The 114,650-nt window shown below is 71.1% G+C and carries 94 protein-coding genes and 4 pseudogenes (2 of these 98 running past the window's edge); 38 read left to right on the forward strand and 60 right to left on the reverse strand.

Annotation, left to right across the window (positions count from 1 at the left end; all coding sequences use genetic code 11):
• Positions 1-399: the 5' portion of a hypothetical protein gene (locus GTY58_RS30920; protein ID WP_037645622.1), read on the reverse strand. 204 nt of this gene lie to the left of the window's left edge; 399 of the gene's 603 nt are visible here — the first part of the coding sequence; its start codon is at positions 397-399; the stop codon falls past the left edge of the window.
• Positions 400-511: 112 nt separating this feature from the next.
• Here GTY58_RS30920 and GTY58_RS30925 point away from each other — a divergent pair, with 112 nt between their 5' ends.
• The 3 genes from GTY58_RS30925 (at position 512) to GTY58_RS30935 (ending at position 2,573) form a co-directional block, all read left to right on the forward strand.
• A complete protein-coding gene (locus GTY58_RS30925; RefSeq protein ID WP_010987336.1) occupies positions 512-1,585 on the forward strand; it encodes a sialidase family protein in 1,074 nt (357 codons plus the stop codon).
• Positions 1,586-1,623: 38 nt separating this feature from the next.
• Positions 1,624-2,328, forward strand: a complete 705-nt coding sequence (gene npdG, locus GTY58_RS30930; protein ID WP_010987337.1) for an NADPH-dependent F420 reductase — start codon at positions 1,624-1,626, stop codon at positions 2,326-2,328.
• 62 nt (positions 2,329-2,390) lie between these two features.
• On the forward strand, positions 2,391-2,573 hold the full coding sequence (locus tag GTY58_RS30935) for a hypothetical protein (protein ID WP_010987338.1): 183 nt from the start codon (positions 2,391-2,393) through the stop codon (positions 2,571-2,573).
• On the opposite strand, the gene GTY58_RS30940 is transcribed toward GTY58_RS30935, so the two are convergent.
• The gene (locus tag GTY58_RS30940; RefSeq protein ID WP_010987339.1) at positions 2,563-3,363 is read right to left on the reverse strand and encodes a site-2 protease family protein; all 801 of its coding nucleotides are present in this window, start codon (positions 3,361-3,363) and stop codon (positions 2,563-2,565) included. The genes GTY58_RS30935 and GTY58_RS30940 overlap by 11 nt on opposite strands.
• A 104-nt stretch (positions 3,364-3,467) precedes the next feature.
• Between GTY58_RS30940 and GTY58_RS30945 the strand changes: the two genes are divergently transcribed.
• Together GTY58_RS30945 and GTY58_RS30950 are read left to right on the forward strand one after the other, a co-directional pair.
• Positions 3,468-4,022, forward strand: coding sequence for a DUF6578 domain-containing protein (locus GTY58_RS30945; protein WP_010987340.1), 555 nt, complete (start codon positions 3,468-3,470; stop codon positions 4,020-4,022).
• 14 nt (positions 4,023-4,036) lie between these two features.
• Positions 4,037-7,549 (forward strand): BTAD domain-containing putative transcriptional regulator, encoded by a 3,513-nt coding sequence (locus tag GTY58_RS30950; protein WP_042493764.1) that lies wholly within the window; start codon positions 4,037-4,039, stop codon positions 7,547-7,549.
• 21 nt (positions 7,550-7,570) lie between these two features.
• On the opposite strand, the gene GTY58_RS30955 is transcribed toward GTY58_RS30950, so the two are convergent.
• Together GTY58_RS30955 and GTY58_RS30960 are read right to left on the reverse strand one after the other, a co-directional pair.
• Positions 7,571-8,389, reverse strand: a complete 819-nt coding sequence (locus tag GTY58_RS30955) for an ABC transporter permease (protein ID WP_010987342.1) — start codon at positions 8,387-8,389, stop codon at positions 7,571-7,573.
• Positions 8,386-9,426 (reverse strand): ATP-binding cassette domain-containing protein, encoded by a 1,041-nt coding sequence (locus GTY58_RS30960; protein ID WP_010987343.1) that lies wholly within the window; start codon positions 9,424-9,426, stop codon positions 8,386-8,388. The genes GTY58_RS30955 and GTY58_RS30960 overlap by 4 nt, the downstream gene beginning before the upstream one ends.
• Before the next feature lie 288 nt (positions 9,427-9,714).
• Between GTY58_RS30960 and GTY58_RS30965 the strand changes: the two genes are divergently transcribed.
• On the forward strand, positions 9,715-10,110 hold the full coding sequence (locus GTY58_RS30965; protein WP_010987344.1) for a hypothetical protein: 396 nt from the start codon (positions 9,715-9,717) through the stop codon (positions 10,108-10,110).
• A gap of 24 nt (positions 10,111-10,134) precedes the next feature.
• On the opposite strand, the gene panB is transcribed toward GTY58_RS30965, so the two are convergent.
• Positions 10,135-10,998 (reverse strand): 3-methyl-2-oxobutanoate hydroxymethyltransferase, encoded by an 864-nt coding sequence (panB, locus tag GTY58_RS30970; RefSeq protein WP_010987345.1) that lies wholly within the window; start codon positions 10,996-10,998, stop codon positions 10,135-10,137.
• A gap of 202 nt (positions 10,999-11,200) precedes the next feature.
• Here panB and GTY58_RS30975 point away from each other — a divergent pair, with 202 nt between their 5' ends.
• The 4 genes from GTY58_RS30975 to GTY58_RS30990 all read left to right on the forward strand — a co-directional run bounded on the left by GTY58_RS30975 (position 11,201) and on the right by GTY58_RS30990 (position 16,200).
• The gene (locus GTY58_RS30975; protein WP_010987346.1) at positions 11,201-12,793 is read left to right on the forward strand and encodes an MFS transporter; all 1,593 of its coding nucleotides are present in this window, start codon (positions 11,201-11,203) and stop codon (positions 12,791-12,793) included.
• Between the two features lie 100 nt (positions 12,794-12,893).
• A complete protein-coding gene (locus tag GTY58_RS30980) occupies positions 12,894-13,514 on the forward strand; it encodes a TetR/AcrR family transcriptional regulator (protein ID WP_010987347.1) in 621 nt (206 codons plus the stop codon).
• A 276-nt stretch (positions 13,515-13,790) separates the two neighbouring features.
• A complete protein-coding gene (locus GTY58_RS30985) occupies positions 13,791-14,828 on the forward strand; it encodes an endonuclease/exonuclease/phosphatase family protein (protein ID WP_010987348.1) in 1,038 nt (345 codons plus the stop codon).
• Positions 14,829-14,973: 145 nt separating this feature from the next.
• A complete protein-coding gene (locus GTY58_RS30990) occupies positions 14,974-16,200 on the forward strand; it encodes an MFS transporter (protein WP_010987349.1) in 1,227 nt (408 codons plus the stop codon).
• 93 nt (positions 16,201-16,293) lie between these two features.
• Here GTY58_RS30990 and GTY58_RS30995 read toward each other — a convergent pair whose 3' ends face one another.
• The 4 genes from GTY58_RS30995 to GTY58_RS31010 form a co-directional block, all read right to left on the reverse strand.
• Positions 16,294-18,048 carry an NAD+ synthase gene (locus tag GTY58_RS30995; RefSeq protein WP_010987350.1) on the reverse strand — a complete coding sequence of 585 codons (1,755 nt, stop codon included), beginning with the start codon at positions 18,046-18,048 and terminating at the stop codon, positions 16,294-16,296.
• A gap of 383 nt (positions 18,049-18,431) precedes the next feature.
• Positions 18,432-20,372 (reverse strand): S53 family peptidase, encoded by a 1,941-nt coding sequence (locus tag GTY58_RS31000; RefSeq protein WP_078234548.1) that lies wholly within the window; start codon positions 20,370-20,372, stop codon positions 18,432-18,434.
• A 278-nt stretch (positions 20,373-20,650) separates the two neighbouring features.
• A complete protein-coding gene (locus GTY58_RS31005; RefSeq protein ID WP_010987352.1) occupies positions 20,651-21,277 on the reverse strand; it encodes a DUF305 domain-containing protein in 627 nt (208 codons plus the stop codon).
• A complete protein-coding gene (locus GTY58_RS31010) occupies positions 21,274-21,942 on the reverse strand; it encodes a DUF3105 domain-containing protein (RefSeq protein WP_010987353.1) in 669 nt (222 codons plus the stop codon). The genes GTY58_RS31005 and GTY58_RS31010 overlap by 4 nt, the downstream gene beginning before the upstream one ends.
• 159 nt (positions 21,943-22,101) lie before the next feature.
• On the opposite strand from GTY58_RS31010, the gene GTY58_RS31015 reads away from it, so the two are divergent.
• The gene (locus tag GTY58_RS31015) at positions 22,102-22,578 is read left to right on the forward strand and encodes an Rrf2 family transcriptional regulator (protein ID WP_037645636.1); all 477 of its coding nucleotides are present in this window, start codon (positions 22,102-22,104) and stop codon (positions 22,576-22,578) included.
• Here GTY58_RS31015 and GTY58_RS31020 read toward each other — a convergent pair.
• Positions 22,533-23,735, reverse strand: coding sequence for a globin domain-containing protein (locus GTY58_RS31020; RefSeq protein WP_010987355.1), 1,203 nt, complete (start codon positions 23,733-23,735; stop codon positions 22,533-22,535). The two genes, GTY58_RS31015 and GTY58_RS31020, sit on opposite strands and share 46 nt — an antisense overlap.
• Positions 23,736-24,063: 328 nt before the next feature.
• Here GTY58_RS31020 and GTY58_RS31025 point away from each other — a divergent pair, with 328 nt between their 5' ends.
• Positions 24,064-25,425 carry a glutamine synthetase family protein gene (locus GTY58_RS31025; protein WP_010987356.1) on the forward strand — a complete coding sequence of 454 codons (1,362 nt, stop codon included), beginning with the start codon at positions 24,064-24,066 and terminating at the stop codon, positions 25,423-25,425.
• Between the two features lie 77 nt (positions 25,426-25,502).
• Here the strand turns inward: GTY58_RS31025 and GTY58_RS31030 are convergent, their stop codons facing one another.
• Positions 25,503-25,724: a tyrosine-type recombinase/integrase gene (locus GTY58_RS31030; protein ID WP_237528922.1), complete on the reverse strand. Its 222-nt coding sequence runs from the start codon at positions 25,722-25,724 to the stop codon at positions 25,503-25,505.
• 396 nt (positions 25,725-26,120) lie between these two features.
• Here GTY58_RS31030 and GTY58_RS31035 point away from each other — a divergent pair, with 396 nt between their 5' ends.
• The 4 genes and pseudogenes from GTY58_RS31035 to GTY58_RS31050 all read left to right on the forward strand — a co-directional run bounded on the left by GTY58_RS31035 (position 26,121) and on the right by GTY58_RS31050 (position 32,214).
• A complete protein-coding gene (locus GTY58_RS31035; RefSeq protein WP_010987358.1) occupies positions 26,121-26,360 on the forward strand; it encodes a hypothetical protein in 240 nt (79 codons plus the stop codon).
• The gene (locus GTY58_RS31040; RefSeq protein WP_010987359.1) at positions 26,360-27,019 is read left to right on the forward strand and encodes a hypothetical protein; all 660 of its coding nucleotides are present in this window, start codon (positions 26,360-26,362) and stop codon (positions 27,017-27,019) included. The genes GTY58_RS31035 and GTY58_RS31040 overlap by 1 nt, the downstream gene beginning before the upstream one ends.
• A 377-nt stretch (positions 27,020-27,396) precedes the next feature.
• A pseudogene (locus tag GTY58_RS31045) lies at positions 27,397-29,028 on the forward strand (IS200/IS605 family accessory protein TnpB-related protein).
• Positions 29,029-29,076: 48 nt separating this feature from the next.
• The gene (locus GTY58_RS31050) at positions 29,077-32,214 is read left to right on the forward strand and encodes a BTAD domain-containing putative transcriptional regulator (RefSeq protein WP_010987361.1); all 3,138 of its coding nucleotides are present in this window, start codon (positions 29,077-29,079) and stop codon (positions 32,212-32,214) included.
• Here the strand turns inward: GTY58_RS31050 and GTY58_RS31055 are convergent.
• The 9 genes and pseudogenes from GTY58_RS31055 to GTY58_RS31095 form a co-directional block, all read right to left on the reverse strand.
• Positions 32,192-32,986 carry an ABC transporter permease gene (locus GTY58_RS31055; protein WP_010987362.1) on the reverse strand — a complete coding sequence of 265 codons (795 nt, stop codon included), beginning with the start codon at positions 32,984-32,986 and terminating at the stop codon, positions 32,192-32,194. The genes GTY58_RS31050 and GTY58_RS31055 overlap by 23 nt on opposite strands.
• Positions 32,983-33,981, reverse strand: a complete 999-nt coding sequence (locus tag GTY58_RS31060) for a daunorubicin resistance protein DrrA family ABC transporter ATP-binding protein (RefSeq protein ID WP_010987363.1) — start codon at positions 33,979-33,981, stop codon at positions 32,983-32,985. Before GTY58_RS31060 ends, GTY58_RS31055 begins: the two co-directional genes overlap by 4 nt.
• A 266-nt stretch (positions 33,982-34,247) precedes the next feature.
• A complete protein-coding gene (locus GTY58_RS31065; RefSeq protein WP_010987364.1) occupies positions 34,248-35,189 on the reverse strand; it encodes an SgcJ/EcaC family oxidoreductase in 942 nt (313 codons plus the stop codon).
• A 5-nt stretch (positions 35,190-35,194) separates the two neighbouring features.
• Positions 35,195-35,851 (reverse strand): hypothetical protein, encoded by a 657-nt coding sequence (locus GTY58_RS31070; protein ID WP_010987365.1) that lies wholly within the window; start codon positions 35,849-35,851, stop codon positions 35,195-35,197.
• A 289-nt stretch (positions 35,852-36,140) separates the two neighbouring features.
• Positions 36,141-36,677, reverse strand: coding sequence for a hypothetical protein (locus tag GTY58_RS31075; RefSeq protein WP_010987366.1), 537 nt, complete (start codon positions 36,675-36,677; stop codon positions 36,141-36,143).
• A 448-nt stretch (positions 36,678-37,125) separates the two neighbouring features.
• Entirely contained in the window at positions 37,126-37,455 is a 330-nt protein-coding gene (locus GTY58_RS31080) for a hypothetical protein (RefSeq protein WP_078234550.1), read from the reverse strand.
• Between the two features lie 416 nt (positions 37,456-37,871).
• Positions 37,872-38,606, reverse strand: a complete 735-nt coding sequence (locus GTY58_RS31085) for a dienelactone hydrolase family protein (RefSeq protein ID WP_010987367.1) — start codon at positions 38,604-38,606, stop codon at positions 37,872-37,874.
• A 282-nt stretch (positions 38,607-38,888) separates the two neighbouring features.
• Positions 38,889-39,098 carry a DUF397 domain-containing protein gene (locus GTY58_RS31090; RefSeq protein ID WP_010987368.1) on the reverse strand — a complete coding sequence of 70 codons (210 nt, stop codon included), beginning with the start codon at positions 39,096-39,098 and terminating at the stop codon, positions 38,889-38,891.
• Positions 39,095-39,412 (reverse strand): annotated as a pseudogene (locus GTY58_RS31095) (Scr1 family TA system antitoxin-like transcriptional regulator); the annotation flags it as partial. The gene GTY58_RS31090 and the pseudogene GTY58_RS31095, both read right to left, overlap by 4 nt.
• Here GTY58_RS31095 and GTY58_RS41025 point away from each other — a divergent pair.
• Positions 39,386-39,511 (forward strand): annotated as a pseudogene (locus GTY58_RS41025) (ATP-binding protein); the annotation flags it as partial. The pseudogenes GTY58_RS31095 and GTY58_RS41025 overlap by 27 nt on opposite strands.
• 49 nt (positions 39,512-39,560) lie before the next feature.
• Here GTY58_RS41025 and GTY58_RS31100 read toward each other — a convergent pair.
• From GTY58_RS31100 to GTY58_RS31110, 3 genes are read right to left on the reverse strand one after another with little or no spacing between them, the layout of a single operon-like run.
• Positions 39,561-40,583: a hypothetical protein gene (locus GTY58_RS31100; protein ID WP_010987371.1), complete on the reverse strand. Its 1,023-nt coding sequence runs from the start codon at positions 40,581-40,583 to the stop codon at positions 39,561-39,563.
• A complete protein-coding gene (locus GTY58_RS31105; RefSeq protein ID WP_010987372.1) occupies positions 40,580-41,899 on the reverse strand; it encodes an MFS transporter in 1,320 nt (439 codons plus the stop codon). The genes GTY58_RS31100 and GTY58_RS31105 overlap by 4 nt, the downstream gene beginning before the upstream one ends.
• Before the next feature lies 1 nt (position 41,900).
• The gene (locus tag GTY58_RS31110; protein WP_010987373.1) at positions 41,901-42,794 is read right to left on the reverse strand and encodes an alkaline phosphatase family protein; all 894 of its coding nucleotides are present in this window, start codon (positions 42,792-42,794) and stop codon (positions 41,901-41,903) included.
• 431 nt (positions 42,795-43,225) lie between these two features.
• On the opposite strand from GTY58_RS31110, the gene GTY58_RS31115 reads away from it, so the two are divergent.
• Entirely contained in the window at positions 43,226-46,228 is a 3,003-nt protein-coding gene (locus GTY58_RS31115) for a bifunctional [glutamine synthetase] adenylyltransferase/[glutamine synthetase]-adenylyl-L-tyrosine phosphorylase (RefSeq protein ID WP_010987374.1), read from the forward strand.
• Here the strand turns inward: GTY58_RS31115 and GTY58_RS31120 are convergent.
• Positions 46,216-47,205, reverse strand: coding sequence for a DMT family transporter (locus GTY58_RS31120; protein WP_010987375.1), 990 nt, complete (start codon positions 47,203-47,205; stop codon positions 46,216-46,218). The two genes, GTY58_RS31115 and GTY58_RS31120, sit on opposite strands and share 13 nt — an antisense overlap.
• A gap of 71 nt (positions 47,206-47,276) precedes the next feature.
• Here GTY58_RS31120 and GTY58_RS31125 point away from each other — a divergent pair, with 71 nt between their 5' ends.
• Entirely contained in the window at positions 47,277-48,170 is an 894-nt protein-coding gene (locus tag GTY58_RS31125; protein WP_010987376.1) for a LysR family transcriptional regulator, read from the forward strand.
• Between the two features lie 431 nt (positions 48,171-48,601).
• On the opposite strand, the gene GTY58_RS31130 is transcribed toward GTY58_RS31125, so the two are convergent.
• Complete coding sequence (locus GTY58_RS31130) at positions 48,602-49,471, reverse strand: phosphatase PAP2 family protein (RefSeq protein WP_037645648.1); 870 nt, start codon at positions 49,469-49,471, stop codon at positions 48,602-48,604.
• 109 nt (positions 49,472-49,580) lie between these two features.
• Positions 49,581-50,615 (reverse strand): LacI family DNA-binding transcriptional regulator, encoded by a 1,035-nt coding sequence (locus tag GTY58_RS31135; protein ID WP_010987378.1) that lies wholly within the window; start codon positions 50,613-50,615, stop codon positions 49,581-49,583.
• Between the two features lie 455 nt (positions 50,616-51,070).
• On the opposite strand from GTY58_RS31135, the gene GTY58_RS31140 reads away from it, so the two are divergent.
• The 8 genes from GTY58_RS31140 to GTY58_RS31175 all read left to right on the forward strand — a co-directional run bounded on the left by GTY58_RS31140 (position 51,071) and on the right by GTY58_RS31175 (position 65,526).
• A complete protein-coding gene (locus GTY58_RS31140; RefSeq protein ID WP_010987379.1) occupies positions 51,071-52,342 on the forward strand; it encodes an extracellular solute-binding protein in 1,272 nt (423 codons plus the stop codon).
• A gap of 121 nt (positions 52,343-52,463) precedes the next feature.
• Positions 52,464-53,468, forward strand: coding sequence for a sugar ABC transporter permease (locus tag GTY58_RS31145; protein WP_010987380.1), 1,005 nt, complete (start codon positions 52,464-52,466; stop codon positions 53,466-53,468).
• A 19-nt stretch (positions 53,469-53,487) separates the two neighbouring features.
• On the forward strand, positions 53,488-54,396 hold the full coding sequence (locus GTY58_RS31150) for an ABC transporter permease subunit (RefSeq protein ID WP_010987381.1): 909 nt from the start codon (positions 53,488-53,490) through the stop codon (positions 54,394-54,396).
• A gap of 217 nt (positions 54,397-54,613) precedes the next feature.
• Positions 54,614-56,293 carry a glycoside hydrolase family 13 protein gene (locus GTY58_RS31155; RefSeq protein ID WP_037645654.1) on the forward strand — a complete coding sequence of 560 codons (1,680 nt, stop codon included), beginning with the start codon at positions 54,614-54,616 and terminating at the stop codon, positions 56,291-56,293.
• Positions 56,294-56,521: 228 nt separating this feature from the next.
• The gene (locus GTY58_RS31160) at positions 56,522-57,904 is read left to right on the forward strand and encodes an alpha-amylase family protein (protein WP_010987383.1); all 1,383 of its coding nucleotides are present in this window, start codon (positions 56,522-56,524) and stop codon (positions 57,902-57,904) included.
• A 144-nt stretch (positions 57,905-58,048) separates the two neighbouring features.
• Positions 58,049-63,463, forward strand: coding sequence for a pullulanase-type alpha-1,6-glucosidase (pulA, locus tag GTY58_RS31165; protein WP_037645826.1), 5,415 nt, complete (start codon positions 58,049-58,051; stop codon positions 63,461-63,463).
• Positions 63,464-63,533: 70 nt separating this feature from the next.
• Positions 63,534-65,138 carry a fused response regulator/phosphatase gene (locus GTY58_RS31170; RefSeq protein WP_010987385.1) on the forward strand — a complete coding sequence of 535 codons (1,605 nt, stop codon included), beginning with the start codon at positions 63,534-63,536 and terminating at the stop codon, positions 65,136-65,138.
• A gap of 31 nt (positions 65,139-65,169) precedes the next feature.
• Positions 65,170-65,526 (forward strand): 5-carboxymethyl-2-hydroxymuconate Delta-isomerase, encoded by a 357-nt coding sequence (locus GTY58_RS31175; protein ID WP_010987386.1) that lies wholly within the window; start codon positions 65,170-65,172, stop codon positions 65,524-65,526.
• 3 nt (positions 65,527-65,529) lie between these two features.
• Here the strand turns inward: GTY58_RS31175 and GTY58_RS31180 are convergent, their stop codons facing one another.
• From GTY58_RS31180 to GTY58_RS31195, 4 genes are all read right to left on the reverse strand, one after another.
• Positions 65,530-66,231, reverse strand: coding sequence for a TetR/AcrR family transcriptional regulator (locus GTY58_RS31180; RefSeq protein ID WP_010987387.1), 702 nt, complete (start codon positions 66,229-66,231; stop codon positions 65,530-65,532).
• A 78-nt stretch (positions 66,232-66,309) separates the two neighbouring features.
• A complete protein-coding gene (locus tag GTY58_RS31185) occupies positions 66,310-68,226 on the reverse strand; it encodes a hypothetical protein (RefSeq protein ID WP_010987388.1) in 1,917 nt (638 codons plus the stop codon).
• 157 nt (positions 68,227-68,383) lie between these two features.
• The gene (locus GTY58_RS31190) at positions 68,384-68,887 is read right to left on the reverse strand and encodes a tetratricopeptide repeat protein (RefSeq protein ID WP_242432302.1); all 504 of its coding nucleotides are present in this window, start codon (positions 68,885-68,887) and stop codon (positions 68,384-68,386) included.
• A 65-nt stretch (positions 68,888-68,952) separates the two neighbouring features.
• Positions 68,953-72,069 (reverse strand): alpha-N-acetylglucosaminidase, encoded by a 3,117-nt coding sequence (locus tag GTY58_RS31195; protein ID WP_010987390.1) that lies wholly within the window; start codon positions 72,067-72,069, stop codon positions 68,953-68,955.
• Positions 72,070-72,181: 112 nt separating this feature from the next.
• Between GTY58_RS31195 and GTY58_RS31200 the strand changes: the two genes are divergently transcribed.
• Positions 72,182-72,649, forward strand: coding sequence for a hypothetical protein (locus tag GTY58_RS31200; protein ID WP_010987391.1), 468 nt, complete (start codon positions 72,182-72,184; stop codon positions 72,647-72,649).
• A gap of 89 nt (positions 72,650-72,738) precedes the next feature.
• On the opposite strand, the gene GTY58_RS31205 is transcribed toward GTY58_RS31200, so the two are convergent.
• The 9 genes from GTY58_RS31205 to GTY58_RS31245 form a co-directional block, all read right to left on the reverse strand.
• Positions 72,739-74,283: a DUF1996 domain-containing protein gene (locus GTY58_RS31205; RefSeq protein ID WP_010987392.1), complete on the reverse strand. Its 1,545-nt coding sequence runs from the start codon at positions 74,281-74,283 to the stop codon at positions 72,739-72,741.
• Between the two features lie 251 nt (positions 74,284-74,534).
• Positions 74,535-75,188, reverse strand: coding sequence for a response regulator transcription factor (locus GTY58_RS31210; RefSeq protein ID WP_010987393.1), 654 nt, complete (start codon positions 75,186-75,188; stop codon positions 74,535-74,537).
• Positions 75,173-76,426 carry a sensor histidine kinase gene (locus GTY58_RS31215; RefSeq protein WP_237529627.1) on the reverse strand — a complete coding sequence of 418 codons (1,254 nt, stop codon included), beginning with the start codon at positions 76,424-76,426 and terminating at the stop codon, positions 75,173-75,175. Before GTY58_RS31215 ends, GTY58_RS31210 begins: the two co-directional genes overlap by 16 nt.
• Before the next feature lie 126 nt (positions 76,427-76,552).
• On the reverse strand, positions 76,553-77,563 hold the full coding sequence (locus GTY58_RS31220; protein WP_174514633.1) for an NAD-dependent epimerase/dehydratase family protein: 1,011 nt from the start codon (positions 77,561-77,563) through the stop codon (positions 76,553-76,555).
• Between the two features lie 81 nt (positions 77,564-77,644).
• On the reverse strand, positions 77,645-78,229 hold the full coding sequence (locus GTY58_RS31225; RefSeq protein WP_010987396.1) for a winged helix-turn-helix domain-containing protein: 585 nt from the start codon (positions 78,227-78,229) through the stop codon (positions 77,645-77,647).
• A gap of 330 nt (positions 78,230-78,559) precedes the next feature.
• Positions 78,560-79,480, reverse strand: coding sequence for a hypothetical protein (locus GTY58_RS31230; RefSeq protein ID WP_010987398.1), 921 nt, complete (start codon positions 79,478-79,480; stop codon positions 78,560-78,562).
• Positions 79,481-79,565: 85 nt separating this feature from the next.
• Positions 79,566-80,594, reverse strand: a complete 1,029-nt coding sequence (gene glnII / locus GTY58_RS31235; protein WP_010987399.1) for a glutamine synthetase — start codon at positions 80,592-80,594, stop codon at positions 79,566-79,568.
• A gap of 595 nt (positions 80,595-81,189) precedes the next feature.
• The gene (locus GTY58_RS31240) at positions 81,190-81,885 is read right to left on the reverse strand and encodes a hypothetical protein (RefSeq protein ID WP_010987400.1); all 696 of its coding nucleotides are present in this window, start codon (positions 81,883-81,885) and stop codon (positions 81,190-81,192) included.
• 125 nt (positions 81,886-82,010) lie between these two features.
• Positions 82,011-82,370, reverse strand: a complete 360-nt coding sequence (locus GTY58_RS31245; RefSeq protein WP_010987401.1) for an arsenate reductase family protein — start codon at positions 82,368-82,370, stop codon at positions 82,011-82,013.
• A 164-nt stretch (positions 82,371-82,534) separates the two neighbouring features.
• Here GTY58_RS31245 and GTY58_RS31250 point away from each other — a divergent pair, with 164 nt between their 5' ends.
• Entirely contained in the window at positions 82,535-82,843 is a 309-nt protein-coding gene (locus GTY58_RS31250; RefSeq protein ID WP_010987402.1) for a hypothetical protein, read from the forward strand.
• Between the two features lie 255 nt (positions 82,844-83,098).
• On the opposite strand, the gene GTY58_RS31255 is transcribed toward GTY58_RS31250, so the two are convergent.
• Positions 83,099-84,763 carry an alpha/beta fold hydrolase gene (locus GTY58_RS31255; RefSeq protein WP_037645661.1) on the reverse strand — a complete coding sequence of 555 codons (1,665 nt, stop codon included), beginning with the start codon at positions 84,761-84,763 and terminating at the stop codon, positions 83,099-83,101.
• A gap of 256 nt (positions 84,764-85,019) precedes the next feature.
• Between GTY58_RS31255 and GTY58_RS31260 the strand changes: the two genes are divergently transcribed.
• Positions 85,020-85,307: a hypothetical protein gene (locus GTY58_RS31260; RefSeq protein ID WP_037645662.1), complete on the forward strand. Its 288-nt coding sequence runs from the start codon at positions 85,020-85,022 to the stop codon at positions 85,305-85,307.
• 11 nt (positions 85,308-85,318) lie between these two features.
• Here the strand turns inward: GTY58_RS31260 and GTY58_RS31265 are convergent, their stop codons facing one another.
• Together GTY58_RS31265 and htpX are read right to left on the reverse strand one after the other, a co-directional pair.
• Positions 85,319-85,960: a hypothetical protein gene (locus tag GTY58_RS31265; protein WP_010987404.1), complete on the reverse strand. Its 642-nt coding sequence runs from the start codon at positions 85,958-85,960 to the stop codon at positions 85,319-85,321.
• Positions 85,961-85,966: 6 nt separating this feature from the next.
• Complete coding sequence (htpX, locus tag GTY58_RS31270) at positions 85,967-86,890, reverse strand: zinc metalloprotease HtpX (RefSeq protein ID WP_037645829.1); 924 nt, start codon at positions 86,888-86,890, stop codon at positions 85,967-85,969.
• A 427-nt stretch (positions 86,891-87,317) separates the two neighbouring features.
• On the opposite strand from htpX, the gene GTY58_RS31275 reads away from it, so the two are divergent.
• Positions 87,318-87,596, forward strand: coding sequence for a hypothetical protein (locus GTY58_RS31275; protein WP_037645665.1), 279 nt, complete (start codon positions 87,318-87,320; stop codon positions 87,594-87,596).
• 111 nt (positions 87,597-87,707) lie between these two features.
• Here GTY58_RS31275 and glnA read toward each other — a convergent pair whose 3' ends face one another.
• Positions 87,708-89,117, reverse strand: a complete 1,410-nt coding sequence (glnA, locus tag GTY58_RS31280; RefSeq protein ID WP_010987407.1) for a type I glutamate--ammonia ligase — start codon at positions 89,115-89,117, stop codon at positions 87,708-87,710.
• Between the two features lie 211 nt (positions 89,118-89,328).
• On the opposite strand from glnA, the gene GTY58_RS31285 reads away from it, so the two are divergent.
• A complete protein-coding gene (locus GTY58_RS31285; RefSeq protein WP_037645667.1) occupies positions 89,329-89,796 on the forward strand; it encodes an RDD family protein in 468 nt (155 codons plus the stop codon).
• A gap of 197 nt (positions 89,797-89,993) precedes the next feature.
• Here the strand turns inward: GTY58_RS31285 and GTY58_RS31290 are convergent, their stop codons facing one another.
• From GTY58_RS31290 to lipB, 4 genes are all read right to left on the reverse strand, one after another.
• Entirely contained in the window at positions 89,994-90,695 is a 702-nt protein-coding gene (locus tag GTY58_RS31290; RefSeq protein WP_010987409.1) for a DUF4191 domain-containing protein, read from the reverse strand.
• A gap of 59 nt (positions 90,696-90,754) precedes the next feature.
• A complete protein-coding gene (locus tag GTY58_RS31295) occupies positions 90,755-90,952 on the reverse strand; it encodes a hypothetical protein (RefSeq protein ID WP_010987410.1) in 198 nt (65 codons plus the stop codon).
• Positions 90,953-91,228: 276 nt separating this feature from the next.
• Positions 91,229-92,215: a lipoyl synthase gene (lipA, locus tag GTY58_RS31300; protein ID WP_010987411.1), complete on the reverse strand. Its 987-nt coding sequence runs from the start codon at positions 92,213-92,215 to the stop codon at positions 91,229-91,231.
• Positions 92,216-92,323: 108 nt separating this feature from the next.
• Positions 92,324-93,304, reverse strand: a complete 981-nt coding sequence (lipB, locus tag GTY58_RS31305; RefSeq protein WP_255222034.1) for a lipoyl(octanoyl) transferase LipB — start codon at positions 93,302-93,304, stop codon at positions 92,324-92,326.
• 75 nt (positions 93,305-93,379) lie between these two features.
• Between lipB and GTY58_RS31310 the strand changes: the two genes are divergently transcribed.
• Positions 93,380-94,819, forward strand: a complete 1,440-nt coding sequence (locus tag GTY58_RS31310; protein WP_010987413.1) for a hypothetical protein — start codon at positions 93,380-93,382, stop codon at positions 94,817-94,819.
• Positions 94,820-94,956: 137 nt separating this feature from the next.
• Here GTY58_RS31310 and GTY58_RS31315 read toward each other — a convergent pair whose 3' ends face one another.
• Entirely contained in the window at positions 94,957-96,354 is a 1,398-nt protein-coding gene (locus tag GTY58_RS31315) for an NAD(P)/FAD-dependent oxidoreductase (protein WP_010987414.1), read from the reverse strand.
• A 163-nt stretch (positions 96,355-96,517) separates the two neighbouring features.
• Between GTY58_RS31315 and GTY58_RS41030 the strand changes: the two are divergent.
• Positions 96,518-96,607, forward strand: a pseudogene (locus GTY58_RS41030) (formylglycine-generating enzyme family protein); the annotation flags it as partial.
• 128 nt (positions 96,608-96,735) lie between these two features.
• Here the strand turns inward: GTY58_RS41030 and GTY58_RS31320 are convergent.
• Complete coding sequence (locus tag GTY58_RS31320) at positions 96,736-97,656, reverse strand: TIGR01777 family oxidoreductase (RefSeq protein ID WP_010987415.1); 921 nt, start codon at positions 97,654-97,656, stop codon at positions 96,736-96,738.
• Between the two features lie 71 nt (positions 97,657-97,727).
• Between GTY58_RS31320 and GTY58_RS31325 the strand changes: the two genes are divergently transcribed.
• On the forward strand, positions 97,728-98,237 hold the full coding sequence (locus GTY58_RS31325; protein WP_037645832.1) for a GNAT family N-acetyltransferase: 510 nt from the start codon (positions 97,728-97,730) through the stop codon (positions 98,235-98,237).
• Here the strand turns inward: GTY58_RS31325 and GTY58_RS31330 are convergent.
• Positions 98,232-99,416, reverse strand: a complete 1,185-nt coding sequence (locus tag GTY58_RS31330; RefSeq protein WP_010987417.1) for a MarP family serine protease — start codon at positions 99,414-99,416, stop codon at positions 98,232-98,234. The two genes, GTY58_RS31325 and GTY58_RS31330, sit on opposite strands and share 6 nt — an antisense overlap.
• 255 nt (positions 99,417-99,671) lie before the next feature.
• Between GTY58_RS31330 and GTY58_RS31335 the strand changes: the two genes are divergently transcribed.
• Both GTY58_RS31335 and GTY58_RS31340 read left to right on the forward strand, forming a co-directional pair.
• Positions 99,672-100,460: a peptidoglycan recognition protein gene (locus tag GTY58_RS31335; protein WP_242432301.1), complete on the forward strand. Its 789-nt coding sequence runs from the start codon at positions 99,672-99,674 to the stop codon at positions 100,458-100,460.
• 86 nt (positions 100,461-100,546) lie between these two features.
• Positions 100,547-100,774, forward strand: a complete 228-nt coding sequence (locus tag GTY58_RS31340) for a hypothetical protein (RefSeq protein ID WP_010987419.1) — start codon at positions 100,547-100,549, stop codon at positions 100,772-100,774.
• A gap of 34 nt (positions 100,775-100,808) precedes the next feature.
• Here the strand turns inward: GTY58_RS31340 and GTY58_RS31345 are convergent, their stop codons facing one another.
• The 8 genes from GTY58_RS31345 to GTY58_RS31380 form a co-directional block, all read right to left on the reverse strand.
• The gene (locus tag GTY58_RS31345; protein ID WP_037645670.1) at positions 100,809-101,327 is read right to left on the reverse strand and encodes a DUF4240 domain-containing protein; all 519 of its coding nucleotides are present in this window, start codon (positions 101,325-101,327) and stop codon (positions 100,809-100,811) included.
• Between the two features lie 107 nt (positions 101,328-101,434).
• Entirely contained in the window at positions 101,435-102,406 is a 972-nt protein-coding gene (locus tag GTY58_RS31350; RefSeq protein WP_010987421.1) for a WYL domain-containing protein, read from the reverse strand.
• Positions 102,407-102,494: 88 nt separating this feature from the next.
• Positions 102,495-105,197, reverse strand: a complete 2,703-nt coding sequence (gene aceE / locus GTY58_RS31355) for a pyruvate dehydrogenase (acetyl-transferring), homodimeric type (protein WP_010987422.1) — start codon at positions 105,195-105,197, stop codon at positions 102,495-102,497.
• Positions 105,198-105,547: 350 nt separating this feature from the next.
• On the reverse strand, positions 105,548-106,171 hold the full coding sequence (locus GTY58_RS31360; RefSeq protein ID WP_010987423.1) for a GntR family transcriptional regulator: 624 nt from the start codon (positions 106,169-106,171) through the stop codon (positions 105,548-105,550).
• Between the two features lie 233 nt (positions 106,172-106,404).
• Positions 106,405-108,228 carry a 2-oxoglutarate dehydrogenase, E2 component, dihydrolipoamide succinyltransferase gene (sucB, locus tag GTY58_RS31365; protein WP_010987424.1) on the reverse strand — a complete coding sequence of 608 codons (1,824 nt, stop codon included), beginning with the start codon at positions 108,226-108,228 and terminating at the stop codon, positions 106,405-106,407.
• 109 nt (positions 108,229-108,337) lie between these two features.
• Positions 108,338-109,726, reverse strand: coding sequence for a dihydrolipoyl dehydrogenase (lpdA, locus tag GTY58_RS31370; RefSeq protein ID WP_010987425.1), 1,389 nt, complete (start codon positions 109,724-109,726; stop codon positions 108,338-108,340).
• Positions 109,727-110,024: 298 nt separating this feature from the next.
• Positions 110,025-111,566: a leucyl aminopeptidase gene (locus GTY58_RS31375; protein WP_010987426.1), complete on the reverse strand. Its 1,542-nt coding sequence runs from the start codon at positions 111,564-111,566 to the stop codon at positions 110,025-110,027.
• 401 nt (positions 111,567-111,967) lie between these two features.
• On the reverse strand, positions 111,968-112,750 hold the full coding sequence (locus GTY58_RS31380) for an adenosylcobinamide-GDP ribazoletransferase (RefSeq protein ID WP_010987427.1): 783 nt from the start codon (positions 112,748-112,750) through the stop codon (positions 111,968-111,970).
• A 73-nt stretch (positions 112,751-112,823) separates the two neighbouring features.
• Between GTY58_RS31380 and GTY58_RS31385 the strand changes: the two genes are divergently transcribed.
• Positions 112,824-113,588, forward strand: coding sequence for a hypothetical protein (locus GTY58_RS31385; RefSeq protein ID WP_010987428.1), 765 nt, complete (start codon positions 112,824-112,826; stop codon positions 113,586-113,588).
• Here the strand turns inward: GTY58_RS31385 and GTY58_RS31390 are convergent.
• A complete protein-coding gene (locus GTY58_RS31390) occupies positions 113,569-114,240 on the reverse strand; it encodes a hypothetical protein (protein WP_010987429.1) in 672 nt (223 codons plus the stop codon). The genes GTY58_RS31385 and GTY58_RS31390 overlap by 20 nt on opposite strands.
• Positions 114,241-114,296: 56 nt before the next feature.
• Positions 114,297-114,650, reverse strand: the end of a protein-coding gene (locus GTY58_RS31395) for a phosphatidylglycerol lysyltransferase domain-containing protein (RefSeq protein WP_037646710.1). It continues 1,443 nt past the right edge of the window; only the last 354 of its 1,797 coding nucleotides appear in the window; its start codon lies beyond the right edge, outside the window; it ends in the stop codon at positions 114,297-114,299.

Below are 114,650 nucleotides of genomic sequence, written 5' to 3' on the forward strand. Positions count from 1 at the left end.
GGAGTCGAGGGCGAGGACCGTCGCCCCCGCCCGCCGGGCGTCGTGGATGCGCTCCAGGAGCGGCGCCTGGGGCGCGGACGGAGACACCACGAGCAGGGTCTCGCCGCGCCGCGCCGCCTCGATCCGGCCCAGGCCCACCGCGAGGTGCGCCGGATCCGAGGCCCGCGCCCCGTGCCGCACCAGCGTCGGCGACAGCTCCGGCGTCCCCGACCAGGCGGCCTCGTCCACCAGATGCGCCGCCAGATGCCACGGCTCGTAGTCCGCCGTGCCCACGAGCAGCAGGCCGCCCCCGTGCGACACCACGGAACCCCGCAGGGTCCCCGCGAAGCGCCGGGTGGCGCCCAACCACTCGGTCCCGGCAAGTACTTCGCGCAGCAACGCGACCCGTACGGCATCCATACGCACGCATCCTGCCGCAACCGGCCACTCGTGACGCGGAGTTCACCACGAATTCGCCCAAGTTGGGCAGTCGCCGGTCACCAAAAGTCCACGGTGCCCTCGAGGAGCCCCGATGACAGAAGCCAGTACACCGTTCCGCGGCGGCCGCGAAGGCTATGCCAGTTACCGGATCCCGGCAGTCGTCGCGACCGGCGTGGGAACCCTGCTCGCCTTCTGCGAGGGCCGGGTCGACTCCGCGCACGACCACGGCAACATCGACATCGTGCTGAAGCGGTCGGGCGACGGCGGCCGCACCTGGGGCCCGCTCCAGGCCGTCGCGAAGAACGGCGACAACCTCGCGGGCAACCCGGCCCCCGTCGTCCTCGACACCGGCCGGGTCCTCCTCGTCCATGTCCGCAGCGCGGCCGGCGCGAGCGAGGACGCCATCCTGCGCGGCAAGGTGAAGGCCGCCGACGGGCGGCGCGTATGGGTCCAGCACAGCGACGACGACGGACTGACCTGGTCGGGCCCGCGTGAGATCACCGGACAGGTGCGCAAGGCGAACTGGCGTTGGTACGCCACCACACCCGGGCACGCCCTCCAGCTCACCACCGGCCGCGTCGTCGTACCCGGCAACCACACCGTCCCGCCCACCGGCACGGACAACGGCACGGAGGCCAAGTACAACAGCGGGCACTGCCTGCTCAGCGACGACCGCGGCGCGAGCTGGTACCTCGGCTACCTCGACGAGAACACCAACGGCTACATCAACGTGAACGAGACGACGGCCACCGAACTCCCCGACGGGCGGGTCTACTTCAACACCCGCAACGACTCCCCGTCCCCCGGCAACCGTGCCGACGCGTACTCGAAGGACGGCGGGAAGACCCTGGTCAAGCCGTTCCGCCCGCAGGCCGGGCTCACCACCCCCGTCGTCCAGGGCAGCGTCCTCCAGCTCCGCGACCCCGATCTGCTCCTGTACTCCGGGCCCGCCGACCCCGCCTTCCGCGCCCTGATGACCGTCCGCGCCAGTGCGGACGGCGGCACCACCTGGCGCACCGCCCACCCGCTCGACGGCCTGCCCGCCGCGTACTCCGATCTCGTACGCGTCGACCAGGACACCGTCGGCCTGCTCTACGAGACGGGTGACTTCGGCGCCTACGAGACGATCACCTTCCGTCGCATCCCGGTGACGGCCCTCACGTGAACCTGAACCGCCCGGGGGTACGCACGTAAAGTCACCCCATGACCTCTACTGACAGTGCACAGAAGGCTCCCGCCAAGGACCCCTGGGACCTTCCCGACGTCTCGGGGCTCGTCGTCGGCGTGCTCGGCGGCACCGGCCCCCAGGGCAAGGGCCTCGCCTACCGCCTCGCCAGGGCCGGCCAGAAGGTGATCATCGGCTCGCGCGCCACGGACCGCGCCCAGGCCGCCGCGGACGAGCTCGGCCACGGTGTCGAGGGTGCCGACAACGCCGAGACCGCGCGCCGCAGCGACATCGTGATCGTCGCCGTGCCCTGGGACGGCCACGGCAAGACCCTCGAGTCCCTGCGCGGGGAACTGGCGGGCAAGCTCGTCGTCGACTGCGTCAATCCGCTCGGCTTCGACAAGCAGGGCGCGTACGCGCTGAAGCCGGAGGAGGGCAGCGCCGCCGAGCAGGCCGCCGCCCTGCTGCCGGACTCACGGGTCACCGCCGCCTTCCACCACCTGTCCGCGGTACTGCTCCAGGACCCGGAGATCGCCGAGATCGACACCGACGTCATGGTCCTCGGCGAGGAGCGCGCCGACGTCGAGATCGTCCAGGCGCTGGCCGGCCGCATCCCCGGCATGCGCGGCATCTTCGCCGGGCGGCTGCGCAACGCCCACCAGGTCGAGTCCCTGGTCGCCAACCTGATCTCCGTCAACCGCCGCTACAAGGCGCACGCCGGTCTGCGCGTCACCGACGTATAGGCCGCGCGAGGGCATGGGGGACACTGAGGGAAAGCAGTGTCCCCCCGACAGGAGCCCGCCCCATGCCCCGCCTCGCCCTCTACGCCCTCGTCGTCTGCGTCCTGTCGGTCGCCGCGGCCGTCGTCTCCTTCGTCCAGGGCAGCTGGCTGGGGATCGTGTGGGTGCTGATGGCGGGACTGTCGTCGAACATGACCTGGTACTACGCGCGGCGGGGCCGCGGCGGGCGCGGGTCCGTCACAAGCTGACCGAGCAGAACTCGTTGTCGCCCTGCCAGAAGCGGTACAGCTCCTGGCCGCAGTAGCGGTGGATGTCGTCGATCCCGAGACCGTTCAGGATCGCGTCGATCGCGTCGAAGAACACCCCGTTCACCGACGGGATCCACAGGATCGCGAACACGGCGAGCAGTCCGAAGGGCGCGAACGGCTCCACCTGGCGGCGGATGTCGTACGACAGCCAGGGCTCGATCACCCCGTAGCCGTCCAGGCCCGGCACCGGCAGGAAGTTCAGGATCGCCGCCGTGACCTGGAGCAGCGCGAGGAACGCCAGCGCGTACTGGAAGTCCCTCGGCACCCCGTCGAGGGCGTGCAGCCAGAACGGCGCGGTGCACACGGCGGCGAACAGCACGTTCGTGAGCGGGCCCGCCGCCGAGATCAGGCTGTGCTTCCAGCGGCCCTGGATGCGCTGCCGCTCGATGAACACCGCGCCGCCGGGCAGACCGATCCCGCCCATGATCACGAAGATCACCGGCAGGACGATGCTCAGCAGGGCGTGCGTGTACTTCAGCGGGTTGAGCGTCAGATAGCCCTTCGCGCCGATCGAGATGTCACCGCTGTGCAGGGCGGTGCGCGCGTGCGCGTACTCGTGCAGACAGAGCGAGACGATCCACGCCGCCGTCACGAACAGGAAGACGGCGATCCCCGGCTGCGCGGCGAACCCGGTCCACGCGGCCCAGCCGGTGACCGCCGTGACGGCCACGATCCCGATGAAGACGGGGCTGATCCTCCGGTCACTGCGCCGGGAGGCGGCGGTGGTCATGGGGCTCCCTGGGCTGGTACGTATGGGCTGGGACTGCCCGACCGTACCGGGCGCACTGCGAAAACGTCTCGCGGTGGGTCGGGAGTTCCGGGGAAGGTGGGGGCATGGGGCGTTGGTACGTGTACTACGAGGACTGGCAGATGGAGTGCTGCGGTACGCCGTTCTCGGTGGGGGACGAGGTGAGCTGGCCGCTGCTGCTCATGGACGCGGACGACGTGCTCGCGGGCGACTGGGAGCGCGAGCTGAGCAGGCTCGTGGGGTCCGTCGAGGCGGTACGGGACGAGTACGGCGGCGTGCTCAGGACGCTGCGGACGGGTCCGCCCGCAGGTCCCGGGCTCACGGCCGCGCTGAACGCCGACGCGGTGGACGAGTCAGGCGCGGAACCCGCGGAGCCGATCCGCAGGGTCGGCCTGCTGACGGTCGAGCGGCACGGCGGCGAGTGGCCCGAGACCACCGGGCGGGTCCGCGCGATCCACCTGGTGCACCAGGAGTACGCGGTCCTCGCCCCCGGCTCCCTGACCCGCGAACCGGTGCCGGGGACGCGCTCGCTGGAGGCCGTGACGAGCTGCCCGAAGTGGTTCGGCGAGGGCCGGTCCGGCGTTCTCGTCGAACTCGACGTCCCCGGCGCCGCACCGCCCGAACCCCGTGACCGGTCGTGACGGCACCGGAGACAATGGACCCCGTGCGCTATCGCGTTCTCGGCACCACCCAGGCACTGCGCCCCGACGGCACGCCCGTCCCGGTCGGCGGGGCGCGGCTGCGTGCCCTGCTGACCGTGCTCGCCCTGCGGCCCGCACGGACCCTGCCCGCCGCCGTCCTCGTCGGCGAGGTGTGGCACGGCGACCCGCCCGCCGACGCGACCGGCGCCCTTCAGGCACTGGTCGGGCGGCTGCGCAGGGCGCTCGGCGCGGACGCGGTGGAGTCCGTGCACGGCGGCTACCGTCTCGCGGCGGTCGCCGACGACGTCGACGCGCACCGTTTCGAGCGGCTCGCCGGGGAGGGCCTGCGGGCCCTGGCCGACGGCGACCCGGCGAAGGCGGCCGTCGTCCTCGACGACGCGCTCGCCCTGTGGCACGGGCCGGCCCTCGCGGACCTGCCGGACCGCACCGCGGAGGCGGCCCGCTGGGAGACCCGCCGCCTCGACGTGCGCCGCGCCCGCCTCACCGCGGCGCTGTCCCTCGGCCAGGCGGACCAGTGCCTGCCCGAGCTGACCGCCCTGTGCGACGTGCACCCCCTGGACGAGCCCCTCCAGGCACTGCGGCTGCGCGCCCTGCGCGACACCGGCCGCCCGGCACAGGCCCTGGCCGCGTACGAGGACGTACGACAGCTGCTGGCGGACCGGCTGGGCTCCGACCCGGGCCCCGAACTGCGCGCCCTGCACGGCGAGTTGCTGAGCCCGGCCGGTGAACCCACGCCGGGCTGGGGCGGGGGACCCGGAACGCGCGGTACGGGCGGCACGGGTGCCGTCCCGGCCGGAGAGCGGCACGGCGGCACGGGTGCCGTCCCGGCGTACGGCGGTGGCAGGGCCGAGGGCGCGGGTCCGGTGGCGTACGGCGGTGGCAGGGCCGAGGGTGCGGGTCCGCGGCCGGACGGCCTTCGCGGCGGTGTGACGGCGGGCGGCGCGGGCGGGGCGGCCGGCTCCGTCAGGACCTCCCGTGCCCCCGCCGCCCCCGTGCCCCCGGGCAACCTCCGCGCCCGCCTCACCTCCTTCGTCGGCCGCGACGCCGACATCGGCACCATCCGCGGCGATCTCGCGTCCGCGCGGCTCGTGACGCTGCTCGGGCCCGGCGGGGCCGGCAAGACGCGGCTGTCGCAGGAGGCCGGTGAGGCCGTGGCCGGGGGCATGCCCGACGGGGTGTGGCTGGCCGAGCTGGCGCCGGTGGACGATCCGGAGGTCGTGCCCGAGGTCGTGCTCACCGCGCTCGGGGCCCGGGAGACCGTGCTGCACGGGGCCGGCGCCGAGGAGATGCGGGCCGTCGCGGAACGCCGGGACGATCCCCTCGTCCGGCTGGCCGAGCACTGCGCGCGGCGCCGCATGCTGCTCATCCTCGACAACTGCGAACACGTCGTGGACGCGGCGGCGCACCTCGTGGCGGAGCTGCTGGCGCGCTGCCCGGGGCTGACGGTGCTGGCCACCAGCCGCGAACCCCTCGGCGTACCGGGAGAGTTGCTGCGGCCGGTGGAGCCGCTGCCGGAGCCGTACGCGCTGCGGCTGCTCGCCGACCGGGGCGCGGCGGCCCGGCCCGGCTTCCGGGTCCAGGACGACCCGGAGGCCGCCGCCGAGATCTGCCGCCGCCTCGACGGCATGCCGCTGGCGATCGAGCTGGCGGCCGCCCGCCTCCGCATGTTGACGCCCCGTCAGATAGCCGACCGGCTCGACGACCGCTTCCGGCTGCTCACCTCAGGCAGCCGTACCGTGCTGCCCCGGCAGCAGACCCTGCGGGCCGTCGTCGACTGGTCCTGGGAGCTGCTCGACGCCGACGAACGCGGTGTGCTGCGACGGCTGTCCGTCTTCGCGGGCGGCTGCGACCTGGCCGCCGCGGAGGCGGTGTGCGGCCCGGCCGCCCTGGAGGCGCTGGGCTCACTCGTCGACAAGTCCCTCGTCGTCGCGTCCCTCGCGGACGGCGGCGGCAACGACGGGATGCGCTACCGGCTCCTGGAGACCGTCGCCGAGTACGCGGGCGAACGGCTCGACGAGTCCGGCGAGCGCACCGCCGCCGAACGGGACCATCTCACGTACTACCGCGAACTCGCCCGCACCACCGACCCGTTGCTGCGCGGCGCCGGCCAGCGCGCCGCGATCGAACGGTTCCAGCTGGAGTACGAGAACCTGCGTACCGCCCTGCGCCACGCCGTCGCCGCGCGGGACGAGCAGGAGGCGCTCTGCCTGGTCCTGTCGCTGTGCTGGTACTGGCAGATGCGCGACCAGCGCATCGAGGCCCGCACCTGGGCCACCGCGGTCATGGCCCTCGGCCCCGACCCCTTCGCCGCGCCCGCACGGCCGGCCCCCGTGCTCCGCGAGAGCTGCACGGACAGCCCGCCGCCGATGCGCCCCGAGATCCTCGACGAGGCCCGGCGCGGAGTGCACCTCGTCCATCTCGCCTGCATGGACATGGACCTGGAGATGTGGGACACCCCGCGGGCCAGAGAGAAGCTGCGGGTCATCAGCGAGACCTACCGCCCGGGCCAGCCGCAGATCTGCCGCAGCCCCGGCTTCCTGTGGTTCTTCGCCGTCATGCTCACCGGCGACCTCGACAGCACCCGCGCCGTCGTCGACGCGTCCGTGCGCACCTGCCGCGAACTCGGCTACTCCTGGGAGCTGGCCCAGGCCCTCCAGATGCGGGCCAACGTCCTCGCCAACCGCAGCTTCTGGGCGGCCGACGCGACCCGTGACGCGGACGAGGCGCTGGAGATCTTCATCCGCATCGGCGATGTCTGGGGCGCGGCCGAGGCGCTCTCCGCGCGCGGCGAGGCCCGCGAGCGCAGCGGTGACTACCCGCGCGCCGCCGCCGACTACGAGGCGGCGATCACGTACGCCGAACGGCTGGGCGCCCATGCCCAGGCGGCCGTGCTGGGCGCCCGCCTGGGCAGCGTCCTCATCGACGCGGGCCAGGGGGAGCGGGGCGAGCAGCTTCTGCGGGAGGTACTGGACGAGGGCCAGGGCATGGTGAGCGAGGCCATGCCCGCCGCGCGGCTCTTCCTCGCGATCCGGCTCGGCCGCACCGGCCGTCTCGCCGAGGCCCGCGAGCAGCTGGGCATGCTGCGCACGGACTTCGGAGACGTCCGCTTCGTGGTCTTCGACGGCTTCGTGGTCGGTGTGGAGGCGTGGCTGGACGCCACCGAGGGGCGGTACGCGGAGGCGGTGGAGAAGGTGCGCCGGGCGCTGGCCCGGGCCGCGGACCAGGTGACCCGGGTGATCGCGCCGCACATGTTCTCGGTGCATCTGACCACCGCGGCCATCGCGCTCACCGGCCTGGACGGCGGGCTGCGCGCCCCGGACGCGGCCCGTTGCCTGGCCGTCTGCGACCAGCTGCTGCCACCGGGACACCTTCCGTCCGTGATGGAGCGCGAGGTGCGTGCGGAGGCCGAGGCGGGGGTGCGTGCCGTGCTGGGCGACGCGGCGTACGAGGCCGCGTACGCGGAGGGCGGCGGGCTCTCCCTGGAGGAGGCCGCCGCCCTCGTCTGACGCGGACCGGGGGGCTGAAGCTCAGCTCTTGGTGCGGAACTTGTGGATGGCGATCGGTGCCATGACGGCCGTGAGGACGACCGACCAGACCAGTGTCACCAGCACGTCGTGGCCGACCGGCTGGCCGCCGTTCATCAGGCCGCGGGCGGCGTCCGCCAGCGACGAGAGCGGGTTGTAGTCGGTGAACGCCTGGAGCCAGCCGGGCATCGTGTCGGTCGGGGCGAAGATCGACGACCCGAACTGCAGAGGCATCAGCACAAGGAACCCCATCCCTTGGATGGCCTGGGCGTTCTTCATCACCACGCCCATGGTCAGGAAGATCCACATGATTCCGGAGCCGAAGACCATCGCGAGTCCGACGGCGGCGAACAGGCCCAGGACGTTCGACACGGACAGGCCGAGTATGAAGCCGACCGTGAGCAGGACCGCCACGGCGACCAGCATGCGGCCGATCTCGACCGTGATCTTGGCGATCAGCACCGAGAAGCGGGCGATCGGCAGGGACCGGAAACGGTCCATCACGCCCGTCTGGAAGTCCTGGTTGAAACCGGTGCCGACCCCCATGGCGATGTTCATGCCCATCATCGCCATCAGGCCCGGGACCACGTAGTTGACGTACTCGTGCTGGTGGCCCTTGCCGGCGATCGAGCCGCCGAAGACGAACACGAACAGCAGACAGAAGACGATCGGCATCAGGACCGCGTCGAACATCGACTCGGGGTCCTGGCGGATCCACAGCAGGTTGCGGCGGACCAGGGCGCCGATGTGGCGCAGATTGCCGCGGAGCCCGATGCGGCCCTCGTCGTGCGCTACGGGCGTCGGGACAGTGGTGGCGCTCATACGGCGGCCTTCGCGAATTCGGGGGACGCGGGGGACGCGTCCTGCGGGGCACTGGCCTTGTGGCCGGTGAGGGACAGGAACACCGCGTCCAGGCTGGGCAGTTCGGTGGTGATGCCGGCGAGGGTGATGCCGCGGGCGGTGACCGCGCCGACCACGGCGGTCAGCTGCTCGTCGCTGAGGATCGGCACCACCACGGTGCCGGTCTCGGGGTCCACGGTCGCGGAGCCGGGGCCGGTGAGACCGAAGTCGTCGAGCGCCGCGGCTGTCGGGCGCAGCTCCAGCGGGTCCGCCGGGCGGACGCGGAGGGTGCGGCCGCCGACCCGCGCCTTGAGTTCGTCGATGCGGCCGCCCGCGATGACCTTGCCGCGGTCGATGACCGTCAGCTCGGAGGCCAGTTGCTCGGCCTCCTCCATGTACTGGGTGGTGAGCAGGACGGTCGCGCCCTCGGCGACCATGCGCTTGACCTCCGTCCACACCTCGTTGCGGGTGCGCGGGTCCAGACCGGTGGTCGGCTCGTCCAGGTAGAGGACGGACGGCCTGCCCATCATGGACGCGGCGAGGTCGAGGCGGCGGCGCATACCGCCGGAGTACGTGGACGCCGGGCGCTTGGCGGCGTCGGTGAGCGAGAACCGCTCCAGGAGTCCGTCGGCCCGTGCCCTGGCCTCCTTGCGGGGCAGGTCGAGGAGCCGGCCGATCAGATACAGGTTCTCGTAGCCCGAGAGTTTCTCGTCGACCGAGGCGTACTGGCCGGTGAGGCCGATCACGCGGCGGGTCCCCCGGGGCTGCTTCACCACGTCGTAGCCGGCGACCACGGCGTGGCCGGAGTCGGGGGTGATGAGGGTGGACAGGCAGCGGACCAGGGTGGTCTTGCCGGCGCCGTTGGGGCCGAGCACCCCGAGGACGGTGCCCTCGCGCACCTCCAGGTCGACCCCGTCCAGCGCCTTGGTCTCGCCGTAGTGCTTGACCAGCCCCCGTACGACGACGGCCGCCGAGGGGCCGGCTCCGTCCTGCCGGGGCGTGTTGTCGATTCGCGTCATGCCGCCAAGGTGTCAGCCACCACCGACAAACCACCGACAGGCGCCGACTGGCGCCGACAGCCCGCCTACAGGGTGCCGACAGCCGCCCCCGGTACGCCGGCTGCGGGCCGTTCTGCCAGGTCGGAGGAGCTGTCCGGTCCGCCCGCTGTCGGCGGCGGCCGTGGTCGAGCGGGGCGGGCACCGCCTCCTTGTGAAACGGCACCACAGCGCCGCCGCACCCCTCAGGGGCCGGCCGAGGAGCACGCGTTCCTGCGGCACCTGAGGGAGCACGGCGCGCCCTTCGCCGAGGTGCTCGGGGCCGTCGCGCGCGGCGGGTGGGTCTACGAGGTCCACGCCGCCGGGGCCGGCACGGATCTGTACCGGGTCTCACTGCTGGAGGGCTACCAGGAGCAACGCCCCCTCAGCGCCGCGGAGTCGGCCGCGCTGCCCGCGCTGCTGCCCCTCGTGCACGCCGAGTCCGCGCTGTCGGAGATGGGCTACTTCCACGGCGTGATGGGCTCCACCGCGGACACGGCACTGGCGTACGACCGTTTCGTGGGCCACACACGGTGGTTCGGCGGCGAGGACGGCACCCGGCTGCTGAACCGGATCCGGACGCGCCTCCAGAGACCAGGGCCTGTCCGGTTCTGGAACGGCAGCAGCCCGCCGACGGGGGAAGATCGGCGGGCTGCCCTGGTGCCGTAGTGGCTCTGTGGAACGTCTGAACGTCTAGTGGACGGAGTGCTCCTCCAGCGGGAACGTCCCGCCGACGACGTCCTCGGCGAACGCCTTCGCCGCGTTGCCCATGACCTCGCGCAGATCGGCGTACTTCTTCACGAACTTCGGCACCTTGCCGCCGGTCAGCCCGAGCATGTCCGTCCAGACCAGCACCTGCGCGTCCGTCTCCGGACCGGCACCGATGCCGACCGTCGGGATGTGCAGGACCCGCGTGACCTCCGCGGCCAGTTCCGCCGGGACCAGCTCCAGGACCACGGCGAACGCGCCCGCGTCCTGGACCGCCTTGGCGTCCCGCAGCAGCTGCTGGGCCGCCTCCTCGCCGCGGCCCTGGACGCGGTAGCCCATGGCGTTCACGGACTGCGGGGTCAGACCGATGTGCGCCATGACCGGGATGCCGGACTCGACCAACAGCTCGATCTGGCGGTGCGAGCGCTCACCGCCCTCCAGCTTCACGGCCCCGACCCCGGCCTCCTTGACCAGCCGGGTGGCCGAGCGCAGCGCCTGGACCGGGCCCTCCTGGTACGAGCCGAAGGGCAGGTCGCCGACGATCAGGGCGCGGCTGGTGCCGCGTACGACCGCGGCCGACAGCATGGTCATCTCGTCGAGGGTGACGGGCACGGTCGTCTCGTACCCCAGGTGGCAGTTGCCCGCCGAGTCCCCGACGAGCATGACCGGGATGCCGGCCTCGTCGAAGACGGACGCGGTCATCGCGTCGTACGCGGTGAGCATGGGCCACTTCTCGCCGCGTTCCTTGGCGGTGGTGATGTCGCGGATGGTGATGCGACGCGTGCCCTTGCCTCCGTACAGTGCCTTGCTGCTGTCGGACGGCTTCTGGGCAGCCGAAAGCTGCGTCATCGCAACGGCTCCTTCTGTCATCTCGAGGCGCCCTCACGGCGTCCCCGGATCCCCTCCATGGTGGCACCTCGTGCCACGCGCGGCTAGACCAGGGCAGGAGAGGCGGGGACCAGGTCTCGTGACCTAGGTCTCTTCGTAAGGTCTCCGTAAAGAATTTCGATACGAGACGGTTCCGTATCGGAATTACCCTACGCTCGGCGGCATGACAACTCCTGCTGCTCCGACCGAACGGCGGGTCCCCGAAGCGGTGCACCGGCGCCGCTGGGCGATCCTCGGCGTGCTGATGCTCAGCCTGCTGATCGTGGTGCTCGACAACTCCATCCTGAATGTCGCCATCAAGACCATCTCCACCCCGGCTCCCACCGGCCTCGGCGCCACGCAGAGCGAGCTGGAGTGGGCCATCAACTCCTACACGCTCGTGTTCGCCGGGCTGCTCTTCACCGCGGGGCTCCTCGGTGACCGGCTGGGCCGCAAGAAGATGCTCCTCGCCGGTCTCGCCGTCTTCGGCATCGGCTCCGCGCTCGCCGCCGAGTCCGGCTCGCCGGTGCAGCTCATCGCGTTCCGCGCGGTGATGGGCCTCGGAGCCGCCTTCGTGATGCCCGCGACCCTCGCCGTCCTCATGAACGTCTTCGAGCGCGACGAGCAGCCCAAGGCCATCGGCATCTGGGCCGGCGGCGTCGGCATCGCCATCGCCATCGGCCCGATCACCGGCGGCGTGCTGCTCGACCACTTCTGGTGGGGCTCGGTCTTCCTGATCAACGTGCCGATCGTGGTCATCGCGCTGGGCCTGATGGTCTGGCTGGTCCCCGACTCCCGCGACCCGAACCCCGGCCGCGTCGACCCCGTCGGTGTCGTCCTGTCCGTCATCGGGCTCGTCCTTCTGGTGTACGGCATCATCAAGGGCGGTCAGCTCGCCGACTTCACCGACCCGCAGGTCCTGGCGACCATCGCGGCCGGCCTTGCCGTTCTCGCCGCCTTCGTCGTGTTCGAGAAGCGCAGCGACCACCCGTCCGTCGACGTCACGTACTTCAAGAACAAGGTCTTCTCCGCGGCCATCGCCGCCATAGCACTGGTCTTCTTCGCGCTGATGGGCGTGACCTTCTTCTCGGTCTTCTACACCCAGAGCGTGCGCGGCTACTCGCCGCTCCAGACCGGCCTGCTGATGCTGCCGCTGGCCGCCGCCCAGATGATCTTCGCGCCGCGGGCCCGGCTGGTCGTCGACCGGTTCGGCAACAAGGCCACGACCACGGCCGGTCTGGTGGTCCTCGCCGCGATGCTCGCCGCGTTCGCCACGCTGGACGCGGACACCCCGATCTGGCTCCTGGAGGTCGTCTTCTTCCTGATGGGCGCCGGCATGGCGCACGTCATGACCCCGACCAGCGTGGTCATCATGCAGGCGCTGCCCCGCGAGAAGGCGGGCTCCGCGTCCGCGCTCAGCAACACCTTCCGTCAGGTCGGCGGCGCGCTCGGCATCGCGATCCTCGGCTCGGTGCTGTCCACCACGTACCGCGACGGCATCGAGGACAAGCTCTCCCAGCTCCCGCCCGCCGTGCGCCACACCGCGGGCGAGTCCATCGAGGCGACGCTGGGCGTGGCCGCGAAGCTCGGCCCGGACGGCAAGGCCCTCGTCGCCCCCGCCAACGACGCGTTCCTGCACGCGATGCACCTCACCGCCCTGTGCGGCGCGGGTGTGGCCGTGCTCGGCGCGGTGATCGTGGCGCTGTTCCTGCCGGGCCGGCCCCCGGCGCCCCAGGAGGGCCAGGAGGAGACGGAGTTGGTGACGGCGGACCACTGACCTCGCGTACGCGGCTCGGGCACCCGCGGACGGCGGGTGCCCGGCAGCGGCGTACACAGGGGAGAATCACCCCAGCACAGCGACAGGGACGGAGTCGAACGTGAGCCTCGCGGACAGCCGAGCCAGGCGTGAGGGCCCCGCCAGGGGACGCCCCCGGAGCGAGGCCGTCGAACGCTCCATCATCGAGGGCGTGATGAAGCTCCTCGAAGACGGCGTCCCCCTCGCGGACCTCTCCATGGAGCGCGTCGCCCGCACCGCGGGCGTCGGCAAGGCCACCATCTACCGCCGCTGGCGCGACAAGGAGGAGCTCTTCGTCGACGTCCTGCGCGCCGCCGAGCCCGCCGACCCCGAACTCCCCGGCACCTCGATGCGCGACGACCTCGTCGTCATGCTGGAGTCGCTGCGTCAACGGGGCCTGCTCGCCCGCTCGTCGGCGATCCTGCACAACGTCTACGCACAGATGAAGAGCAGCCCCCGGATCTGGACCGCCTACCACGCGACCGTGGTCGAACCACGGCGCCGGCTCGGCGCGGAGGTCCTGCGCCGCGGACAGGAGAACGGCGAGCTCCGGGCCGACCTGGACATCGACTTCGTCAACGACCTGTTCGTCGGCCCCATGCTCGTGCGTACCGTCCTGCGCCCCGACGGCGATCTGCCCGAGGAGCTCGCCGAACAGATAGTCGACGCCCTCCTGACAGGACTGCGCCCGACCGGGCCGTGAGGCGCACACGTTCCGGGCCGTGGAGCGTACGTCTCGTCACACGGCGCACATCTCGTCGAGCGGCGTACGTCTCGTCAAACGGCGTACGCCGCACCACTAATGTGCGCGTTTCGTCACAGAGGCCCCGTCACGCGCCCTCATTCGGAACTCCGGACGCCGGGTTCGTCGTCCTCGTGCCCGTACGGCCGTCATGGGACGGCGAGATCGGAACCGATCATCCCCTAGGGTCGTAGGCGCGGGAGTGACGGTGTGCACGGCAGGTTGTGAGGCGACGGTATGGCGCAGGCGTACGTGACGGAGACGGGCAGCGGCGGCTCGGAGTCCGACCGCAGAGGGTCCCGGCTCCGGCGCCTGTACGACAGCCTGCGCGGCGACCGCGGGATCTGGCGCCGCGGACTGGTCGTCGCAGCCTGCGCGGTGGTCCTCGCGCTGGTGATGGTGCTGCACGCGCAGATCCCGAACACCATCGGCAACCTGGGCAGTCTGGTGGAGACGTTCCTGCCCTGGCTGGGTGTCTTCGTGCCGCTGCTGCTGGCCCTCGGGCTCGTCCGCAGGTCGGCGACCGCCGTGATCGCCGTACTGCTGCCCACGATCGTCTGGCTGAACCTCTTCGGCGGGCTGCTCACCGACCGGGCCGGCAGCGGCGGCGATCTGACCGTCGCCACCCACAACGTCAACGCGGACAACACCGACCCGTCCGGCACCGCCCGCGACGTGGCCGCCTCGGGAGCCGACGTCGTGGCGCTCGAGGAGCTGACGGCCACGGCGGTGCCGGTGTACGAGAAGGCGCTGGCGGCGACGTACAAGTACCACTCGGTGCAGGGCACGGTCGGGCTGTGGAGCAAGTACCCCCTGAAGGACGTCCGGCCCGTGGACATCAAGCTGGGCTGGACGCGCGCGATGCGGGCGACGATCGTCACACCGTTCGGGGAGATCGCGGGCTATGTCGCCCACCTGCCCTCGGTCCGGGTGAAACTGGCGGCCGGGTTCACCGCCCACCAGCGCGACAAGAGCGCCGACGCGCTGGGCGAGGCCATCGCCGACGAGACGCTGCGGGACGTCGTCCTGCTCGGCGACCTCAACGGCACGATGAACGACCGCTCGCTCAGCAACATCACCTCGCAGCTGCGCTCCACCCAGGGCGCGGCCGGCAGCGGCTTCGGATTCAGCTGGCCCGCGTCGTTCCCGATGGCCCGGATCGATCAGATCATGGTCAAGGGCGTCGATCCGGTGACCTCGTGGACCCTGCCGAGGACGGGCAGCGACCACCTCCCGATCGCGGCCCGCGTGAAGATCTCCGCAACTGCTTCCTAGCTCGTGGAATACTCGGCCCGAGCCTATTTGTTCCGTAGATGAACTTAAGCTGCGCGTGCACAGCGGTGTGCACGCGCGGTCATGTACGGACGGAGCTTGCCCGCACGGGGCGCCGCTCCACCACCTTGCTCGTGAAAGGCCTCTCATGCCCCTCGCCCTGCTGGCCCTCGCCGTGGGCGCCTTCGGCATCGGCACGACCGAGTTCGTGATCATGGGTCTGCTGCCCGACGTCGCGGACGACCTGCACATATCCATCCCCGCCGCCGGCCACCTGGTCTCGGCGTACGCGATCGGCGTCGTCATCGGCGCCCCGCTCCTGGCGGCCGTCACCGCCCGGCTGTCCCGCCGCAAGGTCCTGATCGGTCTGATGGGGCTGTTCGTGGTCGGCAACGCGCTGTCCGCCTTCGCCCCCGACGACCACTGGCTCCTCGCGGCCCGCTTCCTCAGCGGCCTCCCGCACGGCGCGTTCTTCGGCGTCGGCGCGGTCGTCGCCACCAATCTGGTCGCGCCCGAGCGCAAGGCCCGCTCGGTCTCGCTGATGTTCCTCGGCCTGACGGTCGCGAACGTCGCCGGTGTGCCGGTCGCCACCCTCATGGGCCAGCACCTCGGCTGGCGGGCCACCTTCCTGGGCGTGAGCGCGATCGGCCTGGCCGCCATCGCCTCGCTGGCCCTGCTGGTCCCGCACGACCACACCCACGCCACGTCCGGCGGCCTGCGCGGCGAGCTGACGGCCCTGCGCTCGCTGCCGGTCTGGCTGGCGCTCGGCACGACGGTCGCCGGCTTCGGCGCGCTCTTCTCGGCGTACAGCTACATCACACCGATGCTGACGGACGCCGCCGGCTACGCCCACGGGAGCGTCACCCTGCTGCTCGCCCTGTTCGGCGTGGGCGCGACGGCCGGCAACCTCGTCGGCGGCCGCCTGGCGGACCACTCGCTGCGCGGCACGCTCTTCGGCGGCCTCGTGTCGCTGGTCGTGGTGCTGTCCCTGTTCCCGCTCCTGATGACCACGCAGTGGAGCGCGGCCCTCGGTGTGACCCTCCTCGGCGCGGCCGCGTTCGTCACGGGCTCGCCGCTCCAGCTGATGGTCATGGAGAAGGCGTCGGCGGCCCCGTCCCTGGCGTCCTCCGCCAACCAGGCGGCCTTCAACCTGGCCAACGCGGGCGGCGCCTGGATCGGCGGTCTCGCCCTGGCCGCGGGCTTCGGCGCCACCTCCCCGGCGCTCGCTGGAGCCGCCCTCGCGGTGCTGGGCCTGGCGGTCGCGGGCACGGCGTACGCGGTGGACCGCCGCCGCGCGCTCGCCGTGGCGGTCACGACGAGTGGCCGGCTGGTCGCCACGCACGTTCCCCAGCGCACGGAGTCGGCACACCGCTGAACTCCCGGGTACGCGAAAGGGGGCGCCCCTCGCCGGGGCGCCCCCTTTCGCGTACCTGCCTACGGGCTGCCGTGACGCGTCACCCGCGTACCGTCACGAGTGCTCGCGCCAGCGGTTGGTGATCGGCAGCCGGCGGTCCTTGCCGAAGCCCTTCGCGGAGATCTTCGTGCCCGGCGGGTACTGGCGGCGCTTGTACTCGGCGGTGTCGACCATCCGCAGCGTCTTGACGACCAGCTCACGGTCGTAGCCCGCCGCCACGATCGCGTCGGCGCCCGTGTCCCGGTCGACGTACAGCTCGAGGATCGCGTCCAGCACCGGGTAGTCCGGCAGCGAGTCCGTGTCGACCTGGCCGGGGCGCAGCTCCGCGCTCGGCGGCTTGGTGATCGAGGCCTCCGGGATCGGCGGGGTCTGGCCGCGCTCGGCCGCCGCCCGGTTGCGCCACTCGGCCAGCCGGAAGATCGACGTCTTGTACACGTCCTTGATCGGCCCGTACGCGCCCACCGAGTCGCCGTACAGCGTGGAGTACCCGACCGCCAGCTCGGACTTGTTGCCCGGCGCCAGCACGATGTGCCCCTCCTGGTTGGAGATCGCCATCAGCGTGGTGCCGCGCAGCCGGGACTGGAGGTTCTCCTCGGCCAGCCCGGTCAGCCCGAGCGAAGCCATGTACGCGTCGAACATCGGCTCGATCGACACGGTACGGAAATTGAGCCCCGTACGCCGCGCCAGCTCGGCCGCGTCACCCTTGGAGTGGTCGGAGGAGTACTTCGACGGCATCGAGACGCCGTACACGTTCTGCGCGCCGAGCGCGTCGCACGCGATGGCCGCGACCAGCGCTGAATCGATACCTCCCGAGAGGCCGATCAGCACCGAACGGAAGCCGTTCTTCGCGACGTACGCCCGCAGCCCGACCACCAGCGCGGAGTAGACCTCCTCGTCGGCGTCGAGCCGGTCCGCGTATCCGCCGGCCAGCTCCGCCTCGTAGGCGGGCAGCGGCTCCTCGGAGATGACGAGGCGGTCGATGCGCAGCCCGTCGTCCACGACCCCCGTCGGCGGCTCGGCCTCGGCGGCGGGGAGATCCAGGTCCAGGACCACGCAGCCCTCCGAGAACTGCGGCGCCCGCGCGACGACTTCGCCGTCCCGGTCGACGACGATCGAGTCCCCGTCGAAGACCAGCTCGTCCTGGCCGCCGATCATCGCGAGATACGCGGTCGTGCAGCCGGCCTCCTGGGCCCGCTTGCGCACCAGCTCGAGACGGGTGTCGTCCTTGTCGCGCTCGTACGGCGAGGCGTTGACGGAGAGCAGCAGTCCGGCCCCGGCCGACCGCGCGGCCGGCACGCGCCCGCCGTCCTGCCACAGGTCCTCGCAGATGGCGAGCGCGATGTCGACGCCGTGCAGCCGCACGATCGGCATCGTGTCACCGGGCACGAAGTAGCGGAACTCGTCGAAGACGCCGTAGTTCGGCAGGTGGTGCTTGGCGAAGGTGAGCGCCACCCGGCCGCGGTGCAGCACCGCCGCCGCGTTCCGCGGAGCGCCCGCGGGCTGCCCGTACTTCGGCTGGGCGCTCTCGGACCGGTCGAGGTAGCCGACGAGCACCGGCAGCTCCCCGAAGCCCTCCTCGGCCAGGCGGGCGGCCAGCTCCCTCAGCGCGGTGCGCGAGGCCTCGACGAACGAGGAGCGCAGGGCGAGGTCCTCGACGGGATACCCGGTCAGCGCCATCTCCGGGAACGCCACCAGATGCGCTCCCTGCTCGGCGGAGTGCCGGGTCCAACGGAGGATCGCCTCGGCGTTGCCGGCGATGTCGCCGACGGTCGAGTCGATCTGATTCAGGGCGAGGCGTAGTTGAGGCACGGGCCCAGTGTAATCGTCAAAGCGACACGATGTCCTGAGGGCGGGATGTGGGGCGCCCCACGCCCGGGCGCGGCCCCCTGCGGCCCGTGCACCCGGCGCCCCCGCGGCCCGTACAGGCGGCGCCCCCGCGGCCCGTACAGGCGGCCCCCGGCAGTCCGTACAGTCGGCGCGGCCCCGGCCGACACCGTGCGGCCCCCGCTCCCGCCCCGCCCCCGGCGCCGATCACGGCCGCATGCCCTGCCGCCCTCAGCCCCTCGGCCCCGGCCGTACGACACCGTCCGGTGCCTGCCGCGTCGTCGTCCTGCCGCTCGCCCGGGCACCGGCCCCGCACACACGTGCGCCCGCCGCCCGGTGAAGGGAGGCGGGCGCGACGCGCTGTCGGCTCAGTGACGGCGGTACGAGGTGACGTAGCCGGGAGCGGGCGAGCCCACGCCGGTGACGTCGTCGTAGCCCTTCACGGCCTTCAGCGAGCTGTCCTTGCCGAGGCTGCGGACCGAGGTCAGCAGACCCTCGGCCGCGTCGAACCCGTTGGCGAAGTCCACCCGCGCCACGGCGAGGTCACGGCCGGTCGGCTTGTCCACCACGTCGTGGTAGAGCTTGGAGCCGTAGCGGTCGTAGATCGCCGGGTTGGCGAAGCCGATCGCCCGGCCGCCGCGCTGCTCCTGCGCGAGCGCCTGGACGCCCGCGATCACCGGAGCGGCGAGCGAGGTGCCGCCGATGCGGTACTCGTCGTACTTCTGCGTCCCGTCCGGGAAGGTCTGCGTCTGGCCGACCTTGAAACCGGTGTTCGGGTCGGCGATCGCCGAGATGTCCGGCACGGTGCGCATCGGCGTCGAACCGTTCGCCTTGGCGAGCGACTTCGGGACGACTCCGCGCTGGTAGAACGGCTGCGCCACCGTCTTGCTGGTGCCGCCGCCCGCGCCCGAGCTGTACGCGCCCGGGAAGCTCGTCCAGCTCTTGCCGTCCGCGGACAGCGAGGCCTTCAGGGTGCCCCAGCCGGTCTCCCACTGGTACTTGTCGCCCTTGCCGACCGCCAGCGAGGTGCCGCCGACCGCCGTCACCCAGGCGGAGTTGGCCGGGGTGTCGACCTGCTTCGTACCGGTGTTGGCGACCTCGTCGCCGTTGTCGCCGGAGGAGAAGTAGAAGCCGATGCCCTCGATCGCGCCCAGCTTGAACGTCTGGTCGTAGGCGGCCGCGACGTCCGGCGTCTCGTTGGCCTCGATGTCGCCCCACGAGTTGGAGACGATGTCGGCCAGATGCCCGTCGACGATCTTGTTGAGCGAGTCGAGCAGGTCGCTGTCGTAGCAGGACGCCGCGCCGACGTACACGATGTTCGCCTTGGGGGCGACCGCGTGCACGGCCTCGACGTCGAGGGTCTCCTCGCCGTACCAGCCGGCCGCCCCGCACTCCTCGGTCTTCGTGTAGTCGCTCGGCAGCACCTGGGCCAGCTGGCCCTTGGCGTACTTCGCGTCACCGTGCTTGCCCGCGTAGGTGGCCGCGTCCGAGGCGATGGTCGGCGAGGCGTACGCGTCGGTGATGGCCACCGTCACGCCCTTGCCGGTCGCCTTGCCCGCGCCGTAGGCGGCCCGCAGCTGCTTGCCGGTGTAGCCCTTGACCGCGTACGGGATCTTCTTGCCGTACGCCTTGGGCAGCGAGGTCGCCACCTTCGAGCCGTAGTACGAGGAGTACGGCCCGGAGTTGTGGAACACGGCGTCCGGCGGCGGCAGCGTGTCCGCGTGGGTCGCCTTGTGCGGGGCGTTGTCCAGGCCGGTGACGGTCAGGACGGCGCCGTCCAGTGCCGCGGGGGCCGAAGCCGTCTTCGCCGGGGCGCGGTAGGTCTTGCCGCCCTTGACGTAGTTGTGCAGCTGGGTGCCGAACGCCTTCTCGGCGGCGGCCACGTCGCCGGTCACGGTGACGTAGTGCTGCGTGCTGCCGGTGACCTTCAGGCCCGCCGACTTCAGCCAGTCCGTCACCTCGGCGACCTGCGCCTTGGTGGCGCCGAAACGCGCCTGCGCCTGCTGGGCGCTGAGGTACTTGCCGTACGAGGCCGAGTTCGGGTCGGACACGGCCTTCGCGTAGGCGGCCAGGCCCGCCGCGTCCTTGCCGGCCAGGTAGACCCGGGCGGAGACCTGGGAGCCGTTGTCGGTGGCACCCTTGTCCGCCGTGGCCGTGGCCCACGCGGGCTTGGTGCCCGCGAGCGTGTCACGGCTCGGGCCGTCCGCGGCATGGGCCGCGGGTATGCCGAGCGCCAGCGCACCGGCGAGCAGCGGCAGTGTCGCTGCCATGCTCACCCCGGCGCGCGTTCTGGCGCGGTTGGATCTCATAGAACCCCCTGCGATGCGGTTCGTCGCATGTAGTGGTCGGCCGGTGATCCGCGTAGACCCCGTGCCGCAGGAGGGCAGGGGGAAAAGGATCACGTGGTGGGGGCCACTCTGGCGATGAACCGTTCATGCCAGGGGAATGAAAAGGCCAAGAAGAGCTCAAGTGGCCTTGATTGGCGGTTATTTGGGACGTTTTGGGAGGGTCCCTGTCTCCGATCGAGGGTTTTCCCTTTCACCGGCCCGGAGCATGGGCGCGCGAGTCGTCCCGGAGCGCGGGCGCGTTAGTCGCGCGCCTTCGCGCCCCGTTCCTTGAGCATGTCCGCCATCAGGTCGATCTCCGACTGCTGCGCGTCGACCATGCCCTGCGCGAGCTTCTTCTCCACGCCGACCGTGCACTTGGCGACACAGCCCTCCGCCATGTGGATGCCGCCCTTGTGATGGTCGGTCATCAACTGGAGGTAGAGGACCTCGGCCTGCTCGCCGCTCAGCGTGTTCAGCTTCTTCAGCTCGGTGTTGGTCGCCATGCCCGGCATCAGCGCGCCGTCCTTGCCGGAGGCCATGTCGCCCATGCCCATCCAGGTCATCGGCGCGTCCGCCGACACCTTCGGCAGCTCCCACAGGTCGAGCCAGCCCAGCAGCATGCCGCGCTGGTTGGCCTGCGTCTGCGCGATGTCGTACGCGAGGCGCCGCACCTCCTCGTTCTTGGTGCGGTCGCGCACGATGTACGACATCTCGACGGCCTGCTGGTGGTGGACCGCCATGTCCCGCGCGAAACCGGCGTCCGCGGAGCCGGCGGTCGGCGTCGTCGCCGACGAGCCGCCGTCCTCCGCGACCGCGTACGTGATCGCCCCGGCCGCGACGAGCACGGCCGCCGCGGACCCCGCGACCCAGCCGATGTGCCGGGTCACTGAGCCAGACCGTTGGTGCAGGCGGCACCGGGCTCGGGCGTCTGCTTGCCCTGCACGAACTCCGCGAAGAACTTGTCGACGTCCGGGTCGCTCGCGCTCTTCACCGTGCGCTGCTTGCCCCACGCGCTGAGCATGATCGGGGCCTTCTGGTCGTCGACCGGGCTCATCAGCGTGTACGGCGTCTTCTTGACCTTCGCCGCGAGCGCCTTGACGTCCGCGTCCGACGCCTTGCTGTTGTACGTCACCCACACCGCGCCGTGCTCCAGGGAGTGCACGGCGTTCATGTTGTTGACCGCCTTGGTGTAGACGTCGCCGTTGCAGTTCATCCAGACCTGGTTGTGGTCACCGCCGACCGGGGGCTCCATCGGGTAGTCCACGGTCTTGGTGACGTGGGTACGGCCCAGCTTGCCCTTCCACGTCTTCACCCCGTCCGTACCCGTCACGAAGTGGCCCGAGGAAGTCTTCGAGTCACTCGCCGAGGTGTCCTTGTCGTCCGACTGAGACTTGACGAGGACGACACCGCCGACGACGAGACCGGCGACGACCACCACGCTGGCCGCGATCGTGAGTATCCGGTTGCGGCGCTCACGAGAACGTTCGGCCCGGCGCATCTCCTCTATGCGGGCCTTGCGCTGCGCGTTGCTGGTGTTCTTGGCGGAACCCATGGCGAGTCCTTTGGGGGAGGGACGGTCGAGTGCGCTGATCGTAGTGGGACACCGATGGCCGTTTGCAGGAAGGTCATGGGAAAGGTCATAGGAATGGCCGAAGAGGTGGCTTTCGCCCGATAATTTGAACCGTGGATGCGCATTATTTACGCTGGCGCCATGCGGCTGCTGCGCTCCACCGATCTCGCCCTGCGTGTCCTGATGCGGCTCGCCGTCACGGGTGATTCCAGCCCCACGACCCGCGAGGTCGCGGCGGACATGGACGTGCCGTACACGCATGCCGCGAAGGTCGTCGCCGAACTCCAGCACCTCGGGCTGATCACGGCCCGCCGCGGCCGCGGCGGCGGCCTCGCGCTCATGGAGGCGGGGCGCACGGCCTCGGTGGGCGCGGTCGTGCGCGCCTTCGAGGGGGACGGCGACGTCGTCGACTGCGAGGGGTCCACGCCCTGCCCGCTCAACTCCGCGTGCCGGCTGCGGGGCGCGCTGCGGCGGGCCCAGGAGGCGTTCTTCGCGTCGCTGGACCCGCTGACCGTGCAGGACATGGTCGCGGCCCCGACCGGGCCGCTGCTGCTGGGTATCACCGGCGCTCCTCAGCTCTCCCGGGCGAGCCAGAGGTCGGGTCCGAACACCTCGTAGTGGATGTCGGCGGGTGCCACGCCCTTCTCGATGAGCTGGGTACGGACGGCGCGCATGAAGGGCAGCGGACCGCACAGGTACGCGCGCGTGCCGGCGGAGACCGGCACGCCGGTCAGGTCGACGAGCCCCGTGCGGTCGGCCGGGTGCCCCGGCTCCGGGTGCTCGTACCAGAAGTGGACGGCCGCGTCCGCGAGCTTGGCCGCGTACGCCTCGTGGTCCGCGCGCAGGGCGTGCTCGGCCGGCGAGCGGTCGGCGTGCACGACGGTGACCGGGGCGCGGTGGCCGGTCAGGGCGAGGTGCTCCAGCATCGCGATCATCGGGGTCACGCCGATGCCGGCGGAGGCGAGCAGCAGGGGCACGTCCGTGGCCTCCAGGGCGAGATCGCCGTACGGGGCGGAGAGCTCCAGGACGCTGCCCTCGCGCACGCGCGCGTGGAGATGGTTCGAGACCTCGCCGTCCGGTGTCGTACCGCCGTGGACGCGCTTCACGGCGATCCGCAGCTCCGGTGAGCCGGGCGCGCCGACGAGGCTGTACTGGCGGGTCTGGCGGGCGCCGTCCGGGAGTTCGACGCGGACGGACACGTACTGGCCGGGGCGGAAGTCCGGGAGGGGCCGGCCGTCGGCCGGGCGCAGCCGGAAGGCGGCGACGTCGGCGGTCTCGTCCACGCGCTCCACGACCCGCCAGGGCCGCCGGCCGCCGGTGTCACCGGTGTTCTCGTGCTGCGCGTACAGCCGCCGCTCGATGGCGATGAGCGCGTTCGCCATCAGCCAGTAGACCTCGTCCCAGGCGGCCGCGACCTCGGGGGTGACCGCGTCGCCGAGGACCTCGGCGATGGCCGCGAAGAGGTGCTCGTGGACGACCGCGTACTGCCCGGGTGCGATGCCCAGGGAGGCGTGCTTGTGGGCGATGCGGTCCAGCATCGCGTCGGGGCGCTCGTCCGGGTGTTCCACGAGGTACGTGGCGAACGCGGCGATCGAGCCCGCCAGCGCCTGCCGCTGCGTCCCCGCCGCCTGGTTGCCGCGGTTGAAGAGGTCGCGCAGCAGCTCGGGGCGGGCGGCGAACAGCCGGTCGTAGAAGCGCGCGGTGATCTCGCCGACGGCCGCGCCGACGGCGGGGAGGGTGGCGCGCACGGTGGCGGCGGACTGCTCGGACAGCATCGGGACTCCTCTGAGCCGGGGCCGGAGGGGCGGGGCGTACCCCTCTCGTCTGCTCGGCACGGTATTAAAACTTGCATCTGATATGCAAATTAAGGTGGGTCAGGAGAGAACGCGAGGGGCGGCCATTACGGATACGCGTCGGAGCAGGCAAGATGGGCGTCAGAGCAGGACACCTGCTGTACGCGAGGCGTTCAGGCCGAGGTCGGCCGGCCGATCAAGGTCCGCAACGCGCACGAAATGGTGTTGTGGTGGGATGCTCAGGTGCCCCGACCGTCCCCCGGGCGTGGGAGCAGGCGGCCTGACCAGCAAGGATGGGTGGAAGCGGAAGATGGACAAGCAGCAGGAGTTCGTGCTCCGGACACTGGAGGAGCGCGACATCCGGTTCGTACGTCTGTGGTTCACGGACGTACTCGGCTTCCTCAAGTCGGTGGCCGTCGCCCCGGCCGAGCTGGAACAGGCCTTCGACGAGGGCATCGGCTTCGACGGCTCGGCCATCGAGGGCTTCGCCCGTGTATACGAGTCCGACATGATCGCCAAGCCGGACCCGTCGACGTTCCAGGTCCTGCCGTGGCGCGCCGAGGCCCCCGGCACGGCCCGCATGTTCTGCGACATCCTCATGCCGGACGGCTCCCCGTCCTTCGCGGACCCGCGCTACGTCCTCAAGCGCGCCCTCGCCAAGACCTCCGACCTGGGCTTCACCTTCTACACCCACCCGGAGATCGAGTTCTTCCTGCTGAAGGACAAGCCGCTGGACGGCTCGCGCCCGACCCCGGCCGACAACTCCGGCTACTTCGACCACACCCCGCAGAACGTCGGCATGGACTTCCGCCGCCAGGCGATCACCATGCTGGAGTCGATGGGCATCTCGGTCGAGTTCTCCCACCACGAGGGCGCGCCCGGCCAGCAGGAGATCGACCTGCGCTACGCCGACGCCCTCTCGACGGCGGACAACATCATGACGTTCCGCCTGGTCATGAAGCAGGTGGCGCTGGAGCAGGGCGTGCAGGCGACCTTCATGCCGAAGCCGTTCTCGGAGTACCCGGGCAGCGGCATGCACACCCACCTCTCGCTCTTCGAGGGCGACCGCAACGCGTTCTACGAGTCCGGCTCGGAGTACCAGCTCTCCAAGGTCGGCCGCTCCTTCATCGCCGGCCTGCTGAAGCACGCGGCGGAGATCTCGGCCGTCACCAACCAGTGGGTCAACTCCTACAAGCGCATCTGGGGCGGCTCGGAGCGCACGGCAGGCGCCGGCGGCGAGGCTCCGTCGTACATCTGCTGGGGCCACAACAACCGCTCCGCACTGGTCCGCGTCCCGATGTACAAGCCCGGCAAGACCGGCTCGGCCCGCGTCGAGGTCCGCTCCCTCGACTCGGGCGCGAACCCGTACCTGGCGTACGCGCTGCTCCTCGCGGCGGGCCTCAAGGGCATCGAGGAGGGCTACGAGCTCCCGCCGGGCGCCGACGACGACGTGTGGGCCCTCTCGGACGCGGAGCGCCGCGCGATGGGCATCGAGCCCCTGCCGCAGAACCTCGGCGAGGCGCTGGCACTCATGCAGCGCAGCGAGCTGGCCGCCGAGACCCTGGGCGAGCACGTCTTCGACTTCTTCCTGCGCAACAAGAAGCAGGAGTGGGAGGAGTACCGCTCCGAGGTGACGGCCTTCGAGCTGCGGAAGAACCTGCCGGTGCTGTAGGCGCCGGTCATCAGGGCGGGTGTCCCGCTGAATGACGCATGGGGCCGACGGTCATGGACCGTCGGCCCCATGGCGTGTCAGTCCTCCTGGGCCGTCTGCGGGCCGTCAGGCGTCGAAAGTGTGTCGCTGTAGAGGGTGTCCACGGCTTTCCGGGCCCGCGCGTCGCTGCTCGGCATGAGGTGCGTGTAGACGCGAAGCGTGAAGCCCGGATCGTTGTGTCCGAGATAGTGACTCAGTGCCTTGGTGTTCTCGCCGGCGTCCAAAAGGACGGAGGCGTAGAAGTGCCTGAGAGCGTGCATGCCGTGTTCGCGCGCCGCCTGGTGGCGCTGGCCCGGCTTAGGCCGTAGCTCATACAAGTTGCTACCGTGCACGAAAGCGAAGGCGTCCATTGGCACGACCGACGTACGGGGAGGGCCCCCACATGGCATGGGACGAGTGGGAACAGCTCAAGGCCGAGGCTGCCGAGAAGCGGTCCGCGAGGATGCAACTTAATCAGCTTGCTGATTAAGGGGGCGGCGGAAGGGGCGGTGCAAGCAGTGACGGTGACCTGGTCGTCCACGACGATGAACTGGGCAAGCTGGGAAATATGGCGTACGACCTGCGAGAACAGCTGAGGGTCGACGGCGACTACGCCCGTCCCAGCATCTTCGACGCCTCTGTCGACCTGTTCAACGACGGACTCGACATGGACCCATATGTCGAACCAGACGCTCGACTGGCTGAAGGAGAACGAGTTCGACAATACGGACGAGGCACTCAAGGGAATCGACAAGGCCAGAGACATGGGCCAGCACAATGCCATGATTCCGCTGCTGAATTACGCGCAGACGAACGGCATGTCCGACGATGAGATCTGGGATTTGTCGGACGAGGCGGAAGAGGCTTACAACAAGGGTCGCACGCGTAGCGACACCAAGGACGTTCGAGGATTCTGATGATGAGAGTTTCCGCCAGCTCCTTGGCTGTGGCAGCGCTGTTCTTGACGGCGACGTCCTGCTCCACGGAGGGTGACGCGTCGACTTCGGCGGCGGACGGTTGCGAGGAAGCCCTGGGAGATTCGGGAATCGAGTGGGTCGAGAGCCATGCGGACGTGGCCGGCGGTGGTGAGCTGGACAGGGGCGGCGTCGACTTGAAGGACGCGAGGGCGCAGCACTACAAGCAGATGGAGTCCGGGGGCTCGGACGGATCCCACTGGTCGTCCGAACTGTGCACCATCACTGCTTTCGACGCAGGCAAGAAGAAAGAGCTGAAGGTGGAATTCGGGCCCTCGTCTCTTCCTTTCGACTTCCAGACGAAGGGCGCCGAGGAAGGGACCAACACTCCGGTCAATTCGGACGTGAAACTGCACCAGGTGGAGGACTCCAGGGGAGTCGTCCGGTACGGCATCTACGTCAAGTGCAAGATTCCCGGCACGTCTTCGCGGCAGGAGACCGAGACTCCCCTGGCGGGCGTCATGACCGACACCCTCACTAGCGGTACATCGGCCCGCGACCACATGAAGTACCTCTTGCACTCGGCACGGGCGATGGCCGACGCCCTGGAGTGCCGGAACGAACCCACGATCCCCGCTGAGCCGGGCGCTGCTATGCCGTGATCCGGGAGCAAGCCGGCAGATATGACAAGAGTCGTCGCGACCAGTGGCGTAGGAGCTCCGGGGCGCCGCACTCGGTGATCCGCGCGCGGGCTTCTTCGGACACGTCGATGCCGCGCTGCTCCGTAGGGCGACAGGGTTCGTTTGGCGCGGTGGGGATTCCGGACGCGGTCGGCTGGGCGGGGTTTGGAACTGCTGGCGTTTGACTGTGTACGAGCGTGTTCTGGCGTGTATGAGTGAGCGTTGATGTTCCCGGGCGGGGCTGGGTGCTGCTGTTCCCGGACGGGAAGGGGAGTTCGCCTGTCGAATGTGTGACCTTTTGTTGTGTTGCTCGTTGGGTGTGATGACCGGGTTTTCAAGGGCTGTACGGGGGTGGCGGGGTGGGTGGGCTGCGGAAGCTGGCAGTGCCGTTTGTCGCGTCCGGTCCTTCGGGGGTGGCGGTCCGTACCCGGCTCAAGCAGCTCGCGCCTGCTGATGAGGAGGTGTTGCGGCTGGTGGGCGCACATCTGGGCACGCTGGCCTCCCGTGATCTGAAGGCGCGCTGCGCGGACGCTCTGGCGCACGACGGTGAGGCGTGGGCGGCGCGCAAGCGGGAAATGACGCCCCTGTCCTCCTCACGCTGGGCGGGAGCCATCACCAAGGCCAGCCACGACCAGTGGGCCCTGTCCCGCCGCTGCCAGCTCGCCCATATCCAGAGCCTGGAAGCCGGTATCAGCACGATCAGGCACCGGCTGTGCCTGCCTCTGCGGGAGAAGGGCGGCAGGCGGGCGCCGGGCGGCTACCACAGCAGGCAGGAGTGGCACGCCAAGGCCCGCCGCCTGCACGTCCTTGAAGACCGGCTGGAGCAGGCTCGCACGGACCGCGATGCCGGGGTCGTGCACGTCGTACGGGGCGGCAAGCACCTGGCCCGCACCCGGCACCACCTGGCCGCCGCACAGCTCACCGAGACCGGGTGGCGGCAGCGGTGGGAGGCCGAGCGCTGGTTTTTGAAGGCCGACGGTGAGTCCGGGAAGCGGTACGGCAACGAGACCGTCCGCGTCAGCCCCGAGGGTGAGGTGAGCATCAAGCTCCCGGCCCCGCTCAAGGAGCTGGCCAATGCCCCGCACGGCCGGTACGTCCTCGCCTGCCAGGTGCACTTCCCGCACCGAGGGCAGGAGTGGGCCGACCGGGTAGAGGCCAACCGGGCCATCGCCTACCGCATCCACTACGACACGGCCCGCGGGCGCTGGTACCTGACCGCCTCCTGGCAGATCCCGCGCACCCAGACCGTCCCGATCGAGGCCGCGCTCACCCAGGGCGTAATCGGTGTCGACATGAACGCCGACCATCTCGCCGCCTGGCGCCTCGACGTCCACGGCAACCCCGTAGGAGACCCGCGCCGCTTCCCCTTCGACCTGTCCGGACCGGCTGGCCACCGCGACGCGCAGGTCCGGCACGCTCTCACCGGGCTGTTGCACTGGGCCAGGGCCTGCGGCGTCACGGCGATCGCCGTCGAGGACCTGGACTTCACCGCGGACAAGACGCGCGAGAGACACGGCCGCAAGCGCCGGTTCAGGCAGCTCATCTCCGGCATGCCCACCGGCAGGCTCCGCGCCCGCCTGACCTCCATGGCCGACCACACCGGCATCGCGATCATCGCCGTGGACCCGGCCTACACCAGCCGCTGGGGCGCCCAGCACTGGCAAAAGCCCCTCACCTCAAAGATCAGAAAGACCACTCGCCACGACGCGGCAGCCGTGGCGATCGGAAGGCGCGCCCAGGGATATCCGATCCGGCGACGGACGGCACCGCCCCCGCACGACCAGAGCGATCGTGCGGGGCATCGGACCGTCCAGGCCAGACCGGGCATCCCCTGGCGTGAGGGAACCCGCCCCCGCATTCCCGGACCACGGACACGATCCGTCGGGCCCGGACGCGGAGCGAACGCGGGGGACCAGAACGCCCAACACCGTTCGGGGCATTCGGCTGAGCACGAGTCCTGGCAACAGGACTCACTCCCACTCAGTCTTTAGGAACGGTCCCGCGGGTGCGTTCGGTGTTCTGCTGGTTAATCTTCGGGCATGACCACCGAGTTGGCCCTGCTGTCCCAAGTCGCCTATCACGGGCGGGAGATCACCGCGCCCCGGCTGCGCGGGCTGTTGGCGTTGCTCGCCGGGGATCTGCGCACCGGCTGCGGCACCGGCCGACTGGTGGAGGGGCTGTGGCCGGACGAGCTGCCGGAGCGGCCGGGCAAGGCGGTGCAGGTCCTGGTGTCACGGCTCAGGGCGCAGCTGGGCGCCGAGCTGATCGTGAGCACACCGACGGGGTACCGGCTGGCGCTGGACGAGGCACAGGTCGACAGTTCCGCGCTGCTGCTGTACGAGGCGGCGAGTGCCGAGCGGGCGCGGGCCGGGGATCACGAAGGCGTCCTGGCGCAGGCCGAGGCCGGCTTGGCGCTCTGGGACGCGAGCGTGGGTGCCGGTGCGGGCGAGGATCTGCACGATCCGGTGGTGGCGCTGCGCGCCGACCGGGTCCGGGCGCATCGTGCGCTGGTCCGCTTCCGGGCACTCGCGCTCGCCCGGGTGGGGCGGCGGGAGGAGGCGGCGGCGCCGCTGGCCGGGCTGGCCCGGGAGCTGCCGCGGGACGAGGAGCTGCTGGCGGAGCTGCTGCGGTGTGAGGCCGCGACCGCCGGGCGGGCGGCGGCGCTGACCCGGTACGACGCCTACCGCCGCAGGCTGCGGGACGAGCTGGGGACCGATCCGGGGCCCGGCCTGCGGTCCGTGTACCAGGAGTTGCTGCGGGCGGACGTGCCGACGGTCCGGCACGGTGTGCCGCACGAGCCGAATCCGCTGCTGGGGCGGGACGCCGACGTCGCCGCCGTGAGCGGGCTGCTGCGCGAGGCGCGGGTGGTCACGGTCGTCGGTCCCGGCGGGCTGGGCAAGACCCGGCTCTCCCACGCGGTGAGCCGGGCGGCCGCGCAGCCCGTGGTGCATTTCGTCACCCTGGCCGGTGTCCTCGCCGATGACGACGTGGCCGGTGAGGTCGCCTCGGCGGTCGGTGCCGGGGAGGGCCGGTTCGGCGGGGACGCGGTGGGCGGCATAGTCGCCGCGCTGGGCGCCGGGCCCGCGCTGCTGGTGCTGGACAACTGCGAGCAGGTGATCCCCGGTGCGGCGGACCTCGTACAGGCCCTGGTGTCGCGGTCGAAGGAGCTGCGGGTCCTGGCCACCAGCCGGGCCCCGCTGGGGCTGACCTCGGAGTCGGTGTACGCCCTGCCGGAGCTTTCGCCGGCGACCTCGGTCGAGCTGTTCACGCAGCGGGCGCGGGCCGCCAGACCCGGCGTGGAACTGCCCGCCGACCAGGTGGCCGAGATCTGCCGCCATCTGGACGGGCTGCCGCTGGCCGTCGAACTCGCCGCGGCCCGGGTACGGGTGCTCTCCGTGGCCGACATCTCGCGCCGGCTCCGGGACCGCTTCTCGCTGCTGCGCGGCGGCGCCCGCGACGCGCCCGAACGGCATCGCACGCTGCAGGCGGTGGTCGAGTGGAGCTGGAATCTCCTGGAGGCCGACGGCCGGGCCGCGATGCGCGCGTTGTCGGTGTTCCCCGGCGGGTTCACCGAGGACGCCGCGCAGTACGCGCTTGGCGAGAGTGCGGACGCGCTGACGCTGCTGGAGCAGCTGGCGGGGCAGTCCCTGATCAAGGTCGGGGACACCCCTTCCGGGCTGCGCTTCCACATGCTGGAGACGCTGCGGGAGTTCAGTGCCGCCCGGCGCGCGGAGGCCGGCGAGGAGGAGGCGGTGACCGCCCGGTTCCTGCTCTGGGCCCGGGACTTCGGGCGGGCGCACCACGACGTGCTGTTCAGCGGCGGTCCGCGGCGCCCGTGGATCCGCATCCGGGCCGAGCAGGACAACCTCGTCCTGGCCCTGCGGTACGCGCTGGCCCGCGCCGACGGGCCCACCACCGCGGCTCTCACCGCAGCGCTGGGCTCGCTCTGGTCCACCGGCTCCAACTACGCCCGGCTCGCCGTCCTCGCCGAGGAGACCGGCGGGCCGCTGTCCCATTTCCGTCCCGGTCCCGAGAACGCCGAGGACGTCGAGACGGCGCGCAGCGCGGCGACGGTGTGCACGGCCTGCCTCTTCATGGGCCGCGGCCCCCACGCAGTACGCCATCTCGTCACGCTCCGCCGGCTGCCGCCCGCCCCGCCGGACACGCTGGCGCGGGCGCTGGCCATCGTGCTGTGCGCCTTCCCGGAGATGCACCCGCCGCAGTACACGCGGCTGCGGGAACTCTGCGACGCCGACGCGCCCATGCTGGCGGGCATGGCGGCAGGCGTCGCCAGTTACGTGTGGGAGACCGAGCACGAGACGGAGCGCGCGCTGGAGTGCGCCCGCCGGATGCTTGACACCCTGGGGTCGCTCGAGAATCCGGCCATGCGGCTGATCAGTCATGGGCGGATCAGCGAGTTGTGCCTGAAGTCCGGGCATGGCGCGGAGGCGTACGACCATCTGCGGGCCGCGCTGAGCGCGCTCGACGAGGTCGGCGACTGGTCGGACACGATCGGCGTCCGCTGGGGGCTGGTGCTGGCCTGTCTCCAGCGCGGGGAGGTCGACGAAGCGGAGTACTGGCTGGGACTCGCGGCCCTGGAGCAGCAGCCGGAGTCCGCCGAGTCCTTCAGCACCGATCTGCCGGCCCGCGCGGAGATCGCACTGGCCCGCGGGCTGACCGAGGTCGGGCTGGGGCTGTGGCGCCAGGCGGTGGAGCGGATACGGGAGGGCAGCCTGCTGCACGCCGACGATCCGTTCGTGGATCCGTGGTCACTGGAGATCCAGTCGGCCGCGCTCGCGGCGCACGCGCAGCGCGGCCGGCTGGAGCCGGTGGCCGGGCTGGCCGAGCGGCTGCGGGAACGGCTGCTCGGGATGCTGTCCCGCTCTTCGGGCGACGGTTCCCCGGCGGAACTGCCGGTGTACGGCACGGTGTTGCTGGCGCTCGGCTTCGCCGGGCTGGCGGGGGGCGATCCGGCGGCCGTACGGCTGGTGGCGCTGGCGGAGCGGATGCCGGCGGTGCGGGAGTTCCCCACCTTGTCCTCGGCCAGGTCCCGGCAGGCTGCCGAGAACGCCGACAGGGCGGCCTACGACGACGCGAGGTCGACGTACGCCACCCTGAAGCGGGAGGAACTGCGGGCGGCCGCGCTGCACGAGCTCAGTGCCGCGGCTCGCGGTTGAACCGCGCCTTGGACCACAGGTAGCCCAGCAGCGACAGCCCCAGGCACCAGGCGACGGCCAGCACCGCGTTCCTGGTGCCGATCCCGCTGCCCAGCAGCAGCCCGCGCAGGGTCTCGATGAGGGGCGAGAACGGCTGGTACTCGGCGAACCAGCGGAACCAGCCCGGCATGGCGTCCACCGGCACGAACGCGCTGGACAGGAACGGCAGCATCACCAGCGGCGTCCCGATGTTGCTGGCCCCCTCGGGGTTGGGGCTGACCAGACCGATGCCGACCGCGAGCCAGGTCATCGCGAGGCTGGTCAGAGCCATCAGAGCGGCCGCCGCGATCCACTCCACCGGTGACGCGTCGGGCCGGAAGCCGATGGCCAGTCCGATGCCCAGGACCAGCACCAGAGCCATCAGCGTCTGGAGCACGCTGCCGATCACGTGGCCGATCAGCACGGAGGCGCGGGAGATCGCCATGGTGCGGAACCGGGCCATGATGCCCTCGGTCATGTCGGTGCACACGGCTACCGCGGTGCCGAGCGAGGTCATGGCCACGGTCAGCAGAAGAATGCCGGGGACGAGGTAGTCGACGTAGTCGGCGCGGTTCGCGTGGCCGCCGTTGATGCCGGCGCTCATCACGTTGCCGAAGACGTACACGAACAGCAGCAGCAGGATGACCGGGGTGAGCAGGAGGTTCAGGGTGAGGGAGGGGTAGCGGCGGGCGTGCAGGAGGTTGCGCCGGAGCATGGTGAGGTTGTCGCGGAAGGCGTAGGACGCGGTGCTCATCGGACGGTCTCCTTGGCGTTGTCGTTGTCGGTGTCTTTGCCGGCGTTGGTGTCGGCGGGGACGGGGCTGCCGGTCAGGGCGAAGAACACGTCGTCCAGGTCCGGGGTGTGCACGGACAGCTCGTCGGCCTCGATGCCGGCGGCGTCCAGCCAGTCGAGGATGGCGCGCAGCTCGCGCTGGCTTCCGTCGCTGGGGATCTGCAGGGTGAGCGCCTCGTCGTCGCGGTTGGTCTCGCGCAGTGCGGTCGCCGCCCGCTCGTACGCCACCGGGTCGGAGAACCGCAGCCGTACGTGGCCGCCGGGGACGAGCCGCTTGAGTTCCTCGGCACTGCCCTCGGCGACGAGCTTGCCGCCGTTGAGCACCGCGATGCGGTCGGCGAGCTGGTCGGCCTCGTCCAGGTATTGGGTGGTGAGGAAGACGGTGGTACCGCCGGAGACCAGCTCGCGGATGATCTGCCACATGGTGTGGCGGGAGCGCGGGTCGAGGCCGGTGGTCGGTTCGTCGAGGAAGATGATCCGCGGGCTGCCGACCAGGGTCATGGCGATGTCGAGGCGGCGCTTCATCCCGCCGGAGTAGGTGGACGCGGGCTTCTTCGCGGCCTCGACCAGGTCGAAGCGCTCCAGCAGTGCGGCGGTCACCCGTCGGCCCTCGGCGCGGGAGAGGTGGTGCAGGTCGGCCATCAGGAGCATGTTCTCCTCGCCGGTGATCAGGCCGTCCACCGCGGAGAACTGACCGGTGACACCGATGGCGGACCGAACGGCCTGGGCCTCGGCGGCGAGGTCGTGTCCGGCGATCCGCGCCTGTCCGCCGTCGGCGGAGATCAGCGTCGAGAGGATGTTGACCACCGTGGTCTTGCCCGCCCCGTTCGGCCCGAGGAGGGAGAAGATCGTGCCGGCGGGCACCTGGATGTCTATGCCGTCGAGGACGGTCTTGTCCCCGTAGGACTTCCGCAGCCCGGTGGCCGCGATCGCGGGTTCGTGGTTCGTCGTCGTCATGCCGCAGAGCTTGCGGGTGGGGCGGTTCAGAATGGCTTCAACCGGGTTTCAGCCCTGTGGGGAGAGCTGTAGAGCGTTGAAACTTGCAGGTCAGAACGTAGGGGAGAGGTCTGCGGCAGGACGACCGCCGTCGCCGTGCGGCACGCCGGAGAGCTCACCCGGTGAGTTCACCCGGCGTGCCGCACGGCACGCGCGGCGCCTCCGCCTCGGGCCCCTGCCCCAGCTGGTGCGTCGCCGCGCGGCCTTGCGGAGCGTCTGGTCGAAGGTCAGGACCCGGTGGAGTCGGACGGTGGGCGTGGGCCGCCGAAGCCGTGTTCCGAGAGGTCGAACCAGTTGCCCTCCGGATCCATGGCCCGGTACTCGGCGAAGGGGCGGTTGGTGAAGCGTTCGGCCGGCTTCGGAGTACCGGCCGCCACCAGCGCCTCGGAGGTGGCCGCCGTGTCCTCGATGTGGAAACCGAAGTGGTTGAAGCCGACCGGGGTGTCACCGTCGAGCCGATGTTTGATCAGGGCGAGGGACAGATAGCCGTCGGAGAGGAAGCAACTGCCGTCCGGATCGCGGTGGAAGAGTTCCATCGCGAAGACCGAGGAGTAGAACTCGGCCAGCTTCTCCGGATCGCGGGCCACGATGGCCAGGTGGCGGAGTTTCGGGCGGGCGGCGGGTTCGTTCGCGGCGGGTTCGTTCGCGGTGGGTTCGTGCGCGGCGGGTTCGTTCACGGCGGGTTCGTGCGCGGTGGACTCCCTCGGGCCGGGGGCCTGCTGTGCCGGACGGGGCGCGGGGAGCATGTTGTGAAACGCCCTGATCGACCAGCGCCGCTCCGCCGTCCGTTCCACGACGGCCAACGCGTGCGTGGTGGCCAGCGGCTCGCCGTCCGGCGCGGTGATGGTCGACTCCGCCTCGACCGTGGCCAGGTCGGGGCGGAGGAATCGGACGGCCACGACGCGAGCGTCGAGGACGGTTCCGGCGTACGGCCCGTGGAAGAGGGCGTCGTGTCCGGCCTCGATGCCGGTCCGGCCGGACGGCTTGTCGCCTCGTACGGTCGTGAAGTCGCAGTCTTCCGCGAAGCTCGCGGCGAAGAGCGCGGCGTCACCGGCCGCCCAGCCACGGGCCATCTCGGCCCACAGGGCGCGTATCGCCCGCGCGTCGTCCTGGGTGGCTTGCTGGGTGTCTTGCTGGGCGGGGGCGTTCGTTTCTTCCGGCTGGTGCATCGATCTCACGCCCTTGTCAGTGAACTGGTACGGATCCGGAGTGCGACCTCGAGGCACTCGGTGCCCTCGGACGAACGCCGGGGAGGCGGGGCCCAGGCCGCCAGGGCGTGGTAGAAGACTCCGCCCCGACGCTCCAGGTAGCAGATGATGTTGAGGGGCCATTCGGTCCGGCCGAAGAGATGGCGGTCCATGGGAGTCGGACGCTCGCTGAGCGTCTGTCCCCGTTCCGACGGCGGGCCCAGGCGGTGCCAGTCCGGGTGCATGTGGATGGAGCCGAGCAGGTCCATGCCCAGAGCGTCGGCCTCGCGGGACGCCCGGAGGAGGTCGCGGGAGTCCATCCACCAGCCACGGTGCTCGTTCTCGTAGGCCGGCCCGAACTTCGGCACGATCGTCTCGCGGAACTCCCGTCGAGCCGCTGGGTCACTGGTACGCGCGTTACGGCCGAAGGCGATGCGCTGTACGTGGTACGTCGTCGCCTCCGCGTTGCCGAGAAGGAGAGCGAAACATGGCAACGGGGCCTCGGCGGTGATGAGTTGATACTCGCCGATGGCCGCGTCGAGAAAGTCCCCGAGGGCCTGGTCGTCCATCAGGACGGTAGGAGCGGGGGTGCTACATCGGGCGTCCGGCAGACCGGAGCCGAATGCGTTTGTCGCAGCGGACATGGGGGTGGTCTCCGATGAGGTGGGGGGGGAGGCCGGTGGAGCGGATTGCCCGGGGACGTTACTTGAGAGTTAACCGTTCGCCGCTCGGCTGTCGTGAAACATGGGGATATCCCTAAGGCTGGTCAGGGACTTGCGACCGCCGCACGGGCGGCCCTCTCGAACCGCACCTCACCGGAAAGCCCGCGCACCTGGCTCACACACCTGGCTCACACACCGCCGCCTCCACCTCGGCAGAGGCCTGATGCGGACACGAAGCCGACGGCCTGCGCGACCGGTCCGCCAACATGGACTATGGCGCGTCTGTCTGCAGGATGTATGTGCTGCGCGAGTCAGGGTCGCCGAAGAAGAAGTAGAGCTTCAGCGCTTCCTTGTCGTCGCGCCGCAACTCGAATGTCCAGGTGTAGGTCTTGGGTGTCTCGGGGCGGTCGGCCGACGGGTCGAGCGGCTCGTTCGGCTCCGGCGCACGAGTCGCGACCGCGGTGCGTGAGGTGAGGGTCAGTTGGACATGCTGGCCGTCGTTCCATCCGGTCCGCTTGTCGGTCAGCTTCCAGGTTCCCGTGCCTGACAGGCGCCACCTGTCGTCGAAGTCCCATTCCTGTCCGTCCAAGAGACGGATGTCGGCCTTCCCGTCAGGCCGGAAGACAACGTTCGTCCGGTCGTAGCCGATCCATGACCCCGATACTTCCGCCCGCTTCACGTCATGCAGTGCGGGCACTTCGTCATACATATGGGGATTGCATCCCGTGAGCGCGAGTGCGAGCGCGAGCAGGCAGGCGACGAACGCCGTATGCCAGTACCTGGCGAGGCCGGACGAGTGGGTCGGCACGGCCCTTCCCTCCCCAAAAGAAGCAGCACCAAAGGCGACTGCGATTCAGCCGCTCACCGATCACGGCCCCGCCATGCTGACACCATTTCTGAACACGTTCAACTCCTGTGCTGAACCGAGTGGCCGCAGGCGGCAGCACAGCGGCGAAGTGCAGCACCACAGCAGCCGCCCCATCCGCGACGACCATTGAGCCGCACTCCCACGGCGAGCCGGAGGACGGCCCGTTCGCTCAGTGCGGCCGCGGAATCCCGTGCTCTCGCAGCGCATCCGCGTAGCGCGTCAGCAGGGCGTCGAGGCCCGCCAGGAGAAGGCCGGCTGAGTCCCGGGCGTCGGCCAGGACGCCACGCTCGCACGGTCTTGAGCGACCGTGAACGCTGGACCGGCATGAGCGCCAGGGCTCCAGGCAGGCCACCCGATCGAACTCCTGATGCGGTGCTCACTGCTCCGCTCAGGGCGAGCGGGTGAAGCCGACGGACTGGTCGAGGTGGAACGGGGAGCCCGGAGCCGTCGGAGTCCAACCCTTGTGAAGGGCAAGCTGGATGGCCTGGGCAACGCCGGACGGCAGCACAGGCTTGGCCTCACGTCCGACCCAATTGCTCGGATGCGGCCGGTCGGTGGAGACCACGAGTGTCGTCCCGGGGGTGTCCGCATGCTCAACCGCGAATGTGCACGGTGTCCAGGACAATGCCTGGAAGTAGGTCGGCCTGCGTCGCAGCCGCCAACGGTAAGCGGTGCCGTCTACGACGATGCGTCGTGCTCCCTTGCGCACCAGTGTCATGGCTCCTCCTCGACACGGAGGATGCTAGCGAGTCCGGCTCCGCCGTCCGTCTCAATTTCCGTCTCATCGGGCCCCGTTCACAGCCGTGGGCTGGACCGAGATCGAGGCCCGGCCCATGGTCGAGCCGCCCATGAACGCAGGTGAACGCCCCTAACCACAGCCCACCACCACAGTTGGAAGGCGTGATCACCCGCTTGAGTGTCCTGCCGGACTGCGACTGTCACATGGTGGGCCGTTGACGAGCTGGGATGCCAGGTCGTTTGCGACCGCGGAGGCTCGGGGTTCTCAAGTGACCTGGCTTTTTACGGAAGCCTCGTTCGCGATAGAGGCGGGCCACGGCCATGGAGACATCGGTGTGGCCCGCCATGCCGTCTGCTGATCGCGGCCGTTTCAGGCTTGGTTTCCGGGCTGGAGCCTCAGCTGTTGGCCAGGGTGCGGTCCAGAAGGGGGAGCAGGCGATCCCAGTGGCGCTTCAGCCCGAAGGCGCTATAGGCGTCGGTGTCGGACATGGTGAAGCCGTGGATGGTGCCGGGGTAGATCTCGGAGGTGTAGCCGACACCTGCCGCATCCAGGGCCTGGTTGAGCTCGCCGAGGGCCTCAGGCGTCATGTCGCCTTCGGCGTGGCCGAGGTGGACCTGGGCGGTGAGCTTGGAGAAGAGATTGGCCCCATCGACACCCACCGGGCCGTGGAACGCGGCGACGGCCGCCACCTGGTCGGGGTGGGCCGCGGCGGTGCGCATCGCGTAGAGGCCGCCTATGCAGTAGCCGGTCACCGCGACCGGTCCGGCGCCGACCTCGGGTTGGGTGGTGAGGAACCTGAGGTAGGCGTCGGCGTCGCTCAGGACACGTTCGGCGGTGTGCGCCTCGATCAGGGGCATCAGCTGGGCGAAGACCGCGGGCCGGATCCCTTCTCCGATGTACTCGGGAAGCTCGACCAGCGGTGCCGGGCCGTGCCGGTAGAAGGAGTTGGGGACGAGCACGTAGTAGCCGTGCCCGGCCAGTTCGAGGGCCATCTCCCGCAGCACGGGCCGGATGCCGAAGCCGTCCGCGTACATCAGCACCCCTGGGTACCGCTCGCTGTGGTCGGGGAAGGCGGCGAAGGCGTCGGCCTGGCCGTCCGTGGTGGGAATCCGCAACGTCTTGGTGGGCATGCATACTCCTGTCGTGGTTGAGGTGCAGAGCCTGTGATCAACACGACGGAGGCGGAGCCCGCGCAGCGGCGCAAGAGCCTCGATCGAACAGCGGGCCCAAACCGGCCCGTACGGCGCTCAGAAGAGCACCGGGTCACCGATCCGTGTGTGGCGCAAGGCCGTCCCGGTATTCATAGCCGCACAGCGTAGTCCACCGGATATGAGCCACGCCTGCACTGCGGCCCGAGCGGATACCTCGATCGGATGAGAACCGACACGCGTCGCATGCGGTCCGAGCAGGGGTCAGCCCTTGGCGGTGTGCGCCACGAAGTCGGCCCACGGGCCCTTCGGGAACGCGAGCTGCGCCCCCTCCTTGTTCTTCGAGTCCCGTATGTGGACGGTGTCGGGGGCGGTGGCGACCTCCACGCAGTCGGATCCCGGCTCGCCGCTGCTGTAGCTGCTCTTGAACCACTCCAGCTGCGTGCCGCCCCCGGGAACGGACTCAACGCTCATGTCTCTCCCAGCACTTTCTCGATGAAGGCCAGTGACTCCCGTGGCGTGAGAGCCTGCGCTCGGATGCTTCCATACTGCATCTCCAAGAACTGCACCTCTCTCGGCTCGGAGATCAGGCGGGTGATGTGCAGTACCTCCGTGTACCCCAGGGAGGTGCCGCTCCGGAGCTTGAAGACGCGGAATCCGCCCGTCAGACCCGCGTGATCGTCGTGATCGCTGGGCATCACCTGGATCTCGACGTTCCTGAACTGCCCGACCTCCAACAGCCGTTCGAGCTGACGTACGCCCCTGACGCCGAGTCGGGCCGCGGACTGATCCTCGTAGAGGCGTACGCCGACCGGTGGGGCGTCGACGACGGGCCCGCCCCTTGCAAGACGACCTGGGCGGAGCTGGACCTGGGGCACGTCTCCTGAGCCGCGCCCCGCCTGCCGTGGACCCAGGGGGGCAGGGGGACCAGGGGGCTCAGTCGAGGTACACGGGCGACACCCCCGCCGTCAGCAGACGGCGTGGGGTGTCCGTGCCGTCGGACGGGAGCGAGTAGAGGTCCGCTCCGTAGTCGCCCGGGAGGGCGTAGACCACCGTCTGGTCGTCGCGCCAGACCGCCTGGTCGTCGACGCTGCGGGGCTCGGCGAGTGCCGTCTCCCGCATCGTGCGCAGGTCGAGGACGTACAGGTGCCAAGGGGCGTCCTTCGGGAGGCCCTTCACGCGCTTCTTGTACGCGATGTGCGTGCCGTCGGGGGAGAGGGACGGGCATTCGACGTTCGTGTGGAGGGTGGTGACCGTGCGGGTGTGGAGGTCGCCTCGGACCAGGTAGGTCCTGCCCCGTGTCGCCAGCGTCGCGTAGAACGCGCGGTCGTCCGCCGCGAACGTCACGCCCCAGAAGTTCACGTCCGCCGCGCGGTACGTCCGGCCGTCCTTGACGATGCGGTACGCCTCCAGGGACGGGGTGAGTTTCCCCGTGCGCGTGTCCACGATCGCCGCCCGCGTCGAGAAGTTCGTACCCGCGTACGAGTCGCCGCCGACGAAGGCCGTCCAGGCGGCGAAACGGCCGCTGGGCGAGACGCGGGCGCGGGACGGGATGCCCGGTACGTCGTAGTGAGCCGTCTCGTGAAGGTGCGCGTCGAGGACGACGGCCCGGTACGTGTCCTGGACCGTGCCGTGCACCGCCCGGAGGCACACCCCCGTGCCCGAAGCCGCGTGGAAGCGCAGGCACTTGACCGTCGACGCCGTGCGCGGGCCCGCCGGGTCCGACGCCTGGACCGTCGTCAGCTCGTCGCGGTGCGGGCCCCACGCCATGTTCCGGAAGATCAGGCGGCCGCTGTCGCCGGTCAGCGCGACCGTGCCCGCCGTGATCCTCGGGCCGCCCGGCTGGGCCCGGTCGCGTTGGTCGGCGCGGGCCGAGGCGTGCAGGACGGAGGCCGTGGCCACGCCCGCCAGGACGACGAGGGCCGAGATCAGGACCAGGATGCGCGTACGAAGGGTCATGCCAGGCCTTCTGAACGAGGTGGGCGGGGTGGGCGGAGACCGAGCGAGAACAGCGCGCAGACGGCGAGCGCCATCGCCGACGCGGTGAGCGCCGTACGGTCGCCCCACGCCGTCCACGCCGCGCCGAAGCCGATCGAGCAGACGAACCGGGCCAGCGCCTGCCCCGTCTGGACCAGCGCCAGGCCGGACGACCGCAGCTCGTCCGGCACGCTGTCCGAGGCCGCGGCCATGAGCACGCCGTCCGTCGCCGCGTAGAAGCCGCCGTGCAGGACCAGGACGGCGTACGGGAGCGCCGTCCCGTGCCAGGACGACAGCAGCAGCCCGTACGTGAGCAGCAGGGCGCCGTGGCCCGCCAGGAACACCCGCCACCGGCCGACCCGGTCCGCGAGCCGGCCGAGCGGGACGGCCAGCAGGAGGAACGCGGCCGCCGTGCCGAGGGGCAGCAGCGCGAACCAGCGGTCCGGTACGCCGAGGCGCCGCTGGAGCAGGAGATAGACGAAGGAGTCGCTGACCGTGGCGAGCCCGAGCAGCAGCGCGCAGACGGCCAGGCGGCGGAGCGCGGGACGGCGGAGGAGGGCGAGGGCGGCGCGGAGGGTGGGGCGGGGAGTGGGGCCGGGAGTGTCCGTGGTCGCGGGCGGCCGGGTGGATCCGCCCGGCACGAACAGCACCAGCACCAGCACACCGGACACGGCCACGCAGAAACTGACCGTGAACACCGCGTCGTAGCCGTCGACCGTGGCCCGCAGGATCAGGAAGGCCACGAGCGGGCCGAACAGCGCGCCCGCCGTGTCCATCGCCCGGTGCACGCCGAACGCCCGTCCGCGCGTCTGTGACGTGCTGGACAGTGAGATCAGCGCGTCGCGCGGGGCGGTGCGCAGGCCCTTGCCGGTGCGGTCGGCGGCCAGGATCAGGCCGATGGGGGTGAGCGTGTGGGCCAGGAGCAGCAGGGGCTTGCAGGCCGCCGACAGGGCGTACCCGGCCCCCGCCACCCACTTGTGGCGGCCCCCGCCCCGGTCGGCCAGATGGCCCCCGGCCAGCCGGACCAGCGCCGAGAAACCGTTGTAGATCCCGTCGAGCAGCCCGAAGCCCAGCGGGGACAGGCCAAGGCCCGTCACCAGGTACAGCGGCAGCACCGCCGTGACCATCTCGGAGGAGACGTCGGTGATCAGGCTGACCGTGCCGAGCGCGAGCACCGTGGGCGCGACCGCGGCGCGGCGCCGCCCGGCACGGGGCCGGGCGGCGCCTTCCGCGGACGCCGGCGCAGACTCCGGAGCCGGAGAATCCGGTGTACCGGCGCGGCTGTCCGCCACGTACATCTCAGGACGTCCAGACGCCGGTGATGTCCTTGCCGGAGGCCGCGTTGCCCGCGTGCGGCAGGCCGTGCATGTCCTCCAGGGTGCGCAGCAGGTCGTAGTGGTTGTACGTGGCCGACGAGGACGAACCCGCCGTCACCTGCTGGCCGTACAGGACCGTCGGGATGCGGTTGCCGCTGAGCCGGTTGTCCTCGTCGAAGGTGACGACGAGCAGGCTGTTGTGCGTCTTGGCCCAGCTCGCGTAGGCACCCAGCTTGTTCTTCAGCCAGGTGTCACCGGTCGCCACCGAGCAGTCGTGCATGTCGCTGCACAGGTTGGGGACGACGAAGGAGACCTGCGGGAGCGTCGTGTAGTCCGTCGGGAACTGCGTGAACGTCTTCGCGCTCGACGTCGGTACGTTGCTGAACCCGAACCACGGGTTGTGCTTGCGCGCGTAGGTGCCGCTGCTGCACGTCGTCGAGCCCTGGCTGGGCAGCGTCTCGTTGTAGCTGGCCCAGGTCTTGCCCGCGGCGAGCAGCTCCGAGGCGAGGTTCGGGGCGGAGGAGAAGCCGGGCGTGTAGCAGCTGTCGTCGGTGACGCCCTGCGTGGAGCCGCTGAACAGGGCGAAGTAGTTGGGCTGGCTCGGGTGGGTCTCGGCGTACGACTGGGAGAGGTTGGCGCCGCCGGTCCTGAGCGAGTTGATGTACGGGGCGCTGGAGGAGTTGATCACCTGGCTGTAGGCGTGGTTCTCGAAGACCACGACGACGACGTGGTCAGGGGACGGGACCGCGGCCGCGGCCGCGGCCTGCGCGGGGGACGAGCCCCCGAACCCGGTCCAGAGCCCGACCGCGGCTGCGGCGAAGGCTGCGGCGGATGCCACGAGGGCACGACTGCGGCGGTACACGTTTCTGCCGGACACTTCGGACCTCCGAGTGGGGGGACGAGGGCGTGAGCGGTGCAGACAGAGCATGCACACGCCAAGATGCCCGCACCCCGCGCTTCCCAACCCGATGGATGAAGACCTGGTGAACTGACGGCCCGGGCCGCCTCGGGTCTCCCCGGGCCACCTCGCCCGAACGGTCTCCGCCCGACGGCAACGGTCCCTGCCCGACGGCAACGGTCCCCGCCCGACGACCACGGTCCCCGCCCGACGACCATGGTCCCGGTCCGGCGGAATCCCCGCACTCCGGCGCGACTCGTCGCCCCCGGCCCCGGCGCTTCCCCCGCCCACTCCGGTTAGGCTCCCTCTCGTAGGACCTTGATCTCGTACGACCTTGATCCGAGGACTCGTACGACCTTGATCCGAGGATCCGAGGGCAGGTACGACGTGGGGCAGACGGGAGGCCGAGGATGACGGCGCCGGGGCGCAGGAGCAGTACCTTCTCGCGGCTGCTGCGGCACGGCTTCACCGATCCGTCGGCCGCCGAGCGGCTGCTGGAGAGCGCCGAGCTGGAGCCCGTCAAGGCCGACCCCGTGCTGCTGGAAGCCCTGGGCGCGACCGCCGATCCCGATCTGGCGCTGCTCGGACTCGTCCGCCTGGTCGAGGCGCAGGACGACCACACCGCCCGCCGGGAGCTCCTCGACACGCTGATCGCGGCCAAACCCCTGCGGGACCGGCTCCTCGGCGTCCTCGGTGCCTCCGCCGCGCTCGCCGACCATCTCGCCCGCCACCCCAGGGACTGGCAGGCACTCGTGACGTACGAGCCACGGGATCTGCACCCGGGGGTGGAGGAATTCGAGCGCGGGCTCGCGGAGGCGGCCGACCCCGTCTCGCTGCGCGTCGCCTACCGACGCTGTCTGCTGTCGATCGCGGCGCGTGACGTGTGCGGCACCACCGACCTCGCCCAGACCGCCGCCGAGCTGGCCGACCTCGCCACCGCCACCCTGCGCGCCGCGCTCCTCATCGCCCGGACCGCCGCCCCCGACGACGCGGCGATCTGCCGGCTCGCGGTCATCGCGATGGGCAAGTGCGGCGGCCACGAGCTGAACTACGTGTCCGACGTCGACGTCATCTTCGTCGGCGAGCCGGCGAACGGCGCCGACGAGGGCAAGGCGGTCCAGGCCGCCACCCGGCTCGCCTCCCACATGATGCGCATCTGCTCCGAGACGACCGTCGAGGGCACCATCTGGCCCGTGGACGCCAACCTGCGCCCGGAGGGCCGGAACGGCCCGCTCGTGCGCACCCTGAGCAGCCACCTCGCCTACTACCAGCGCTGGGCCAAGACCTGGGAGTTCCAGGCACTGCTGAAGGCGCGGCCGGTGGCCGGGGACATCGGACTCGGCGAGGAGTACGTCGCCACCCTCGCGCCCCTCGTCTGGCAGGCCGCCGAGCGCGACAACTTCGTCGCCGACGTGCAGAAGATGCGACGCAGGGTCGTCGCGAACATCCCGGCCGCCGAGATAGAGCGTGAGCTGAAGCTCGGCCCCGGCGGACTGCGAGACGTCGAATTCGCCGTGCAGCTCCTCCAGTTGGTGCACGGGCGAGCCGATGCGTCGCTCAGGAGCGGTACCACCCTGGACGCGCTGAAGGCGCTGGCCGCGGGCGGCTACGTGGGCCGCGCCGACGCGGTGCAGCTCGACGAGGCCTACCGCTTCCTGCGGACCATGGAGCACCGCATACAGCTCTTCCGGCTGCGGCGTACGCATCTCGTGCCCGAGGACGACGCCGACCTGCGGCGCATCGGACGGTCGCTCGGGCTGCGCGCCGATCCGATCACCGACCTGAACCGCGAGTGGAAGCGGCACGCCACCGTCGTACGCCGGCTGCACGAGAAGCTCTTCTACCGCCCGCTGCTCGACGCCGTCGCCCAACTCGCCCCCGGCGAGGCGCGGTTGAGTCCGAACGCGGCACGGGAGCGGCTGGTCGCCCTCGGGTACGCCGATCCGGCCGCGGCCCTGCGGCACCTGGAGGCGCTGGCGTCGGGCGTCACGCGCAAGGCGGCGATCCAGCGGACGCTGCTGCCCGTGCTGCTGGGGTGGTTCGCGGACTCCGCCGATCCGGACGCCGGGCTGCTCAACTTCCGCAAGGTGTCCGACGCGTTGGGCAAGACACCCTGGTACTTGCGGCTGCTGAGGGACGAAGGGGCCGCCGCCGAGAACCTGGCGAGGGTGCTGTCGGCGGGCCGGCTCGCTCCTGACCTGCTGATGCGCGCCCCGGAGGCGGTGGCGCTGCTCGGTGACGGCGACGGGGGCCGGGGTGGGCTCGAGCCGCGCGGGCGGGCTCAGCTGGAGCAGGAGGTCCTCGCCGCGGTCGGCCGGGCCGGGGGCTCCGAACAGGCGGTCACCACCGTGCGCGGGGTGCGGCGCCGGGAGCTGTTCCGCACGGCGGCCAGGGACATCGTCTCCTCCTACGGCACCGAGGAGACACCGGCCGAGGCGGATCAGGGCGCGCTGGTGGACCTGGTGGGCGGTGCCGTCTCGGATCTGACGGCCGCCACCCTCGCCGGGACGCTGCGGGCCGTGGTGCGGGAGGGGTGGGGGGACACCCTGCCGACGCGGTTCGCGGTCGTCGGGATGGGACGGTTCGGGGGGTACGAGCTGGGCTACGGGTCGGACGCGGACGTGCTGTTCGTGCACGAGCCGCGAGAAGGCGTGGACGAACAGGAGGCCGCGCGGGCGGCGAACGCCGTGGTGTCCGAGATGCGGCGGCTGCTACAGATTCCGAGCGCGGATCCGCCGCTGCTCATCGACGCGGATCTGCGGCCCGAGGGCAAGTCCGGGCCGACGGTGCGGACGTTGACGTCGTACGAGGCGTACTACCGGCGGTGGTCGCTGGTGTGGGAGTCGCAGGCGTTGCTGCGGGCCGAATTCGTCGCGGGCGACGAGGAGTTGGGGCAGCGGTTCATCGAGCTGATCGACCCGTTCCGGTATCCCGCGGAGGGGCTCGGGGACGACGCGGTGCGCGAGATCCGGCGGCTGAAGGCGCGGATGGAGGCGGAGCGGCTGCCGCGCGGCGCGGATCCCACGCTGCACACCAAGCTGGGGCGGGGCGGGCTGTCGGACGTCGAGTGGACGGTGCAGCTGCTTCAGTTGCAGCACGGGTGGGTGGAGCCGGGGCTGCGCACGACGCGGACGCGTCCGGCGCTGGCCGCCGCGTGCGCCGCCGGACTTCTCACGGGCGAGGACGCCGCGATACTGGACGAGGCGTGGGTGCTGGCCACGCGGGTGCGCAACGCGGTGATGCTGGTGCGGGGACGGGCGGGCGACACGTTCCCCTCGGACGGGCGCGAACTCGCGGCCGTGGGCCGGTACCTGGGGTACGGGCCCGGACACGTGGGCGACATGCTCGACGACTACCGGCGCATCACGCGCAGGGCCCGCGCCGTGGTGGACGAGCAGTTCTACGGCGCGTGAGGCGCCGCCCCGGTGCGGCGCCGGGCGGACGCGGACGGCACCTCGTCGGCGCCGGTGCGCGAACTCCCGGTTGTCGCCGCCCCGTCGGCGCCGGCAGGTGAACCCCCGCGGGTTCCCACTCCGCGGGTCATCGCCACCCCGGCCAGCACCACCGCCATCCCCGCGAGTACCCGGAGTCCGATGGTCTCGCCCAGGACGAGTGCGCCCAGCGCCACCGAGACCACGGGGAGCAGGTAGCCGACGGTGGCCGCGCTGGTGGGGCCCTCGTCGGCGATCAGGCGGTAGTTGAGGTAGAAGGTGACGCCCGTGCCGAACACACCCAGAACGGTGACGGCGAGCAGAGCTGTCGCGTCGGCGTGCACGGGGCCCGCGGCCGGCAGGGCCAGGGTGCTCCAGGCGGTGGCCATCAGAAGCTGCGCCGCCGAGACGGCCATCGGCGCACCCCGGCCGGTCAGCTTGCGGGCCATGTACGCGAAGGCGACCGCGTAACTCGCCGCCGCGCCGAGCAGGGCCAGGGCGCCCCAGCTCATGAGGCCCGAGCGATGCCACGGGGCGAAGATCAGCAGCGTACCGGCGAAGCCGAGGACGAGGCCGGTCAGGCGGAGCGGGTGCAGCACACGGTCCGTGCCCAGGAGGACGCCGATCAGCAGGGACCACAGGGGAGTTGTGGCGTTCAGGACGCCCGCGACGCCCGAGTCGACCGTCTGCTCGCCGACGCTGAAGAGGGCGAAGGGGACGGCGTTGCAGAGGAGCGCCGCCACGGCGAGTCGGGCCCAGGTGGCGCGGTCCCTCGGGAGGCGCTGGGCGGAGCGCCGGGCCAGCGCCAGCAGGACCAGCGTGCCCAGGGCGCAGCGCGTGATCGTGATCTGGGCGGGGGAGAGGCCGTGGTTCAGGGCGAGTTTGATCCAGAGGAAGCCCGAGCCCCAGAGGAGGGCCAGGGTGCCCATACGGAGTGCGGTCGTGAGCTGCGGTGGCATGTGTTCAGGGTTGGGGATGGCGTTCGTTAGGACAAGTGAAGAGTTTTATACGCTGCGTTAAGCTCTGCTGCATGCTTGATGTGCGACGTATGCAGGTGCTGCGGGCCGTGGTGCTGAGCGGGTCGGTGACCGCGGCGGCCGCGGATCTCGGGTACACCCCGTCCGCGGTGAGCCAGTCGGTCGCGGCGCTGGAGAAGCAGACGGGGACGGAGTTGCTGGAGCGGACGGGGCGCGGGGTGCGGCCCACCGCGGCGGGGCTGTTGCTGACCGAGTACGCGGACGCGATCGGACGGCAGGTCGCCGAGGCCGAGACGGCGCTGGCCGATCTGCGGGCCGGGCGCACGGGGCGGCTCGCGGTGCGGTACTTCGCCACGGCGGGGGCGCCGCTGGTGGCGCCCGCGCTCGCCCGCATGCGGGCCGAACACCCGGGCGTACGGGTCGAGGTGAAGCTGATCGACCCCGAGGACCCGTTGCCCGACGTGAAGGAGGGGCGGGCCGATCTGGCGCTGGTCGTGCGGTCCGGCGAGGCCGGGCATGAGGGGATACGACTGGTGCATCTGCTGGACGATCCGTACCGGGTGGTGCTGCCGGAGGGGCATCGGCTGGCGGACCGGGAGGTGGTCGAGCTGAGCGAGCTGGCCGAGGAGCCGTGGGTGGGGAGCGAGTGGCCGGGGCCGTGCCTGGACGCTCAGCTCGACGCGTGCGCCGCCGCGGGGTTCAGGCCCGGGTTCGTCGTGGAGAGCGGGGACTACCTGACCGCGCAGGGGTTCGTGGCGGCGGGACTCGGCGTGAGCCTGATTCCCCGGCTGGGGCTGGGTGGCCGGCCCGCGGGGGTCGTGGTGCGGGAGGTCCGGGGCCCGGAGCCCGTACGGAGAATCTACGCGGCGGTACGGGAGACGGCACCCCCGCAGCCGGCCCTGCGGGGGCTGCTGGAGGCCCTGCGGGAGGCGGCGGGGGCTCACTGAGAGCCGGGCGGCGCGGTTGCCACGACTCCGGGGCGCGTGGATGGCGGTGCGGGGCGGGGCGGCTGGGGCCCGGGAGCTGCCGCGGCCGGGGGCCGAGTCGGTCCGCTCGCATCGGTTCCCGGCCCGCCCCGCGGGGCCCTCACCCGGACCGGGAAGCCTCAGCGCGGGGGAAGAGCAGCGTGGCGTCGGCGGAACGCGCGGTTGTCACGGACACGAGCGCCGAAACCGCTGTTGTATACGATCGGGGTCCCGCCGGGACGGCGCCTGGCCCCAGGACCACTCGGCGCTGCCGTACCCGCGTGTACCCGGCGACGGCGCTGCCCTGCTCGCCTGTACGCGGCACGCGGCACGCGGCACGCGGTGCGCCGCGGCTGTCCTCGCGTCCCCAGTCGGCGGAGCCCCCCGCCGTCACCCGGACCCGGCCGTCTCCCTCACGTCTCCGCCGGGAGCAGCGGAGCCCCCCGAGTCCCCGGGACCCAGCGCGGCAGCGCATACGGCAGGGTGCCGTACCAGAGGCGGGCCAGCAGGAAGCCGAAGGACAGGCAGAGCATGCCGCCCACCGCGTCCAGCCAGAAGTGGTTCGCGGTGGCGACGATGACCAGCAGCGTCCCCGCGGGGTACAGCAGGCCCAGGATCCGCGCCCACGGAGCCGACGCCAGCGCGAAGATCGTCAGGCCGCACCACAGCGACCAGCCGATGTGCATGGACGGCATCGCCGCGTACTGGTTCGACATGTGCTTCAGGTCGCCCGACGCCATCGAACCCCACGTCTGGTGGACCAGCACCGTGTCGACGAAGGCCGCGCCGTTCATCAGGCGGGGCGGCGCCAGGGGATAGAAGTAGTAGCCGACCAGGGCCACGGCGGTGGTGGCGAAGAGCGCGAGGCGCGCGGCCGCGTACCGGCCCGGATGACTGTGGTACAGCCACACCAGAACACCCAGCGTCACCACGAAGTGCAGCGTCGCGTAGTAGTAGTTCATGCCGACGATCAGCCATGTCACCGAGTTGACCGCGTGATTGACCGAGTTCTCGACGGCGATCCCCAGATGATGCTCGACCCGCCACAGCAGGTCCGCATTGCTCAGCGCCTGCGCCCTCTGCTCCGGCACCGCGTTGCGAATCACCGAGTACGTCCAGTAACTCACCGCGATCAACAGGATCTCGAACCAGAACCGGGGCCGCCGAGGCGCACGCAGCCGGCGCAGGAACCTCTCCTCCGCGCGGTCTCTCGACTCTTCCGCGACGGGCTGTGGATCAGCTGGGTCCCGGCCATCCAGAGTCGTCACGGTCGTCTCACCCATGGGCACAGAGTCTGCCAGAAAAGCGTTCCGGCACCGATCATCCCCTGGTCGGGTCCTGGCCGCATGTTCTACACCCTACGCACCGCTGGAGGGCCGTGAATGCTCCGCCTTACGGACGATTTCGGTCCCCAGGGGCCGATGCCGTCGAACCCCGCACCACCAGCTCCGGCATGAACACGAACTCGCTGTGGGGCGCGGGCGTCCCGCCGATCTCCTCCAGCAACGTACGCACCGCCGCCTGACCCATCGCCGGCACCGGCTTGCGGATCGTCGTCAGCGGCGGGTCGGTGAAGGCGATCAAGGGGGAGTCGTCGAAGCCGACCACCGAGATGTCCTTCGGCACGTCCAGGCCCCGTTGGCGCGCCGCCCTTATCGCACCGAGCGCCATCATGTCGCTCGCGCACACCACGGCCGTGCAGTCGCGGTCCATGAGCGCGGTGGCCGCCGCCTGCCCACCCTCCAGGGTGTACAGGGAGTGCTGGACCAGCTCCCGCTCGACGTCGTCCGGGCTCAGTCCGAGCTGCTCCTGCACACTGCGCACAAAGCCCTCGATCTTGCGCTGGACGGGGACGAACCGCTTGGGCCCGAGGGCCAGCCCGATCCGGGTGTGGCCGAGCGACACCAGGTGGGTGACCGCGAGCGTCATCGCGGCCCGGTCGTCCGGCGAGATGAACGGCGCCTGCACCTTGGGCGAGAAACCGTCCACCAGCACGAACGGAACGCCCTGCGCCCGCAGCTGGTCGTAGCGCTGCATGTCCGCCGAGGTGTCGGCGTGCAGGCCGGAGACGAAGATGATGCCGGCCACGCCACGGTCGACCAGCATCTCGGTCAGCTCGTCCTCCGTCGACCCGCCCGGGGTCTGGGTGGCGAGCACCGGCGTGTACCCCTGACGCGTCAGCGCCTGACCGATGACCTGCGCCAGGGCAGGGAATATCGGATTCTCCAGCTCCGGGGTTATCAGGCCCACCAGGCCCTCGCTGCGCTGCCGCAGACGGACCGGGCGCTCGTAGCCCAGCACGTCGAGCGCGGCCAGTACGGACTGGCGGGTGGTCGCGGCGACGCCCGGCTTCCCGTTCAGGACGCGGCTGACAGTCGCCTCACTGACCCCCGCCTGGGCTGCGATGTCGGCAAGCCGTGTGGTCACAGGGGTGGACTGTACCGGCCGGGTGACGCGTTGCCCACCAACCGGACGCCGAGCGCGAGCGTTCGAGCGGCCGCCTGCGGGTTGCTGCGTCATCGCGCTCCCTCTGATTCCGGTCGGCGTCCCCGCAACGGATGATTCCCGCAACGAAAACGTGTGGCAAGAGCTTGCAGAGTCTTGCACAAGTGTCCGATGCCCCGCTGGAGGGCCGTGTCTCAGGGTTCCCGGGCCTCCGTGATCAGGTCACGGCGGGGTAACTGTCGGCAGACCTTGCACTTTTTTGCTGCAAGGTCTTTCGCGGCGCTTTCATCGCTGTTACGTTCACGTCGCCCGGCGGCCTCCCCCACCCTCGACCTCGTTCGAGCGGGGGATTCCCCTCGGCGCAGCGGCAAGCCGGCAGGAGCGGCGGACGGGACCGTCTCCTCCACCACACCGGCTTTCACCCTCAAGGAGAACTCATGCGGCGTGGCATAGCGGCCACCGCACTGGTGGCGTCCCTCGCCCTCGCGGCGACGGCCTGCGGCGGAGACAGCGGCAGTGACAAGGCGGACGGTCCGGTCACCATCACCTGGTGGGACACCTCCAACGCCACCAATGAGGCGCCTACGTACAAGGCCCTGGCCAAGAAGTTCGAGGCTGCCAACTCGAACATCAAGGTCAAGTACGTCAACGTGCCCTTCGACCAGGCGCAGAACAAGTTCGACACGGCCGCCGGCTCCAAGGGCGCCCCGGACATCCTGCGCTCCGAGGTCGGCTGGACCCCCGCCTTCGCGAAGAAGGGCTACTTCCTGCCGCTGGACGGCACGGAGGCCCTCGCGGACCAGGACAAGTTCCAGGCCAGCCTGATCAAGCAGGCCCAGTACGACGGCAAGACGTACGGCGTGCCGCTGGTCACCGACACCCTGGCGCTGGTCTACAACAAGAAGCTCTTCCAGAAGGCGGGCATCGGCACCGCGCCCAGCACCTGGGACGAGCTGAAGACCGACGCGGCGACGATCAAGAAGAAGACGGGCGTCGACGGCTACTGGGGCTCGACCCAGGCCTACTACGCGCAGACCTTCCTCTACGGCGAGGGCACCGACACGGTCGACGCCACCGCCAAGAAGATCACCGTCAAGTCGGCCGCCGCGGTCAAGGGCTACAAGACCTGGCAGAGCCTGTTCTCCGGCAAGGGCCTGCACAAGGCCGACACCACCGCCGACGCGTACGCCCACATCCAGGACGCGTTCGTCAACGGCAAGGTCGCCGCGATCATCCAGGGCCCGTGGGAGATCACCAACTTCTACAAGGGCTCGGCCTTCAAGACGAAGGACAACCTCGGCATCGCCACCGTCCCGGCCGGTTCCGCCGGCAAGGGGGGCGCCCCGACCGGCGGCCACAACCTCTCGGTGTACGCGGGCTCGGACAAGGCCCACCAGGAGGCTTCGCTGAAGTTCCTGAAGTTCATGACCTCGGCGTCCTCCCAGGAGGCCGTCGCCCTCAAGAACTCCACGCTGCCGACGCGGGACGACGCCTACACCACGCAGGTCAAGTCCGACCCGGGCATCGCCGGCTACCAGGGTGTGCTCGCCGCCGCCCAGCCGCGTCCGGCGCTGCCCGAGTACAGCTCCCTGTGGGGCCCGCTGGACACCGAGCTGCCGAAGATCGCAGGCGGCAAGGAGTCCCTGGACAAGGGCCTGAGCAACGCCGAGCTCGCGATCGCCAAGCTGGTCCCGGACTTCAGCAAGTAAGTCCGTGTGGCCGTCGGATCCTCCCTGAAGGGGGGGAAGGATCCGACGGCCATCGGCCTGTGCCGTCACCGTCCCGGCCGCCACTCCGTAGTGTCGTAGAACTTCCAGAAGGTGTCGAACCATGACAGTCGCCATCGACCGAGCGACCGGCAAGCGTCGCGGTGACCGAGCGCCGCGCCCCGGGCTGGTGCAGCGCGTCAAGAACGGCTACCAGAAGCACTGGTACGCCTACGTGATGATCGCCCCGGTGGTGATCGTGCTTGGCGTACTCGTCGGCTATCCGCTCGTGCGGGGCATCTACCTGACCCTGACCGACGCCAACAGCCTCAACTCGGCCCGCACGATCGGCGTCAACCACATCGACGCCACGTACAAGTTCATCGGGCTGGACAACTACACGGACATCCTGTTCGGGCCGACGGCGTACGACCGTTTCTGGTCTCACTTCCTGTGGACTGTCTTCTGGACGGCCGCCTGTGTGGCCCTGCACTACACCATCGGCCTCGGCCTCGCCCTCATGCTCAACGAGAAGCTGCGGGGCCGCACCTTCTACCGGCTGCTGCTGGTCCTGCCCTGGGCCGTGCCGACCTTTGTCACCGTCTTCTCCTGGCGCATCATGCTCGCCGACTCCGGCGTGCTCAACCAGGTCCTCGGCGCACTTCACCTGCCCCAGCCCCAGTGGCTGGAGGACACCTTCTGGCAGCGGTTCGCCGCGATCATGGTCAACACCTGGTGCGGGGTGCCGTTCATGATGCTCTCGCTGCTCGGCGGCCTGCAGTCCATCGACTCCTCGCTCTACGAGGCCGCCGAGATGGATGGCGCGAACGCCTGGCAGAGGTTCCGCCACGTCACGCTGCCGGGCCTGCGCGCGGTCAGCTCCACCGTGGTCCTGCTCGGCGTCATCTGGACCTTCAACCAGTTCGCCATCATCTTCCTGCTGTTCGGACCCACGGGCGCACCCGACGCCCAGATCCTCGTCACCTGGGCCTACTTCCTGGGCTTCGGACAGCAGCCGCGCGACTTCGCCCAGTCCGCCGCGTACGGCGTACTGCTGCTGTCGATCCTGACCGTCTTCACCTCCTTCTACTTCCGCTGGCTGAAGCGCAATGACCAGCTCGCCGTCTGACGCCGCAGGAGCCGCCCCCATGAGCACGACGACCTTCGAGAAGGCACCGGCCGGACCGGTCTCTGACCCGCAGCCCCGAAGCGGACGGCCCCCCCGGCGGGGCGAGCGCCGCCCGCTTCGCGCCGCCCTCCTGCACGGCGGCCTCGCCGTGGCGAGCCTCATCGCGCTGGCCCCGGTGGCCTGGCTGTTCTTCCTGTCCCTCGGCCCGGACAAGGACGACTATCTGCACCCGGGCAAGATCCTGGGCAAGCTCAGCTTCTCCAACTACAGCTTCGTCCTGGAGAACACCGGCTTCTTCGACTGGTTCAAGTCGACGATGATCGTGGCCCTCGGCACCACCCTCATCGGTGTCTTCGTCGCGGCCACCACCGGCTACGCCGTCTCACGCATGCGTTTCCCCGGCTACAAGCAGCTGATGTGGGTACTGCTGCTCACCCAGGCCTTCCCGATCGCCATCCTGATCGTGCCGATGTACGAGATCTTCGGCCAACTGGGTCTCATCGACACCTACTGGGCCCTGATCGTCATCAACTGCACCACGGCCGTGCCGTACAGCGCCTGGTTGCTCAAGGGCTACTTCGACACCATCCCCTTCGAGATCGACGAAGCGGGACGCGTGGACGGGCTCACCCCCTTCGGCACCTTCTTCCGGCTGATCCTGCCGCTGGCCCGCCCCGGGCTGGCAGTCGCGGCCTTCTACAACTTCATCACCGCCGTCAGCGAGGTCGCGTTCGCGACCACCTTCATGCTGGACGACTCGAAGTACACCTTCGCCGTGGGTCTGCAGACCTTCGTGAGCCAGCACGACGCCCAGTGGAACTACATGGCCGCCACCGCGGTGCTGATCGCGATACCCGTCTCCGTGTTCTTCTACGTTGTGCAGAAGAACCTGGTGACCGGCCTCACCGCGGGCGGAACGAAGGGCTGACCCACCCCCGACGCCCGAAAACTCCCGCGCGCTTCACCGCGCGCGGGTGGCGGCCGCGGTGTCCTCCCCCAAGCATTTCGAGCAGGGGGGAACCCCAGACCCCGCCGGCACCGCGGCCGCCTCACTTCCCGCCCCGTACACCCGCCTATACGACCCGACTCCTCCCCCACTCTCGGCTGCGCTCGAGCGGGGGGACCCCCATCGCATCAAGGACGCCATGAGCCAGCACTCCGCCGACCAGGCCCCGACCTCCGCTCTCGCCACTGTCGCCGCCCACCGCGACTGGTGGCGCGACGCGGTGATCTACCAGGTCTATCCGCGCAGCTTCGCCGACAGCAACGGCGACGGCATGGGCGACCTGGAGGGCGTACGTTCCCGACTCCCGTACCTGCGCGACCTCGGCGTGGACGCCGTGTGGCTCAGCCCCTTCTACGCCTCGCCGCAGGCCGACGCCGGCTACGACGTGGCGGACTACCGGGCCGTCGACCCCATGTTCGGCAACCTGCTGGACGCCGACGCGCTCATCCGCGACGCCCATGAACTGGGCCTGAGGATCATCGTCGACCTCGTCCCCAACCACTCCTCCGACCAGCACGAGTGGTTCAAGCGGGCCCTGCGCGAAGGCCCCGGCTCGCCGCTGCGGGAGCGCTACCACTTCCGCCCCGGCAAGGGGAAGAACGGCGAACTCCCGCCCAACGACTGGGAGTCCATCTTCGGCGGCCCCGCCTGGACCCGGGTCACCGAGCCGGACGGCACCCCCGGCGAGTGGTACCTGCACCTCTTCGCCCCCGAGCAGCCCGACTTCAACTGGGAGCACCCGGCCGTCGGCGACGAGTTCCGCTCGATCCTGCGGTTCTGGCTGGACATGGGCGTCGACGGCTTCCGTATCGACGTCGCGCACGGGCTGGTGAAGGCCGAGGGGCTGCCCGACCTTGGTGCCCACGACCAGCTGAAGCTGCTGGGCAACGATGTCATGCCGTTCTTCGACCAGGACGGCGTGCACGACGTCTACCGCCAGTGGCGCACCATCCTCGACGAGTACGCGGGCGAGCGCATTTTCGTCGCCGAGGCGTGGACCCCCACGATCGAGCGCACCGCCAACTACGTGCGCCCCGACGAACTGCACCAGGCCTTCAACTTCCAGTACCTGGGCACCTATTGGGACGCGGCCGAACTGCGCTCGTGCATCGACCGCACCCTCGACGCCATGCGCCCGGTCGCCGCCCCCGCCACCTGGGTGCTGTCCAACCACGACGTCACCCGGCACGCCACCCGCTTCGCCAACAAGGCCGGCCTCGGCACCCAGATCCGTACGGCCGGCGACCGCCGGCTGGGGCTCCGGCGGGCCCGGGCGGCGACCCTGCTGATGCTGGCGCTGCCCGGCTCCGCCTACCTCTACCAGGGCGAGGAGCTGGGCCTGCCCGACGTCGTGGACCTGCCGGACGAGGTGCGCCAGGACCCCGCCTACTTCCGGGGTGAGGGCCAGGACGGCTTCCGTGACGGCTGCCGGGTGCCGATCCCGTGGACGCGCGAGGGGTCGTCGTACGGCTTCGGCAGCGGTGGCAGCTGGCTTCCGCAGCCCGCGGGCTGGGGCGAGCTGAGCGTGGAGGCGCAGCAGGGCGTCACCGGGTCCACCCTGGAGCTGTACCGCACCGCGCTCGCCGTCCGCAGCGAACGGCCCGACCTCGGCGCCGGCGACTCGGTGACCTGGCTGGAGGCGCCCGCGGGCGTGCTCGCCTTCAGGCGCGGGGAGTTCGTCTGCACGGCGAACACCGGCGCCGCGGCGGTCACGGTCCCCGCGTACGGGAGTGTCCTGGTCGCCAGCGGTGAGGGCACCGTGGTCGGGACCGACGAGGCGCAGCTGCCGGCGGACACCACCGTGTGGTGGGCGGTCTGAGACACCAGCGAGCGGTGCTCCGGTCCTCAGCGGGCCGGAGCACCGTTTTCTGTATGCGGTGGAGGTGTTCCGGCTGCCGGGCGCACCCCGCCCGTAGGCAGCGTGGCGCCACTGAACTGCCCGCGTCAATACGGTAGTTGAAAGTCATTACGACATCTTGCTGAAACTTGTCTGCAAGCGATACGTTCCCTTCCCCCTCACCAGCACGACGAAGTGCAGGAGCATCGCATGGCAAGGAAAGCGCTCGCTGTCTCGCTCGCCCTCGCGGCGGGCCTCACGGTCCCGCCCGCCGTCTCCCCGACCACTGCGGCGGCCTCGCCGCCCGGCACCAAGGACGTCACCGCCGTCCTCTTCGAGTGGAAGTTCGACTCGGTCGCCAGGGAGTGCACCAACACCCTGGGCCCGGCCGGCTACGGATACGTCCAGGTCTCCCCACCCGCCGAGCACATACAGGGCTCGCAGTGGTGGACCTCGTACCAGCCGGTCAGCTACAAGATCGCCGGGCGGCTCGGTGACGCCACCGCCTTCCAGAACATGATCAACACCTGTCATACGGCGGGTGTGAAGGTCGTCGTCGACACGGTCGTCAACCACATGTCGGCGGGCAGCGGCACCGGCACCGGCGGCTCGGCGTACACGAAGTACAACTACCCCGGCCTGTACTCCTCGTACGACATGGACGACTGCACGGCCACGATCACCGACTACACCAACCGCGCCAACGTCCAGAACTGCGAACTCGTCGGCCTCGCCGACCTGGACACGGGCGAGGAGTACGTCCGCAAGACCATCGCGGGCTATATGAACACCCTGCTCGGCTACGGCGCCGACGGCTTCCGTGTCGACGCGGTCAAGCACATACCCGCCGCCGACCTCGCCAACATCAAGTCCCGGCTGACCAACCCCTCCGTGTACTGGAAGCAGGAGGTCATCTACGCCTCCGGCGAGGCCGTCCAGCCCACCGAGTACACGGGCAACGGCGACGTCCAGGAGTTCCGGTACGCGTACGACCTCAAGCGGGTCTTCAACAACGAGAACCTCGCCTACCTGAAGAACTACGGTGAGGGCTGGGGCTATCTGAACAGCTCGGTCGCGGGCGTCTTCGTCGACAACCACGACACCGAGCGCAATGGCTCGACGTTGAACTACAAGGACGGGGCGAACTACACCCTCGCCAATGTCTTCATGCTGGCGTACCCGTACGGCGCGCCCGACATCAACTCCGGCTACGAGTGGTCGGACGCGGACGCCGGTCCGCCGGGCGGCGGCACGGTCAACGCCTGCTGGCAGGACGGCTGGAAGTGCCAGCACGCCTGGCCGGAGATCAAGGCGATGGTCGCCTTCCGCAACGCGACCCGCGGCGAGTCGGTCACCAACTGGTGGGACAACGGCGGCGACGCGATCGCGTTCGGCCGCGGCGCCAAGGGCTATGTGGCGATCAACCACGAGTCGGGCTCCCTCACCCGCACGTACCAGACCTCGCTGACGGCGGGCACGTACTGCAACGTCCAGAACAACACCGGTGTCACGGTCGACAGTTCCGGCCGGTTCACGGCGACGCTCGGCGCCAACACGGCCCTCGCCCTGTACTCCGGCAAGAGCACCTGCTGAAAGTCCTTGCCGTCTGTTGCAAGACTCTTGCTGTAAACCTTGCGTAAGCGATACGGTCACGCGGGCGCCCGGCACCGTAGCCGGGACGCAGCGTGGAGTCGGACCCAAGTACGCCGTATTCGCTAGGAGTTCACGCCTGTGGACCTGATACCGAGAGGGTCGGCGCCCCGCACGCGCCGCACCCACCGCCACAGCCGGACCGCGGCCGCCGTTGCCGCCGCCGCACTGGCCGTATCGCTTGCGCAACCCCTCGAGGCGCGGGCCGCGACACCGCCCGCGCCCCCCTCCGACGCGAAGCTCGCCGCGGAGCCCGCTCGCCACGACGCCACCCGCGAGCAGTTCTACTTCGTGATGCCGGACCGCTTCGCCAACGGCGACACGTCCAACGACAAGGGCGGCCTGACGGGCTCACGCCTGTCCACCGGCTACGACCCCACCGACAAGGGCTTCTACCAGGGCGGCGACCTCAAGGGCCTGACCCGAAAGCTCGACTACATCAAGGGCCTCGGCACCACCTCCATCTGGCTGGCGCCGATCTTCAAGAACCAGCCCGTGCAGGGCACCGGCAAGGACGCCTCGGCCGGCTACCACGGCTACTGGATCACCGACTTCACCAAGGTCGACCCGCACTTCGGTACCAACAAGGACCTCGAAACCCTCATCTCCAAGGCGCACGCCAAGGGCATGAAGGTCTTCTTCGACGTCATCACCAACCACACCGCGGACGTCGTCGACTACGAGGAGAAGTCCTACGGCTATCTCTCCAAGGGCGCCTTCCCGTACCTGACCAAGGACGGCAGGCCCTTCGACGACGCGGGCTACACGGACGGCCCCAGGAAGTTCCCGGCGGTCGACGGCGACTCCTTCCCGCGGACCCCGGCCGTGGCGGCGCGGAAGAAGAACGCCAAGGTCCCGTCCTGGCTCAACGACCCGACGATGTACCACAACCGCGGAGACTCCACCTTCGCCGGTGAGAGCTCCACCCACGGCGACTTCTCCGGCCTGGACGACCTGTGGACCGAACGTCCCGAGGTCGTCCGGGGCATGGAGAAGATCTACGAGAAGTGGGTCAGGGACTTCGGCATCGACGGCTTCCGGATCGACACCGTGAAGCACGTGAACACGGAGTTCTGGACGCAGTGGGCGACTGCCCTCGACGCCTACGCGAAGAAGCGGGGCAAGGACGACTTCTTCATGTTCGGCGAGGTCTACTCCGCCGACACGTCGGTCACGTCGCCGTACGTCACCCAGGGCCGCCTCGACTCCACGCTGGACTTCCCCTTCCAGGACGCGGCACGGTCGTACGCCTCGCAGGGCGGCAGCGCCAAGAAGCTCGCCTCGGTCTTCGGCGACGACTACAAGTACACGACCGACAAGGCCAACGCGTACGAGCAGGTCACCTTCCTCGGCAACCACGACATGGGCCGCATCGGGTACTTCCTGAACCAGGACAACCCGAAGGCGACCGACGCCGAACTGCTCAGGAAGGACCGGCTGGCCAACGAGCTGATGTTCCTCAGCCGGGGCAACCCGGTCGTCTACTACGGCGACGAGCAGGGCTTCACCGGCTCCGGCGGCGACAAGGACGCCCGCCAGACCATGTTCGCCTCCAAGGTCGCCGACTATCTCGACGACGACGAGATCGGCACCGACCGCGGCCACGCGAGCGACGCGTACGACACGAGCGCACCGCTCTACAAGGAGATCGCCGCTCTCTCCAAGCTCCGCAAGGACAACCCGGCTCTCGCCGACGGCATCCAGACCGAGCGGTACGCGGCCGACGGCGCGGGCGTCTACGCCTTCTCCCGGACGGACGCCAGGACCGGCACGGAGTACGTCGTCGCCGTCAACAACGCCGACAAGGCGAGCGCGGCGACCTTCGCCACCGGGTCCGCGGACACGGCGTTCAAGGGAATCCACGGCACCGACGACGTGCTGAAGAGCGACGCCGACAAGAAGATCACGGTCACCGTGCCCGCGGGCGCGGCCGTCGTCCTCAAGGCGGCGGGCAGGCCGGGCACCCCCGCCGCGAAGCCCTCGCTGACCCTGAAGGCGCCCGACGCCGGTGCCACCGGCACCGTCGAGCTGAGCGCGGATGTGGACGGGGGCCGGCTCAACCGCGTCGTCTTCGCCGCCCAGGTCGGCAACGCCAAGTGGCGGACCCTCGGTTCCGCCGACCACGCCCCGTACAGGGTCACGCAGACCATCGGCAAAGACGTACCGGCCGGTACCGCCCTGCGCTACAAGGCGGTCGTCATCGATGCGGCCGGGCGGACCGCGAGCGCCACGGCCGCGTCCACCACCGGCACCCCGCCCGCCGCGGAGACTCCCACGGCCTCCTCGCGGGACTACGCGATCGTCCACTACAAGCGCCCCGACGGCGACTACACCGACTGGCGGCTCTACGCCTGGGGCGATCTGGCCGACGGCGAGTCGACGACCTGGCCCGCCGGGCACGACTTCGTCGGCCGGGACGCGTACGGCGCCTTCGCCTACGTCAAGCTGAAGCCGGGCGCCTCCACCGTGAACTTCCTCGTCATCGACAAGGACGGCGACAAGGACGTCTCCGCCGACCGCACGATCGACGTCACCAAGGCCGGCGAGGTCTGGGTCGAGCAGGGCAAGGAGACCGTACGGACCGAACGGCCGGACTACCCCGCGCAGGACAAGACCAAGGCCGTCATCCACTACCACCGCGCCGACGGCGACCTCACCGGCTGGGGACTGCACGTCTGGACGGGCGCCGCGACGCCCACGGACTGGTCCAAGCCCCTGGAGCCGGTGAGGACCGACGCCTATGGCGCGGTCTTCGAGGTGCCGCTCACCGACGGCGCCACCAGCCTCAGCTACATCATCCACAAGGGCGACGAGAAGGACCTCTCCGCCGACCGGTCGCTCGACCTCACGGCCGACGGCCATGAGGTGTGGCTGTTGAACGGCCAGGAGAACCACCTGCTGCCGCAGCCCGCGGGCAGCGCGGCCGCCCTCGACCTGACCACCTCCAAGGCGGTCTGGATCGACCGGAACACGGTCGCCTGGAACGGCTCCGACGCGGCCGCCTCCACCCAGCTGCTGTCCTCGCGCGACGGCTCGATCGCCGTCAAGGACGGCTCGCTGACCAGCGACGACGAGCGGTGGCTGCGGCTTTCGAAGACCAGCCTCACCGACGCCCAGAAGGCCGCGTTCCCGCACCTGAAGTCGTACACCGCCTGGTCCGTCGACCCACGCGACCGCGACCGGGTGCGCGAGGCTCTCGCCGGCCAGGTCGTCGCCTCGCAACGAGCCGCGAACGGAGCGGTGCTGGCCGCGACGGGCGTCCAGCTCGCCGGCGTGCTCGACGATCTGTACGACGCGACGAAGGCGGACCTCGGGCCCACGTTCCGGGGCGGGCACCCCACACTCGCGGTGTGGGCGCCCACCGCGCAGTCCGTGTCGCTGGAGCTCGACGGCGCCCACGTCAGGATGAAGCGGAACAACGCCACCGGCGTCTGGTCCGTCACCGGCCCCGCGTCCTGGAAGGGCAAGCCGTACCGGTACGTCGTGAAGGTGTGGGCGCCCACCGTCCGGAAGGTCGTCACCAACAAGGTCACCGACCCGTACTCGGTCGCCCTCACCACCGACTCCGAGCGCAGCCTCGTCGTCGACCTGGACGACAGGTCCCTCGCCCCGAGCGGCTGGTCGTCGCTGAAGAAGCCCAAGGCCGTGCCGCTGCGGGACGCGGAGATCCAGGAGCTGCACATCCGGGACTTCTCGGTGGCGGACAGGACCGTCCCGGCGAAGGACCGGGGCACCTACCTCGCCTTCACCGACAAGAACAGCGACGGCTCCCGGCACCTGCGGCAGCTGGCCGAGTCGGGCACGTCGTACGTGCATCTGCTGCCCGCCTTCGACATCGCCACGATCGCGGAGAAGAAGTCCGGGCAGCAGGCCACCGACTGCGACCTCGCCTCGTACGCGGCGGACTCCGAGAAGCAGCAGGAATGCCTCACCGCGGTCGCCGCGAAGGACGCGTACAACTGGGGCTACGACCCCTACCACTACACGGTCCCCGAGGGCTCGTACGCCACCGACGCGAACGGCACCCGGCGCACGGTCGAGTTCCGCAGGATGGTCAAGTCGCTGAACCAGGACGGCCTGCGGGTCGTCATGGACGTCGTCTACAACCACACCGCGGCCGCCGGCCAGGCCGGCACCTCCGTGCTCGACCGGATCGTGCCCGGCTACTACCAGCGGCTGCTCGCCGACGGGTCCGTGGCGACGAGCACCTGTTGCGCGAACACCGCCACCGAGAACGCGATGATGGGCAAGCTGGTCGTGGACTCCCTCGTCACCTGGGCCAAGGAGTACAAGGTCGACGGCTTCCGCTTCGACCTCATGGGGCACCAGCCCAAGGCCAACATCCTGGCGGTCCGCAAGGCCCTCGACGCGCTCACCGTCGCGAAGGACGGCGTCGACGGGAAGAAGATCATCCTGTACGGGGAGGGCTGGAACTTCGGCGAGGTCGCCGACGACGCCCGCTTCGTGCAGGCCACCCAGAAGAACATGGCCGGCACGGGCATCGCGACCTTCTCCGACCGGGCCCGCGACGCCGTACGCGGAGGCGGCCCCTTCGACGCCGACCCCGGTGTCCAGGGCTTCGGGTCGGGGCTCTACACCGACCCCAACTCCTCGGACGCGAACGGCACACCGGCCGAGCAGAAGGCCCGCCTGCTGCACTACCAGGACCTCATCAAGGTGGGGCTGAGCGGCAACCTGGCGAAGTACCGCTTCACCGACTCCAGCGGCAAGGAGGTCACGGGCTCCGAGGTCGACTACAACGGCACGGGGGCCGGCTACGCGGACGCGCCCGGCGACGCCCTCGCCTACGCCGACGCGCACGACAACGAGTCCCTGTACGACGCGCTCACCTACAAGCTGCCGAAGGGGACCCCGGCGGGCGACCGGGCCCGGATGCAGGTCCTGGCCATGGCGACGGCCGCCCTCGCGCAGGGACCGTCCCTCTCCCAGGCGGGCTCCGACCTGCTGCGCTCCAAGTCCCTCGACCGCAACTCCTACGACAGCGGCGACTGGTTCAACGCCATCCACTGGAACTGCCAGGACGGCAACGGCTTCGGACGCGGACTGCCGATGGCGGCCGACAACAAGTCCAAGTGGCCCTACGCCACACCGCTGTTGACCTCCGTGAAGGTGGGCTGCGACCAGATCGAGGGCACCTCGGCCGGCTACCAGGACCTGCTGAGGATCCGTACGACCGAGCCGGACTTCTCGCTCTCCACGGCCGGCCAGGTCCAGTCGAAGCTCACCTTCCCGCTCTCCGGCAAGGACGAGACGCCCGGAGTGATCACCATGAAGCTCGGCGACCTCGTCGTCGTCTTCAACGCGACGCCCGACCAGCAGGAGCAGACGGTCGCCGCGCTCGCCGGGAAGGACTACGCGCTGCACCCGGTGCAGGCGGCGGGCGCCGACCCTATCGTCAAGTCCGCTTCCTATACGGCGAAATCGGGCATGTTCGCCGTTCCGGGGCGTACCGTAGCGATCTTCTCGCAGGTCGCACGCTAGGGCACTAACGTGGTGGGACGGGCCGGGAAGCCCCGGTCCGTCCCACCCCCATGTCCCGAGGGCTGCGCAGATGGATGCCAACGGCCGGCAGACGGACTCCACCGTGATGGTGGTCGACGACGTGCCCACCAGCCGCTACGCGATGGGCGCCGTACTGCGCCGGGCCGGACACAGCGTCGTCCCGGTCGCCAGCGCCGGCGAGGCGCTCGTCGAACTCGACGTACTGCTGCGCGCGGGCTCCCTGCCCGATGTGGCCCTCGTCGACGTCGGCCTGCCCGACATGAGCGGCTTCGAACTGTGCCGCCGGCTCAAGTCGCAGCCGCCCACGGCCGCCCTGCCCGTCGTGCACTTCTCCGCCGCGGCGCTCGCCCCCGGCGACCGCTGCCAGGGCCTGGACGCGGGCGGCGACGCGTATCTGTCGGTGCCCGCCGAACCCGAGGAGATCCAGGCGGTCGTACGGGCCGCGGTGCGCGGCGCCCGGCTGCGCACCGGCGCCGAGGCGCTGGCACGGCGGCTGACGCTGCTGTCCGAGACGATCGTCGCCGTACAGGCGGCCCGCTGCCCCACTGAACTCGCCCACGCCGCCGCCCAGGGCACCGCGCGGCTCACCGGCGACTTCGCGGCCGTCTTCGTCCTCGGCGAGGACGGCGAGCTGTACCCCGGCCTGTCCCGGCGCCGGGCCCGCACGTCACTGCCGGGCCCCGGGGCGCACGAGGCCGTCGCCCGGCTGATCCGCGGCACCACGGCCGGGCACGCGGGAGTGCGCAGCATCGTGGTGCCCGCCCCGCTGTGGCCCGCGGGCTTTCTGCGGCCCGGCGTCTCCGAGGACGCGCGCGTGGTGCTGGCACAGACCCAGGAGGGCAAGCCGGCCGTCTGCCTCGCCACCCCCGCGCACGCCCGGGCGCAGGAGACCGGCGCGCTCGTCGCCCGCCTCGCCCAGGCCACCGCACTCGCCGCGGAACCGCTCCTCATGTACCAGGTGGAGCGCCATGTCGCGCTCACCCTGCAACACAGCTTCCTGCCGCAGAAGCCCGCCGACCTGCCGGGGATGGAGGTGGCGGTCCGCTATGTGCCGGCCTCCCGGCAGACCGAGATCGGCGGCGACTTCTACGCCACGCTGCGCACCTCGCGGGGTGTGCTCACCGGGGTCGGCGACGTCGTCGGGCACTCGCTGGACGCGGCCACCGTCATGGTGGAGATCCGGCACGCGCTGCGCGCCTACTGCGTCGAGGACCCCGACCCGGCCGTACTCGTCACACGGCTCGACCGGATGCTCCAGCACTACCACCCCGAGGCGACCGCCACGGTCTGTCTCGCCCTGGTCGACCCGGACAGCGGACACGTCAGCATCGCCAACGCGGGGCACATCCCGCCGCTGATCGTCCACGACGACGGCACCGCCCGCTACCCCGGCGCGGCGGGACCGCTGCTCGGCCTCGGGCTGGAGCGCCCGCCGGCCACGGAGGAGTTCCTGACGCCGAGGCACCGGCTCCTCATGGTCACCGACGGGCTGATCGAGACCCGGGGCACCGACCTCTCGGTCTCCATGGAACAGCTGCGCATGGCGGCGGCCGACGGCCCGAGCGGTGTGGGCGCACTGTGCGACGCCCTGCTGGACTGCTTCGGCCGGGACCGGGAGGACGACATCGCGCTGCTGGCCCTGCGGTTAGGGTGAGAACGCCCCCGCCCTGGAACAGGAGTGCCCCATGCCGCAGATCACCGTCGACTACTCCGCCGAGCTCGCCCCCGGCTTCGACCGGCCCGGTTTCGCCCGCGCCCTGCACGAGGAGGTCGTCAGGACGGCGGCCGCGAAGCCCGAGGCGTGCAAGACGCAGTTCCGCAGGGGCGAGGACACCACGGTCGGCGCCGACGGCGAGGGGCATGCGATCGTGCACGTCACGCTCGGACTGCTGGCCGGGCGGAGCGACGAGACGAAGGCCAGGCTGACCGAGGCGGCGCTGGAACTGCTGCGCCAGTACGTGAAGCCCGACGGCGGACTCGCCCTGCACGCCTCCGCCGAGGTCCGCGACCTCGACCCGTCGTACCGGAAGTTCGACGCGTAGTTCCTACGCCGTCGGGGGAGACGTCAGCGCGATCAGGCGGACGACGAGGTCGCTGAAGGGGCCGTCGGGTGCCTCGTCCCTGAGCACGTCGCGCAGCAGCGCGGCCAGCTCGTCGTCGTACGCGGCGCTGATCGCCGCCAGCGCCGCGAAGTCGTGCACGAGCTGGACCTCCAGCTCGCCGCGCGCGATCCGCCGCCCGTCCAGCCAGATCAGCGCCGTCGACTCGACGAGCGAGATCCACGAGCGGATCACCAGCTCCAGGCGGACGGGCGGCTCCGTGACCTTCAGATGCGACAGTATTTGGACATAGGCGGCCTGGCGCACCCCGTCGACCAGAGCGTTGGTCGTCGACGAGCCGACCGCCGGACCGCCGCGCATCAGCGCCGAGAAACCGGGCCCGTGCTCCTCGACGAAGTCGAAGAACCGGCGCATCACCCGCAGCAGCCGGGCCCCCAGCGGTCCCTCCCGCGGCTCCACGAAACGCCCGGCGAGGTCGTCGGACGCACGCTGCAACGCGGCTTCGTACAGGCTGAGTTTGCCGGGAAAGTAGTGGTAGACGAGCGGCCGCGAGATGCCCGCGGCGGAGGCTATCTCGTCGATGGAGACCTCGTCGGGCGAGCGTCGGCTGAACAGGTCGAGGGCGACGCCGATCAACTGCTGCCGCCGCTCCTCGACGCCCATCCTGCGGCGTACCCCGGTTGTCATACGAACACCTTACCGATCGAATCCAGCCTCGAACGGACCGGATCGACCGAGGTCGTTCACATATGCGGCACGAGACGTTCACCGAAGGCCGGAGATCGGCCTGCCGTCCGCCAGGACCCCCTTGAGCCCGGCCCGGGCTCCCCGCTCGGTCCGCACGGTGAGCAGGTTGCCCTCAGCGGCCCCGTCGATGCCGCCCGTCGCCCGGATCGAGGCCGTGTCCGAACTGCCCGCGGCCAGCAAGTACCACGCCCCCGTCCCCGACTTCCACAACACCCCCGCCAGCACATGCGGATCCCGCGCACCGCACGCCGGCGAGTCCTCGGCCTTCGCCGCGACCGCCCCGTACGCCCCGCCCGGCGTGTGGAACTGCGCCAGCACCCGCGTACCGCCGCCCCGCCAGGTGTCGGCCCGCGTGCACACCCACCCCGCCGACCCGCTCCCGTCCGGCAACGCCTGCTGCGCGAACTGCCAGGCGTTCACGGACCGCACGCCCTGCGAGCGCACCGAGGCGAGCGAGCAGGCGAACGGGGCCCAGGAGTGCAGCGCCGCCGTGCGCGACGCCTCCCGGGGTGCCGAGGGCCGCCCCGTGGTGAGGTGGGCCGGGATCAGCTCGCCGAGGTCGGTCAGCAGCCGCGTACCCGAACCGTCCGTCAGCTGAAGCGCGTTCCACGAGGTGCACGCGCCGGTCCGCTGGGCGGAGCCGGCCAGTGGCGCGGCGACACCGTCGGTCAGGTTCAGGTCCATCGCGCCGGACGCCGGCTTCATCAGGTCCCGCTCGGCCGCCCCGGTCACCCAGGGAGCCGTCAGATAGCGGACGTTGCCGTCGGCCCGGCCGAGCACCAGCGCCTCGGCCTCGGCCCCGCTCGCCCCGTCGACCCGCGCGAAGTCGAGCGCGGCGGCGCCCGTGCCGTCCTTCGGCTCGGCGTAGCGGGCGATGCGCAGTCCGTCGTACAGCAGCACCACGTGCGCGGAGTCGACGTCGCCCGCGTACAGCAGCTGGGGCGGGCCGGCCGGGGCACCCGACGGGGTGCCGGGCGTCGCCGACACCCGCACGGCCTCGCCCGGCCGCGCCCACACCGCGAGCGCGCGCCGCAGCAGCGCGGTGTCGCCGGTGCGGTCGCCGCGCGCGGGCCACACGGAGAAGTCGGTACGCGCGGACGTCTTCCACGCGGTGGCCGCCGTCTTCGTCAGCCGGGCCGGATCCAGGGCGGCCCGCGCCGCCGGGTTCTCCGCGTACGACGGCGCGGCGGCACCGTCCGGAGCCCAGCCGCCGCCGGGCAGCCCCAGCAGGGCGCCGCACACGGCGACGGCCGCCGCGGCGGCGAGCGCGGCCTTCATGTGCTGCCTGCGCCGCATCAGATCGGTGGGCCGCGCGTGCAGCGAGCAGGGGTCGAACTCGGGGGAGTCGAGCAGCGCGTCGGGGGCGGGCACCTTCGCCGCCTCGGCGATCGCCGCCGCCGGGTCCGCGACGCCCGCCGCGTCGAGCACCCGGCGCACGCTGTCCTCGGAAAGTTTCTCCAGGCCACGCAGCACATGGGCGGCGCGGGCCGGCCCCGACAGGGCGGACAGGCGCTGGTCCAGGGCGAGTTCGTCGGCACCCCCCGAGCGCGGGAAGAGCCGCAGGCCCCACACCTGGGGCAGCAGCGGCGGCAGCTGGGAGCGCTTCGGCCACGCCATGCGCCCGAGCGGCAGGCCCGCCTCCAGCGCCGTACGCACGACGTGCAGGCGTACGAGGGCGTACCCCGGGTCGCCGTCGCGGCCCTTGGCCTGCGCGGGGATCACGGCCGCGGACGTACGGCCGCGGGGCAGGGCCCGCTGGGTGAGGGCGTGCGCGGTCAGTACCCGCCGGTTGCGGCCCAGGCTCGGCGGCAGCACCAGATAGGCGAGGCGGACGAGTCGCGGGTAGTGCTCGACGAGCGCGGCCTCGGCCTGCTCGACGTCGACGACCGGTCCGGAGGCGGGGGTGGGGCGCGGGGCGACATCCTGTGACTGCACGTTCAGCAGAACGAGCGAATCGTTGGATGGTCACCTGGCCCCCCGCCACCTGCCGGGACGCCGCCGGGCCGCGAGATGCGGTGGCGGTGGGACGCCGCCGGGGCCGCGAGATGCGGTGCCGGTGGGCGCCCTCATGGGTCCCGGGGCGGGCGGCGGCTCAGTCCTCCGGCTCCACGAGCAGCCGCGCGTAGTTCGCCATCGACCGCTGGTAGCGCGGCAGATGGGGCGCGAGGGCACCCAGTACGAGGGACAGGCCCTCGCGTTCGCGGCCGAGGTCGGCCAGGCACAGGGCCAGACAGGCGCGTACGGCGTCGTCCAACTCGTCGGACGGGCCCTCCAGTTCGGGAGTGAGGAGCTTGACGCCCTCCTCCGCCTGCCCGATGTTGCGCAGCGAACTGGAGAGCTGGATCTTCGCCCGCCGCCCCCGGTAGCCGCTCAGGCCGCGCGCCAGCGCCTCCCGGTACAGCGGCACCGCCTTGTCCGAGTGGCCCGTCGAGTCCCAGGCGCAGGCCTGCTCGAAGGGGCCGAAGGGGCTGTCGGCCGGCAGTTCGGCGACGAGGGCGTCGACCACCGCGCGGAAGTCCGCCGCGTCCTTTTCGGCGTAGTCGTCGAAGGTGGCCCATGCGGCCGCGACCCGCTCGTCCCAGTTCTCAGTCGTCACGGGCCCCACCTTCGCACAGGTGTACCCGTGACGACATCGCGTTTACGTGCTCTGGGAACCGGCGCCTACCCGAGCTTCCAGCCGCTGAACTCCACGGTCCCGCGCGCCCCGCTCCCGCCGTTCGTCGCGCTCATGAACAGCCCGACGTCCTGGGTGTCCGCCGCCCCCGGCACGCGCACCGTCGCCACCGTCCGCCAGGTCGCCCCGTCGTCCGTCGAACAGGCGCCGGTGTACGAGCCCTCGGCCCGCGTCAGCCGCAGCAGCACCGGCGCCTTGATCCCGGTGATCCGCTTGTACGTGTCGAGCGTGCCGTCGCCGTTGGTGTCGTACGAGAGCACGACTCCGTTGGCCGGAGTGACCGCGAGGTCGAGGAAGCCCGCCGAACCGGGCGTGGCGAGGCTGTCCCGGACCACGATCCCCGCCCGCGCCCAGGCACCCGTGACGGCCTGCGCGTCCACCTTCACCGTGACCGAGCCCCCGTCCCGCAGGGCCTTCGCCCGGTACGCCGTGCCGAACTCCGCCGTCCCTTTCCACAGGTCCGCGCCCGCCCCGTCGATCGCGAACCGGTCGCCGAGCTGTCCGATGACGGCCGCGTTGTTCGTGTACGTCTTCCAGCCCGCGGCGAGCGGCCCCGCCTCGAAGAGGGTGCCGTCGAACGCGCCGCTGACCCGGTCCTCGCCCGTGGGGCCGTACGTCACCGTGATCGTGTACGGCAGCGGACGCAGCGGCCGGTCCAGGGGGGTGCCGGGTGCGCTCGCCCGCCAGCGGACGGTGCCGGACCCGGCGGCCGGCACTCCGGCCAGGGACGTCGGCCCCTGCGGCTCGGCGTCGATGCCGGTGAGCGCGAAGTCGACGCGGCCGGTGGACCGCAGCCCGTTGACGTTGGTGAAGACGGCCGTCACGCGCGCGTGCCCGCCGGGCGGGAAGGCGGCGGGTTCGGCGGTGACCTTCAGGGAGCCCTGGTAGGGCGCCCGCGCCAGGACGTCACGCACCCGCGCGGCCGTCCGGTACGGATCGCCCACCGGCCGCAGCGGATAGTCCTTGCGCTCCCGCGTCCACGGCTCCTCCACCGCGAACCAGTCCACGGCCGCGGGCGGCGTCCCCGTGGCGAGCGCGTCCGCCAGCGCGTCCAGCCACTTCTTCCAGCGCGGGAGATAGAAGTCGGCCATCAGACCGTTCCACTCCCGGCCCGCGTACTCGTGCAGATCACCCGCGTCGGAGGTGGCGCGCCCGCCCCACACCGTGAGGAGCACCTTGGCGGTCCGCTCGAACTCGGCGCGTTCGCCGGCGTCGGTGGCGAGCAGCCGCGCGTCGTTGATCCAGGGCCCGAGCAGGAACGCCGGGTGGGTGCCCGTGACCTCGTCCGACAGGCCCATGAGCCGCAGCCACAGCGTGGCCAGCGAGGTGAAGGCGGCCGCGTCCTTCCTGGCGTACGCGGCCCGCAACAGCGGCAGATACTGGCGGCTGCGGTGCGCGAGCGCCTGCCGGGCGACGTCCACCAGGTCGTAGGTGTACGCGGCGCTGCCCCGCAGCCCGCCCGCCACCCCGAGCAGTCCGCTGAGCGCCGCGTCGAAGCGGCCGGGATCGTAGGTGAGGGCGCGCGGCGCGTACTCGGCGGCGCGGTTCGCGGCCAGGTCCGGGCGGGCGCAGAACAGCGAGTCGTGCGCGTCGCTGCGCTCGACGGCGTGCTGCTGGTAGGCGGTGTCGTGCAGGGCCCGCCAGGCCTTCTGGGCCGAGGCGTCGCGTCCGCCGTACCGGAAGTCGGCGTACGACGAGAACCAGGCCGCGCGGTCGATCTTCCCGGCGCTCCACGCCAGTTCGGAGAACAGCTCGAAGGCCGCCGGGTCGCGGTCGGCCGCCTCCGGAAGGTACGCGGTCCCGGCGAGCGCGCTGCCCGCCTTGTCCCGCCAGGCGAAGAACTTCTCGTTCCAGAGGTGCGCGCGGGCGCCGATCGTCGTACGGCCGCCGAAGTTGGGGATCGTGCCGAACGCGTACGGGGTGCCGCCCCAGTCCTTCTCCCGGTCGGTGACGCTCGTGTAGCGGTCGGAGACGCCGTCGACGATCAGCATCTTCTTCTTGTCGATGGCGTCGAGGAGGGCGGGCAGCGGATTGGCCTCCCAGCCCAGGATCACCCAGGTCGCCCCGGGGTGGGCGGCCTGGAGGGCTTTCTCCACGCCGCGGGCCGCGCCCGGCACGGGCACGTCGCCGGCCGTGCCGCCCTCGTGCAGCAGGTCCATCTTGAAGTGGGCGGCCTTCCCGAAGACGTCCTTCTGGTGGCGGTAGAAGGACTTGGCGACCGCGGCGAAGGAGGCGGTGCGCGGGTCCAGCCAGTCCGGACGTTCGAAGCCGTGCCAGATGCCCTGCGGGACGACATGGGCGTCACCGCCGTTGCGCTCCACGAAGCCCTTGGGGACGTGCCCGTAGTAGCCGGGCAGGACGGGCGCCATGCCGAGCGCGCGCAGCCGGTCGCAGATGCGGCGGCCCAGCCCGGCGCGTTCGGCGATCAGTTCGGGGGAGAGCGGGCCGCCGTACCCGGAGAGGTTCTGCAACAGCCACCACGGCTGGTGCGAGGGCGCGGGCAGCCAGGCGCGGGCCTCGGTGTCGGAGTAGCCGAAGTCCTTCAGGACCCGGTGGTAGACGGCCTCCGTGCCCGCGATCACCATCACCTCGTTGCAGCCGTGCAGCGCGAGGAGGTCGATCTGGTGCTCCCAGTACGACCAGTCCGCGTACGGGGCCGTGTAGCCGTCGTTGGTGTCGTTGAGCGCGAAGCGGTGGGACAGGGCGGTGGACCGTTCGAGGGGGCGCGCGGGCGCGGGCAGTCTCCGGGGCAGGTCCAGCTGGCCGCCGTTCCACGCGAGGTGCGCCCCGCACACGTACTTCAGGTACCAGTGGACCCCGGTGAGCAGCACGGCCGGTGTCGTACCCGACACCTGGATGCGCCCTGTGCCGCCGGTGACCCGGAAACGGTCGCGCCCGCGGGTCCGGCCGACCAGACTGAGCCGGAACTGTCCGGCATGCCCGGGCAGCAGCCGATTGAGCGCGGAGCGTGCGGGAGCCGTATCCAAGGCGGGGCCCTCGCCGGGGCTCTCAGTGGCGTGGGCCGGAATCGCCGTTCCCAGGGTGGTTCCGAGGCCGATTGCACCGGCTGTGCCCAGCACCGTACGTCGCGACGGACCGTTCATCTGTGTGCCCCCTGTGTCGACAGGTGCGGCACGCTAACGGGACGGACGTCCGTGCTCAACGGTGCGCACGGAGCTGGCGAGATCATGTCGCCTGAAGGGACCGGAGGATCACATGAGGTTGACGCGAGAGAAGCTGGTGGCCGGAGCTGCCGTCGCCCTGCTGGCACTGACCGGGTGCGGCGGGTCGAGCGGGTCGGACGACGGCGCCGCGAAGGCGGTTCCGGCGACGGCGACCGGCAGCCTGGAGGACCTGGCGGCCGAGGTGAAGTGCAAGCCCGACATCCAGACGGACGCCGACGAGATCCGGCAGGCCGTCTGCAAGAGCACCTCCAGGAAGTTCATCCTCGCCACCTTCGCCACCGACCGCGGCCAGCGCGAGTGGCTCAACGAGGCCAAGGACTACGGCGGGTTCTACCTCGTCGGCGCCAAGTGGGTCGCCGTCGGGGACCAGAAGGTGGTCAAGACGCTGCGCGGACAGCTCGGCGGGACCATGGAGGAGGGAACTTCGCACGCCTCGCACAGCTCGGGCACCGGCAGTGACGCGAGCCATGAGGGCACGCACTCGGGTCACAGCGGCTGAGGGCTTCGGCGGACAGCGCTTCGGCGGACAGCGAAGGCCGGCGGTGGGAGATCCCACCGCCGGCCTCCTCATCGGGCGCCGCTATTCGGTTACTTGCACTTCTTGCCGGTGTTGATGCAGTTGACCATCTGGTTCATCACGTTCTCGTCGAAGACGTTGATGAAGTCGTCGTGGTCGGTGCTCGCCTTGTGCAGCTGTTCGGGGAATCCGTCCACCGCGTAGGCGTTCTTGATCTGACCGTTCTCGATGGTCGGCGCAGGCACGTCGTACACGAGACGCATCGTCAGCTGCGGGATCGCCTTGAACCCGTTGGCGCAGTTGCCCTGGGCGTCGGCGAAGGCCACGTGCGTACGGTGGTTCGCGCTGTCGATGTTCTGGCCGTCCCAGCAGCTCTGGAAGGCGAACGAGCGCACCACGCTGCTGCCCTGGGGGCAGATCGGGTACTGCTCGGTCAGCTGCACCTTGTTCTCGAAGCCGGTGCAGCTCCAGTGGGCGTTGGCGTTCGCGAGACCGTTGGTCAGGGTCTTCGCGTCACCGGTGATGATCCGCAGGAACTTCGGCATCGCGACGACCTTGCTCTTCGCGTTGCCGACGAACTTGATCGAGGCCTGCTTGGCCTGCTGGATCTGGCCGACGTTGCCTTCCTTGCCACCGCCGTCGTTGTTCTGGTCGAAGTCCTGCGTACCGTTCTGGATACGCACGACCGGCCAGTAGTACGACGACTTGTCGCCCTGGTTGGAGCAGCTGGTCTGGGCCGCCGCGAACGTGTCGTTGTTGGCGAAGGCGTCGTTCGACTGGTTGCCGACGTAGTCGTGCAGGTGGTGCGCGCCGTTGGTGACACCGGGCGCCACGATCACGTTGTCGGTGTTGAACTTCTTGTTGGCGTTCACACCGCAGGAACTCGTGAACGTGCCGGTCGAGCCACCGCCCTGGGCCCGGGCCTTCGCCTGGACGTTCGCCTGCACCTTGGTGATGTCGACGAAGTCGGCGGCGACGGGGCCGTTGCCGGCCTGACCGCCGTTGCCCTGCTGCTGGCCGTTGTTCTGGCCGCCGTTCTGCTGCTGGCCACCGTTGTTCTGCTGCTGGCCGCCGTTCTGCTGCTGCCCACCGTTGTTCTGCTGCTGACCGTTGTTGTTCTGGCCACCGGCAGTCGTCTGGTTGGCGCCCGATCCGGTACAGGCGGCGAGCGCGTCAAGCGAGTTCGGGGCGGCGGCACCGACCCGCTTGAAGTCGATCTTGATCCGGCCGATGACCGCGGTCCGCTTCTGCTTGAGCGGGCCGAGGATGGCGTTCTGGACGAAGTTCGCGTCCTTCGTCTGAGCCTGACGGGTCGAGGCCAGCCGGGCGTACGCCTCGGTGATCTGCTTGTCGAGCGTCGCCAGCTCCTTGTAGACGCCGGACCTGGCGCCGCGCGGCACCTTGGTGAGCTTCTGGCCGATGTCGGGGCAGCTGATCGTGGCCACCGTGGCGGCGGCGGCTTTCGTGTTGTTCTTCCACGAGTTCGAGTTCGTCTCGTGGGCAGAAGCGTAGAAATTTGCCCAGATGAGCCCGCCCCCGCCAAGCGCTAGGGCAGCCGATGCGGCGATGGCCTTGTTGGCCAGTGACGAACGGCGTTTTCTTGTGTTGCGTCCCATGGAACTCCTCTGACTTCCTTGCGGGGGCATCGAGGCGCCCGACAGGAGTGAAGCGGCTCCATCTCATACGCACGGGGCTCCTGAGGTGTTCAGAAACCCTGGAAATTCTTAGAAGTTCATGAGGTCATTTCCGGCGCAACGGGGGCAGAAGCCTCCGTTTCAACGGGAGTTGAGCGGGGTACACCACGTTACTTTGAATTTAATTCAGTGGTGGTCGCTCGCTGATCTCCGCGCTGATCTTCTTGGGATCCTCAGCGGCCCTGGTCCAAATAGGCGAGTACGGCCAGCACGCGCCGATTGTCGTCATCCGAGACCTCAAGCCCCAGTTTCGCGAAGATGTTGGAGGTATGTTTGGCGATCGCCCTTTCCGTGACCACGAGTTGGCCCGCGATCGCCGCGTTCGACCGCCCCTGCGCCATCAGTTCGAGCACTTCCAGTTCGCGTGCGGTCAGCCGGCCAAGAGGCTTGCTGCCGGCCGAACGCCGCGACAGCAGCTGCTGGATCACCTGCGGATCCATCGCGGTGCCGCCCGCCGCGACCCGGCGTACGGCGTCGATGAACTGCTCCGCGTCGAACACCCGGTCCTTCAGCAGATACCCGACCCCGCCCGTCCCGTCCGCGAGCAGCTCCCGCGCGTACAACTGCTCGACGTGCTGCGAGAGGACGAGCACCGGCAGCCCGGGTCTGTCCCGGCGGGCCTGGAGCGCGCACTGCAACCCCTCGTCCGTGTGCGAGGGCGGCAGCCGTACGTCGACCACCGCCACGTCCGGGGTCAACTCGGCCAGCGCCCGGGTGAGTTCGGGGCCGCTCTCCACCGCGGCGGCGATCTCGAAGTCGTACGCCTCCAGCAGCCGGACCAGTCCGTCGCGCAGCAGGAAGAGGTCTTCGGCTAGGACAACTCGCACGGTATCTCCAGGCTGACCATGGTGGGGCCGCCCGCGGGGCTGCTGACGGCCAGGACGCCGTCGAATGTACCCAGCCGCCGCTCGATCCCGGCCAGGCCCGAACCCGTGCCGATCCGCGCGCCGCCCCTGCCGTTGTCGGTGACCGCGATCCGCAGCATGCCGTCGCTGTGCCGGAGGTCGATCCAGACGCGGTCGGCCCCCGCGTGCTTGACGGCGTTGGTGAGCACCTCGCTGACGGCGAAGTAGGCGGCCGACTCGACGGGCGCGGCCGCGCGTCGGCCGTCGAAGTCGACGTTCACCTCGCTCGCGATCGGGACGCGCAGCGCCAACGCCCGTACCGCGTCACCGAGTCCACGCTCGGCGAGCACGGGCGGATGGATGCCGCGCACGAGGTCGCGCAGCTCGGTGAGCGCGTCGGCGGACGACTTGCGGGCCCGGGCGAGCAGTTCCCTCGCCTTCGCCGGGTCCTTCTCGATCAGCGCCTCGATCGTCCCCAGGTCCATGCCCATCGCGACGAGCCGCGCCTGCGCCCCGTCGTGCAGGTCCCGCTCGATGCGCCGCAGTTCGGCGGCGGAGGTGTCGACGGCGGCACGCCGGGTCTCGGTCAACACCCGGACGCGCTCGGCGAGTTCGCCCTGGCCGGGGGCGAGCACGGCCCGGGTGAGCAGGAAGTGCACACGCAGCAGGGACGGGGTGAGGTGGTACGAGGCGACCAGGAAGACGACGCCGAGGGCGCCGGCGGCGAGCGCGGAGGCCTGCCCGGAGACCGGTACGAAGGCGTACCACCACCCGATGTACGTACCGTCGGTGAAGACCCGCCACAGCCCGGCCGCCAGAGCGAACCCCTCCAGCGGGTAGAAGAGCAGCGCGGCGGGCAGGAGCGCGGTCACGAATCCGGCGGTCATGTCGACCTGGAGCCATATGAGGTCCCGCCAGGTGGCGCGGTCACTGAGCAGCCGGAAACACCGGCCCCACGGGTTGGCGTCCACGGGGACGGGCCGGTATCCGGACGGAATCCGCACCCCGCACCACTCGGCGGCCACCACCCGCCGCCAGTCGGCGAAGCCGCGCACACCGGCCAGCACCCAGGGCGTGGTGACGATCCCGACCCCGAGGGGCACCAGGAGAAGGGAAACGACGGCCAGTACGTAGAGGACGAGGGCGCCGGGGAGCCCGACCACGGCCAGCACGAGGGCCCTCGTCCCGTCGCGTACGACGCCCCGCGCCCTCGTCGCCATGCCGCTGCCGCCGCTGCTGATCTCCATGTCCCCAGTCTCACCGAGCGGCCGCCCAGGGTCACTGGGCCGGGCACCCGGGCGGGGGGTGGGGTCAGGTGCACCCCTGGCGTCCCCCGCCGCCGACGCTCACACCCCGAGCACCTTCGCCTCCACCTCGGGGTCGAGGCCCACGGGGGGCCGGTCGGGCCGCCCGGGGGCGACGCCGCCGATGTCCTGGAGCCAGGCCCAGGTGTCGGCCACCGTTTCGGCGACCGGCCGGCAGCGCAGCCCGTCCCGCAGCGCCCGGGACACATCGGCACTGTGCAGAGCGGCGTGCCCCTCGCTCTTCGGCGGCGCCCACACCGGCAACTGCGTCCACGGCTCGATCCCCGCATCGAGGATCACCTCGGGGTCGGTCCACCTGAGCTCGGCCGCACCGCCCGTCACCCGCACGCACGCGTCGAGCAGTTCGCCCGTCGTCGTGTGCCCCTGCGGGCTGATGAGGTTGTACGCCCCGTTCAGTCCGCGCTCCGCCGCCCCCAGAGTCCACTCGGCGAGGTCGCGCACATCGACGTACTGGAGCGGAAGCTCCCGCGGCCCGGGCGCGAGGACCGGCCCGCCGCGGGCCGTCCGGGTGAGCCACCACGGCAGCCGGCCGATGTTCTCGTACGGCCCGAGGATCAGCCCGGACCGCACGAGCAGTGAACGCTCCGCGCCGAACGCGTCGAGCGTGGCCAGCTCCCCGCCCCGCTTGTCGCGCGCGTAGTCGGTCTGCTCCGCGTCCGCGGACGCGTCCGCCACGAGGGGTGCCTCTTCCGTGTATCCGGCGGCCGGCGGCCACGCGTACACGGAGCAGCTCGACACATACACATAACGCCGGGCCGCGCCGGCCAGCAGTCGCGCGGTGTCCCGCACGGCCCGCGGCGCAGCCGACCAGGTGTCGACGACGACGTCCCACTCCTGTGCGCCCCCCGCCACGGCCTCGGCGAGCGCGGCGAGCCCGTCCGGTGCGGTGCGGTCACCGATCAACGACCGCACACCGGGCGGGGGTTGGTGCCGTCCCCGGTGGAAGACGGTCACCTCCCAGCCCCGCCCGAGAGCCGCCTCGACCATGGCGCGTCCCACGAACTCGGTACCACCCAGCATCAGAAGTCTCATGCCGACCACTCTGCCCGCGGGACCGGCGGGGCGGAACGGAAATCTGCTGACAGAAGATCCGCCGCGTGGTGCGGGAGCGGCTCAGCGACCCGTCGGCGGCGTGTACTTGTAGCCGACCCGCCGCACCGTCTGGATCGTCTGCCGGTGATCGGCCCCGAGCTTGCGCCGCAGCCGGGCGATGTGGACGTCCACGGTCCGCCCGTCGCCCACATGCCCGTATCCCCACACCGTGGTGACCAGCTGGTCGCGGGTGTGCACCCGGTGCGGATGCGCGACGAGATGCGCGAGCAGCTCGAACTCCAGGTAGGTGAGGTCGAGCGGCTGTCCGTCGACCTCGGCGGTGCGCTGCACGGTGTCGACGCGGATCAGCGGGCCGTCGCCGGCGGTGAGGTCGCTCGCCTCGGGCTGGTCCGGCACGGCGACCGGCAGCACGGTCTGCTGGTCGGCCGGGACGAGCACCAGATAGCCGATCATCGGCGGCTGGCCCGGCAGCGTGGGCAGGGTGTGCTGGGGCGCGGGCAGCCAGGTGGCGCCCGGCGGCAGGAAGTCGGCGACGTCCACCACCTCGTCCCGGTCGACGGCACGCAGTCGGTGCCGTGCCGAGCCCGGGGACGGTGCGGGGGAGGGGACGGTCGCGACGGACGAGAAGGAACGGGTGTTCGCCATGAGAGGTCAGCTCTTTCGCGCGAGGAGTTCGTCGGGAAGGCCGACGACCGCGAGTTCGTGGTCGGGGTCGTCGAGGACGTACGTCGTGCGCGCTGGCCGAAGGCCGGAGGTGTACGGCTTTAAAGGGCCGGCGCGTTCATCGCGCGACAACACACCCGGTCGAAGTCGTGGTGCTGACGGGAAGGCCAGAAGGGCTCGAGGTCGTGGCGACCTGTCGCGGTGTACTTCTGGAAGCTGGCCATACTCCCATTGAAGCAGACACCGGGCCCGGGCAGGAGACTCCTCTCACTGCTTGGACGCTTCCTTGGTGTGAAGTTGACGTTGCGCACCTCAACCGACCAGCCGTCTTTGCCAGGTCAGCGGCGTGAGGGAGATCGCCTTGTCCGGGGAGGCGTCCCACTGTGCGGACAGCCCCGCCGCGGTGAGCGCGGCCACGACCTCGTGTCCCACGGCCACCGTGGTCTGCTCGGCTCCGTCGAACCCGCCGTAGTAGAGCGTGAGTCCGTACCCGTCGGCGGCGTGCTCCGTGACCTGCTGGTGGAAGAAGACGAAGCCCCGGGCGTCCTCGCGCTCCGCGCCTATCTCCGCCATGCCGCAGCCCCGGCAGCACGCGAAGTTCTCCCGGGCCGTGATCCCGCTCGCCTCCAGCGCCGCGAAGGCGAGGGCGAGCCGCTCGGGGTCGGTGACGCCCTCCCAGGTCTCCTGCTCGGCCAGCCGCTCCAGCCACAGCCGGTCCACCAACCGCCGGGCCTGGGCCTTCGACACCGGCCGGTCGCCCCCGTCGACGAGGTACTCCTCGGCGATCTCGGCCAGCACCTTCCGGTCGTCGTAGCCGCAGCGCAGCCGGGTCCGCACGCGGTCCTCGACCTTGCCCCGCACGTCGTCCGCAAGCTCGGGCACCTCTTCCTGCGGCCCGAGGTCGACCGGCTCCCAGGTGACGCCCGCGTCCCAGGCCGCCTCCTGCCGCGCCCAGCCGGTCAGGAGGTCCGCCACCCGATCCGGGTCCGTGAGGTCCGTACCGAAGAACGCGTCCTCGGTGAGCCGGTGCTCCAGCCGGTAGTCGCCGCCCTCCTCGTGCCACACCTGGGCGAACACATCCGGGATGTCCGGTATCCGCTGCACCACCAGCCAGCGGTCGCCGGCCGTGCCGATCCGCCCCACCAGCTCCCGCAGCCGCTCCGCCGAAATGCGCGCGTGCCGCTGCCAGTTCTCCGTCTCGACCTTGATGGCGAGGGCGCCGTCGATCTCCATGTCCCCACCATGGCACGCGCCACTGACAACGCGAGGGGGCGCCCACCGCGACGGTGGACGCCCCCTCCCGGAGCCGGTGTGCGGATCAGACCTGGCCGGCCTTCTCCAGGGCGGAGCAGCAGGTGTCGACGAGCAGACGCGTCACGACGTACGGGTCGACGTTGGCGTTCGGACGGCGGTCCTCGATGTAGCCCTTGCCGTCCTTCTCGACCTGCCACGGGATACGGACCGAGGCGCCACGGTTCGAGACGCCGTACGAGTACTCGTTCCACGGGGCGGTCTCGTGCAGGCCCGTCAGGCGGTCGTCGATGCCCGCGCCGTAGTTCTTGACGTGGTCGAGCGGCTTGGAGCCCTCGCCCAGCGACTCGCACGCGGTGATGATCGCGTCGTAGCCCTCGCGCATCGCCTTCGTGGAGAAGTTGGTGTGCGCGCCCGCGCCGTTCCAGTCGCCCTTCACCGGCTTCGGGTCCAGCGTCGCGGAGACGCCGAAGTCCTCGGCGGTGCGGTAGAGCAGCCAGCGGGCCACCCACAGCTGGTCGGAGACCTCGAGCGGCGCCAGCGGGCCGACCTGGAACTCCCACTGGCCGGGCATGACCTCGGCGTTGATGCCGGAGATGCCCAGACCCGCCTTGAGGCAGTTCTCCAGGTGCGCCTCGACGACGTCACGGCCGAAGATCTCGTCCGAGCCGACACCGCAGTAGTAGCCGCCCTGCGCGGCCGGGAAGCCGCCCTCGGGGAAGCCCAGCGGGCGCGAGCCCTTGAAGAAGGTGTACTCCTGCTCGATGCCGAAGATCGGCTCCTGGGCGCCGAACTTCTCCTCGACCTCGGCCAGCGTGGCACGCGTGTTGGACTCGTGCGGCGTCATGTCGATGTTCAGGACCTCGCACATGACGAGGACGTCGTCGCCGCCGCGGATCGGGTCCGGGTAGGTGGCGACCGGCTTGAGTACGCGGTCGGAGGCGTGCCCCTCGGCCTGGTTCGTGGAGGACCCGTCGAAGCCCCAGATCGGCAGCTCGGCACCCTTGGCATCGTCCGCCAGGATCTTCGTCTTCGAACGGAGCTTGGCCGTCGGCTCGGTGCCGTCGATCCAGATGTACTCAGCCTTGAAGGTCACGGGCCACATCCTTCGGGGTGTGTCTGTAGGCGCACTGCGGGTGCTGCGGCGCTGCGGCTGGGGCGCCGCGGGAGATGCCGGAAGCCTGTCAACAGGCGATTTCCCGACCATTGCCCGAATGTGAACCCCGTGTTACCTGGGGCCTCTGTGCTGCGGCTCACCCGCTGAGAGGGCCCGCGGCGGTGTTCGCACCCGCTATCGCGTCCCGGTGGCCCGGACCGTGTTCCGTCCGCTCCCGGGGGAGACGACTCGTATGCGATGGGTTTGCGCGAGGCGGACGTCACCCGGCGCCGAACGCCGCGGTCCACACCCCCGTGCGGGAGCCGGCCGCGGTGCGGGGGATTACGTGCCCCCCGGAGTCCGGCGCGCTCCGCGCACTCGGCACGAAGGTCCCGCTGCTCCCGGCCGGAAGCAGCAGGACTTCCCTCGAGTTCTCGGCTTCCCTCAAGCTCTCGGCTTCGCTCGAGCAAGGGGACCCCCCGTCACCCACCGGGTGGTCGCCCGCGCCGCCGGGCCGGTGCCGCGTACGGCACCGGCCCGGCTCGATCACCGGCCGACGGACTTCCTCAGCCGATGACTCCGATGGCGTCCGGGGTCACCCCACCTTCTCGATGACAGCCCGGCGGATCAGGAACTTGCCAGGCTCCCGGACCTGCTCGAAGGCCGCGTTGTTGAGCAGGGCGCAGCTGCCGGAGACCGAAGTGACCTCCACGGTCGTGGACTTGTTGTTGTCCAGGTTCGTGACCTTCAGCTTCGTGCCGGCCGGGAACTGGTTGCTGGACGCGGCCGGAGCGCCGCCCTCGCCGGAGAGCGTGACGGTCGAGCCCTTGCAGACCTGCTCCCCGGAGGCCGCGTTGCCGCCGGCGTTCTCCGCGGGCGCGGTGGCCGAGGCGTTGTCCGCGGGCGCGGTGGCGGCCTGCGAGGGCTGCGTGGCTTGGGAGTCCTGAGCCGACCCCCCGGCCGCAGCCGATCCGTCGGCCGCCTGAGCCGACTCTCCGACCTCGCAGCCGGACGCTTCCTGCTGGCGCTTGATCTCGGCGATGACGGCCTCGCGGTTGGCGATCCGCGCCTCCGACTGCGCGTCCGGTTTGGCGCGCTGCCCGTCGATGAACTTCTGGTTGTTGCCGATCGCGGTGGCCAGACCCTGGCAGACCGTCGAGTTCGAGGCGTTCTGCACCGACGCCGCGTTCGACGTGGCGGCCAGGGCGAAGGCCCCGCCTCCGGCCACCGCAGCGGCGCTGAGCAGAAGCGCGAGCTTCTTCTTGGTGCTGAGAGTTCTCCTGCGCGACATCCGCGCCTCCTGAGCGGTAGGGGAGCGTACGCCGCTATGTACGAGATGCCGAACGAGGTTACTCAGTGGTTTACAGGAGTCAGCGACGTAACGTACGTCACAGGGATGGTGCGGAGGGCCTTCCGCTACCGGGACAAGGCATCCCGTACCGCCTCCTCCGTGCGTGCCACGAGCGCGGTGCCGTCGTCCGCGGTGATGATCGGCCGCTGAATGAGCTTGGGGTGCTCGGCGAGCGCCCGCACCCACTGGTCCCTCGAACCGGCGTCCCGGGCCCACTCCTTCACGCCGAGCTCCTTGGCGACGGCTTCCTCGGTCCGCGTGATGTCCCAGGGCTCGAGTCCGAGCCGCTGGAGCACGCCGCGGATCTCGTCCTCGCTCGGCACGTCCTCCAGGTAGCGCCGCACGGTGTACTCGGCGTCCTCCGCGTCGAGCAGGCTGAGGGCGCTGCGGCACTTCGAACAGGCGGGATTGATCCAGATCTCCATGCCCACACGGTAACCGCCGTACCCCCTTGCGCCTGCGCCACAACCCACCCCAAAGCCCGTGTGGCCAGCGGCTTTTGTCAGTGCCGAGCGGTAGAATAGAAGCAGTGTTCGAGGGTGCCGCCGGAGGTTCCGGACGGTCCCCTGACCGCGACAGGAGGATGCCTGTGCCCGCTGCCGCACTGAAGCCGAAGCCGACCCAGTCCACATCCAGGAGGCCGGTCCCGCTGGACCTCCCGTACCAGCCCGTGGAAAAGCGCCCGCTGCCGCCGGGGCGCCCCCGCGAGTGGTACATGACCCACAACCGCCGCCTCAAGGCGATGCGCCTCGCCATCGCCCTGCTCGACTCCGGGGTGTACGTCCCGAACCAGGCGCGCAACGAGACGATCCGCAGCACGGCGGAGACCATCGGCGTCCACCCGCCGTCGGACACGACGTGCCACATGGTCCGCGCGCTGATCAGGTACAGCCGCTGAGGTCCCGCGCCGAGCGCTGAGATCCCGCGCCGGGCACCGCGTCTTCGACGGGGTGCCCGGCGCGGGCGTCGTGGGAGAAGGGGGCCGCGCCGGCCCCGTCGCCCGCCCGCCTCACGACAACTCCCGCTCCAGCGGGGTCCGGAAGCGCGGCGTGCCCCGCGTCCGCCCCAGCCACGCTCCCACCCGTGCCGCCTTCGCCTCGATCGCCGCCAGGACACGGTGTGCGCACTCTCGTGGCTCCGGCCCGCGCCGAAGCTAGCCGTACCGCCGCAACAGCCCGCCCACATAAGCCTCCAGCCGCGCGCCCAGTACCTCGCGCGTCAGGTCGGTGCGGCCCAGCTCGTGCCAGGGGGCCGCGAGCTTCTCGGCGTCGGGGGAGTACGCCAGCGTGTCCAGCAGCCGCCAGTACAAGTGGTCCGCCCCGTCCGCCAGTCGCCGGCCGCCGTGGGCCTCGTACCGCTCCCGGAACCCCAGCCCGTACGCCTCCCCGTGCAGCAGCGCGAGCGCCGTCGAACAGTGGGCGACGTCCAGGTCGGCGGGCCCCCACGAGGTCTCGACCCAGTCGACGACCCCGCTGATCCGCAGCGTGTCGCCCGCACCGTCGAACAGCACGTTCCCGGGGTGGAAGTCCCGGTGCAGGAAGCACCCTTCGTACGCGGGCGGTTCGCGCCTGAGCACCGCCACGGCCCGGTCCCACAGGGCGCCCCCGGGGGTGCGGACCCGCTCGGGCGACGTCCACGCCTGGTAGGGGCGTGGCCGTTCGTCCGGTACGACGGTGTGGATCCGGACGAGTTGCCGCGCGAGCAGGTCGAGGCGCCGGTCCAGATCCTCCTCGTCGACCCGTACCGCGCCGGGCAGCAGGGACATCAGCAGCGAAGGGTGGTCGCAGTGTTCGCCGGTCGCGTCGACGGCGACGGCCTCGGGCACGGGGGTGCCGTCCTGCGCGGCGAGCAGGGCGAGGACGGACGCCTCGCGGGAGAGCAGTCCGGGCGCGTGGCGCCGGAAGAAGGGCCGCACGAAGGTGCGCAGCACCAGGCCGGTGCCGTCGTCGAGAGTGAGACGGCGTATCTGCGAACTCCAGCCGCCCCGCAGCCGCGCCGAGTCCCGTACGCGCCTGCCCGCCGGGAGCTGCTTCGCCACCCAGGCCCGGGTCGCCGTCCATCCCCCCTCGCCCCGCCCGGTGAGCACGGCGTCCACGAACCTCCGCCGGTCGTCCTCGTGGTCGCGGAACCACAGGCCCAGCGTGTGCTCCGCGTCGGGCAGTTCGACCAGGCTGAACTGGGCGTTCGTGGCGAGCGCGGCCGTCACCGCCGCGGTCACGGCGGGCGGGATCACGGTGTCGGTACCGGGCACCGCGAGCACGGCCCGGCCCCCGTACGCCCGCAGGACGTCGAGCGCGGGAGACTCCCGCCAGCTGTCCGCCGCACGGATGATCTCGCTGAACCGTCCGTCGCCCGCACCGAACGGAACCGGCCATGCCGCGGCCGCGTACACGGCGGGTGCGCACAGGCCCAGGGCCGCCACCCGCTCCCCGTAGTGCGCGGCGAGATCCGCCACCGTCTGCCCGCTCATGCTGAACCCGACGAGGACCAGCGGACCGTCCCCGGGAACCCGCGCGTCGATCACCGCGACCGCCTGCGCGAAGCGTCTGCGCAGGCTCGACTCGGCCAGCGCGCCGGTGCTTTGGCCGTGCCCGGAGAAGTCGAACGCGAGGCCCCGGCAGCCGCGCGCGACGAATTCCGCGAGCAGGGGGAGCAGGCGCCCCGCGCACCCGTCGCCCGCGCCGTGCAGCAGCACGACGGTGGGCGATTCCCGGCCACCCTCTACGCCCCCGGCGTCGTCCCCGTCGTCGTCACCGCCGTACATGCCGCTGAGTCGTTCGCCGTCGTGTTCGTACGCGAAGGAGAGGAGCTCGCTCATGCCCCCATTCATTCACGACCCTGCCGTCGCCCGGTCGTTCAGGAGGAGGACGTACCGCCGAAAAGCAGGTGCGTGCTCTACGGCTCCGTCCCTACGCTGGGCACGCGTACCGGAGCTGCCCAGCACCTCTTTCCGCCGGACAGGCATCACCAGGCGGACTCGGGGCTACTCTCTACGCACCGACGGCCGGACGCCTCCCCCAGCGCCCCGTCGAGACAACGAGCACCACCCACACCCACGCCCACGGAGGCCCGTCATGGGCACCATCGTCATTGCCGGGACTGTCGTCCTGGTCCTCCTAGGATTCGGTAACCACGCCTGGTGGCTCGCCGCGGCCGTCCTGCTCTTCCTGTACCTGCAGTACGGGCGGGGCTCGTCCTCGGCGTCACCCACGTCCGGCGCCGGAGGCTCCTCGTCGGGGTCCGCCCGCCCCGACACCAGCTACCGCGCGTACCGCGAACGCCGTGACCAGCAGGCCAAGTGGGAGCGCCGCTACCGCCGCGAGCGTCCCCTCGAGGCCCGCCGTCAGGAACGTAAGAACTAGTACTGGTCCGGTCACAGGCCGGGCGCGCCCCAGATCGGGAACCAGCGGGTCAGGTCCTGCTCGATCCGCAGATCGTCGGCGAGCGCGGCCTTGACCTGGAGTTCCAGCGCGTTGTCGCGCCGCCGGCCGGCACCGGCCAGCGGCGCGAAGGGATAGAACGTGCCGCGCTTGTAGAGGTAGACGAGCCCGAGCCGCCGCAGCCCGCCGTCCCGGCCCGTTGCCGCGGACCGGAATCCGGCGACGGAGCAGAGCAGCTGCGGCCCGAAGCCGCTGCCCTCCAGCGCGCTGTTGACCGCGTGCAGATCGCTCACCAGCGCCGGCAGGTCGTCGGGCGTCCGCCGGGAGACGAGCCAGGAGTAGCCGTACTCGTCCCGGCTGAGCTCGACGGGTGGTCCGCCCCCGAGCTCCCGGCCCTGCTCGGGCAGGGGGGAGTTCCGTCGCTCGGAGTCCGCGTCGAGCAGGGCCCGCACCTCCTGGTGCGCCTCGGCGAAGGCCGCGCCCTCGACGGTCGAGAAGCACACCGCGCCCGTACCCGTGGGGGTGAACCCGGCCGCGGCCTCCAGGGTCACGGCCGCCGACGGCAGCCCGAACAGCCGGTCGAGGTCGGGCGCCACCGGCTTGGTACGGCCGAGCAGGATGTCCAGGAACCCCATCGGTGCTCAGCGCGCCTTCCCGGGCGTCGCCGCCTCGCCCAACTCGGCGGAGATACGGCCGAGTTGTTCGAGCCGCTGCTCCAGGCTCGGATGTGTGGAGAAGAGGCGCTCGAGGCCCGGCGTGGTGCCGAGGGCGGGCGTGAAGTAGAAGGCGTTGAAGGCCTGCGCCGACCGCAGGTCCTTCGTCGGGATGCGGGCGATGTCACCGGTGACCTTGGTCAGCGCGGACGCCAGTGCCGAGGGACGCCCGGTCAGCAGGGCGGCGGCCCGGTCGGCGGCCAGCTCGCGGTAGCGGGACAGGGCCCGGATGAGCAAGAAGCTGAGCGCGTACACGGCCGCGGACACCGCCAGCACCGCCATGAAGATCACAACGGTGTTCTGGTCCTTCCGTCCCCGTACGCCGAAGAACTGCGAGTAGAACGCGAACCGCACGATCAGACCGGCGATGACCCCGAGGAAGGACGCGACGGTGATCACGGCGACGTCCTTGTGCGCCACGTGCGACAGCTCGTGAGCGAGGACGCCCTCCAGCTCGTCGGGCTCCAGTCGTCGCAGTAGCCCGGTGGTCACGCACAGCACCGCGTGATCGGCGTTCCGCCCGGTCGCGAACGCGTTCGGCATCTCCAGGTCGGAGACGGCGACGAGCGGGTTGGGCATGTCGGCCACCGCGGACAGCCGGTCGACGACCCCGTGCAGCTGGGGGTACTCCTCGCGCTCCACGATCCGCCCGCGCATCGCGTACAGCGCGATCCGGTCGGAGAACCAGTACTGCGCCCCCAGGAACGCCGCCGCGATCACCACGACCAGCACCCAGGACTTCAGCAGGACGATCAGCGCGGCGACGAACGCCAGGTACAGCAGTCCGAGGAGAAAGAGTGTGACTGTCATCCGCGCGGTCAGTCGCCGATCGCTCTGGAACCGGCTCTGCATCTGCATCACCCCGCACTAAGGCACCCGTCCCGCTGTCCAGTGTGCACCTGCGGATGCCCATGAAGCGGTTCCGATCAGCCCTAGGAGGTGCAAAGGCCACCGGTGAGATCGGCACCCCATTTCGTCCAAGATGCTGAGTGGTCGAAGGGCGGCTAGCCTTTAATGGCGGTTGGCCCTTCATAAGGCGAATAGACCTTATGAACGGACCAGCCCGAAATGAACAGAGCCGCAATCCGGGGGTACACCGGCTGTCGGCGAGATCCCCATCCACCGGGGGCCGACAGCCCAATGTCATGGACGCGTCGGCGGCTTACGTGTCCTCGCACTCAGGCGACACCGCGCCGGACTTTCCGCTGCGGCCCGGCCATCTGCCATCCGTCTCGTGCCTCGGAAAGACCGCACGGGAGGGTGGAAGGAGGATTCACCCATGAAGGCACAACGCGCGAGGCGTCTCTTCGCGGTATCTGCCGTCGGCGTTCTGATGGCCGGGGGCGCCGCGATCGGCGCAGCAGGTACGGCCTCGGCAGCCGCTCCGGCCCAAGCCCCCACCCAAGTCACCACCCATGGCTGTTCCAACTGGGGTGGCCGTGGCTTCGTGAGCAACTGTGGCTTCGGCTTCAACAACGGCTTCAACAACGGCTTCGGCTTCAACAACGGCTTCGGCAACGGCTTCGGTGGTGGAGTCGTGGTCATTCTGGTGTCCTGACGGAGCACGGCAGAGGGCCGCCACCTGAAGTGTTCCCAGGTGGCGGCCCTCAGCGTTGCGCCTGCTTTTCAGACGTCGGATTTCAGACGTCGGATTTCAGACGTCGAATTTTTAGACGTCGAAGTAGAGCTCGAACTCGTGCGGGTGCGGGCGCAGCTGGAGCGGGGCGATCTCGTTCGTGCGCTTGTAGTCGATCCACGTCTCGATCAGGTCGGGCGTGAAGACGTTGCCCTGGAGCAGGTACTCGTGGTCGGCCTCGAGGGCGCTGAGCACGGCCGGGAGCGAGGTCGGGACCTGCGCGACGCTCGCGTGCTCCTCGGGGGCCAGCTCGTAGAGGTCCTTGTCGATCGGCTCGGCCGGCTCGACCTTGTTCTTGATGCCGTCGAGGCCCGCGAGCAGCAGCGCCGAGAAGGCGAGGTACGGGTTGCCGGAGGAGTCCGGGGCGCGGAACTCGACGCGCTTGGCCTTCGGGTTCGAGCCGGTGATCGGGATACGCATCGCGGCCGAGCGGTTGCGCTGCGAGTAGACCATGTTGACCGGGGCCTCGAAGCCCGGGACCAGACGGTGGTACGAGTTCACCGTCGGGTTGGTGAAGGCCAGCAGCGACGGGGCGTGCTTGAGGATGCCGCCGATGTAGTAGCGGGCGGTGTCCGAGAGGCCCGCGTAACCGGCCTCGTCGTAGAACAGCGGGTCGCCATTGGCCCACAGCGACTGGTGGACGTGCATGCCCGAGCCGTTGTCACCGAAGATCGGCTTCGGCATGAAGGTCGCGGTCTTGCCGTTGCGCCAGGCGACGTTCTTCACGATGTACTTGAAGAGCTGGAGGTCGTCGGCCGCGGCGAGCAGCGTGTTGAACTTGTAGTTGATCTCGGCCTGGCCGGCGGTGCCCACCTCGTGGTGCTGGCGCTCGACCTGGAGGCCGGAGTTGGCCAGCTCCAGGGAGATCTCGGCACGCAGGTCGGCGAAGTGGTCGACCGGCGGGGTCGGGAAGTAACCGCCCTTGTAGCGGACCTTGTAGCCGCGGTTGTCCTCGATCGCACCGGTGTTCCAGGCGCCGGCCTCGGAGTCGATGTGGTAGAAGGACTCGTTCTCCGCGGTCTTGAAGCGCACGCTGTCGAAGACGTAGAACTCGGCCTCGGGGCCGAAGTACGCGGTGTCGGCGATGCCGGTCGACGCGAGGTAGGCCTCGGCCTTCTTCGCCACGTTGCGCGGGTCACGGGAGTACTGCTCGCCCGTGATCGGGTCGTGGATGAAGAAGTTGATGTTGACCGTCTTGTCGCGGCGGAAGGGGTCGACGCGCGCGGTGGACAGGTCGGCGCGGAGCGCCATGTCGGACTCGTGGATGGCCTGGAAGCCGCGGATCGAGGAGCCGTCGAAGGCCAGCTCCTCGGCCGGGTCGAAGGCCTCCGCCGGAATCGTGAAGTGCTGCATCACGCCCGGCAGGTCGCAGAACCGGACGTCGACGAACTTGACGTCCTCGTCCGCGATGTACTTCTTGGCCTCGTCGGCGTTCTGGAACATCCAGCTCCTCCTACTCCCGACCATGTCCGACCGGGGTGGTAGTTCGTTCGTGCGGCCAGTGCGGTGGCACACGCTGGACCCGACCATAGGGACGGGGGATTTCTCAAGCATGACCCATTTGTTTCGCCGAAGTTAACCGGCTCGGGTTCAACAGCAGCCTACGCACACCCCGCCATCCCTGGCGCATATGAGGGCGCAGTACCGTGGACGGGTGGACAACAGGCAAGTAATCGGATCGTGGCTCTCCGGCCCCCGCGAGGCCGCGGAACAAGCCGGGGCCGACTTCGGCTACCGGGGCGAACAGCTCGGTCTGCCGGAGGAGGGGCCGGGTTCGATCGCCCGCCCGGGCCGCCGCTTCGGCGCCCTCGCCGTCGACTGGGGCCTGTGCCTCTTGATCGCATACGGCCTGCTCACCCACGGCTACAACCAGACGACCGGCAACTGGGCGCTGCTCGTCTTCCTCGGGCTCGGCTTCCTGACGGTCGGCACGGTGGGCTTCACCCCGGGCAAGCGCCTGTTCGGTCTGCGGGTGGTCGCCGAGGGCACGGGCCGCGTGAACCCGCTCCGCGCCGTCGTGCGCACGGTCCTGCTGTGCCTCGCGATCCCGGCCCTGATCTGGGACCGCGACGGCCGGGGCCTGCACGACCGGCTGGCCCGCACGGTCGAGGTCAGAATCTGACCGTTCCGGTACGACGACGGCCGTTCCGGTATGACGACGGCCGTTCCGCGTATGGCGACGGCTGTTCCGCGTACGACGACGCCCGCTCCACGTACGACGAAGGATCTCCGTAGCACGAATGATCTCCGTACGACGAAGGGGGCGCCCGGATTTCTCCGGGCGCCCCCTTCGTCGTACGAGCTCATGTGCGAGGGAGGTCAGCGGGCCTTCGGCCCACCGCGCGGCATGCGCATCCCCTTCGGCATCGGACCCTTCGGCAACGGCATGTTGCTCATCAGGTCGCCCAGCGCGCGCAGCCGGTCGTTGGTCGCGGTGACCTGCGGGCCGGTCAGGACGCGCGGGAACTTCAGCAGGGTCGTACGGAGCTTCTTCAGCTCCACCTGGCCCTCGCCGGTGCCCACGAGCACATCGTGCACCGGGACGTCCGCCACGATCCGCGCCATCTTCTTCTTCTCGGCGGCCAGCAGGCTCTTCACCCGGTTCGGGTTGCCCTCGGCCACCAGGACGACGCCCGCCTTGCCGACCGCCCGGTGCACCACGTCCTGGCTGCGGTTCATCGCCACCGCCGGAGTCGTCGTCCACCCCCGGCCGATGTTGTCGAGCACGGCCGCGGCCGCGCCGGGCTGGCCCTCCATCTGCCCGAAGGCGGCGCGCTCGGCCCTGCGTCCGAAGACGATCGCCGACGCGAGGAAGGCGAGCAGGAGGCCGAGAATGCCGAGATAGTACGGGTGGCCGATCAAGAAGCCGATCGCGAGGAAGACACCGAAGGTGATGATTCCGACAGCCGCGAGTACAAGACCGATCTTTGAGTCGGCCTTGCGGGTCATCTTGTAAGTGAGAGCGATCTGCTTGAGTCGCCCCGGGTTCGCAGCGTCCGCTGCGGGTTCCTTCCTCGCCATGCCACGAAGTCTACGTGGCCCGGCAAGCGCCGACGACGGCAGCACCGGCGAAGCGGCGGCTACGGACGCGTCGACACCGCTTCCAGCACGCGCTGCGCCTCGACCCGGTCCTTGGCACGGCGGCGGTCCTCCTGGACCGACGTCCAGGCATTGCGACGGGCGGTGCGCTGGCCGCCGCTCATGAGCAGCGACTCGACGGCACGGAGTGCATCGGTGAACGACGGAATGGCGGTGGCGCGTACGGGCGCGGCCTGCATGATGGAGGTCCCCCCTCGGGATGGCGGCGCTGGCTGGGGCTCTACGTGGCGTAAGAGCAGGGTCACTGATTGGTGTTACCAGGGCGTGACCGACCGGTCAAACACCCATGAAGCCTTGATGCGCGGCCCATGGACGCCGACGCGGTCCCGGCACCGTCCCCATCTGCGGGGACGGCCGGGACCGCGTCGAATGCGCCATTACCGGAGGTAGATGCTTGTGCGCAGATTCACACGCTCTTGTGGCACCGAGTGCCACAGCGGGGTGTGCCCGGCGTCTCAGACCGCCTGCGAGGCGACCTGCGCACCGCCCTGCGGAGCGGCTGACTGACGCAGCTCCATGGCCATCTGGTACAGGCGGCCGGCCCGGTACGAGGAGCGGACCAGCGGGCCCGACATGACACCGGAGAAGCCGATCTCCTCGGCCTCCTCCTTGAGTTCCACGAACTCGTGCGGCTTGACCCAGCGCTCCACGGGGTGGTGGCGCACGGAGGGGCGCAGGTACTGCGTGATCGTGATGAGCTCGCAGCCCGCGTCGTGCAGCTGCCGGAGCGCCTCGCTGACCTCTTCGCGGGTCTCACCCATGCCGAGGATGAGGTTCGACTTCGTGACCAGACCGTAGTCCCGGGCCTCCGTGATGACCTTCAGGGAGCGCTCGTAGCGGAAGCCGGGGCGGATGCGCTTGAAGATCCGCGGGACCGTCTCGACGTTGTGCGCGAAGACCTCGGGGCGCGCGGAGAAGACCTCGGCCAGCTGGTCGGGCTCGGCGTTGAAGTCGGGGGCGAGCAGCTCGACCTTGGTGCGGCCGGCCTCGCGGCCCGCCGTCTGCGCGTGGATCTGGCGGACCGTCTCCGCGTACAGCCAGGCGCCGCCGTCCTCGAGGTCGTCGCGGGCGACGCCCGTGATCGTGGCGTAGTTCAGGTCCATCGTGACGACGGACTCACCGACGCGGCGCGGCTCGTCGCGGTCGAGGGCCTCGGGCTTGCCGGTGTCGATCTGGCAGAAGTCGCAGCGCCGGGTGCACTGGTCGCCGCCGATGAGGAAGGTGGCCTCGCGGTCTTCCCAGCACTCGTAGATGTTGGGACAGCCCGCCTCCTGGCAGACCGTGTGCAGCCCCTCGCTCTTCACGAGGTTCTGCATCTTCGTGTATTCGGGACCCATTTTCGCCCGGGTCTTGATCCACTCGGGCTTGCGCTCGATGGGGGTCTGGGCGTTCCGGACCTCCAGGCGCAGCATCTTGCGTCCGTCGGGTGCGACTGCGGACACATCGGCTCCCTGTAGCTTCGATTCTTCGGCGTACACCAGGGTACGCCCGTGCGGTTCCTGGTCCCCGGGGTGGGCAACCTTGGGGAACGCGGGTGCATTCCCCCGGGGTCAGGCCGAGGCCCGTTCCACCTCGCGCGGCTTCAGGTCCGCGTTCTCCAGTACGTCCCGCAGGTGCTTCTCCGCGACCGGCAGGACCTCGCCGATGGTGACCTCGCGGCCCAGCTCGTACGCGAGGGACGTCACGCCCGCGTCGCGGATCCCGCACGGGATGATCTTGTCGAAGGAGGACGTGTCCGGATTCACGTTCAGGGCGAAACCGTGCATGGTGACGCCCTTGGCGACGCGGATGCCCATGGCGCAGATCTTGCGGTCCTCGCGGCGCTGGCCGGCGTTGGAGGGGGCGTACTCGGGGCCGTTGAGGCGGGGGTCGAACTCGTCGTCGGCCAGGCGGGGGTCGAAGTCGAGGGAGAGGCCGCCGAGGCTGGGGCGCTGCTCCACCGGGTCGCCGAGGACCCAGACGCCCGCCCGGCCCTCCACGCGGCTGGTGGCCACGCCGAACTCCGCGCAGACGCGGATCATGACCTCTTCGAGGCGGCGGAGGTGGGCGACGACGTCGACCGGGCGCGGCAGTTTCTGGATCGGATACCCGACGAGCTGGCCCGGGCCGTGCCAGGTGATCTTGCCGCCGCGGTCCACGTCGACGACGGGGGTGCCGTCGAGGGGCCGCTCGTTGTCCGCCGTACGCCGGCCCGCCGTGTAGACCGGCGGGTGCTCCAGGAGCAGACAGGTGTCGGGGACCTCGTCCAGGAAACGGGCGGCATGCACACGGCGCTGCTCGTCCCAGGCCGCCTGGTACTCGACGGCCTCGGCACCGAATCCCATGTGGACGAACCGCAACTCACTCACGGCAAGCGCCTCCCTAGAAGCCCTCAGAACCCTTGTAAGGCACGTAACGCGCCCACGCCACTGTACGTCCGGCCGATGTCCGTCAGCCCGACGGTCAATCCTCACACGATCGGATGAATGGACGCCGAAGCGTGCGATCACGTGCTTACCCTCCGCTACATTCGCGCCGTCACCCCAGGCCATAAGGGCTGTTCGCAGGCGATCCGGGCACGCGGCAAGGTCGCTGCGCGGATCGAAAGGCAGGAGACCGCACCGCAGATGACGGAACGACCCGCGCAGCGCACCCCCAACCGACAGCTCGCCGCGCTCATCGCAGAAGCGGGGTTCTCCAACGCAGGTCTCGCCCGTCGCGTGGACCAGCTCGGCCTCGAACACGGCCTGGACCTCAGATACGACAAGACCTCGGTGACGAGGTGGCTGCGCGGGCAGCAGCCCCGGGGCACCACCCCCGCACTCATCGCCGAGGTGTTCACCCGCCGCCTCGGCCGCCGGCTCACCGCCCAGGACCTGGGCCTCGACGCGTGCGCCCCCGTCTACGCGGGCCTGGAGTTCGCCGCGACGCCCGAAGAGGCCATCGACATCGTCGGCGGGCTGTGGCGCAAGGACTCCGGCAGCCACGCCGAGCTGCGCAAGATCGCGTTCACCCCGGCCGGGCTCGTCGTGCCCAGCCGGGACTGGCTGATCGGCCGCGCCGACGACCGGGTCGGCCGCGGCGATCCGCCCGCCGCCCGGGTGCCCGCGCAGGGCCGGCCCGCGGTGCCCCGCCAGCGCAGCCAGACCGAGCGCGGCCCCGGCCAGAAGGTCACCGGCGGCGACATCGCCGCGCTGCGCTCGGTGGGCGAGCTGTTCCGGGCGCTCGACCACGCGTACGGCGGCGGCCACGCCCGCCAGGCCCTGGTCCGCTATCTGGAGCACGAGGCCGAGCCGATGCTGCGCGGCACGTACGGCGAGCAGACCGGGCGCCGCCTGTTCGCCGCCGCCTCCGACCTCACCCGGCTCGCCGGCTGGACCTCGTACGACATCGGCGCGCACGGGCTCGCCCAGCGGTACTTCGTCCAGGCGTTGCGGCTGTCCCAGGCGGCCGGGGACCGGGCGTACGGCTCGTACGTCCTGGTCACCATGAGCCGCCAGGCCGTCTACCTCGGGCACGGCCGGGAGGCCGTCCAGCTCGCACGGGTGGCCCAGCAGGGGGTCGGGGCGTCGGCGCCGCCCGTGGTGCAGGCGCTGCTGCACTCCGTGGAGGCGCGCGGGCACGGGGTGCTGGGGGAGGTACGGGCCTGCACGGCGTCCCTGGTGCGTGCCGAGCGGTCGCTGGAGGCGGCCCGCCCCGGCGACGAAGTCCCTTACTGGGCACGGTTCTTCGACGAGGCGCAGCTCGCCGACGAGTTCGCGCACTGCCACCGGGACCTCCAGCAGTTCCGGGCCGCGGCACAGCACGCGGAGCGCTCGCTGCAACTGCGTGCGCCGGGGTACGCCCGCAGCCGGCTCTTCTGCCGCGTCGTGCTCGCCACGGCCCGGCTCGGGCTCGGAGAGCTGGACCAGGCCTGCCTGCTGGGCGCGGAGGCGGCCGGGCAGGCGGCGGAGATGCGGTCGGTACGGGCCATCGAGTACGTCCGCGACTTCGAGCGCCGCCTGGAGCCGTACCGGGACGCGGCGCCCGTACGCGGGTACCGGGACCGGGTGACGGCGTTGCAGTAGCCGGTCGGGGGCGTCTCCGTGGCCGGCCAGGGAGTTGCGGTGGCCGGCCAGGGAGTTGCGGTGGCCGGGCGGGGCGTTGCGGTGGCCGGCTGGGGCGGACGGGGGGCGCCCGGTGGGGGACGGGCGCCCCCGTCCGCTCAGGCCGCCGTCTCGAGCGGCTCCTCCAGTGAGGTCTGGCCTGCCCCCACATCCGTGAGCAGGGCGTGGGCGGCGCGGCGGCCGGAGCGGAGCGCGCCCTGGACCGTGCTGGTGTCGCGGTGGTCGCCGCAGATGTACAGGCCCGCGAGCAGGCGTACGGGGCGGCGCGGATCGTGCGGCGGGGGCATCGCCGGGACCGCCTCGGAGTCGTGGTGGATCGCGAGGAGCTCCCAGCGGGCGGTCGACGTCCGGTAGAGCCGGGCCAGTTGGGCCCGGACCGCCGCCTCCAGCCGGTCCGGCGGCGGGGGCGTACCGAGGACCGTCGAGGAGACGAGCGCGCGGCCGGCCGGGGCCCTGCTCGGGTCGACCCGGCTGATGACCGCGGTGTGCGCCACCGGGCCGCCGCGCTCGGCGTCGAGGACGAGGGCCGGGTCGCCGAGCGGCGGCTCGTCGGTCGTGTGGTGCAGGACCGTCACCGGGTGGAAGCCGGGGACGCGCAGGCCCGGGAGCAGCCGGGCGGCGGCCCGGGCGCCGGTGGCCAGCAGAACGGCCCGACAGCGGAGTTCGCCGTGGTCCTTCGTCGTGACGGAGGTGGTGGAGACCGCCGTGACGCGCACACCCGTGTGGACGGTGCCCGGCGGGAGCGTGGCCGCGAGCAGCTCCGGAAGAACGTCGGCGCCGCCCTCCGGGACACACAGCCGGCCCGTCACGAAGGCACGCAGGGCCAGGTCGGCGCAGCGGCTGGAGGTCTCCAGGGCCGGGTCGCACAGGAGTGCGGCGAGCAGGGGGCGCAGAAAGCCGTCGATCGTGCGGGGCGGAAGGCCGAGGGCCGACAGGGCCCGGGCGGCCGGGAGTTCGGGGCGGGACAGCAGCCGGTCGGGCGGGGTGGCGGCGAGCCGGGCGAGTGCGCCGGCCAGCCGGGACTGGCCGACGGGACTGCCCAGCAGGCCCGGGCGGGAGGCACCTTGGGTGCGGGGGGCGCGCGGTGTGCGCTGCTGTCGGGGGGCGCTTGCGAGGGCGCGCGCAGCGGTGAGTGCGCCCCTTGCGCTCCGGGGTGTGCCGGGCTCCCCGACGCGGTGGAGGTGGCCGTCGCTGTGGACCAGCACGCCGGGGGAGAACTCCCGCAGGGGCAGGGCGTCCAGGCCGGGGGTGCTGCGGAGTTCCGGATACGCGGTGGAGAGCAACTGGCCCATGCGGTCCAGCCGGAAGCCGTCCACCTTCTCCGTCGACATGCGGCCGCCGACGTTCGGCGCGGCCTCCAGGACGGCGGTGGTGAGGCCTGCCCTGGTCAGATGGTGGGCGGCGGCGAGTCCCGCCGCCCCGGCTCCCACGATGACGACGTCCGCGGGTTGTACATCCGCGGTGTACGCACTTGCTTGGTGCACCGACTCAAGCACGTGGCCCCTCCTCGAGGTCGCGCGGCTGCTGGGAACGTCATGCCCCCAACAGGCTTCTGGAATACCCGAGTTCGGCATGAGGGTAGGTGGGCGCCGCCGGGTCGGGGGAGTGGCGCGGGAGCCTCGCACGGAGGCACGGGGTGTCACGGCGTGCGCCTGCGGCCGGCCGCCCGTCGAGGGCGTGTCGTGGTGGGACGCGGTCCGCTTCCGCGACGCCCTGTCCGAACGGGCGGGACCGACCCCCGCGTATCGCCCGCACACCGATGCCGAAGACACCGAGAGTGCCGACCGGGACGTCATGGACCGGATCGACGACGTGGGGTTCGGTGTCGCGGTCCCGGCCGGCCCAGGGCCTGCCCGCCGGACGGGCCCTGGGTTCCGTCAGCGCAGCGCCGAGCGGAGGGTCTCCTCGATGCCAGGGAACGCGAAGGCGAAGCCCGATTCCAGCAGACGGGCCGGCAGCACCCGCTGGCTGCCCAGGATGTCGCCCGCCATGTCGCCGAGCGCCGCGCGGAGCACCGGCGCCGGGGCCGTGAAGAGCGTCGGGCGGTGCAGGACCCGGCCCATCGCCGCCGTGATCTCCGCGTTGGTCAGCGGCGTCGGCGCCGTCAGGTTCACCGGCCCCGACAAGGACGCCGTATCGATGACATGGCGGATCGCCGCGACCTCGTCGTGCAGGGAGATGTAGCTCCAGTACTGACGGCCGTCGCCCATACGGCCGCCGAGACCCGCCTTGAAGAGCGGAAACAGCCTGCCCCACGCACCGCCCCCGGCGGCCACCACCAGGCCGGTCCGGGTGAACACCGTACGGACGCCGGCCTCCTGGGCCGGCTCGGCCGCCTCCTCCCACTCCACGCACAGGGCGGGCAGGAAGCCGTCACCGGGCGGCGCCGTCTCGTCCACCGCCCGGTCGCCCGTGTCGCCGTAGAAGCCGATCGCACTGCCGCTGACGAAGACCGCCGGCGGCTCGTCGAGCGAGGCGATCGCCTCGGCCAGCGTCGCGGTGCCCAGCACCCGGCTGGAGCGGATCGTCTGCTTGTACGCGTCCGTCCACCGCCGCGAGGCGACGCCCGCCCCGGCCAGATTGACCACCGCGGCACACCCCACGAGCCCGGCCGAGTCGATCCGCTGTTCCCCGGGATCCCAGCGGACCTCGTTCTTCCCGCGCGGCGCCCGCCGTACGAGCCGTACGACCTCGTGGCCGTCCGCCGTGAGCGAGCGCGCCAGAGCCGAACCGATCAGCCCGGACGCACCGGCGATCGCGACGCGGGAACCGGGAGGAAGCGGCGCATCGGAGTTCATGGGTCCATCCTGCCGGGTGAGCGGGGAAATCGCCGGGACGGCCACCGTTCGGCCGCCGTACAGTGATCCTCATGCCGGATCCGCACATACGCTTCGCGACCCACGACGACGAGGACGGGCTCGCCCGGCTGGACCGAGTCACCTGGTCCACGCTGCACGCCGTCCAGCCCCGCCCGCAACCGCCGTACGACCCCTTCTACAGCGACCGGTTCGGCCCCCGCGACCACCTCGTGGCCGAGCTGGGCGGACGCCTGGCCGGCTACATCCGGCTGGGGTACCCGACCCCCCTCGCCGCCAACTCCCACGTCCGGCAGATCCAGGGGCTCGTCGTCGCCGAGGAGGCACGCGGGGCGGGCGTCGGCCGGGCACTCCTGCGGGCCGTCCAGGAGCACGCCGCGCGGCAGGGCGCACGCCGCATCTCGCTGCGCGTGCTCGGGCACAACACCCCCGCCAGGAAGCTCTACGAGTCGGAGGGGTTCGAGGTGGAGGGGATCCTGCCGGAGGAGTTCCTGCTGGACGGGCAGTACGTGGACGACGTCCTCATGGGGCGTGCTCTGCGACCCGCGGTCCCGCGCTCATGAGGTGACCAGGTCGCCCGTGCCCACCGGATCCGTCGCGGCCGCCGCGCGCCGCGCGTCGTCGCTCACCTCGTCCGCCGTCAGCACATACCCCGTCTCGTTGTCCGAGGTGGAGCGCGCGAACACGACGCCGTACACCCGGCCGTCCGTGGTCAGCAGCGGTCCGCCCGAGTTGCCGGGGCGGACCGTGGAGCGGATCGAGTAGATCTCGCGGGTGACGGTGTCCGAGTTGTAGATGTTCTGGCCGGTCGCGTTGATCCGGCCCGCGACCGTGGCCGCCTGGAGGTCGAGGCCGCCGTCCTGCGGATAACCGGCCACGACCGCCGAGCCGCCCCGCGCCGCGCTGTCGTCGAAGCGCAGCACCGGCGCCTTCAGCTCCGGGACGTACAGCACCGCCACGTCCTTGTTCGGGTCGAAGAGCACCACGCGGGCCTCGTACGCCCGCCCGACCCCGCCCACGCGGACGGTCGGCTCGTCGATGCCCGCCACCACATGGGCGTTCGTCATCACGTGCTGCCCCGCGTACACGAAGCCGCTGCCCTCGCGGCCCTGGCTGCCCGCGATGCCCTCGACCTTCACGGTGGACAGCTTCGCGGCGTTCGTCGCGGCCGGCGTGACGCTGTCCCCGGAGGGCTTGGCGACACCCGTCGTCGGCTCGTTCTCGAACGGGTTGAAGACCTGCGGGAAGCCGGCCTGCGTGAGCGCCGACGTCGCGCGCGAGAACCAGGTGGGGGTGGTGTCCGGCATCGTGTTCTGCACCGCGCCCAGCAGCGCCGAATTGCGGATCGACGTCGTGATCATGCTCGTCGAGGAGGCGCCCAGGACGCTCGCCGCCACCCAGGCGACCAGCAGCACGGCGACCGTGTTCGCGGCGGCCCCGCCCACTCCGTCGGCCACCCGCAGCGGCCCGCGGTCCAGCTCGCGGCGCAGCCGCAGCGCGAGCCTGCCCGCCAGCTCGTGCCCGACCACGGCGGGCGCGAGGACCGTCAGCACGGCCGTCAGCGTCGCCGCCGACGTGCCCGGTGTCACCAGCTTCATCACCCACGGCAGGATCCATACGCCGACGACGGCGCCGCCCACGAAACCGGCCAGCGAGACACACCCGGCGACCAGCCCGCGCCGGTAGCCGGACGCCGCGTAGGCCAGGATCACCAGCAACAGCAGGAAGTCGAGCAGGTCCACGGGGCCGCCTTTCTCTTGGGCCCCTTAGTACGCGCAGGGCGGGCCCAGTGATCAGGCACGCACACGCGGAGCCCGCCGAACCGGTCACGCATGCGTGGACCTGTAAAAACGTCCCGGACCAGGGCAATGGTTCCGCCGGGTGGCACAGCGCACATCGCGGCGGGCCGGGACCGGCGCCAGGGTGAGGGCATGCGTGTGTTGCGAGGTGCGCGGCGGGTCCTGGGCCGGGTACGCGTTCCGGTACGAATTCCACAGGTGCCAGGACCGGGTGGCGCGCGCCGTTCGCCGTGGCTGCGGCGCACGGCCCTCGTCGCGCTGGCCTGTGGGCCCGGTCTCGCCGCCGTCCTGGCGCTGGTGCTGTGCGCGGCAGGTGTCGACCGCACGGTGGCCGCGCACCCGGCGCCCGTCGTCGGCCGCCCCGCGCCGGCGCACACCACCGCCCGGCCGCCCATCGTGCCCCGCTCCCGCTGGATCGACGACCGCACGCACAAGCAGCCGCCGCCGCGCTACGACGACAAGGTCGTCGCGGTCTTCGTGCACCACACCGACTCGCCCAACACCTACGACTGCGCCGACGCACCCCGCATCATCCGCTCCCTGTACGCGGGCCAGATCGGCCCCCGGCAGTGGGACGACCTCGGCTACAACTTCGTCGTCGACCGCTGCGGCACGATCTACGAGGGCCGCGCGGGCGGCGTCGACCGGGCCGTCACCGGCGCCCACGCCCAGGGCTTCAACCACCGCACCGCGGGGATCGCGGCGCTCGGCACCTTCACCGAGGGCACGCCGGTACCGCGGGCGGTGACCGACGCCATCGCCGCGCTCGCCGCCTGGAAACTCGGCCTCGCGGACGTCGACCCGCGCTCCCGCGTCCGCCTCGTCTCCACCAGCGGCCAGAGCCGGTACGCCGCCGGCACCATCGCCACACTGCCTGTCCTGTCCGGCCACAACGACGGCTTCCCGACGACCTGCCCCGGCGCGGCCCTCACCGCCCACCTCCCGGCACTCCGGCAGGCGGCCGCGCGGCTCCAGGGCCGGACCTAGCTCACAGGTACGCCACAGGCGGCGCGAAGCGTTCTCAGATCCCGGCCTCCTACGGTCTTCGCAGAAGCCGACCGGAGGTGGGGATCATGAGCAGCAGCCGTACACGCACCACGGAGCAGGCGGGCGGATGGACCAAGGCCGCGCGCAGCCCGTGGACGGTGGTCTGCGCGGTGGCGACGGTCGTCCTCGGCCCGGGCGCGGTCACCGCGTCCGCCCTCGACCAGGCCAACGCCGCGCCCTTGCACCACGCCGTCCGGGCCGACCATGCCCAGGCGTACATCCCCGCGGACCTCAGCCGGCGCCGAGCGGCCTGACCCGCGGGGCGTTCCGCCGGGCCGGAGCGCGGGGTCAGCCCTTGAAGCGCTCCCACAGCCGGGGATAGCGCTCGGCGAGCTCCGACTCGTTCTCCAGGTTCATCGGGGTTCCGGCGGGCTCGGGCGCCGCCGGCGGAATGCCCAGGTCGGGAGCGACGACGCCGGTGAGCTGCTCGTACGCCTCGTCCGCCGCGTACCCCAGCTCCTCGCCGTCGCCGTCCAGCTCCTCGTCGAACTCGTCCAGGAGCTCGGCGAGGGAGTCCGGGTCGTGCACGGCGCCCTCGAACACCTCCCGGCCCTGACCGATCAGCCAGCAGCGGAAGAAGTCGAAGGCGTCGTCGCTGGCTCCGTCGAGCAGTACCCAGGCGGCGCCCCAGAGGTCCCACCGGTAGGCGCGGTTGTAGCGGGACTCGAAGTGGCGGGCGAAGTCGAGCACCGAGTCCGGGTCCATCCGGACGAGCCGTTCCACGAGCAGGTCGGCGTGGTCCTCGGGGTCGCCGTCGGCGGCCTCGCGGGTCGTGTCCACCAGCTCCCAGAACTCCGTCTCGTCCATCACGGCTCAAGCATCGGTCCTGGAGGGGAGGGACGCACGCGGAGTGCCGCAGATCGCCGGGCGTGACCATGCCGATGGCGGACGTGCCCCCCTCGCGGGCGGCGCCGCTACCGGTACAGCTCCGCCTGCCGGGCCGCGTCCCCCGCGAACCGTTCCCGCAAGGTCACCGGAGACAGCACCTCCGCCTCGGCGCCCAGGGCGGTCAACTGGCTGTGGGCCACCTCCTCCGACTCCACGGGGAGCGTGACGGTCACCCAGCCCCGCTCGTCGGGCTCGCCGCACGTCTGCCGGGCCAGGCGCACGGACGCCGGATCAAGGGCGGACGGCAGTCTCCGCAGCCCCAGGGCCGACAGCCGCACCACCACCTCCGCCCGCAGGAGGGACCGCGCGAACCGCTCGGCCTGTTCCTCCCAGAAGCCGGGCAGGTCGAAGTCCTCGTCCCGCCCGAAACGCTCCCCGTCGGCGGCGACCGCCGTGAACCGGTCGATCCGGTACACCCGGAAGGACCCCGGCTCCGGCACGCGTGCGCATAGGTACCAGACCCCCGCCTTCAGCACGAGCCCGTACGGCTCCAGCTCCCGCTCCACACCGGTGTCCCCGTGCCGGTAGCGCGCGGTGATCCGGCGGTCGTCCCACACCGCCTGGGCCACCGCGGGCAGCAGCTCGGGCGTATCGGGCTCCTTGAACCAGCCGGGCGCGTCCACATGGAACCGCTGCGCCGCCGTCCGCGAGGCGTCCCGCAGGGACGGAAGAAGCGCGGCGGACACCTTCAGCCGGGCCGCGGAGGCCGCGTCCTCGAGGCCCATCTCCCGCAGCGCCCCCGGCACCCCCGAGAGGAACAGCGCCTCGGCCTCGCTCCGGGCCAGCCCCGTCAGCCGCGTCCGGTACCCGCCGACCAGCCGGTAGCCCCCGGCCCGCCCCCGGTCCGCGTACACCGGCACCCCGGCCTCGGACAGCGCCTGCGCGTCCCGCGTGACCGTCCGCTCGGACACCTCCAGCTCCCGCGCCAGCTCGGCGCCGGTCATGGTGGGCCGGGACTGGAGCAACAGCACCATTTTGATCAGCCGGGCAGCGCGCATACGTTCATGATGCCGGGCCCCACCGACAGCGAAGGGGTACGGCGGTCGCCGTACCCCTTCACCGAACGAACGTCAGGAACTGAAGGCCCTACAGGCCGTAGCGCTCCCGCGCCTCCTTCACCGCCGTGGCCTTGACCTCGCCGCGCCTGGCGAGCTGGGCCAGGGCCGCGACGACGATCGACTCCGCGTCCACGCCGAAGTGACGGCGGGCCGCGTCACGGGTGTCGGAGAGGCCGAAGCCGTCCGCACCGAGCGACGAGTAGTCCTGCTCGACCCACTGCGCGATCTGGTCCGGGACCTGACGCATGTAGTCGGAGACCGCGAGCACCGGGCCCTCGGCGCCGTGCAGCGCCTGGCGGACGAACGGCACCCGCTCCTCGCCGCGCAGCAGCGCCGCGTCGGCCTCGAGCGCGTCGCGCCGCAGCTCGGTCCAGGAGGTCGCGGACCACACGTCGGCGGCCACACCCCACTCCTCGGCGAGCAGCCGCTGCGCCTGAAGCACCCAGTGGATCGCCGTGCCGGAGCCCAGCAGCTGGATGCGCGGGGCGTTGGCGGCGGGGGACAGGTCCGCCGACTCGGCCGTGTTGAAGCGGTACAGGCCCTTGACGATGCCCTCGTCGATGCCGAGGCCGGCCGGCTTCGCGGGCTGCGGCACCGGCTCGTTGTAGACGGTGAGGTAGTAGAAGACGTTCGGGTCCTCGCCCGGGGCCGCCTCGCCGTACATACGGCGCAGACCGTCCTTGACGATGACCGCGATCTCGTACGCGAACGCCGGGTCGTACGTCAGCGCCGCCGGGTTGGTCGCGGCGATGACCGGCGAGTGGCCGTCCGCGTGCTGGAGGCCCTCACCCGTCAGCGTCGTACGGCCGGCCGTCGCGCCGACCAGGAAGCCGCGGCCCAGCTGGTCGCCGAGCTGCCACATCTGGTCGGCCGTGCGCTGCCAGCCGAACATCGAGTAGAAGATGTAGAAGGGGATCATCGCTTCGCCGTGCGTGGAGTACGCGGTGGACGCGGCGATGAAGTCCGCCATGGAGCCGGCCTCGGTGATCCCCTCGTTGAGGATCTGGCCGTCCTTGGCCTCCTTGTAGTACATCAGCTGGTCGCGGTCGACCGGCTCGTACGTCTGGCCCTTCGGCGAATAGATGCCGAGGGACGGGAAGAGCGACTCCATACCGAAGGTACGGGCCTCGTCCGGCACGATCGGCACCCAGCGCCGGCCGGTCTGCTTGTCGCGGACCAGGTCCTTGACCAGCCGGACGAACGCCATCGTCGTCGCCACGTTCTGCGAGCCGGAGCCCTTGTCGAAGGACGCGAACGTCTTGTCGGCGGGGGCCGGCAGCGGGGCCAGCGGGTGCGTACGGCGGGCCGGGGCCGGGCCGCCGAGGGCCGCGCGGCGCTCCTGAAGGTAGCGGACCTCGGGGGAGTCGGCGCCCGGGTGGCCGTAGGGCACCACGCCGTCGACGAACTGGCTGTCGGAGATGGGCAGTTCCAGCAGGTCACGCATCTGCTTGAACTCGTCCGTCGACAGCTTCTTCATCTGGTGGTTGGCGTTCTTCGACGCGAAGCCCTCGCCGAGGGTGTGGCCCTTGACCGTCTGGGCCAGGATCACCGTCGGCGCGCCCTTGTGGGACACGGCCGCCCTGTAGGCCGCGTAGACCTTGCGCGACTCGTGACCACCGCGGGAGAGGTGGAAACACTCGAGGATCTTGTCGTCGCCGATCAGCTTCGCCATCTCGACGAGGGCCGGGTCGGCGCCGAAGAAGTCCTGGCGGATGTAGGCGGCGTCGCGGGTCTGGTACGTCTGCACCTGCGCGTCCGGTACCTCGCGCAGGCGGCGTACGAGGGCGCCCGTGGTGTCGAGCTGGAACAGCTCGTCCCAGGCCGAGCCCCACAGCGTCTTGACGACGTTCCAGCCGGCACCGCGGAACTGGGCCTCCAGCTCCTGCACGATCTTGAAGTTGGCGCGGACCGGGCCGTCGAGGCGCTGGAGGTTGCAGTTGATGACGAAGGTCAGGTTGTCCAGGCCCTCGCGGGAGGCCAGGGCGAGTGCCGCGGTCGACTCGGGCTCGTCCATCTCGCCGTCGCCGAGGAACGCCCACACGTGGGACTGCGAGACGTCCTTGATGCCGCGGCTGGTCAGGTAGCGGTTGAAGCGCGCCTGGTAGATCGCGGAGAGCGGGCCGAGGCCCATCGACACCGTCGGGAACTCCCACAGCCAGGGGAGACGGCGCGGGTGCGGGTACGACGGCAGACCGTTGCCGCCGGACTCCTGGCGGAAGTGGTCGAGGTGGTGCTCGGTCAGCCGGCCGTCGAGGAAGGCGCGGGCGTAGATGCCCGGGGAGGCGTGGCCCTGGATGTAGAGCTGGTCACCGGAACCGTCCGCCTCCTTGCCCCTGAAGAAGTGGTTGAAGCCGGTCTCGTACAGCCAGGCGGCGGAGGCGAAGGTGGCGATGTGGCCGCCCACGCCGTATTTGCTGCCCCGGGTGACCATCGCGGCCGCGTTCCAGCGGTTCCACGCGGTGATCCGGTGCTCCATCTCCTCGTCGCCGTCCACGACGGGCTCGGCGGAGGTGGGGATGGTGTTGACGTAGTCCGTCTCGAGCAGCTTCGGCAGCGCGATGCCGTTGCCCTCGGCGCGCTCCAGTGTGCGGCGCATCAAGTACGCGGCACGGTGCGGCCCGGCCGCCTGGGTGACGGCGTCCAGGGAGGCCTGCCACTCGGCGGTCTCCTCGGGGTCGCGGTCCGGGAGCTGGTCGAGCTCGCTCGGCTGGATTGCGGTGGGGTCGGTCATTGCGCCGCCTTCCGGATGCGGAGGGTGGGTGCCCTCGTCGGTAAGGGGTTGGGGTGCCCTTGGTCTTTGGCAGGACAGGGCGGCGGGCTCTGGTGAAAGCCCGTCGGTGACTTTAACCCCCTGATCGATGATCGATCAAAGGGTTGAGGGGCAAAACCTCTTGATTACGAGAAAGTAGGCACGGGGTGCCTCCGGGGCGGGCACCGGGTGCCTTGGAATCGAAGGGTTTCCGCAGGTGAGCGCATACGCGCTCAGAGTGCCACGGCGGCGGGGCGGCGGGGTGTCCGGCTCCGAGTCGCGGGCCGTGAGGTCACGCGGGGTCACGTGGGGTCACGGGGGGTTGCGCGGGGTCACGCTCGCGGAGCGCACCCGAGCACATGCGCCTTCACGAGTTCCGCGATCAGCGGGTCCCGGCGCCGGAAGGCGTCGACGAGGGCCTCGTGCTCCTCCGCGTACGACTGCTGCACCGTCCCCAGCCAGCGGATGGACAGGGCCGTGAAGACCTCGATGCCCAGGCCCTCCCAGGTGTGGAGCAGGACGGAGTTCCCCGCCGCCCGCACCAGTTCCCGGTGGAAGGCCACGGTGTGCCGCACCTGGGCGGTCCCGTCGGCGTGCCGGTCCGCCTCGTACAGCGCCGCGACGTGCGGTTCGAGGGCCGAGCAGTCCTCGGCCAGCCGCCCGGCCGCCAGCTCCGCCGCGATGGCCTCCAGACCGGCTCGTACGGGGTAGCTCTCCTCGAGGTCCGCGGCGGTCAGGTTGCGCACCCGTACGCCCTTGTTGGGCGCCGACTCGATCAGCCGCAGCGACTCCAGCTCGCGCAGCGCCTCCCGTACGGGGGTCTGGCTGACCTCCAGCTCCGTCGCGATCCGCCGCTCGACGATCCGCTCGCCCGGCTTCCAGCGCCCGCTGACGATCCCCTCCACGATGTGCTCGCGGATCTGTTCGCGCAGCGAGTGGACGACGGGCGCGGTCATGAAGGCTCCTTCGGACGGGGACTCGGCGGCCCCCTAGGGCGTTTGACGTTTAGACAATAAGGCCGGACCCGGCCGCGGGAAGGGCGCGCGGGGCGCTTTCATGCAGGTGAGACGAGACTTACACGCTCCCGGCAGGTGTCCCTCGGTACGGACCCGGTGCGGACCCATGACAACGCCCCTGCCCGGAAAGCTCCGGACAGGGGCGTCGCTACCAGCCGTACAGGCGATACGGGTTACAGGCCGAGCTCGACCTCGAACTCGCCCGCCTCCAGGATCGCCTTGACCGCGGTCAGGTAACGGGCCGCGTCGGCGCCGTCCACCAGACGGTGGTCGTAGGAGAGCGTCAGGTACGTCATGTCGCGGACGCCGATGACCGTACCCTCCTCCGTCTCGATGACGGCCGGGCGCTTGACCGTGGCACCGATGCCGAGGATCGCGACCTGGTTCGGCGGCACGATGATCGTGTCGAAGAGCGCGCCGCGCGAGCCGGTGTTGGAGATGGTGAAGGTCGCGCCGGACAGCTCGTCCGGGGTGATCTTGTTCGCCCGGACCTTGCCCGCCAGGTCGGCGGTGGCCTTGGCGATACCGGCGATGTTGAGGTCGCCCGCGTGCTTGATGACCGGGGTCATCAGGCCCTTCTCGGAGTCCACCGCGATACCGATGTTCTCGGTGTCGAAGTAGGTGATCGTGCCCTCGTCCACGTTGATCCGGGCGTTGACGGCCGGGTGGGCCTTCAGCGCCTGGGCCGCCGCCTTCACGAAGAACGGCATCGGGGAGAGCTTGACGCCCTCGCGGGCCGCGAAGGAGTCCTTCGCCTGCGCGCGGAGCTTCATCAGGCGGGTGATGTCCACCTCGACGACCGAGGAGAGCTGGGCCTGCTCGTGCAGGGCCTTCACCATGTTGTCGCCGATGACCTTGCGGATGCGGGGCATCTTGACGGTCTGGCCGCGGAGGGGGGAGACCTCCAGGGCCGGGGCCTTCTTCGCGGCGGCCGGAGCGGCGGCGGGCGCCGGAGCGGCGGCCTTCGCGGCCTCGGCGGCGGCGGTGACGTCCTGCTTGCGGATGCGGCCGCCGACGCCGGTGCCCTTGACGGTGGCCAGGTCGACGCCGTTCTCGGCGGCGAGCTTGCGCACCAGCGGGGTCACGTAGGCGCCGTCGTCACCGGAGGTCGCGGCGGGCGCCGCGGCCGGGGTGACGGGGGCCGGCGCCGGGGCGGCCGGGGCCTGCGGAGCGGCCGGGGCCGGAGCGGCCTGAGCCGGGGCGGCGGGCGCCGCGGGGGCGGCCTGAGCCGGGGCCGGGGCGGCCGGAGCCGGAGCCGGAGCGGCCGGAGCCGGGGCAGCCGGGGCGGGAGCCGGGGCGGCCGGGGCGGCGGCGGGCGCGGGCGCGGCCTGCGCCGGGGCGGCCGCCGGAGCGGCACCGGGCGCACCGATGACGGCGAGCTTCGCGCCGACCTCGGCCGTCTCGTCCTCGCCGACCACGATCTCGAGCAGCAGCGTGCCGGAGGCGGGCGCCGGGATCTCGGTGTCGACCTTGTCCGTGGAGACCTCGAGCAGCGGCTCGTCCTCCGAGACCTCCTCGCCGACCTCCTTCAGCCAGCGGGTGACGGTGCCCTCGGTGACCGACTCGCCCAGCGCGGGCAGGACGACGTCGGTGCCCTCGGCGCTGCCGGCGCCGGCGGCGGCCTCGGCGGTCGGGGCCGGCGCGGGGGCGGCCTGCTCGGTGGACGGGGTGGCCTGCGGCGCCGGCTCGGGAGCCGGCGGGGCGACCTGCTCGGCGGCCTGCTCGGCGGCCGGGGCCGGGGCGGCGGCGGGCGCGCCCGTGCCGTCGTCGATGACGGCCAGCTCGGCGCCGACCTCGACCGTCTCGTCCTCGGCGACCTTGATGGACGCGAGCACGCCGGCGGCGGGGGAGGGGATCTCGGTGTCGACCTTGTCGGTCGACACCTCGAGCAGCGGCTCGTCGGCCTCGACGCGTTCACCCTCGGCCTTCAGCCAGCGGGTGACAGTGCCCTCGGTGACGCTCTCGCCGAGCGCCGGAAGGGTTACGGAAACCGGCATGGTTTCTGTTGCTCCTTACAAATGGTGCGGAAGTCTGTGGTCGTCGTCGCGCCCAACTGTGACGCGGTGACTGGGTACAGCCGGTGGCTGAAGGTCAGCCGGCGACTGATCAGTCGTGCGAGTGCAGCGGCTTGCCCGCGAGGGCCAGGTGGGCCTCGCCCATCGCTTCGTTCTGCGTCGGGTGGGCGTGGATGAGCTGGGCGACCTCGGCCGGCAGCGCCTCCCAGTTGTAGATCAGCTGGGCTTCGCCGACCTGCTCGCCCATACGGTCACCGACCATGTGGACGCCGACCACGGCACCGTCCTTCACCTGGACGAGCTTGATCTCGCCCGCGGTGTTGAGGATCTTGCTCTTGCCGTTGCCCGCCAGGTTGTACTTCAGAGCGACGACCTTGTCCGCGCCGTAGATCTCCTTGGCCTTGGCCTCGGTGATGCCCACGGAGGCGACCTCGGGGTGGCAGTACGTCACCCGCGGCACGCCGTCGTAGTCGATCGGGACGGTCTTCAGACCGGCCAGACGCTCCGCCACCAGGATGCCCTCGGCGAAGCCGACGTGCGCGAGCTGGAGCGTCGGGACCAGGTCACCGACGGCGGAGATGGTCGGGACGTTCGTCCGCATGTACTCGTCGACCAGGACGTAGCCGCGGTCCATGGCGACGCCCTGCTCCTCGTAGCCGAGGCCCTGCGAGACCGGGCCGCGGCCGACGGCGACGAGCAGGACCTCGGCCTCGAACTCCTTGCCGTCGGCGAGGGTGACCTTGACACCGTTCTGGGTGTACTCGGCCTTCGAGAAGAAGGTGCCCAGGTTGAACTTGATGCCGCGCTTGCGGAACGCGCGCTCAAGAAGCTTGGAGGAGTTCTCGTCCTCGACCGGGACGAGGTGCTTGAGGCCCTCGATCACCGTCACGTCGGCTCCGAAGGACTTCCACGCGGAGGCGAACTCGACGCCGATGACGCCGCCGCCGAGCACGATCGCGGACTCCGGGACGCGGTCCAGGACCAGCGCGTGGTCGGAGGAGATGATGCGGTTGCCGTCGATCGCCAGGCCCGGCAGCGACTTCGGCACGGAGCCGGTCGCCAGGAGCACGTGGCGGCCCTGGACGCGCTGGCCGTTCACGTCGACGGAGGTCGGGGAGGACAGACGGCCCTCACCCTCGATGTACGTCACCTTGCGGGAGGCGATCAGCCCCTGCAGACCCTTGTACAGGCCCGAGATGACCCCGTCCTTGTACTTGTGGACGGCCGGTACGTCGATGCCCTCGAAGGTGGCCTTGACGCCGAACTGCTCGCTCTCGCGGGCCTGGTCGGCGATCTCGCCCGCGTGCAGCAGCGCCTTGGTGGGGATGCACCCACGGTGCAGGCAGGTACCGCCGACCTTGTCCTTCTCGATCAGGGCGACGTCCAGGCCCAGCTGCGCTCCGCGCAGGGCCGCGGCGTAACCACCGCTACCACCGCCGAGGATCACTAGGTCGAAAACGGTGCTGGCGTCGTTCGCCACGTCACGTCCTCCATGCATGTGCGCCACGCCGGTCGTCAGTGACCGGTCGGCGGCTGGTGTCCGGCCGCTCTTCTTCGGCCCTGTGGTGGGGGCCCTGTCCTGCCGAGAACCCATCTTCGCACTTGTCGGGGGCGGGCGAGACGCCGGGCCGGTGTGTGAGACGTCCCACTCGTCCGCCGCGAGAGACGATCCGTCGGACAGAACGACCCCGGGTGGCGGTCACCCGGGGTCGTTGCCCGACCCGCCGGACAGCCCCAGGGACTGTCCGGCGGTTCAGGCGCCGTTGCCTGTCACGGCACTAGCCCAGGTCGCCCGCGGCCGTCAGCTCCGCGAGGCGGACCAGCGTGCGGACCGCCGTGCCCGTGCCGCCCTTCGGGGTGTAGCCGAAGGGGGCCGCCTCGTTGAAGGCCGGGCCCGCGATGTCGAGGTGCGCCCAGGTGATGCCCTCGCCCACGAACTCGCGCAGGAACAGGCCGGCGACCAGGCCGCCGCCCATCCGCTCGCCCATGTTGGCGATGTCGGCCGTGGGGGAGTCCATGCCCTTGCGCAGGTGCTCGGGCAGCGGCATCGGCCAGGAGTCCTCGCCGACCTCCTCGGCGGCCTCGACGACCGCGGTGCGGAAGGCGTCGTCGTTCGCCATGACGCCGAAGAGGCGGTTGCCGAGCGCCAGCATCATCGCGCCGGTCAGGGTCGCCACGTCGACGATCGCGTCCGGCTTCTCCTCGGACGCGGCCCACAGCGCGTCGGCGAGGACCAGCCGGCCCTCGGCGTCCGTGTTGAGCACCTCGACGGTCTTGCCGCTGTACATGCGCAGCACGTCGCCGGGGCGGGTCGCGGTACCCGACGGCATGTTCTCGGCCAGCGCGAGCCAGCCGGTGACGTTGACCTCCAGGCCCAGGCGGGCGGCGGCCACGACCGCGGCGAAGACCGCCGCCGCGCCGCTCATGTCGCACTTCATCGTCTCGTTGTGGCCGGCCGGCTTGAGCGAGATGCCGCCCGAGTCGTACGTGATGCCCTTGCCGACGAAGGCGAGGTGCTTCTTCGCCTTGGACGAGGTGTACGACAGCTTCACCAGCCGGGGACCGGCGGCCGAGCCGGCGCCGACGCCGAGGATGCCGCCGTAGCCGCCCTTCGTCAGGGCCTTCTCGTCGAGCACCTGCACCTTGATGCCGTGCTCCTTGGCCGCGGCCTGCGCGACGGCGGCGAACGACTCCGGGTTCAGGTCGTTCGGCGGGGTGTTGATCAGGTCGCGGGCACGGTTGAGCTCCTCCGTGACGGCGACGGCGCGCTCGACGGCCGCCTTGAACGCCTTGTCGCGGGGCTTGCCGCCGAGCAGGACGACCTCGGCGAGCGGGGCCTTGCCGTTCTTGGCGTTCCTGCCGTTCTCCTTGTAGGCGTCGAAGGAGTACGCGCCGAGGAGCGCGCCCTCGCCGATCGTGCCGGCGTCGGCGGCGTCCGCGACCGGCAGCGCGAAGGCGGCCTTCTTGGCACCGGCGAGCGCGCGGGCCGCGGCACCGGCGGCGCGGCGCAGTGCTTCGGCGTCGAACGCCGTGCCCTTGTCCTGGCCGTCCTCGGGCGCGGCGCCCAGACCGACCGCCACCACGACGGGCGCCTTGAAGCCGGACGGTGCAGGCAGCTTGGTCACCTCGCCCTCGGCCCCCGAGGCGCCGAGGGTCTCCAGGACGGCGGCGAGCTTGCCGTCGTACCCCTTGTCCACGGCCTCGGCGCCCGGTGCGACGACGAGTCCCTTGTCGCCCTTCGGGCTCTTCGCCACACCGACCACGATCGCGTCGGCGCGCAGGCCGGACGCTGCGGCGGTGCTGAGAGTGAGAGCAGTCACGGTGGTGAAATCTCGCTTCCATTGAGTTTCAGTGGCCGAACGGATGGGGTCGACCGGCCCGACGACAGACCCTAGGGCCCGCCGTCCGAACGGCGTCTGCCGGGCCCTGAGCGGAGTACGGGGGCGGCCCGGACCGGGCCCGAGGTATGCCGAGGACGAGCCTACGCGCGGGTGCGGGTTTCGCTCATTCCCACGGGTGTTCACTTCGCTGTGGCGGCCGTGGCCACTCCCGCCGGCCACTGCGGGTGACCCGAGCCGTGGTCAAGGACAACCCCTCCACTGTGCGGGACAGTTGGCCCGGGGCATCGCGGAATGGCTGATTCAGGGCGGGTGGCGGCGGCATCGGGAAGCAACCGCCGCTCGGCGCCACCGTGTTCGGGACGCCGCCCGCGGGAGAGCGCTCAGGCGAGTGACAGGACGACGAGGGCCGTCGTCGCCGCGGTTTCCGCGAGGCCGCCGAAGACGTCTCCGGTCACTCCGCCGAAGCGGCGCGTGCAGTGCCGCAGGAGCAGCTCCGCCGCGGCGACGGCGAGGAGGACCGCCAGCGCCGTACGGACGACGTCGTACGTCCCGAACAGGGCGCCCGCCCCGGCCGCCGCCGCGATGACGGCGCCCGCGGTGAGCAGCGCGCCCGTTACGGGCACCGTGCCCGCGACCGCCGCGCCCAGGCCCTCCGGACGCGCCGGTGGTACGCCGGTGCGCGCGGCCAGGGTGAGTACGAGCCGGGCCGCGCCCGCCGAGACCACGGCCGCGAACGCGCCCCGGGCCCACGAGGTCTCGTACGCCTGGGCGAGCGCGGCCACCTGGGCGAGCAGCACGAACACCAGAGTGATCACGCCGAACGGGCCGATGTCCGACTGCTTCATGATCCGCAGCGCGTCCTCGGCGGGCTTGCCGCTGCCGAGGCCGTCCGCGGTGTCGGCGAGCCCGTCGAGGTGGAGCCCGCGGGTGAGGACGGCGGGCACGGCGGCGGTGGCCACGGCGGCGAGCAACGGGCTCGCGCCCAGCAGGAGCAGCAGCGTGCCGAGCGCCGCGGCGAGCAGCCCGACCACCAGTCCGGCGACCGGCGCGCACAACATCCCGCCGCGCGCGGCGGCACGGTCCCAGCGGGTCACCCGGACCGGCAGGACGGTCAGGGTGCCGAAGGCGAAACGGAGACCGTCGAGAAGCGGGGGCTTGGGCACCGGCGCAGGCTACCCGGCGGCCCCGGGGGTGAGCGCGGCGGCCGAGGGCGAAGGCCGAGGATAAAGTGCGCTTATGGGGCATTGGTTGCACCGCAACATCATCGAGCCGGGCAAGTTGCCGCTGCTTCTCGCGCTGGCCTCGTTCGTGCTGACGTTCGTGATCACCCGGGTCATCACCCGGCTGATCCGGGCCGGCAAGGGCCCGTTCGGCAACGTCAAGGCAGGGGGCCTGCACATCCACCATGTCGTGCCCGGTGTCGTCCTGATCGTCATCGGCGGCTTCGGGGCCGTGGCCAGCGAACGGCACGGCTTCGGCTCGGCCGCCTTCGCCGTGGTGTTCGGCATCGGAGCCGGTCTGGTGCTCGACGAGTTCGCGCTGCTCCTGCACCTCGACGACGTCTACTGGACCGAGGAGGGCCGTAAGAGCGTGGAGGTCGTGGTGGTCACCGCGGCCCTGGTCGGCCTGGCCCTGGCGGGCTTCCTGCCGTTCGGGGTCAACGACCTCAGCCAGGAGGAGCTGCGCGACCGCGGCGGCGTCATCCTGAGCGTCGGCCTGAACTTCGTCTTCGCGCTGCTCGCCCTGAGCAAGGGCAAGGGCCGTACCGCGATCTTCGGGGTGATCGTCCCGCTCGTCGCCCTGGTCGGCGCGATCCGCCTGGCCCGCCCCGGCTCACCGTGGGCCAGGCGCTTCTACCGCAAACGGCCGCGCGCCCGCGCCAGATCCAGCCTGCGCGCCTACCGCCACGACCGCCGCTGGGCGGGCCCGCGCCGCAAGTTCCAGGACTGGATCGGCGGCAAACCCGACTCCGAGAACCTGCCTATCCCGCCCGCGTCCTGACCGCTCGCCGGTGACGCAGCGCCGAGATCCCGCACAGCACGAGCACCGCGGCGATGGCGGCGAGGTGCTCCTTGCCCGCGAGGTTCCCCTTCAGCGCGACCTCGATCACCATCGACGCGATCACCACCCCCGCCGTGGTGTAGGCGCGATACCGCCAGCACACGAACACGGCGAGCCCGACCACGGCCGCCGACGGACCGGTGTCGACGACCTGCGCGTCCGTCGCGGGCAGCCCGAACAGGCTCTCCGGGTCGAGGGTGAGGCACACGCGCGCGTAGAGCGTGCCGGCCAGGGTGGCGACGTACGCGACGACGAGTGTGCGCCACCAGCCCAGGCAGATCTCGGCGATCCCGAACACGACGAGGATCTGCGCGAGCGCACCCCACACCGGCAGATCCAGCGCCGGTACGAAGAGGGAGAGCGGGGTGCGCAGCAGGGCCGGCCACAGCGGTTCCTCGGCCCGTACGGCCCCGATGTTCTGCACGAACCCGAAGCCCCAGGACTGGTTCTGCACGAACTGGAGCAGGGCCGTCAGACACACCGCCCCGATGGTCAGCGGGATCGCCCTCCCGCGCCGTTCGGCGAGCGCCGTGCGCACGGTGACGGCGAGCGCCCCCCACTCGGCGCGGGCCAGCCGGGCGAGGGCTCTCATCCGGCCGTCCTCGCCCGTCCCCCGTCGACGTACATCCGTCCCCCCGTCCGTTGTGGTCATCTGTGCGACTCCAGGTGCCTGCGGTGCAGCCACTTCGGCAGCCCCGGCGCCTCCAGAAACCCCTCGGCACGCGCGGCGGCGACACCGATGCGCAGCAGGTCCGCGCTCTTTTCGAAGAGCAGGAACCGGGGCTCCCAGATGGGCCGGTACTTCGCGTTGGCGCGGTACAGCGACTCGATCTGCCACCAGCGCGAGAAGAAGCTGAGCAGGGACCGCCACAGCCGCAGCACCGGTCCGGCGCCGAGGCGTGCACCACGTTCGAAGACGGAACGAAACATGGCGAAGTTGAGCGAAACCTGAGTGATCTTGATCTCCCGGGCGCGGCGCAGGAGTTCGATCACCATGAACTC

Origin of the sequence: Streptomyces sp. SID5469 (genome assembly GCF_009862865.1) — a bacterium.
Lineage (GTDB): Bacteria > Actinomycetota > Actinomycetes > Streptomycetales > Streptomycetaceae > Streptomyces > Streptomyces avermitilis.

Excerpts from the sequence above, each read along its gene's own strand:
- GTY58_RS31155 (WP_037645654.1), top strand. The coding sequence starts at position 54,614 with ATGAGCCAGCACTCCGCCGACCAGGCCCCGACCTCCGCTCTCGCCACT.
- GTY58_RS31150 (WP_010987381.1), top strand. The coding sequence starts at position 53,488 with ATGAGCACGACGACCTTCGAGAAGGCACCGGCCGGACCGGTCTCTGAC.
- GTY58_RS31220 (WP_174514633.1), bottom strand. The coding sequence starts at position 77,563 with ATGAGACTTCTGATGCTGGGTGGTACCGAGTTCGTGGGACGCGCCATG.
- GTY58_RS31320 (WP_010987415.1), bottom strand. The coding sequence starts at position 97,656 with ATGAACTCCGATGCGCCGCTTCCTCCCGGTTCCCGCGTCGCGATCGCC.
- GTY58_RS31275 (WP_037645665.1), top strand. The coding sequence starts at position 87,318 with ATGAAGGCACAACGCGCGAGGCGTCTCTTCGCGGTATCTGCCGTCGGC.
- GTY58_RS31170 (WP_010987385.1), top strand. The coding sequence starts at position 63,534 with ATGGATGCCAACGGCCGGCAGACGGACTCCACCGTGATGGTGGTCGAC.
- GTY58_RS31070 (WP_010987365.1), bottom strand. The coding sequence starts at position 35,851 with ATGTCCGCTGCGACAAACGCATTCGGCTCCGGTCTGCCGGACGCCCGA.
- GTY58_RS31025 (WP_010987356.1), top strand. The coding sequence starts at position 24,064 with ATGGACAAGCAGCAGGAGTTCGTGCTCCGGACACTGGAGGAGCGCGAC.
- GTY58_RS30940 (WP_010987339.1), bottom strand. The coding sequence starts at position 3,363 with ATGACCACCGCCGCCTCCCGGCGCAGTGACCGGAGGATCAGCCCCGTC.
- GTY58_RS31240 (WP_010987400.1), bottom strand. The coding sequence starts at position 81,885 with ATGTCGCGCAGGAGAACTCTCAGCACCAAGAAGAAGCTCGCGCTTCTG.
- GTY58_RS31255 (WP_037645661.1), bottom strand. The coding sequence starts at position 84,763 with ATGAGCGAGCTCCTCTCCTTCGCGTACGAACACGACGGCGAACGACTC.
- GTY58_RS31340 (WP_010987419.1), top strand. The coding sequence starts at position 100,547 with ATGAGCAGCAGCCGTACACGCACCACGGAGCAGGCGGGCGGATGGACC.
- GTY58_RS31345 (WP_037645670.1), bottom strand. The coding sequence starts at position 101,327 with ATGGACGAGACGGAGTTCTGGGAGCTGGTGGACACGACCCGCGAGGCC.
- GTY58_RS31205 (WP_010987392.1), bottom strand. The coding sequence starts at position 74,283 with ATGGGACGCAACACAAGAAAACGCCGTTCGTCACTGGCCAACAAGGCC.
- panB (WP_010987345.1), bottom strand. The coding sequence starts at position 10,998 with ATGACGCAGCTTTCGGCTGCCCAGAAGCCGTCCGACAGCAGCAAGGCA.
- npdG (WP_010987337.1), top strand. The coding sequence starts at position 1,624 with ATGACCTCTACTGACAGTGCACAGAAGGCTCCCGCCAAGGACCCCTGG.
- GTY58_RS31050 (WP_010987361.1), top strand. The coding sequence starts at position 29,077 with ATGACCACCGAGTTGGCCCTGCTGTCCCAAGTCGCCTATCACGGGCGG.
- GTY58_RS31245 (WP_010987401.1), bottom strand. The coding sequence starts at position 82,370 with ATGGAGATCTGGATCAATCCCGCCTGTTCGAAGTGCCGCAGCGCCCTC.
- GTY58_RS31040 (WP_010987359.1), top strand. The coding sequence starts at position 26,360 with ATGATGAGAGTTTCCGCCAGCTCCTTGGCTGTGGCAGCGCTGTTCTTG.
- GTY58_RS31260 (WP_037645662.1), top strand. The coding sequence starts at position 85,020 with ATGGGCACCATCGTCATTGCCGGGACTGTCGTCCTGGTCCTCCTAGGA.
- GTY58_RS31350 (WP_010987421.1), bottom strand. The coding sequence starts at position 102,406 with ATGCGCGCTGCCCGGCTGATCAAAATGGTGCTGTTGCTCCAGTCCCGG.
- GTY58_RS31215 (WP_237529627.1), bottom strand. The coding sequence starts at position 76,426 with ATGGCGACGAGGGCGCGGGGCGTCGTACGCGACGGGACGAGGGCCCTC.
- GTY58_RS31080 (WP_078234550.1), bottom strand. The coding sequence starts at position 37,455 with ATGACACTGGTGCGCAAGGGAGCACGACGCATCGTCGTAGACGGCACC.
- GTY58_RS31175 (WP_010987386.1), top strand. The coding sequence starts at position 65,170 with ATGCCGCAGATCACCGTCGACTACTCCGCCGAGCTCGCCCCCGGCTTC.
- GTY58_RS31085 (WP_010987367.1), bottom strand. The coding sequence starts at position 38,606 with ATGCCCACCAAGACGTTGCGGATTCCCACCACGGACGGCCAGGCCGAC.
- GTY58_RS31060 (WP_010987363.1), bottom strand. The coding sequence starts at position 33,981 with ATGACGACGACGAACCACGAACCCGCGATCGCGGCCACCGGGCTGCGG.
- GTY58_RS31090 (WP_010987368.1), bottom strand. The coding sequence starts at position 39,098 with ATGAGCGTTGAGTCCGTTCCCGGGGGCGGCACGCAGCTGGAGTGGTTC.
- GTY58_RS31030 (WP_237528922.1), bottom strand. The coding sequence starts at position 25,724 with ATGCACGCTCTCAGGCACTTCTACGCCTCCGTCCTTTTGGACGCCGGC.
- GTY58_RS31130 (WP_037645648.1), bottom strand. The coding sequence starts at position 49,471 with ATGGGTGAGACGACCGTGACGACTCTGGATGGCCGGGACCCAGCTGAT.
- GTY58_RS30925 (WP_010987336.1), top strand. The coding sequence starts at position 512 with ATGACAGAAGCCAGTACACCGTTCCGCGGCGGCCGCGAAGGCTATGCC.
- glnA (WP_010987407.1), bottom strand. The coding sequence starts at position 89,117 with ATGTTCCAGAACGCCGACGAGGCCAAGAAGTACATCGCGGACGAGGAC.
- GTY58_RS31015 (WP_037645636.1), top strand. The coding sequence starts at position 22,102 with ATGCGGCTGCTGCGCTCCACCGATCTCGCCCTGCGTGTCCTGATGCGG.
- GTY58_RS31120 (WP_010987375.1), bottom strand. The coding sequence starts at position 47,205 with ATGCCACCGCAGCTCACGACCGCACTCCGTATGGGCACCCTGGCCCTC.
- GTY58_RS31010 (WP_010987353.1), bottom strand. The coding sequence starts at position 21,942 with ATGGGTTCCGCCAAGAACACCAGCAACGCGCAGCGCAAGGCCCGCATA.
- GTY58_RS31385 (WP_010987428.1), top strand. The coding sequence starts at position 112,824 with ATGGGGCATTGGTTGCACCGCAACATCATCGAGCCGGGCAAGTTGCCG.
- GTY58_RS31140 (WP_010987379.1), top strand. The coding sequence starts at position 51,071 with ATGCGGCGTGGCATAGCGGCCACCGCACTGGTGGCGTCCCTCGCCCTC.
- aceE (WP_010987422.1), bottom strand. The coding sequence starts at position 105,197 with ATGACCGACCCCACCGCAATCCAGCCGAGCGAGCTCGACCAGCTCCCG.
- htpX (WP_037645829.1), bottom strand. The coding sequence starts at position 86,890 with ATGCAGAGCCGGTTCCAGAGCGATCGGCGACTGACCGCGCGGATGACA.
- GTY58_RS31020 (WP_010987355.1), bottom strand. The coding sequence starts at position 23,735 with ATGCTGTCCGAGCAGTCCGCCGCCACCGTGCGCGCCACCCTCCCCGCC.
- GTY58_RS31195 (WP_010987390.1), bottom strand. The coding sequence starts at position 72,069 with ATGAACGGTCCGTCGCGACGTACGGTGCTGGGCACAGCCGGTGCAATC.
- GTY58_RS31200 (WP_010987391.1), top strand. The coding sequence starts at position 72,182 with ATGAGGTTGACGCGAGAGAAGCTGGTGGCCGGAGCTGCCGTCGCCCTG.
- GTY58_RS30960 (WP_010987343.1), bottom strand. The coding sequence starts at position 9,426 with ATGACGCGAATCGACAACACGCCCCGGCAGGACGGAGCCGGCCCCTCG.
- GTY58_RS31035 (WP_010987358.1), top strand. The coding sequence starts at position 26,121 with ATGTCGAACCAGACGCTCGACTGGCTGAAGGAGAACGAGTTCGACAAT.
- GTY58_RS31295 (WP_010987410.1), bottom strand. The coding sequence starts at position 90,952 with ATGCAGGCCGCGCCCGTACGCGCCACCGCCATTCCGTCGTTCACCGAT.
- GTY58_RS30975 (WP_010987346.1), top strand. The coding sequence starts at position 11,201 with ATGACAACTCCTGCTGCTCCGACCGAACGGCGGGTCCCCGAAGCGGTG.
- GTY58_RS31310 (WP_010987413.1), top strand. The coding sequence starts at position 93,380 with ATGACGGAACGACCCGCGCAGCGCACCCCCAACCGACAGCTCGCCGCG.
- GTY58_RS31290 (WP_010987409.1), bottom strand. The coding sequence starts at position 90,695 with ATGGCGAGGAAGGAACCCGCAGCGGACGCTGCGAACCCGGGGCGACTC.
- GTY58_RS31230 (WP_010987398.1), bottom strand. The coding sequence starts at position 79,480 with ATGGAGATCGACGGCGCCCTCGCCATCAAGGTCGAGACGGAGAACTGG.
- GTY58_RS31065 (WP_010987364.1), bottom strand. The coding sequence starts at position 35,189 with ATGCACCAGCCGGAAGAAACGAACGCCCCCGCCCAGCAAGACACCCAG.
- GTY58_RS31390 (WP_010987429.1), bottom strand. The coding sequence starts at position 114,240 with ATGAGAGCCCTCGCCCGGCTGGCCCGCGCCGAGTGGGGGGCGCTCGCC.
- sucB (WP_010987424.1), bottom strand. The coding sequence starts at position 108,228 with ATGCCGGTTTCCGTAACCCTTCCGGCGCTCGGCGAGAGCGTCACCGAG.
- GTY58_RS31180 (WP_010987387.1), bottom strand. The coding sequence starts at position 66,231 with ATGACAACCGGGGTACGCCGCAGGATGGGCGTCGAGGAGCGGCGGCAG.
- GTY58_RS31125 (WP_010987376.1), top strand. The coding sequence starts at position 47,277 with ATGCTTGATGTGCGACGTATGCAGGTGCTGCGGGCCGTGGTGCTGAGC.
- GTY58_RS31145 (WP_010987380.1), top strand. The coding sequence starts at position 52,464 with ATGACAGTCGCCATCGACCGAGCGACCGGCAAGCGTCGCGGTGACCGA.
- GTY58_RS30935 (WP_010987338.1), top strand. The coding sequence starts at position 2,391 with ATGCCCCGCCTCGCCCTCTACGCCCTCGTCGTCTGCGTCCTGTCGGTC.
- GTY58_RS31265 (WP_010987404.1), bottom strand. The coding sequence starts at position 85,960 with ATGGGGTTCCTGGACATCCTGCTCGGCCGTACCAAGCCGGTGGCGCCC.
- GTY58_RS31000 (WP_078234548.1), bottom strand. The coding sequence starts at position 20,372 with ATGAGATCCAACCGCGCCAGAACGCGCGCCGGGGTGAGCATGGCAGCG.
- GTY58_RS31325 (WP_037645832.1), top strand. The coding sequence starts at position 97,728 with ATGCCGGATCCGCACATACGCTTCGCGACCCACGACGACGAGGACGGG.
- lipB (WP_255222034.1), bottom strand. The coding sequence starts at position 93,304 with ATGGCCTGGGGTGACGGCGCGAATGTAGCGGAGGGTAAGCACGTGATC.
- GTY58_RS31360 (WP_010987423.1), bottom strand. The coding sequence starts at position 106,171 with ATGACCGCGCCCGTCGTCCACTCGCTGCGCGAACAGATCCGCGAGCAC.
- GTY58_RS31225 (WP_010987396.1), bottom strand. The coding sequence starts at position 78,229 with ATGGCGAACACCCGTTCCTTCTCGTCCGTCGCGACCGTCCCCTCCCCC.
- GTY58_RS30945 (WP_010987340.1), top strand. The coding sequence starts at position 3,468 with ATGGGGCGTTGGTACGTGTACTACGAGGACTGGCAGATGGAGTGCTGC.
- GTY58_RS31115 (WP_010987374.1), top strand. The coding sequence starts at position 43,226 with ATGACGGCGCCGGGGCGCAGGAGCAGTACCTTCTCGCGGCTGCTGCGG.
- GTY58_RS30955 (WP_010987342.1), bottom strand. The coding sequence starts at position 8,389 with ATGAGCGCCACCACTGTCCCGACGCCCGTAGCGCACGACGAGGGCCGC.
- GTY58_RS30950 (WP_042493764.1), top strand. The coding sequence starts at position 4,037 with ATGGACCCCGTGCGCTATCGCGTTCTCGGCACCACCCAGGCACTGCGC.
- GTY58_RS31100 (WP_010987371.1), bottom strand. The coding sequence starts at position 40,583 with ATGACCCTTCGTACGCGCATCCTGGTCCTGATCTCGGCCCTCGTCGTC.
- GTY58_RS31055 (WP_010987362.1), bottom strand. The coding sequence starts at position 32,986 with ATGAGCACCGCGTCCTACGCCTTCCGCGACAACCTCACCATGCTCCGG.
- GTY58_RS30990 (WP_010987349.1), top strand. The coding sequence starts at position 14,974 with ATGCCCCTCGCCCTGCTGGCCCTCGCCGTGGGCGCCTTCGGCATCGGC.
- GTY58_RS31160 (WP_010987383.1), top strand. The coding sequence starts at position 56,522 with ATGGCAAGGAAAGCGCTCGCTGTCTCGCTCGCCCTCGCGGCGGGCCTC.
- GTY58_RS30985 (WP_010987348.1), top strand. The coding sequence starts at position 13,791 with ATGGCGCAGGCGTACGTGACGGAGACGGGCAGCGGCGGCTCGGAGTCC.
- GTY58_RS31105 (WP_010987372.1), bottom strand. The coding sequence starts at position 41,899 with ATGTACGTGGCGGACAGCCGCGCCGGTACACCGGATTCTCCGGCTCCG.